The 111,449-nt window shown below is 62.5% G+C and carries 111 protein-coding genes, 1 tRNA gene, 1 pseudogene and 1 riboswitch (2 of these 114 running past the window's edge); of the genes and pseudogenes, 56 read left to right on the top strand and 57 right to left on the bottom strand.

Going from position 1 to position 111,449, the window contains the following annotated elements; translation table 11 throughout:
• From AC3EML_RS22490 to AC3EML_RS22465, 6 genes are all read left to right on the top strand, one after another.
• Positions 1-964, top strand: the 3' portion of a protein-coding gene (locus AC3EML_RS22490) for a type II secretion system F family protein (RefSeq protein WP_023688292.1). It extends 2 nt beyond the left edge of the window; only the last 964 of its 966 coding nucleotides appear in the window; the start codon is cut by the window's left edge — 1 of its three bases falls inside, at position 1; the stop codon is at positions 962-964.
• Between the two features lies 1 nt (position 965).
• Complete coding sequence (locus AC3EML_RS22485) at positions 966-1,931, top strand: type II secretion system F family protein (RefSeq protein ID WP_023688293.1); 966 nt, start codon at positions 966-968, stop codon at positions 1,929-1,931.
• Between the two features lie 146 nt (positions 1,932-2,077).
• The gene (locus AC3EML_RS22480) at positions 2,078-2,914 is read left to right on the top strand and encodes a PA3715 family protein (protein ID WP_352520469.1); all 837 of its coding nucleotides are present in this window, start codon (positions 2,078-2,080) and stop codon (positions 2,912-2,914) included.
• A gap of 133 nt (positions 2,915-3,047) precedes the next feature.
• A complete protein-coding gene (locus AC3EML_RS22475) occupies positions 3,048-3,518 on the top strand; it encodes a hypothetical protein (RefSeq protein ID WP_023667596.1) in 471 nt (156 codons plus the stop codon).
• A gap of 161 nt (positions 3,519-3,679) precedes the next feature.
• A complete protein-coding gene (locus AC3EML_RS22470; protein WP_352520467.1) occupies positions 3,680-4,378 on the top strand; it encodes a hypothetical protein in 699 nt (232 codons plus the stop codon).
• Complete coding sequence (locus tag AC3EML_RS22465; RefSeq protein ID WP_352520466.1) at positions 4,375-4,842, top strand: GGDEF domain-containing protein; 468 nt, start codon at positions 4,375-4,377, stop codon at positions 4,840-4,842. Before AC3EML_RS22470 ends, AC3EML_RS22465 begins: the two co-directional genes overlap by 4 nt.
• 12 nt (positions 4,843-4,854) lie before the next feature.
• Here the strand turns inward: AC3EML_RS22465 and gcvP are convergent, their stop codons facing one another.
• The 3 genes from gcvP to gcvT are packed head-to-tail and all read right to left on the bottom strand — an operon-like array spanning position 4,855 to position 9,157.
• Entirely contained in the window at positions 4,855-7,665 is a 2,811-nt protein-coding gene (gene gcvP / locus AC3EML_RS22460; RefSeq protein WP_023729867.1) for an aminomethyl-transferring glycine dehydrogenase, read from the bottom strand.
• A 17-nt stretch (positions 7,666-7,682) separates the two neighbouring features.
• Positions 7,683-8,051 carry a glycine cleavage system protein GcvH gene (gcvH, locus tag AC3EML_RS22455; protein ID WP_023681591.1) on the bottom strand — a complete coding sequence of 123 codons (369 nt, stop codon included), beginning with the start codon at positions 8,049-8,051 and terminating at the stop codon, positions 7,683-7,685.
• Between the two features lie 5 nt (positions 8,052-8,056).
• Positions 8,057-9,157, bottom strand: coding sequence for a glycine cleavage system aminomethyltransferase GcvT (gene gcvT / locus AC3EML_RS22450; RefSeq protein WP_352520465.1), 1,101 nt, complete (start codon positions 9,155-9,157; stop codon positions 8,057-8,059).
• 149 nt (positions 9,158-9,306) lie between these two features.
• A riboswitch (glycine riboswitch) is annotated at positions 9,307-9,393 on the bottom strand.
• 199 nt (positions 9,394-9,592) lie between these two features.
• On the opposite strand from gcvT, the gene AC3EML_RS22445 reads away from it, so the two are divergent.
• Positions 9,593-10,594 carry a hypothetical protein gene (locus tag AC3EML_RS22445; RefSeq protein WP_023710640.1) on the top strand — a complete coding sequence of 334 codons (1,002 nt, stop codon included), beginning with the start codon at positions 9,593-9,595 and terminating at the stop codon, positions 10,592-10,594.
• A gap of 151 nt (positions 10,595-10,745) precedes the next feature.
• On the opposite strand, the gene AC3EML_RS22440 is transcribed toward AC3EML_RS22445, so the two are convergent.
• The 6 genes from AC3EML_RS22440 to AC3EML_RS22415 form a co-directional block, all read right to left on the bottom strand.
• Positions 10,746-11,537 (bottom strand): molybdopterin-binding protein, encoded by a 792-nt coding sequence (locus tag AC3EML_RS22440; protein ID WP_023667591.1) that lies wholly within the window; start codon positions 11,535-11,537, stop codon positions 10,746-10,748.
• Position 11,538: 1 nt separating this feature from the next.
• The gene (locus AC3EML_RS22435) at positions 11,539-12,414 is read right to left on the bottom strand and encodes a cytochrome b/b6 domain-containing protein (RefSeq protein ID WP_023691148.1); all 876 of its coding nucleotides are present in this window, start codon (positions 12,412-12,414) and stop codon (positions 11,539-11,541) included.
• 136 nt (positions 12,415-12,550) lie between these two features.
• Positions 12,551-13,243: a DUF1345 domain-containing protein gene (locus AC3EML_RS22430; RefSeq protein WP_023688301.1), complete on the bottom strand. Its 693-nt coding sequence runs from the start codon at positions 13,241-13,243 to the stop codon at positions 12,551-12,553.
• A gap of 21 nt (positions 13,244-13,264) precedes the next feature.
• Positions 13,265-13,738, bottom strand: a complete 474-nt coding sequence (locus AC3EML_RS22425; protein WP_023695438.1) for a YaiI/YqxD family protein — start codon at positions 13,736-13,738, stop codon at positions 13,265-13,267.
• 64 nt (positions 13,739-13,802) lie between these two features.
• Positions 13,803-14,372, bottom strand: a complete 570-nt coding sequence (gfa, locus tag AC3EML_RS22420) for an S-(hydroxymethyl)glutathione synthase (RefSeq protein WP_023710637.1) — start codon at positions 14,370-14,372, stop codon at positions 13,803-13,805.
• A 122-nt stretch (positions 14,373-14,494) separates the two neighbouring features.
• On the bottom strand, positions 14,495-15,622 hold the full coding sequence (locus AC3EML_RS22415; protein ID WP_023681583.1) for an S-(hydroxymethyl)glutathione dehydrogenase/class III alcohol dehydrogenase: 1,128 nt from the start codon (positions 15,620-15,622) through the stop codon (positions 14,495-14,497).
• A 237-nt stretch (positions 15,623-15,859) separates the two neighbouring features.
• On the opposite strand from AC3EML_RS22415, the gene AC3EML_RS22410 reads away from it, so the two are divergent.
• From AC3EML_RS22410 to AC3EML_RS22375, 8 genes and pseudogenes are all read left to right on the top strand, one after another.
• Positions 15,860-17,872, top strand: coding sequence for an acetyl-CoA carboxylase biotin carboxylase subunit (locus tag AC3EML_RS22410; RefSeq protein WP_352520464.1), 2,013 nt, complete (start codon positions 15,860-15,862; stop codon positions 17,870-17,872).
• Positions 17,873-18,132: 260 nt separating this feature from the next.
• Positions 18,133-21,660 (top strand): annotated as a pseudogene (dnaE, locus tag AC3EML_RS22405) (DNA polymerase III subunit alpha).
• A gap of 169 nt (positions 21,661-21,829) precedes the next feature.
• Positions 21,830-22,228 (top strand): nuclear transport factor 2 family protein, encoded by a 399-nt coding sequence (locus tag AC3EML_RS22400; RefSeq protein WP_023667583.1) that lies wholly within the window; start codon positions 21,830-21,832, stop codon positions 22,226-22,228.
• A gap of 153 nt (positions 22,229-22,381) precedes the next feature.
• Positions 22,382-23,185 carry a potassium channel family protein gene (locus tag AC3EML_RS22395; protein WP_352520563.1) on the top strand — a complete coding sequence of 268 codons (804 nt, stop codon included), beginning with the start codon at positions 22,382-22,384 and terminating at the stop codon, positions 23,183-23,185.
• Between the two features lie 202 nt (positions 23,186-23,387).
• Positions 23,388-24,632, top strand: coding sequence for a Calx-beta domain-containing protein (locus tag AC3EML_RS22390; protein WP_488505317.1), 1,245 nt, complete (start codon positions 23,388-23,390; stop codon positions 24,630-24,632).
• A gap of 206 nt (positions 24,633-24,838) precedes the next feature.
• Positions 24,839-26,572, top strand: coding sequence for a type I secretion system permease/ATPase (locus AC3EML_RS22385; protein ID WP_352520461.1), 1,734 nt, complete (start codon positions 24,839-24,841; stop codon positions 26,570-26,572).
• Between the two features lies 1 nt (position 26,573).
• Positions 26,574-27,923 (top strand): HlyD family type I secretion periplasmic adaptor subunit, encoded by a 1,350-nt coding sequence (locus AC3EML_RS22380; RefSeq protein ID WP_352520460.1) that lies wholly within the window; start codon positions 26,574-26,576, stop codon positions 27,921-27,923.
• Positions 27,924-27,975: 52 nt separating this feature from the next.
• Positions 27,976-28,479, top strand: coding sequence for a hypothetical protein (locus AC3EML_RS22375; protein WP_352520459.1), 504 nt, complete (start codon positions 27,976-27,978; stop codon positions 28,477-28,479).
• Between the two features lie 36 nt (positions 28,480-28,515).
• Here the strand turns inward: AC3EML_RS22375 and AC3EML_RS22370 are convergent, their stop codons facing one another.
• Positions 28,516-29,397, bottom strand: a complete 882-nt coding sequence (locus AC3EML_RS22370; protein WP_023748534.1) for a DMT family transporter — start codon at positions 29,395-29,397, stop codon at positions 28,516-28,518.
• A gap of 183 nt (positions 29,398-29,580) precedes the next feature.
• Here AC3EML_RS22370 and AC3EML_RS22365 point away from each other — a divergent pair, with 183 nt between their 5' ends.
• On the top strand, positions 29,581-30,087 hold the full coding sequence (locus AC3EML_RS22365; RefSeq protein WP_023681578.1) for a hypothetical protein: 507 nt from the start codon (positions 29,581-29,583) through the stop codon (positions 30,085-30,087).
• Positions 30,088-30,093: 6 nt separating this feature from the next.
• Here the strand turns inward: AC3EML_RS22365 and AC3EML_RS22360 are convergent, their stop codons facing one another.
• Entirely contained in the window at positions 30,094-31,422 is a 1,329-nt protein-coding gene (locus tag AC3EML_RS22360; RefSeq protein ID WP_352520457.1) for a DNA polymerase IV, read from the bottom strand.
• Between the two features lie 67 nt (positions 31,423-31,489).
• Here AC3EML_RS22360 and AC3EML_RS22355 point away from each other — a divergent pair, with 67 nt between their 5' ends.
• Together AC3EML_RS22355 and AC3EML_RS22350 are read left to right on the top strand one after the other, a co-directional pair.
• Complete coding sequence (locus AC3EML_RS22355; protein WP_352520456.1) at positions 31,490-32,065, top strand: GNAT family N-acetyltransferase; 576 nt, start codon at positions 31,490-31,492, stop codon at positions 32,063-32,065.
• Between the two features lie 99 nt (positions 32,066-32,164).
• Positions 32,165-33,652 carry a hypothetical protein gene (locus tag AC3EML_RS22350; protein ID WP_023805307.1) on the top strand — a complete coding sequence of 496 codons (1,488 nt, stop codon included), beginning with the start codon at positions 32,165-32,167 and terminating at the stop codon, positions 33,650-33,652.
• Positions 33,653-33,676: 24 nt separating this feature from the next.
• Here the strand turns inward: AC3EML_RS22350 and AC3EML_RS22345 are convergent, their stop codons facing one another.
• Together AC3EML_RS22345 and AC3EML_RS22340 are read right to left on the bottom strand one after the other, a co-directional pair.
• Positions 33,677-34,330, bottom strand: coding sequence for a hypothetical protein (locus tag AC3EML_RS22345; RefSeq protein WP_023681574.1), 654 nt, complete (start codon positions 34,328-34,330; stop codon positions 33,677-33,679).
• On the bottom strand, positions 34,327-34,626 hold the full coding sequence (locus AC3EML_RS22340; protein WP_352520455.1) for a DUF3572 domain-containing protein: 300 nt from the start codon (positions 34,624-34,626) through the stop codon (positions 34,327-34,329). Before AC3EML_RS22340 ends, AC3EML_RS22345 begins: the two co-directional genes overlap by 4 nt.
• Before the next feature lie 239 nt (positions 34,627-34,865).
• Here AC3EML_RS22340 and AC3EML_RS22335 point away from each other — a divergent pair, with 239 nt between their 5' ends.
• Together AC3EML_RS22335 and AC3EML_RS22330 are read left to right on the top strand one after the other, a co-directional pair.
• Positions 34,866-35,237, top strand: a complete 372-nt coding sequence (locus tag AC3EML_RS22335) for a response regulator (protein WP_023667574.1) — start codon at positions 34,866-34,868, stop codon at positions 35,235-35,237.
• 24 nt (positions 35,238-35,261) lie between these two features.
• Positions 35,262-36,635: a PleD family two-component system response regulator gene (locus tag AC3EML_RS22330; protein ID WP_352520454.1), complete on the top strand. Its 1,374-nt coding sequence runs from the start codon at positions 35,262-35,264 to the stop codon at positions 36,633-36,635.
• A gap of 408 nt (positions 36,636-37,043) precedes the next feature.
• On the opposite strand, the gene rpmG is transcribed toward AC3EML_RS22330, so the two are convergent.
• The 8 genes from rpmG to AC3EML_RS22290 all read right to left on the bottom strand — a co-directional run bounded on the left by rpmG (position 37,044) and on the right by AC3EML_RS22290 (position 46,408).
• Positions 37,044-37,211, bottom strand: coding sequence for a 50S ribosomal protein L33 (gene rpmG / locus AC3EML_RS22325; RefSeq protein ID WP_006201775.1), 168 nt, complete (start codon positions 37,209-37,211; stop codon positions 37,044-37,046).
• Positions 37,212-37,633: 422 nt separating this feature from the next.
• Positions 37,634-38,089, bottom strand: a complete 456-nt coding sequence (locus tag AC3EML_RS22320; protein WP_352520453.1) for a YqfO family protein — start codon at positions 38,087-38,089, stop codon at positions 37,634-37,636.
• Positions 38,090-38,204: 115 nt separating this feature from the next.
• Positions 38,205-39,380, bottom strand: a complete 1,176-nt coding sequence (locus tag AC3EML_RS22315; RefSeq protein ID WP_352518654.1) for an MFS transporter — start codon at positions 39,378-39,380, stop codon at positions 38,205-38,207.
• Positions 39,381-39,459: 79 nt separating this feature from the next.
• Positions 39,460-40,200, bottom strand: a complete 741-nt coding sequence (locus AC3EML_RS22310; RefSeq protein ID WP_023681569.1) for an NUDIX hydrolase — start codon at positions 40,198-40,200, stop codon at positions 39,460-39,462.
• Positions 40,201-40,287: 87 nt separating this feature from the next.
• Positions 40,288-40,740 carry a DUF983 domain-containing protein gene (locus AC3EML_RS22305; RefSeq protein WP_031194788.1) on the bottom strand — a complete coding sequence of 151 codons (453 nt, stop codon included), beginning with the start codon at positions 40,738-40,740 and terminating at the stop codon, positions 40,288-40,290.
• A complete protein-coding gene (gene rnr, locus AC3EML_RS22300) occupies positions 40,740-43,046 on the bottom strand; it encodes a ribonuclease R (protein WP_023815374.1) in 2,307 nt (768 codons plus the stop codon). Before rnr ends, AC3EML_RS22305 begins: the two co-directional genes overlap by 1 nt.
• A 4-nt stretch (positions 43,047-43,050) precedes the next feature.
• Complete coding sequence (gene topA, locus AC3EML_RS22295) at positions 43,051-45,714, bottom strand: type I DNA topoisomerase (RefSeq protein ID WP_488505316.1); 2,664 nt, start codon at positions 45,712-45,714, stop codon at positions 43,051-43,053.
• Positions 45,715-46,030: 316 nt separating this feature from the next.
• Complete coding sequence (locus AC3EML_RS22290; RefSeq protein WP_023725729.1) at positions 46,031-46,408, bottom strand: COG4315 family predicted lipoprotein; 378 nt, start codon at positions 46,406-46,408, stop codon at positions 46,031-46,033.
• A 217-nt stretch (positions 46,409-46,625) separates the two neighbouring features.
• Between AC3EML_RS22290 and AC3EML_RS22285 the strand changes: the two genes are divergently transcribed.
• The 4 genes from AC3EML_RS22285 to AC3EML_RS22270 all read left to right on the top strand — a co-directional run bounded on the left by AC3EML_RS22285 (position 46,626) and on the right by AC3EML_RS22270 (position 51,751).
• On the top strand, positions 46,626-47,375 hold the full coding sequence (locus AC3EML_RS22285; RefSeq protein WP_352520451.1) for a cytochrome c biogenesis CcdA family protein: 750 nt from the start codon (positions 46,626-46,628) through the stop codon (positions 47,373-47,375).
• Between the two features lie 121 nt (positions 47,376-47,496).
• A complete protein-coding gene (glmU, locus tag AC3EML_RS22280) occupies positions 47,497-48,870 on the top strand; it encodes a bifunctional UDP-N-acetylglucosamine diphosphorylase/glucosamine-1-phosphate N-acetyltransferase GlmU (RefSeq protein WP_352520450.1) in 1,374 nt (457 codons plus the stop codon).
• Positions 48,871-49,064: 194 nt separating this feature from the next.
• Complete coding sequence (glmS, locus tag AC3EML_RS22275) at positions 49,065-50,888, top strand: glutamine--fructose-6-phosphate transaminase (isomerizing) (protein ID WP_488505315.1); 1,824 nt, start codon at positions 49,065-49,067, stop codon at positions 50,886-50,888.
• Between the two features lie 92 nt (positions 50,889-50,980).
• Entirely contained in the window at positions 50,981-51,751 is a 771-nt protein-coding gene (locus AC3EML_RS22270; protein WP_031199028.1) for a DUF502 domain-containing protein, read from the top strand.
• Here AC3EML_RS22270 and recG read toward each other — a convergent pair.
• Entirely contained in the window at positions 51,703-53,811 is a 2,109-nt protein-coding gene (gene recG, locus AC3EML_RS22265; RefSeq protein ID WP_352514847.1) for an ATP-dependent DNA helicase RecG, read from the bottom strand. The two genes, AC3EML_RS22270 and recG, sit on opposite strands and share 49 nt — an antisense overlap.
• A 314-nt stretch (positions 53,812-54,125) precedes the next feature.
• On the opposite strand from recG, the gene AC3EML_RS22260 reads away from it, so the two are divergent.
• Together AC3EML_RS22260 and mfd are read left to right on the top strand one after the other, a co-directional pair.
• Entirely contained in the window at positions 54,126-54,413 is a 288-nt protein-coding gene (locus tag AC3EML_RS22260) for an FAD assembly factor SdhE (protein ID WP_023681561.1), read from the top strand.
• Between the two features lie 10 nt (positions 54,414-54,423).
• Positions 54,424-57,915 carry a transcription-repair coupling factor gene (gene mfd, locus AC3EML_RS22255; RefSeq protein ID WP_352520449.1) on the top strand — a complete coding sequence of 1,164 codons (3,492 nt, stop codon included), beginning with the start codon at positions 54,424-54,426 and terminating at the stop codon, positions 57,913-57,915.
• Here the strand turns inward: mfd and AC3EML_RS22250 are convergent.
• Complete coding sequence (locus tag AC3EML_RS22250; RefSeq protein WP_352520448.1) at positions 57,912-58,064, bottom strand: hypothetical protein; 153 nt, start codon at positions 58,062-58,064, stop codon at positions 57,912-57,914. The two genes, mfd and AC3EML_RS22250, sit on opposite strands and share 4 nt — an antisense overlap.
• A 728-nt stretch (positions 58,065-58,792) precedes the next feature.
• Here AC3EML_RS22250 and AC3EML_RS22245 point away from each other — a divergent pair.
• Positions 58,793-60,166 (top strand): class II 3-deoxy-7-phosphoheptulonate synthase, encoded by a 1,374-nt coding sequence (locus tag AC3EML_RS22245; protein WP_023688326.1) that lies wholly within the window; start codon positions 58,793-58,795, stop codon positions 60,164-60,166.
• A 58-nt stretch (positions 60,167-60,224) separates the two neighbouring features.
• Here the strand turns inward: AC3EML_RS22245 and AC3EML_RS22240 are convergent, their stop codons facing one another.
• The 3 genes from AC3EML_RS22240 to AC3EML_RS22230 all read right to left on the bottom strand — a co-directional run bounded on the left by AC3EML_RS22240 (position 60,225) and on the right by AC3EML_RS22230 (position 62,529).
• On the bottom strand, positions 60,225-60,995 hold the full coding sequence (locus AC3EML_RS22240) for an RES family NAD+ phosphorylase (RefSeq protein WP_352520447.1): 771 nt from the start codon (positions 60,993-60,995) through the stop codon (positions 60,225-60,227).
• Entirely contained in the window at positions 60,955-61,353 is a 399-nt protein-coding gene (locus AC3EML_RS22235; protein WP_023818162.1) for an MbcA/ParS/Xre antitoxin family protein, read from the bottom strand. The genes AC3EML_RS22240 and AC3EML_RS22235 overlap by 41 nt, the downstream gene beginning before the upstream one ends.
• Positions 61,354-61,458: 105 nt before the next feature.
• Positions 61,459-62,529, bottom strand: a complete 1,071-nt coding sequence (locus AC3EML_RS22230) for a GGDEF domain-containing protein (protein WP_023681555.1) — start codon at positions 62,527-62,529, stop codon at positions 61,459-61,461.
• Positions 62,530-62,867: 338 nt separating this feature from the next.
• Here AC3EML_RS22230 and AC3EML_RS22225 point away from each other — a divergent pair, with 338 nt between their 5' ends.
• The 3 genes from AC3EML_RS22225 (at position 62,868) to AC3EML_RS22215 (ending at position 64,353) form a co-directional block, all read left to right on the top strand.
• Entirely contained in the window at positions 62,868-63,287 is a 420-nt protein-coding gene (locus tag AC3EML_RS22225; protein ID WP_023667555.1) for a GFA family protein, read from the top strand.
• A gap of 75 nt (positions 63,288-63,362) precedes the next feature.
• Positions 63,363-63,722 carry a diacylglycerol kinase gene (locus tag AC3EML_RS22220; protein ID WP_023667554.1) on the top strand — a complete coding sequence of 120 codons (360 nt, stop codon included), beginning with the start codon at positions 63,363-63,365 and terminating at the stop codon, positions 63,720-63,722.
• Between the two features lie 43 nt (positions 63,723-63,765).
• Positions 63,766-64,353, top strand: coding sequence for a hemerythrin domain-containing protein (locus tag AC3EML_RS22215; RefSeq protein ID WP_352520446.1), 588 nt, complete (start codon positions 63,766-63,768; stop codon positions 64,351-64,353).
• Positions 64,354-64,356: 3 nt separating this feature from the next.
• Here the strand turns inward: AC3EML_RS22215 and AC3EML_RS22210 are convergent, their stop codons facing one another.
• Positions 64,357-64,965: a DedA family protein gene (locus AC3EML_RS22210; protein ID WP_352520445.1), complete on the bottom strand. Its 609-nt coding sequence runs from the start codon at positions 64,963-64,965 to the stop codon at positions 64,357-64,359.
• Complete coding sequence (locus AC3EML_RS22205) at positions 64,962-65,525, bottom strand: DUF1003 domain-containing protein (protein WP_023691179.1); 564 nt, start codon at positions 65,523-65,525, stop codon at positions 64,962-64,964. The genes AC3EML_RS22210 and AC3EML_RS22205 overlap by 4 nt, the downstream gene beginning before the upstream one ends.
• Positions 65,526-65,616: 91 nt before the next feature.
• Here AC3EML_RS22205 and AC3EML_RS22200 point away from each other — a divergent pair, with 91 nt between their 5' ends.
• The 5 genes from AC3EML_RS22200 to AC3EML_RS22180 all read left to right on the top strand — a co-directional run bounded on the left by AC3EML_RS22200 (position 65,617) and on the right by AC3EML_RS22180 (position 72,669).
• Positions 65,617-66,333 (top strand): DNA-3-methyladenine glycosylase I, encoded by a 717-nt coding sequence (locus AC3EML_RS22200; RefSeq protein WP_352520444.1) that lies wholly within the window; start codon positions 65,617-65,619, stop codon positions 66,331-66,333.
• Between the two features lie 62 nt (positions 66,334-66,395).
• The gene (locus AC3EML_RS22195; protein WP_023667549.1) at positions 66,396-68,111 is read left to right on the top strand and encodes an NAD+ synthase; all 1,716 of its coding nucleotides are present in this window, start codon (positions 66,396-66,398) and stop codon (positions 68,109-68,111) included.
• 34 nt (positions 68,112-68,145) lie between these two features.
• A complete protein-coding gene (locus AC3EML_RS22190; protein ID WP_023695413.1) occupies positions 68,146-69,030 on the top strand; it encodes an SPFH domain-containing protein in 885 nt (294 codons plus the stop codon).
• Between the two features lie 1,033 nt (positions 69,031-70,063).
• Positions 70,064-70,474 (top strand): GNAT family N-acetyltransferase, encoded by a 411-nt coding sequence (locus tag AC3EML_RS22185; protein ID WP_023825636.1) that lies wholly within the window; start codon positions 70,064-70,066, stop codon positions 70,472-70,474.
• Between the two features lie 389 nt (positions 70,475-70,863).
• Entirely contained in the window at positions 70,864-72,669 is a 1,806-nt protein-coding gene (locus AC3EML_RS22180) for an ABC transporter ATP-binding protein (protein ID WP_352520443.1), read from the top strand.
• Between the two features lie 43 nt (positions 72,670-72,712).
• Here the strand turns inward: AC3EML_RS22180 and AC3EML_RS22175 are convergent, their stop codons facing one another.
• Genes AC3EML_RS22175 through AC3EML_RS22165 form a run of 3 tightly spaced genes read right to left on the bottom strand, consistent with a single transcriptional unit; the run spans position 72,713 to position 73,927 of the window.
• Positions 72,713-73,126 carry a GFA family protein gene (locus AC3EML_RS22175; protein ID WP_352520442.1) on the bottom strand — a complete coding sequence of 138 codons (414 nt, stop codon included), beginning with the start codon at positions 73,124-73,126 and terminating at the stop codon, positions 72,713-72,715.
• Between the two features lie 19 nt (positions 73,127-73,145).
• On the bottom strand, positions 73,146-73,610 hold the full coding sequence (locus AC3EML_RS22170) for an SRPBCC family protein (RefSeq protein WP_023688339.1): 465 nt from the start codon (positions 73,608-73,610) through the stop codon (positions 73,146-73,148).
• Positions 73,607-73,927 carry an ArsR/SmtB family transcription factor gene (locus tag AC3EML_RS22165; RefSeq protein ID WP_023830677.1) on the bottom strand — a complete coding sequence of 107 codons (321 nt, stop codon included), beginning with the start codon at positions 73,925-73,927 and terminating at the stop codon, positions 73,607-73,609. Before AC3EML_RS22165 ends, AC3EML_RS22170 begins: the two co-directional genes overlap by 4 nt.
• Before the next feature lie 339 nt (positions 73,928-74,266).
• Here AC3EML_RS22165 and AC3EML_RS22160 point away from each other — a divergent pair, with 339 nt between their 5' ends.
• The gene (locus AC3EML_RS22160) at positions 74,267-74,857 is read left to right on the top strand and encodes a flavodoxin family protein (RefSeq protein ID WP_023805291.1); all 591 of its coding nucleotides are present in this window, start codon (positions 74,267-74,269) and stop codon (positions 74,855-74,857) included.
• Positions 74,858-74,990: 133 nt separating this feature from the next.
• On the opposite strand, the gene AC3EML_RS22155 is transcribed toward AC3EML_RS22160, so the two are convergent.
• The 4 genes from AC3EML_RS22155 to AC3EML_RS22140 form a co-directional block, all read right to left on the bottom strand.
• The gene (locus tag AC3EML_RS22155; protein ID WP_023667541.1) at positions 74,991-75,488 is read right to left on the bottom strand and encodes an NUDIX hydrolase; all 498 of its coding nucleotides are present in this window, start codon (positions 75,486-75,488) and stop codon (positions 74,991-74,993) included.
• Between the two features lie 206 nt (positions 75,489-75,694).
• Positions 75,695-76,195: a xanthine phosphoribosyltransferase gene (gene gpt / locus AC3EML_RS22150; RefSeq protein WP_023667540.1), complete on the bottom strand. Its 501-nt coding sequence runs from the start codon at positions 76,193-76,195 to the stop codon at positions 75,695-75,697.
• A gap of 87 nt (positions 76,196-76,282) precedes the next feature.
• The gene (locus tag AC3EML_RS22145) at positions 76,283-77,116 is read right to left on the bottom strand and encodes a universal stress protein (RefSeq protein ID WP_023681540.1); all 834 of its coding nucleotides are present in this window, start codon (positions 77,114-77,116) and stop codon (positions 76,283-76,285) included.
• A 98-nt stretch (positions 77,117-77,214) separates the two neighbouring features.
• A complete protein-coding gene (locus tag AC3EML_RS22140) occupies positions 77,215-77,955 on the bottom strand; it encodes a competence/damage-inducible protein A (RefSeq protein ID WP_023815366.1) in 741 nt (246 codons plus the stop codon).
• Between the two features lie 174 nt (positions 77,956-78,129).
• Here AC3EML_RS22140 and AC3EML_RS22135 point away from each other — a divergent pair, with 174 nt between their 5' ends.
• Both AC3EML_RS22135 and AC3EML_RS22130 read left to right on the top strand, forming a co-directional pair.
• Positions 78,130-79,131, top strand: a complete 1,002-nt coding sequence (locus AC3EML_RS22135; protein ID WP_352520441.1) for an alpha/beta fold hydrolase — start codon at positions 78,130-78,132, stop codon at positions 79,129-79,131.
• Between the two features lie 64 nt (positions 79,132-79,195).
• Positions 79,196-79,468: a hypothetical protein gene (locus AC3EML_RS22130; protein WP_023667536.1), complete on the top strand. Its 273-nt coding sequence runs from the start codon at positions 79,196-79,198 to the stop codon at positions 79,466-79,468.
• 115 nt (positions 79,469-79,583) lie between these two features.
• On the opposite strand, the gene AC3EML_RS22125 is transcribed toward AC3EML_RS22130, so the two are convergent.
• From AC3EML_RS22125 to AC3EML_RS22110, 4 genes are all read right to left on the bottom strand, one after another.
• Positions 79,584-79,823 (bottom strand): DUF2188 domain-containing protein, encoded by a 240-nt coding sequence (locus AC3EML_RS22125; protein ID WP_023667535.1) that lies wholly within the window; start codon positions 79,821-79,823, stop codon positions 79,584-79,586.
• Positions 79,824-79,882: 59 nt separating this feature from the next.
• Complete coding sequence (locus AC3EML_RS22120; RefSeq protein ID WP_032891817.1) at positions 79,883-80,161, bottom strand: DUF982 domain-containing protein; 279 nt, start codon at positions 80,159-80,161, stop codon at positions 79,883-79,885.
• Positions 80,162-80,245: 84 nt separating this feature from the next.
• On the bottom strand, positions 80,246-80,560 hold the full coding sequence (locus tag AC3EML_RS22115) for an SH3 domain-containing protein (RefSeq protein ID WP_023704570.1): 315 nt from the start codon (positions 80,558-80,560) through the stop codon (positions 80,246-80,248).
• Between the two features lie 124 nt (positions 80,561-80,684).
• Positions 80,685-81,782, bottom strand: coding sequence for an NADH:flavin oxidoreductase/NADH oxidase (locus tag AC3EML_RS22110; protein WP_352520440.1), 1,098 nt, complete (start codon positions 81,780-81,782; stop codon positions 80,685-80,687).
• A gap of 143 nt (positions 81,783-81,925) precedes the next feature.
• Here AC3EML_RS22110 and AC3EML_RS22105 point away from each other — a divergent pair, with 143 nt between their 5' ends.
• Both AC3EML_RS22105 and AC3EML_RS22100 read left to right on the top strand, forming a co-directional pair.
• Positions 81,926-82,504, top strand: a complete 579-nt coding sequence (locus tag AC3EML_RS22105; protein WP_023667531.1) for an NUDIX domain-containing protein — start codon at positions 81,926-81,928, stop codon at positions 82,502-82,504.
• 89 nt (positions 82,505-82,593) lie between these two features.
• Complete coding sequence (locus AC3EML_RS22100; RefSeq protein ID WP_352520439.1) at positions 82,594-83,565, top strand: ATP-grasp fold amidoligase family protein; 972 nt, start codon at positions 82,594-82,596, stop codon at positions 83,563-83,565.
• A gap of 143 nt (positions 83,566-83,708) precedes the next feature.
• Here the strand turns inward: AC3EML_RS22100 and AC3EML_RS22095 are convergent, their stop codons facing one another.
• The 3 genes from AC3EML_RS22095 to AC3EML_RS22085 form a co-directional block, all read right to left on the bottom strand.
• Positions 83,709-83,915, bottom strand: a complete 207-nt coding sequence (locus AC3EML_RS22095; protein ID WP_023815363.1) for a hypothetical protein — start codon at positions 83,913-83,915, stop codon at positions 83,709-83,711.
• Between the two features lie 148 nt (positions 83,916-84,063).
• Positions 84,064-84,252 carry a hypothetical protein gene (locus AC3EML_RS22090; RefSeq protein WP_023688348.1) on the bottom strand — a complete coding sequence of 63 codons (189 nt, stop codon included), beginning with the start codon at positions 84,250-84,252 and terminating at the stop codon, positions 84,064-84,066.
• Positions 84,253-84,976: 724 nt separating this feature from the next.
• Positions 84,977-85,198 carry a hypothetical protein gene (locus tag AC3EML_RS22085; protein ID WP_352520438.1) on the bottom strand — a complete coding sequence of 74 codons (222 nt, stop codon included), beginning with the start codon at positions 85,196-85,198 and terminating at the stop codon, positions 84,977-84,979.
• A gap of 86 nt (positions 85,199-85,284) precedes the next feature.
• Between AC3EML_RS22085 and AC3EML_RS22080 the strand changes: the two genes are divergently transcribed.
• On the top strand, positions 85,285-86,148 hold the full coding sequence (locus AC3EML_RS22080; protein ID WP_352520437.1) for an ATP-dependent DNA ligase: 864 nt from the start codon (positions 85,285-85,287) through the stop codon (positions 86,146-86,148).
• On the opposite strand, the gene AC3EML_RS22075 is transcribed toward AC3EML_RS22080, so the two are convergent.
• From AC3EML_RS22075 to AC3EML_RS22055, 5 genes are all read right to left on the bottom strand, one after another.
• Positions 86,145-86,393, bottom strand: coding sequence for a hypothetical protein (locus AC3EML_RS22075; RefSeq protein WP_352520436.1), 249 nt, complete (start codon positions 86,391-86,393; stop codon positions 86,145-86,147). The two genes, AC3EML_RS22080 and AC3EML_RS22075, sit on opposite strands and share 4 nt — an antisense overlap.
• Before the next feature lie 899 nt (positions 86,394-87,292).
• Positions 87,293-87,484 (bottom strand): hypothetical protein, encoded by a 192-nt coding sequence (locus AC3EML_RS22070; protein ID WP_023667524.1) that lies wholly within the window; start codon positions 87,482-87,484, stop codon positions 87,293-87,295.
• Between the two features lie 1,308 nt (positions 87,485-88,792).
• Positions 88,793-88,878, bottom strand: a tRNA-Leu gene (locus tag AC3EML_RS22065).
• 128 nt (positions 88,879-89,006) lie between these two features.
• Entirely contained in the window at positions 89,007-89,669 is a 663-nt protein-coding gene (locus AC3EML_RS22060) for an outer membrane protein (RefSeq protein WP_023688356.1), read from the bottom strand.
• A gap of 128 nt (positions 89,670-89,797) precedes the next feature.
• Positions 89,798-90,649, bottom strand: coding sequence for an alpha/beta fold hydrolase (locus tag AC3EML_RS22055; protein ID WP_352520435.1), 852 nt, complete (start codon positions 90,647-90,649; stop codon positions 89,798-89,800).
• A gap of 261 nt (positions 90,650-90,910) precedes the next feature.
• On the opposite strand from AC3EML_RS22055, the gene ade reads away from it, so the two are divergent.
• Positions 90,911-92,722: an adenine deaminase gene (gene ade, locus AC3EML_RS22050; protein WP_352520434.1), complete on the top strand. Its 1,812-nt coding sequence runs from the start codon at positions 90,911-90,913 to the stop codon at positions 92,720-92,722.
• Between the two features lie 21 nt (positions 92,723-92,743).
• Here the strand turns inward: ade and AC3EML_RS22045 are convergent, their stop codons facing one another.
• The 3 genes from AC3EML_RS22045 to AC3EML_RS22035 all read right to left on the bottom strand — a co-directional run bounded on the left by AC3EML_RS22045 (position 92,744) and on the right by AC3EML_RS22035 (position 96,618).
• Positions 92,744-93,907: an alpha/beta hydrolase gene (locus AC3EML_RS22045; protein WP_023744838.1), complete on the bottom strand. Its 1,164-nt coding sequence runs from the start codon at positions 93,905-93,907 to the stop codon at positions 92,744-92,746.
• 133 nt (positions 93,908-94,040) lie between these two features.
• Positions 94,041-95,114 carry an alpha/beta hydrolase gene (locus AC3EML_RS22040; RefSeq protein ID WP_023681526.1) on the bottom strand — a complete coding sequence of 358 codons (1,074 nt, stop codon included), beginning with the start codon at positions 95,112-95,114 and terminating at the stop codon, positions 94,041-94,043.
• A gap of 100 nt (positions 95,115-95,214) precedes the next feature.
• Positions 95,215-96,618, bottom strand: coding sequence for a hypothetical protein (locus AC3EML_RS22035; RefSeq protein ID WP_352520433.1), 1,404 nt, complete (start codon positions 96,616-96,618; stop codon positions 95,215-95,217).
• Between the two features lie 126 nt (positions 96,619-96,744).
• Here AC3EML_RS22035 and ilvA point away from each other — a divergent pair, with 126 nt between their 5' ends.
• The 3 genes from ilvA (at position 96,745) to AC3EML_RS22020 (ending at position 99,397) form a co-directional block, all read left to right on the top strand.
• Positions 96,745-98,001: a threonine ammonia-lyase IlvA gene (gene ilvA / locus AC3EML_RS22030; protein ID WP_023725751.1), complete on the top strand. Its 1,257-nt coding sequence runs from the start codon at positions 96,745-96,747 to the stop codon at positions 97,999-98,001.
• Positions 97,998-98,543, top strand: a complete 546-nt coding sequence (locus AC3EML_RS22025; RefSeq protein ID WP_352520432.1) for a DUF1697 domain-containing protein — start codon at positions 97,998-98,000, stop codon at positions 98,541-98,543. The genes ilvA and AC3EML_RS22025 overlap by 4 nt, the downstream gene beginning before the upstream one ends.
• A 149-nt stretch (positions 98,544-98,692) precedes the next feature.
• Positions 98,693-99,397: an outer membrane protein gene (locus AC3EML_RS22020; protein WP_352520431.1), complete on the top strand. Its 705-nt coding sequence runs from the start codon at positions 98,693-98,695 to the stop codon at positions 99,395-99,397.
• Positions 99,398-99,493: 96 nt separating this feature from the next.
• Here AC3EML_RS22020 and AC3EML_RS22015 read toward each other — a convergent pair whose 3' ends face one another.
• Positions 99,494-99,787 carry a DUF2218 domain-containing protein gene (locus tag AC3EML_RS22015; RefSeq protein ID WP_023681521.1) on the bottom strand — a complete coding sequence of 98 codons (294 nt, stop codon included), beginning with the start codon at positions 99,785-99,787 and terminating at the stop codon, positions 99,494-99,496.
• A gap of 133 nt (positions 99,788-99,920) precedes the next feature.
• Positions 99,921-100,361 (bottom strand): VOC family protein, encoded by a 441-nt coding sequence (locus tag AC3EML_RS22010; RefSeq protein ID WP_023805270.1) that lies wholly within the window; start codon positions 100,359-100,361, stop codon positions 99,921-99,923.
• A gap of 353 nt (positions 100,362-100,714) precedes the next feature.
• Here AC3EML_RS22010 and AC3EML_RS22005 point away from each other — a divergent pair, with 353 nt between their 5' ends.
• The 6 genes from AC3EML_RS22005 (at position 100,715) to AC3EML_RS21980 (ending at position 104,128) form a co-directional block, all read left to right on the top strand.
• The gene (locus AC3EML_RS22005; protein WP_031193130.1) at positions 100,715-101,311 is read left to right on the top strand and encodes a cold-shock protein; all 597 of its coding nucleotides are present in this window, start codon (positions 100,715-100,717) and stop codon (positions 101,309-101,311) included.
• Between the two features lie 113 nt (positions 101,312-101,424).
• Entirely contained in the window at positions 101,425-101,997 is a 573-nt protein-coding gene (locus tag AC3EML_RS22000; RefSeq protein ID WP_352520430.1) for a DUF192 domain-containing protein, read from the top strand.
• Between the two features lie 10 nt (positions 101,998-102,007).
• Positions 102,008-102,775 (top strand): alpha/beta fold hydrolase, encoded by a 768-nt coding sequence (locus AC3EML_RS21995; protein ID WP_352520429.1) that lies wholly within the window; start codon positions 102,008-102,010, stop codon positions 102,773-102,775.
• 56 nt (positions 102,776-102,831) lie between these two features.
• Positions 102,832-103,203 (top strand): hypothetical protein, encoded by a 372-nt coding sequence (locus AC3EML_RS21990; protein ID WP_156033759.1) that lies wholly within the window; start codon positions 102,832-102,834, stop codon positions 103,201-103,203.
• 34 nt (positions 103,204-103,237) lie between these two features.
• Positions 103,238-103,588: a hypothetical protein gene (locus tag AC3EML_RS21985; protein WP_352520428.1), complete on the top strand. Its 351-nt coding sequence runs from the start codon at positions 103,238-103,240 to the stop codon at positions 103,586-103,588.
• A 39-nt stretch (positions 103,589-103,627) separates the two neighbouring features.
• The gene (locus AC3EML_RS21980; protein ID WP_352497483.1) at positions 103,628-104,128 is read left to right on the top strand and encodes a GNAT family N-acetyltransferase; all 501 of its coding nucleotides are present in this window, start codon (positions 103,628-103,630) and stop codon (positions 104,126-104,128) included.
• Here the strand turns inward: AC3EML_RS21980 and AC3EML_RS21975 are convergent.
• Complete coding sequence (locus tag AC3EML_RS21975) at positions 104,125-104,739, bottom strand: HD domain-containing protein (protein WP_027050421.1); 615 nt, start codon at positions 104,737-104,739, stop codon at positions 104,125-104,127. The two genes, AC3EML_RS21980 and AC3EML_RS21975, sit on opposite strands and share 4 nt — an antisense overlap.
• A 133-nt stretch (positions 104,740-104,872) precedes the next feature.
• Between AC3EML_RS21975 and cysE the strand changes: the two genes are divergently transcribed.
• Positions 104,873-105,721 carry a serine O-acetyltransferase gene (gene cysE, locus AC3EML_RS21970; RefSeq protein WP_023667506.1) on the top strand — a complete coding sequence of 283 codons (849 nt, stop codon included), beginning with the start codon at positions 104,873-104,875 and terminating at the stop codon, positions 105,719-105,721.
• Positions 105,722-105,977: 256 nt separating this feature from the next.
• On the top strand, positions 105,978-106,181 hold the full coding sequence (locus AC3EML_RS21965) for a DUF3126 family protein (RefSeq protein ID WP_006200852.1): 204 nt from the start codon (positions 105,978-105,980) through the stop codon (positions 106,179-106,181).
• A gap of 254 nt (positions 106,182-106,435) precedes the next feature.
• Here AC3EML_RS21965 and AC3EML_RS21960 read toward each other — a convergent pair whose 3' ends face one another.
• Complete coding sequence (locus tag AC3EML_RS21960; RefSeq protein WP_023667505.1) at positions 106,436-107,161, bottom strand: hypothetical protein; 726 nt, start codon at positions 107,159-107,161, stop codon at positions 106,436-106,438.
• Positions 107,162-107,271: 110 nt separating this feature from the next.
• Here AC3EML_RS21960 and AC3EML_RS21955 point away from each other — a divergent pair, with 110 nt between their 5' ends.
• Both AC3EML_RS21955 and AC3EML_RS21950 read left to right on the top strand, forming a co-directional pair.
• A complete protein-coding gene (locus AC3EML_RS21955; RefSeq protein ID WP_023667504.1) occupies positions 107,272-107,640 on the top strand; it encodes a DUF6949 family protein in 369 nt (122 codons plus the stop codon).
• Between the two features lie 85 nt (positions 107,641-107,725).
• Positions 107,726-108,253 (top strand): gamma carbonic anhydrase family protein, encoded by a 528-nt coding sequence (locus tag AC3EML_RS21950; RefSeq protein ID WP_352520427.1) that lies wholly within the window; start codon positions 107,726-107,728, stop codon positions 108,251-108,253.
• Between the two features lie 243 nt (positions 108,254-108,496).
• Here AC3EML_RS21950 and AC3EML_RS21945 read toward each other — a convergent pair whose 3' ends face one another.
• From AC3EML_RS21945 to AC3EML_RS21935, 3 genes are all read right to left on the bottom strand, one after another.
• On the bottom strand, positions 108,497-109,105 hold the full coding sequence (locus tag AC3EML_RS21945; protein WP_023710582.1) for a transglutaminase-like cysteine peptidase: 609 nt from the start codon (positions 109,103-109,105) through the stop codon (positions 108,497-108,499).
• 287 nt (positions 109,106-109,392) lie between these two features.
• Positions 109,393-110,010, bottom strand: coding sequence for a PilZ domain-containing protein (locus AC3EML_RS21940; protein WP_023667501.1), 618 nt, complete (start codon positions 110,008-110,010; stop codon positions 109,393-109,395).
• Between the two features lie 124 nt (positions 110,011-110,134).
• Entirely contained in the window at positions 110,135-110,770 is a 636-nt protein-coding gene (locus AC3EML_RS21935; RefSeq protein ID WP_023706619.1) for a PAS domain-containing protein, read from the bottom strand.
• A 400-nt stretch (positions 110,771-111,170) separates the two neighbouring features.
• Between AC3EML_RS21935 and AC3EML_RS21930 the strand changes: the two genes are divergently transcribed.
• A protein-coding gene (locus tag AC3EML_RS21930; RefSeq protein WP_352520426.1) for a rhomboid family intramembrane serine protease crosses the window boundary here: on the top strand, positions 111,171-111,449 show its 5' end (the start). 489 nt of this gene lie beyond the right edge of the window; the window shows 279 of its 768 coding nt (coding positions 1-279); its start codon is at positions 111,171-111,173; its stop codon lies off the right edge, out of view.

Raw genomic sequence — 111,449 nt, 5'->3', positions numbered from 1 at the left:
GTTCGAGAATTTCAGCCCGATCTATGTCGTCTATGCCGCGGCAGCGCTGACCGGCATCATGATCGCCGAAGGCTGCTATCTGCTCTATGCCGGCCGCAGCGACAAGCGCCTGGCTATCAACCGGCGCATGAAGCTGCAGGAAAACAAGATCAGCCAGGAACAGGTGCTGATCCAGCTGCGCAAGGAACGCGGCCTCGATTCCGGCACGTCATTCTTCTCGCCCGACCGTTTTCGCGCCCTGCGCACGCAGTCTGGCATGGTGATGCCCTTGCCGAAATTCCTGACGATGACGACGGGCGTGGCGCTGGCGATGATGCTCGTCGCGCTCTGGTACGGCCTGCCGCTGTTGCTCGCCATTTTGCTGTTTGTGGTGCTGACAGCGCTGCTGCCGGTAATTGTGCTGCGTTCCAAGCGTGCCCGGCGGGTGAAGCGTTTCGGCGTGCAGTTGCCGGAGGCGCTGGAATTGATCACGCGCGGCTTGAAGGCCGGGCATCCGGTTCCGGTGGCGATCTCCATGGTGTCGCGCGAGATGCCCGATCCGATCGGCACCGAATTCGGCGTTATCTCCGACGAGGTGACTTATGGTTCCGACCTGGTTTCGGCGTTGAATTCACTGTTTGATCGCGTCGGCCAGGAGGATCTGCCGCTGTTCGTCACCGCGGTTTCCATCCAGACGAGTTCGGGCGGCAATCTGCGCGAGATCCTCGACGGGCTGTCGACGACGATCCGCGAACGCGGCAAGCTGCGCCGCAAGGTGCGCGCCATTTCGACCGAGGGTCGTATGTCGGCCTATATCCTGACGGCGGTGCCGGCGCTGCTGTTCGCCGCCATCATGGTGATGATGCCGCAATTTTATCAAAGCGTCTGGGATGTGCCGAAGACCTGGTATCTGCTGGGCGGTTCGGTGACATGGCTGATGCTGGGCAACATCATCATGTTCAAGATGTCGAACTTCCGGTTCTGAGATGGAGCAGGTGATCCAGTTTCTTGCCTCGCTGGCGCCGACGTCGCTGATGCCGGTAGCCGCGATGCTGCTGGCATTGGGCGGCAGCGCGGTGGCATGGCCGCTGGTGGTGGCCAAAGGCGACCGCAACGATCTCAAGCGCCGGCTCAAGATCGACGACAGCAAGACTCCCCAACAGGCCGAGGTGGCGCCGAAGAAGAACCAGAGCGTCGTGCGCGAGAAGGCGGTGAAGCGGGCGCAGGAATTCTACGCCAAGAGCGATCCGGAAAATGTCGCCCGGCTGCGTATGAAGCTGATCCAGGCGGGCTATATGGAGCCGCGCGCGGTCGGCACATTCTTCCTGATCCGCTTCGCCTGCCTGGTGGGCGCAGCGATCGGCGCGTTCCTGGTCAACCATTGGATGGGCAGCGTCGATTCCACCGCGACCAGCCGCTGGACCTTCATCATCCTGTCGGGAGCCGCCGGCTATTTCGTGCCCGGCCTGGTGCTCAGCCAGAAGGTGCGGGAAAAGATGCGCGAATACCGCAACGGCTTTCCCGACTTCATGGATTTGATGATCGTCTGCTCCGATGCCGGCATGAGCATGGAGGCCGGCATCGAGCGCGTCTCGAAGGAACTGGCCAAGACCTATCCGTCGCTGAGCCAGAACCTGCAGCTGGTGTCGCTGGAACTCAGGGCCGGCCGCAGCCTCGACGATGCATTGAAGGCGCTCGCCGACCGCCTCAGCCTGGACGAGGTGCGCTCCTTCGCCACGCTCTTGCAGCAGTCGAAGGAACTCGGCACCAGCCTCGCCGGGGCGCTGCGCGTGTTCTCTGACGAAATGCGCCACAAGCGCATGTCGTTGGCCGAGGAGAAGGCACATGCCTTGCCGGCCAAGATGTCGGTGCCGGTGGTGGTGTGCATCCTGCCGGTGGTGCTGATGATCGCCGTCATCCCGATCATCGTCAAAATGACGGCGGTTCAGTAGATACCAAGGCAGTAGATACCAAGTGGCCGCCCGGCGGCTTTCTGCGGTTACTCACTTCAACTACGCTTCGCCTGGATGTCATATCCGGCCGGTTTGGCCGCTCTCCTTCGGCAAAATCCGCAAAAAGCAAAATGAGTGAGCCGTCCATGCGAATAGTCTTGTGCACCGCCTTCCTCGGCCTCGCCGCGGCCAGTCTGTCGCCGGCCTCGGCCGCGGCCGACGATTGCGGCGACGCTGCCGCTCTGGTGCAGCAGGCATATCCCAAGGCCCAAAAGAGTGCCGATGGCGCCTCCTTCACGCTCGAACCTCATACCAGCATCGCCCAGACGCTTTGGGATGGCGATGCGCCATTCGGCGTGGTCTGCAAGATCTGGCCCGCCCATGACGACCTGTTGTTGGTCGCCGTGCCGCTGATCGACAGCTCCCAATCCAGCGACGACGGGCATGTCGGCGATGTCGAGCTTCTGGTCGTCGACAGGAAGTCCCGGCAGGTGCGCCAGCGCCTGCTCCAGCCCGGGCTGATGACCGATGATGCCGTCGGCATCCGCGAGATCGACTTCGATACCGGGCGCTACAGATTGGCGCCCGATGTCGGCGCCTTCGGCCTGCGCATCGACATGGCAAACCATTCGCAGCCGAATCCTTTCAGTGAAACCGACCTGCGGCTCTATGCCCTTGACGGCGGTGCTCTGCGCCTGGTGCTCGACGGCATCATCGTGGCCGGCTTTGGCGGCGAAGGCGACACCAATTGCGCAGGATCCTTTCAATCCAACCGGGTCAGCCTGGCGATGAGCCCGGCGAGACATCACGGCTATCACGACATCACAGTGTTCGAGCGGTTGGACACCGACAATCCGTCTGTCGACAAGAATGGCGAGTGCCAGTCCCATCCCGGCAGGTCCATGAAACGAACCTACCGGCTGCGCTACGACGGCAGGCGCTATCAGTTTCCGGCGGGGCTCAAGGCGCTGGAGCCGGAATAGGCTTCGGTTGGTTAATGGCTTCTGTGCCCGAAACCAAATTTTAGGCGCGTTTCCGCACTGAAGTTTAATCGCCCTGTTGTAGTCTGCTTCCTCAGAGAACGACCCGGTAAATCGGGCGATTGGGGCCAGGGGCATGCGTCACAGAAGTTTCACGGCAATGGCCGCGCTAGCGGCGGTCTTGATGGTCGGCGGCTGCACGACCGACAACGTCGACAAAACCAAGACCACATCGATCCAACCGGTGGCAAAAGACGTCAGCACCTCCGACCTTGCGCAAGGCAAGGCGCAGTTCCGCGAGGCCAATTACGGCCTTGCCGAACAGCATTTCCGCAAGGCCGTGGAACTGAAGGCCGACAGTGCCGAGGGATGGATGGGGCTTGCCGCCTCCTATGACGAACTCGGCCGCTTCGACTTCGCCGACCGCGCCTACGACCAGCTTTTGAAGGTTGCCGGGCGCAAGCCGCAGATTGTCAACAATATGGGCTATTCGCAGCTGCTGCGTGGCAACAAGAAGAAGGCGAGAGCGCTGCTCATGGAAGCAAGGGCCGGCATGGCCGACCCGAGCGTGATCAACGCCAATCTGGCGCTGCTCAACAAGGGCTGAGACTAGGGACACTCGCGTGCCGAGCTTCGCGGGACGGCAGTCGACGCTTTGTAAACCCTGTCGGCAGGTTGCTTTGAAAACCGGCCGAAAACGGTATCTCCGGCCGGTTGCATGCCTATGATGCGCCACAAATCGAAGATCCCAAAGGTTGCCGCTCATCCATGCTGGATTTCAGTTCGCTATTGCTGGCGGCTGCGCTGTCGGGCACATGCCTGAGCGTCACCATGTTTGTGATCTGGTTCACGGCGCCGCGTCCACGCTTCGTGCTGACGGTTGCGTGCGGCATTCTCGTCCTTGTCGCCCACGTCATCGTCTTCTGGCGCTACACGAGGGAGCCCAGTCCGTTGCTTTGTCAGGCAGCGTTGGCGCTGCTCAGCCTCGGTTTCCTGGCGCTTTCACTTTCGGCCATCCAATATCTTGGTGTGCGCAATTACAGCCGCGCTGTCCTGCCGGCCATGCTCGCGATCGCTGTCTGCGCCGGCGTGACCTATCTCGGTTTCGATGGTGTCGGCTTCATCCTCACCTATACGACGGTAACAGTGCTGCTCGCCTCGATCGGGGTGATGTTCTGGATCAAGGGCGGTCAGGATCGCGGCATTCTGCTGGTCGTTTCGGCGCTAAGCGGCGTCTGCGGCGTATCCTTCGGGCTCTGCGGCGCCGTGCTTCTGGTCAAGGGCCAGTGGGTGCTCGGCGTCGCACCCGACAATTGGGCCGAGCGGTTGAATTCGGTCGTGGCGGTCGCCTGCATGACGGCTCTCGGCGCGCTGACGCTGTCGATGCATCATCTGCAGGCACAGATCGAACTGAAGGCCGAGACCCTGACCGACCCGTTGACCGGTCTGATGAACCGAGGGCTTTGAACTCGCTCTATCGCGAGCGCGTCTTCGGCCCGTTCATGTCGGTCGCCATGTTCGACCTCGACCACTTCAAGCGAACCAACGATGTCTATGGCCATCCCGTCGGCGATCGGGTGCTCTGCCGTTTCGCCGCAGTCATCAAGAAGTATGACAGGGTTGGCGTCGACGCCTTCCGGCTGGGCGGCGAGGAGTTCGCGTTGGTCATGTCTCGGATGACCGAAGACAAGGCCTACGATTTCGCCAGCAGGATCGGCGTCGCCTTCGGCACGGAAGTGGTGCCGACGCCGCGCGGGCCGTTGCGCAGCAGCGTCAGCGGCGGCATTGGCTTTGGCAAGGAAGACGGCAGCAGCCTGGATGAAGTGCTGGCCGAGGCCGACCGGGCGCTCTACGCGGCCAAGAACGCCGGGCGAAATCGCGTGCTTGTCCTCAACGGCAAAGCCGACGGACCGGCCCTGCGCTCAGCCTGACAGGCCAGAGTGTTATTCGGCGGCGCCGAGATATTCCGACAGCGGCGGGCAGGAGCAGACGAGGTTGCGGTCGCCGGCGACATTGTCGATGCGCGAGACCGGCGGCCAGTATTTGGCCGCTGTATCGACATCGCCGGCGGGGTAGGCCGCTTCCAGCCGCGAATAGGGGTGGGTCCACTGGCCGGCAAGGGTTTCGGCCGCCGTGTGCGGGGCATTGACCAGCGGGTTGTCCTCGAGCGGCCATTCACCCTTCGCCACTTTCGCTGCCTCGCCGGCAATGGCGATCATCGCCTCGCAGAACCGGTCGAGTTCGCGCTTGGGCTCGGATTCGGTCGGCTCGACCATCAGCGTGCCGGCGACAGGGAACGACATGGTCGGCGCGTGAAAACCGTAATCGATCAGCCGCTTGGCGATATCGTCGACGCTGATGCCAGCGCTCTCCTTGAGCACGCGCGTGTCGAGGATGCATTCATGCGCGATGCGATCGTGCCTGCCCTTGTAGAGAAGCGGGAAGTGCGGCGCGAGCCGCGTCGCCACATAATTGGCCGAGATGATCGCCGTCTCCGTCGCCTGCTTCAGGCCGGCGGCGCCCATCATGCGGATGTACATCCAGGTGATCGGCAGGATGGAAGCGCTGCCGAACGGGGCAGCGGACACGGCATGCGCCGAACCTTCGGTGACATGACCCGGCAGATAGGGTTTCAGATGCGCCCTGACGCCGATCGGACCGACGCCCGGACCGCCGCCGCCATGCGGGATGCAGAAGGTCTTGTGCAGGTTCATGTGGCAGACATCGGCGCCGATATCGGCGGGCCGCGCCAAAGCAACCAGGGCGTTAAGGTTGGCGCCGTCGAAATAGACCTGGCCGCCATGTTCGTGGATGAGAGCGCACAGGTGGCGCGCGCCTTCTTCGTAGACGCCGTGCGTCGAGGGATAGGTGAACATCAGGGCTGCGAGATTCTTCGAATGCTCGTTGGCCTTGGCCCGCATATCGTCCATGTCGATATTGCCGTCCTCCAGGCAACGCACGACGACGACGCTCATGCCGGCCATCGCCGCACTCGCGGGATTGGTGCCATGCGCGGACTGGGGGATCAGGCAGATGGTGCGATGGCCTTCGCCACGCGAACGGTGATAGGCGCGGATGGCGAGCAGGCCGGCATATTCGCCTTGGCTGCCGGCATTGGGCTGCAGGCTGACGGCGTCGAAGCCGGTGATCTCCGCCAGCCAGCCTTCCAGCTCGCCGACCATGGCGCGATAGCCGGCCGAATGGCTGGCCGGCGCGAAGGGATGGAGGTTGGCGACAACAGGCCAGCTGACCGGCATCATTTCGGCCGCCGCGTTGAGCTTCATGGTGCAGGAGCCCAACGGGATCATGGTGCGGTCGAGCGCCAAATCCTTGTCGGCTAGCCTGCGCAGCAGGCGCATCATGTCGGTCTCGGAGTGGTTTTCGCGGAAAACCGGCTGGGTCAGAAACTCCTTGCCGCGCGGCTTGCCGGGCATCGCGCCGGCCTCAGTAGCGCCGGACTTGGCGCCGAACAGGGCGGCGATAGCCTCGAGATCCGCCTCGGTCGAGGTTTCGTCGAAGGCGATGCTGATGCGGTCGGCATCGATGACGCGCAGCAGCCGGCCACCTTTTTCAGCGGCAGCGGCGATCGAAGCTGCCTTGCCCTTCACTTCGGCCGTCACCGTGTCGAAACGGCTTGAGCCGAGCACGGAAACACCAGCGGTTTTCAGGCCTGCTGCGAGGCCGTTGGCGAGCTCATGAATTCGGGCTGCGATCGCCTGCAAACCAGTAGGCCCGTGCCAGATCGCGTATGCGGTCGCCATGTTGGCAAGCAGCGCCTGCGCGGTGCAGATGTTGGAGGTCGCCTTGTCGCGGCGGATATGCTGTTCGCGCGTCTGCAGGGCGAGGCGATAGCCGGGACGGCCCTTGCTGTCGATCGACTGGCCGACGAGGCGGCCGGGCATCAGCCGGGTCAGCTTGTCGGAGACGGCGCAATAGGCGGCGTGCGGGCCGCCAAAGCCCATCGGCACGCCAAAGCGCTGCATCGGGCCGACGGCGATGTCGGCGCCAAGCCTGGCCGGCGCTTCGGTCAGCGTGAGCGCAAGCGGATCGGCGATGAAGACGACCACGGCGCCGGTGGCGCGAGCCTTCTCGATCGCCGCCTTGTGGTCGCCATAGACGCCAAACGTGTCCGGCCAGGAGACCAGCAGGGCGGCGGTGTTGTCGTCGATGGTCTCGCCATCGATCTCGATGCCGAGCGGCTCGGCGCGGGTGCGCACGACGTCCAGCGTCTGCGGATGCGGCGTGCCGGCCAGCGCCACCTTGGTGCGCTTGTCGCGGTGATGGCGCAGCGCGATGCCGACCGCTTCGGCCACCGCCGTCGCTTCGTCGAGCAGGGAGGCCGAAGCCACCGGCAGGCCGGTCAATTCGGTGACCAAGGTCTGGAAGTTGAACAGCATTTCCAGGCGGCCCTGGCTGATCTCGGCCTGGTAGGGCGTATAGGCCGTGTACCAGGCCGGGTTCTCGAACAGGTTGCGCTGGATGACCGGCGGCACATGGACGCCGTGATAGCCGGCGCCGATGAAGCTCTTCAGCACCCTGTTTTTTGCCATGGTCGCAGCCAATTCGGCCAGCGCTTCGGCTTCGCTCGCCGGCGCGGGAAGGGCTAGCGGCAGATCGAGGCGGATCGACTGCGGCACGGCCTGGCTGATCAGCGTCTCGACTGAGGGAACGCCGATCACGGCAAGCATGGCTCTGACGTCGTTTACATCAGGACCGATGTGGCGGGCCGAGAAGGGGGTAAGTGCTGCGCTCATGGCAATAGGTCCTGATGTCAACCGATATGGGCTTTGTAGGCGGCCTCATTCATGAGGCCTGCGAGTTGGCCTTCGTCGGCGAGCTTCATCTTCCACAGCCAGCCGTCGCCGGTCGCAGCGGAGTTGACCAGCGACGGGTCCGAGGACAGCGCGCCGTTGGCGTCGGTGATCTCGCCATCAACCGGCGCATAAACATCGGATGCCGCCTTGACGGATTCGACGACCACGGCGGTGTCGCCCTTACTGAGTTTGGTGCCGATTTGAGGCAGTTCGACGAAGACGAGATCGCCAAGCTGTTCCTGCGCATAGTCGGTTATCCCGACGGTGGCGATGCCTCCCTCGACGCTCAGCCATTCGTGATCTTGTGTGAAATAGGTTTTTGCCATCGGAATTATCCTTTGCGGTAGCGATGAGGAGTGATGGGCAAGGAGCTGATATCGACCGAGATTTTCGTCCCGCGAACATCGGCGAAGAGTTTTGTGCCCGGCTTGGCCAAGGCCGTTGACACATAGCCCATGGCGACGGGATGGCCGGCCGAGGGGCCGAAGCCGCCTGATGTCACGTGGCCGGCCGGATTGCCGTCGGCATCGAACAAAGCAGCGCCGGCGCGCACCGGCTGGCGGCCGTCCGGCTTCAGGCCGACGCGCTTTTGCGACGACCCGCGCTCCAGGATGGACCGCAGCGCATCGGCGCCGATGAAGGATCCGCCGGCGCGGAGATCTTTGGGGATCGCCCACATCAGGCCGGCACTCGCCGGATCGATCTCCGGCGTGATGTCCTGGCCGTGCAGGCACAGGCCGGCCTCCAACCGCAGCGAGTCGCGGGCAGCAAGGCCGATCCACAACACACGCTCGTCCTCGATCAGTTTCGTGGCCAGAGCGCGCGCATCCGCCTCCGGCAGGCCGATCTCGAAGCCGTCCTCGCCGGTGTAGCCGGAGCGGCTCATGAACCAGTTTTGCTTCGGCTCGATGCCATGCATGAACAAGAGCGAGCCGGTCTCGATGCCGGCGCGGGACAAGGCAGCCCAGGCTTCGGGCCCCTGGATCGCCAGGAAGACGCGATCGAGCGCATCGACCTTCACGTCGAAATCGGTCGCCAGCGCACGCAAATGCTTCTCGTCCTCGACCGCATTCCCGGCGTTGGCGACCACCATGAAGCGCTCGGCGCCGAGCCGGGTGACGATCAGATCGTCGATGATCCCGGCGGCCTCGTTGAGGAAGAAGGTATATTTGGACTGTGAAATCTCAAGCGCGCCGGCATCGAGCGGACTGGCGCGGTTGAGCAGTGCCGCAGCGCCCGGTCCGCTGATCTCGAACAGCTTCATATGCGAAATGTCGAACAGGCCGGCATGTTCGCGGGTGTGAAGGTGCTCCTTCATCACGCCGGCCGGATAGGTCAGCGGCATCGACCAGCCCGCAAAGGCGCCAAAGCGTGCGCCGGCGGCGGTGTGCAGATCTTCGAGAGGAAGGTGTTTGGTGTCGTCGCCCGTCATGTCATCTCCAGAGTCGCACGCAATCGGCCGCTGCTGGCGACCAGTCCGTGCCCCTCTGTCTGAAGCCTGAGAGACTCGCGCAACCGGAACTCTGTCGGCGACGCTTACACCTTCGGCGCGGGGGCAAGCCCCGACTTTCCAGAGTGTCTTTCCCGTCTACGGTTCTTTTGCCTGAGAGATTTCGGGCGATTTCCCCTTCGGCGGCAGCTCGCGCTGCTCTCTCCCGCAAACAGGTAGGACTCAAAACTTAAGCCCTCGACGCGCCATCCATAGCTTGTCGGCGACACCTTGTCACCTGCCAGCGACACGTAAAGCGCGTCGTCTTTACAGTCTTCGCTAACCACGCCGTTTGCCGGTTTTTCAAGACAATGGCGATATTCTGGGCTGACGGTTTGGCCGGCAATTGCGTTGGGCACGGCGGATGGGGATTGACAGATGGGCGAACGGATCGGGAGCGCGCCGGTGGCGGGGCTGGCCTCGAAGGACCGCATCACGGCGGAAGATGTCGTCATGCTGCGTCGCGAAGTGTTCGCCGACGGCGTGGTGACGCGCGGCGAGGCTGAAGCACTGTTCGCGCTCGATGCGACAGCGACGGACAAATGCCCGCAATGGCCTGAATTCTTCGTCGAGGCCGTTACCGACTACATCGTCCACCAGGAAAAGCCGGCAGGCTATATCTCTGAAGACAATGCCGGTTGGCTGATCCAGACCATCTCGCGCGACGGAATGGTCGACAGTGTGACCGAACTGGAGCTGCTGGTGCATGTGCTGGAAAGGGCGAAATCATCGCCCGGCCGGCTCTCCGCCTATGCGCTCGAGCAGGTCGCCAACGCGGTGGTCGACGGCAAGGGACCACTGATGCTCGGCGGCGCGCTGGTTCCCGGGCTGGTCGCCAAGGCAGAGGTCGATCTGTTGCGCCGCATTCTCCATGCCTATGGCGGCGACGGTAACATCGCCATCACACGGGTTGAGGCCGAGGTGCTGTTCCAGATCAACGAGCAGACCGCAGCGGCCCACAACGACCCGTCCTGGAACGACCTGTTCGTCAAGGCGCTCGCCAATTTCGTCATGTGTTCGGCCGGCTACGAAGCGCCGACGCGCGATGTGGCGCTGCGTCGTGACAGTTTCTTGGACCAGGTCGAGCCCGAAATTGGTGGCTTCTTCAGCCGCATGGTGTCGGGCGGCCTGGCCGGCATCATGGAAGCCTATCGTTCGCCCGGCGATATCGAGGCCGAATGGGAGTCGAAGAACCGTGCCGCCGAGGCACTCGCGCGCCGCGCCGAGACGATCGACGCCAGCGAGGCGAAATGGCTGGCCGATCGCATCGGCACCGACCGCCCGCTGCGTGACAATGAACGCGCGCTGCTGACGCTGATCAAACTCGCCTCGCCGGAGATACATCCGGCGCTCAAGCCACTGCTCGACAAGGTTGCTTAAGCCGCGCCGTTTTCTGCGACCGTTTTGCAGAGGACGATATTGGAGTGTCTTCAGGCCAATCGCCAAGTTCGGCCACGCGCTCGAAACCGGCTTCCTCAGGCAAGCTCGGTTCGGCCGGAGTCAGATCGTGCTCGGTCAGAATGCGAGGCCATCAAATCCCGCCATACCAGTCATAGCCATTGTCTTCCCAATAGCCGCCGCGGCTGCCGCCGATATTGGCAAAACTGTCGACGAGCTCGATCTTGTAGAGATACTTCGGCATCTTGTAGCCGAGCTGTCGTTCGACGCGCACGCGCAGCGGCGCGCCGTTTTCGACCGGCAGCGGCTTGCCGTTGAGGCCGTAGGCGAGGATCGTCTGCGGGTGGCGGGCATCGATCAGGTCGATGGTGCCGTAATATTTGATTTCCCCGGAGAGGCTGCGATCGATCGTATCGAGGCAGTGGAACATGACATAGCGGGCCTGCGGCTTGACCACAGCCTGGTCGAGCACCAGCGACAGCGGGGTGCCGGTCCATTTGGCGATGCAGCTCCAGCCTTCGACACAGTCGTGGCGGGTGATCTGCGTGCGGCTCGGCATGTTCTCCAACTGCTCGCGGCTGAGCGACAGCGGCTTTTCGACCAGGCCCGTTACCTCCAGCCGCCAGTCGGCGAAATTGTTGGCGAGCAGGCCCTTGTAGGTGTCATCGTCGGGCGCGGTGACGCCGTTCGGCCGCTGCGGCTGGCGGATGTCGGCCTCGGTGAATTCCGGCGCCAGAGCATCGCGGCCGGCAAGCCAGCGTTGCGCGCGGTAGGTCAGGCCATTGGCGTTTTCGAGGAAACTGCGCAGGCCGTCGCCCATGCCGAGCTGGCTGTCGAAGGCATCGCAGCCCGACAACATGATGCCGGAAACGCCGAGGCCGGCGCCCGTCAGGAACTTTCGGCGGCTGATCTGGAATTTGGCCATCTCACGCACTCCTCTCGGTGTCGCCATGCCTTGGCGGATCGGTGCGGTACCAGCCGGTGATGATCGAGCGCAGTTCGTTGATCGGGCCGGCGGCGAGGATCATCATCATATGGACGATGAAAAAGCCGACCAGCAGCACCATCACCGTGAAATGGATGGTGCGCGCCGTCTGCCTTCCGCCGAGCAGTTCGTTGAGCCAGGGCAGCACCGAGTTCATGCTCGGCGACATGGCAAGGCCGGTGATGATCATGAGTGGCAACAGCACGAACAGTACGCCGCCATAGGCCATTTTCTGCAGCGTGTTGTATTCGCGTGTGTGGTGGAACCTGAGCTTGGCGTGCTCGATGATGTCCTGCGGCAGCCGCTTGAGATCGTCAAGGCGCGGCGCCAGATCGCGGCGCAGATGGCCGTTGACCAGGCTGGCGACCAGCCAGACGACCAAGGTGGTTGTCAGTATCCAGGCGAAGAAGAAATGCACAACGCGGGCGGTGCCGAGATCGTAATAGGACGGGATTGTCGCCCAGGACGGGAAGGCACGCGACGTTTGCTGCCGGGCCGGGCCCGACCAGCCGAGCACGCCTGTGGTGTCGAAGCGATGGCCGAAGATTTCGGTATAGCCGCGCGGGCCGGTGGCGGTGTTTTCGGCGCCGATGGCAAAGACGGTGTTGTTGTACTCGAAGCCGGATTGCTTGCCGATGTAGAGCTGCGGCCGGGCATTGAAGATCTGCAGGCCGGACAAAAGCAAGAAGAACAGCGAGATCGCCCACAGCCAGTGCGTCAGGCGGGTCCAGCGCGATTGCCGGTAGATCAGCGTCGCATCCTTCGTTGAGGCGGCATCGACGCCTGCGCCGGGCTGACTCATGGTAATGGTTTCCATCTTTTCCTCGCCTCCGGCTGCGCGATCCTGGGATGGCCGCGCTCGTCCTTGTCCTCCCAATACGTCGCTATCGAAAGCGATGTTTCATGCGGTCACGTTTTTATTACGGGCACGGGTTTATCGCGGGCACGGATACTCAATTGCCGAGGCTCACCGCGAGATTGACGACGGCGGCGACGATGACGGCGTTGAAGAAGAACGACAGGATCGAATGGACAAGCACCACGCGGCGCATATGCGAGGTCGTGATCGCGGTGTCGGCGGTCTGCGCGGTCATGCCGATCACCGTCGCGAAATAGAGAAAGTCCCAACCGTCCGGCCGTTTGCTGCCGGGAAAATCGAGGCCGCCGACCGGTATCTTCTTCTTGGTTTCGGCATCGATCGCGTCGCCGTCCATCCAGTAGACATGCGCATAGTGGAGGGCGGCCATGGCATGGATGGTGAACCAGCCAAGCGGGATCGACAGCATGGCGAAGCCGAGTTCGATGGGGTCGCGATCCTTGTGATTGATCAAAAGGAACAGCAGGACAATGGCCATGGCGACGATGCCGAGCGTGATGGCAAAGATGCCCAGCACTGGGAGGTCCAGTTCGCGCGCGTTCTTGCTGAGATAGCGGCCGGACAGCAGCGGCATCTTGGCGATGACGAGCGCGATGAAGACGACGAAGAAGGAATCGGCGGCAATCGAGATCGAATAAGCAAGCCGCGTGGAGACGGGGAGCGATCCAATCAAAGGCAATACCGCGGCAAATACGACCAGACCGACGGCTAGCGACACAAAGAACTGCTTGTGCCGCTGCAAGGGGTTATTCGGCGATGTGTCGGCCATAGCCCGACCTCGGATGATGCTTCACGTCTGGTCGGGTGTGACGGATTTCAGAGCCCGCCGCAAGATACGGTCGAGCTCACCCAGGAAACGCGAGCGATCCTGTGGCGCAAAGCTGGCATTGTAGCCCTTGCTCTCGCCGGTTTCGCGCAGATGCTGCTTCAAATCGCGCATTGCAACCGCCATGCCGATGGTCTCCGGCGTGAACGGCCGGCCGGTTGGCCCAAGCACATGCGCGCCGAGCGCCACGGTGCGAGCGGCAAGCGGGATGTCGGCGGTGATCACGATGTCGTTGGGTTTTGCGTTCTCGACGATCCAATCGTCAGCGGCATCGGCGCTTTTAGAGACGACGACGTTGCGAATCATCGGATCGCGCGACGGACGCAGCCCGCCATTGGAGACGTAGGTGACGACCACGCCATGGCGCTCGGCGACCTTCTCGACCTCGGCTTTCACCGGGCAGGCGTCGGCGTCGACGTAGATGGCGGGTGCCGGCATTATCTCTCCAAAACGGACATGGGGCCGGCATGTTACCCGGCCCCATGCCAGAAATCTCGTACTGTCAGGCCGGCCGCGCGCCCGACTTCTTCGCCGTCCAGGTGGCAATGTAATCCATCAGGCCGGGGTTGAGACAGTCATAGGGCTCGAGGCCCATCGACTTCAACTGGCCGCGGATGCCGTCCATGCGCTTGGGGTCGACACCGGATTCGATGATCGACGAAACGAAAGCGGTGAAGCCCGGCGGTGACCAGCCGTCTTCCTGGAAGCGCTCGGGATGGATGAAGGACAGACCCTTGAACGGATGGTCGCGCTCGACCGGTCCGTGCATATGGACACCGCAGCCGGTGCAGGCGTGACGCTGGATAAGTGCCGAGGGGTCGACCACTTTCAGCTTGTCGCCGTTTTCGGTGACTGTGACATCGCCGGTGCCGGCTACGGCCACGACCGAGAACACCGCGCCGTCAGGCTTCCAGCATTTGGTGCAGCCGCAGGCATGGTTGTGGGCGATCTGGCCCTTGACCGTCACCTTCACCGGCTTGCTGGTGCAGGCGCAGACCAGCGTGCCGCCGGCAAAGCTTGCGCTCTCCTTTGGCAAGCCATTGTCGATTTTGGGATGCAGTTTCTCAGGCATTGTCTTCCTCCCTTGTTGAACCTGTGCAACTTCAGTCGCTGGCCCTTCGGTCGGCGGCTTGTTCTTCCTCCGTTTGGTGTGCGATCGGACGCAAAACCGGGCGCCACTTTTGCTGATCGCACTTAGTAAACGACGACGCTCCTGATCGACTTGCCCTCATGCATGAGATCAAAACCCTTGTTGATGTCCTCAAGCTTCAGCAAATGGGTGATCATCGGGTCGATCTGGATCTTGCCGTCCATGTACCAGTCGACGATTTTCGGCACGTCAGTGCGGCCGCGTGCGCCGCCAAAGGCGGTGCCCATCCAGGTGCGGCCGGTGACCAGCTGGAACGGCCGGGTCGAAATCTCCTGGCCGGCGCCCGCAACGCCGATGACGACCGACTTGCCCCAGCCGCGATGCGAGGCTTCCAGCGCCTGGCGCATCACCTTGGTGTTGCCGGTGCAGTCGAATGTGTAGTCGGCGCCGCCGATCTGGTCGGCGCCGCGCTTGGTCAAGTTGACGAGGTGAGGAACGATGTCGCCGTCGATCTCCTTCGGATTGACGAAATGCGTCATGCCGAAGCGCTCGCCCCATGCCTTCTTGTCGTTGTTGAGGTCGACACCGATGATCATGTCAGCGCCGGCGAGCTTCAGGCCCTGGATGACGTTGAGGCCGATGCCACCGAGACCAAAGACGACAGCAGTCGCGCCTTGCTCGACCTTCGCGGTGTTGATGACCGCGCCGATGCCGGTGGTGACGCCGCAACCAATGTAGCAGATTTTGTCGAAGGGCGCGTCCGGGTTGACCTTGGCGACGGCGATCTCGGGCAAAACGGTGAAATTGGAGAAGGTCGAGCAGCCCATATAGTGGAAGATCTTGTCCTTGCCGATCGAGAAGCGCGAGGAGCCATCGGGCATCAAGCCTTGGCCCTGCGTGGCGCGGATGGCGGTGCACAAATTGGTCTTGCGCGACAGGCAGGATGGGCACTGCCGGCATTCCGGCGTGTAGAGCGGGATGACGTGGTCGCCCTTCTTGACCGAGGTGACGCCCTTGCCGACATCGACGACAACGCCAGCGCCTTCATGGCCGAGGATTGCCGGAAACAGGCCTTCGGGATCGGCGCCCGACAGGGTGAACTCGTCGGTGTGGCAGATGCCGGTCGCCTTGATCTCGACCAGCACCTCGCCTTCGCGCGGTCCGTCGAGGTCGACCTCCATGATTTCCAACGGCTTTCCGGCGGCGACAGCGACAGCGGCGCGGGTTTTCATCAGGCAATTCCTCCCAAGGCGATTGGTCTTCAGGCTTTCAGGGTTTTTATACTGTTTCAACCCGATTTGGCGACCAAATATGGCGCAAATCTTGGCCCAGTCGTCGGCGAGCCCAACCTTCGCCCCTCGGCACGGGCCTGGCGGGCAGGGAGTGTCTTGATGGGTGCGCTGCCGGCGGTGCTTGAGCCCGGCTGCCGAAGCCCATAAGAAGGACGAAAGACCGAGGAAACGCCTTCGATGTTCACGAAAATCCTGATCGCCAATCGCGGCGAGATTGCTTGCCGCGTCATCAAGACGGCGCGCAGGATGGGGATTGCCACCGTAGCGGTCTATTCCGACGCCGATCGCGACGCCGTGCACGTCGAAATGGCCGACGAAGCCGTGCATATCGGGCCATCGCCTGCCGCGCAAAGCTATCTTCTGCCTGAAAAGATCATCGCTGCCTGCAAGGAGACGGGCGCGCAGGCCGTGCATCCCGGCTACGGTTTTCTGTCGGAGCGGGCCGCCTTCTGCGAAGCGCTTGAGGCTGAGGGCATTGTCTTCATCGGTCCGAAACCCAAGGCTATCAAGGCGATGGGCGACAAGATCGAATCGAAGAAGTTCGCCAAGGCCGCTGAGGTGTCGACGGTTCCCGGCTGGCTTGGTGTCATCGAAAATGCCGACCATGCCGAAAAGATCGCCGGCGAGATCGGTTATCCCGTGATGATCAAGGCCTCGGCCGGCGGCGGCGGTAAAGGCATGCGCATTGCCTGGAGCCAGTCGGAAGTGCGCGACGGCTTCGACCGGGCGCGCTCGGAGGCGAAAAGCTCGTTCGGCGACGACCGAGTCTTCATCGAAAAGTTCGTCGTCGATCCGCGTCATATCGAAATCCAGGTGCTGGCCGACGCGCATGGCACCGCCCTCTATCTCGGCGAGCGCGAATGCTCGATCCAGCGCCGGAACCAGAAGGTTGCGGAAGAGGCGCCGTCGCCATTCCTCGATGCCAGGACGCGCAAGGCCATGGGCGAGCAGGCCGTGGCGCTGGCCAAGGCGGTCGACTACCAGAGCGCCGGCACCGTCGAGTTCATCGTCGATGCTGAAAAGAACTTCTATTTCCTTGAAATGAATACACGATTGCAGGTCGAGCATCCGGTGACGGAGCTTGTTACCGGCATCGACCTGGTCGAGCAGATGATCCGTGTCGCCGCCGGCGAGAAGCTGGCGATCGAGCAGAGCGACGTCAAGCTGAACGGCTGGGCGGTGGAAAGCCGGCTCTATGCCGAGGATCCCTATCGCAATTTCCTGCCCTCGATCGGCCGGTTGACGCGCTACCGGCCGCCGGAGGAGGGCAAGTTCGGCGATGTCTTCATCCGCAACGACACCGGCGTCACCGAAGGCTCCGAGATTTCGATGTTCTATGATCCGATGGTGGCAAAACTCTGCACCTGGGCGCCCACGCGTATCGAGGCCATCGATGCCATGTCGGAAGCGCTGGACAGTTTCGTCGTCGACGGCATCGAGCACAACATCCCGTTCCTGGCGGCGCTGATGCAGCATCCGCGCTGGCGCGAGGGGCGGATATCGACGGGCTTCATCGCCGAGGAATATCCTGACGGCTTCGCGCCGATCGTGCCCAATGGCGATGAAAAGGCAGTGCTGGCGGCGATCGCCACCGCGGTCGAGCTTCTGCGCCGCGACCGGCTCGACCGGCTGGGCGGGCGGCTGGCGCCGCATTCGGGCGCACTCAAGCGCGATTGGGTGGTGAAGCTCGGCGACGACTATCTCCAGGCTTCGATCATCGAGGGCATGATCTCCATTCCGATGGAAATCGATCTGTCGGTCGATGGCGGCAAAGCGCTGACCGTGGCGTCCGACTGGCGGCCGGGCGACCTCATCTGGCGCGGCACTGTCGGTGCCCGCAAGGTCACGGCGCAGATCAGGCCGGCGCCGAACGGCCTGCGCATTGCCTGGAAAGGCATTTCGGTGACGGCGCGCGCCATGCTGCCGCGCACGGCGGAGCTGGAAAGGCTGATGCCGGAGAAGGTGGCGCCGGACACGTCCAAGATGCTGCTTTGCCCGATGCCGGGCCTGGTCGTGTCGATCGCGGTTGCCGAGGGGCAGGAGGTCAAGGCCGGCGAGACGCTGGCCGTGGTCGAGGCGATGAAGATGGAAAACGTGCTGCGCGCCGACCGCGATCTTGTCGTGTCGAAGCTCAACGCCAAGCCGGGTGACAGCCTGGCTGTCGATGCGGTGATCATGGAGTTCGCCTAGAGATTGTTTGGAAATTCTACTCAGGCGGCCATCTGAAGGTGGTTTCTGCGCTTCCCGTGCTCACGGACCAATGGCCGCTGCGCTCCGGTTCTCGAAACCACCATCGTATGACTCGCCAGAGCGAATTTCGAACAATCTCTGAGCCGTGCGGCTGGGTACGGAAGCCTGTGGTCGGTGGTCATTTGTGCTGGACTGGCATCGCCCGGTCCGGGACAATACATCTCCATCGACTCAAAGCCCTTCGAGCAATTTGAAACATCATGGCGGATGACAAACTTCCACGCGATCCCCTGAGGCGCGAAGCAGCGCTCGCTGCTGCGCGCCCGGAGGCGCCGGCGCGGCCGTTCATCCATCTGCGCGTGCATTCGGCGTATTCGCTGCTCGAGGGCGCCTTGCAGGTCGCCGCCGTTGTCGGTCATGCAGTCAAGGACGAGTGCCCGGCAATCGCAGTCACCGACACAAACAATCTGTTCGGCGCGCTGGAATTTGCCCAGAAGGCGGTGAAGGAAGGCATCCAGCCGATTATCGGTTGCCAGATCGATCTCGCCTTTTCCGGCGAGACCAGCGACGCGCAGCGCGACCGCCGCCGCCATGGTCCGGAGATGCACGCCGTGGTGCTGCTCGCCGCCACCGAGGCCGGCTACAGCAACCTCGTCAGGCTGGTCAGCCAGGTCTATCTGGAGACGCCGCCGGGCGAGCCCGTGCATCTGACGTCAGCAATGCTGGAAGGCCATAGCGATGGCCTGATCTGCCTCAGCGGCGGGCCGCGCGGCCCGATCGGCCGGGCGCTGAAGGAGGATCGCCGAGATCTTGCCGAGACGCGGCTTCTGGCACTCAAGGCGCTGTTCGGCGACCGGCTCTATGTCGAGCTGGACCGTGTTTCCGGTTATGACCGCGCTATCGAGAAATCATCGGTCGACCTTGCCTATATCCATGATCTGCCGCTGGTCGCCACGAATGAGGCGTTCTTCGCCGCCCGCGACGACTATGACGCGCATGATGCTCTGATCGCCATTGCCGAGGGTTCGGTGGTTGCCGCCGACAACCGTCGCCGGCTGACTTCGGACAATTTCCTGCGCAGCCAGGCGGATATGGCGCGGCTGTTCGCCGACCTGCCGGAAGCGATCGACAACACCGTCGAGATCGCGCTGCGCTGTTCCTATTATCCCAAGACCCGCAATCCGATCCTGCCACGCTTTACCGGCGGCGATGTCGCCGACAATGAGGTGGCGCTGAAAGCGGAGGCCGATGAACTGCGCCGGCAGGCCCATGAAGGTCTCGACGCCCGGCTGGCGGCGCATGGGCCCACTTCCGGCTACACGGTCGAACAATACCGCGAGCGGCTCGATTTCGAACTCTCCATCATCGAGAAGATGAAGTTTCCCGGCTATTTCCTGATCGTCGCCGACTTCATCAAATGGGCCAAGGCGCAAGGCATTCCGGTCGGGCCGGGCCGTGGTTCGGGCGCCGGATCGCTGGTCGCTTATTCCACCACCATCACCGACATCGATCCGCTGCGCTTCTCGCTGCTGTTCGAGCGCTTCCTCAACCCCGACCGCGTGTCGATGCCCGACTTCGACATCGACTTCTGCCAGGACCGGCGCGAAGAGGTCATCCGCTACGTCCAGCAGAAATATGGCCGCGACCAGGTTGGGCAGATCATCACCTTCGGTACGCTGCAGGCGCGCGCGGTGCTGCGCGACGTCGGCCGCGTGCTGCAAATGCCTTACGGCCAAGTCGACAAGCTCTCCAAAATGGTGCCGCAGAACCCCGCCAATCCGGTCAAGCTGGCGGATGCCATCGCCAACGAGCCGCGCTTTGCCGAGGAGGCCGAGAAGGAGCCAATCGTGCAGACGCTGCTCGATATGGCGCAAAAGCTGGAAGGGCTCTACCGCCACGCTTCGACGCACGCCGCCGGCATCGTCATCGGCGACCGGCCCTTGTCGGAACTGGTGCCGATGTACCGCGATCCGCGCTCCGACATGCCGGTCACCCAGTTCAACATGAAATATGTCGAGCAGGCCGGGCTCGTAAAATTCGACTTCCTCGGCCTGAAGACGCTGACGGTGCTGGAGACGGCGGTGAAGCTGATCCGCCGGCGCGGCATCGAGATCGACCTGGCGACGATCCCGCTCGACGATCCTGAAACCTACGCCATGCTGTCGCGCGGCGAAGTGGTCGGTGTGTTCCAGGTGGAAAGTGCCGGCATGCGCAAGGCGCTGATCGGCATGCGGCCCGACTGCATCGAGGACATCATCGCGCTGGTGGCGCTCTACCGTCCCGGCCCGATGGAGAACATCCCGACCTACAACGCCAGAAAGCATGGCGAAGAGGAGATGGCATCGATCCATCCCAAGATCGACCATCTGGTGAAGGAGACGCAAGGCGTCATCGTCTACCAGGAACAGGTGATGCAGATCGCGCAGGAACTGTCGGGCTATTCGCTCGGCGAAGCCGATCTGCTGCGTCGCGCGATGGGCAAGAAGATCCGCGCCGAAATGGACAAGCAGCGCGAGCGTTTCGTCACCGGTGCGGTCGAACGCGGCGTCGGCAAGCCGCAGGCCGACTTCATCTTCGACCTTCTGGCCAAGTTCGCCGACTACGGCTTCAACAAATCGCACGCGGCCGCCTACGCCGTCGTGTCCTACCAGACCGCCTATCTCAAGGCGCATTACCCCGTCGAGTTCCTGGCGGCGTCGATGACGCTCGACATGGGCAATACCGACAAACTCGCCGATTTCCGCCAGGATGCGCTGCGTCTCGGCATCGAGGTGGTGGCGCCGTCGGTGATGACCAGCTTCCGCAATTTCGAGGTCGGCGAGAACCGCATTTACTATTCGCTGGCGGCCCTCAAGGGCGTCGGCGACGCTGCGGTCGAGCACATCGTCGCCATGCGCGGCGAAAAGCCGTTCAAGAATCTCGCCGATTTCTGTGAAAGGGTCGATCCCAAGATCGTCGGCAAGCGCGTCTTCGAAAGCCTGATCATGGCCGGCGCGCTCGACTGCTTCGGCCACGACCGCGCCCAGATGATGGCCGGCGTCGAACGGATGATGGGGCTGGCTTCGCTGGCGCAGCAGAATGCCATTTCGGGCCAGCACGACATTTTCGGCGCGTCGCTCGGCGCGCAGCAGCAGGCGCTCAATTTGCCGCAGACCGATCCGTGGCTTGCCGCCGACCGGCTGCACCGTGAATTCCAGGTCGTCGGCTTCTATCTTTCGGCGCATCCGCTCGACGAGTACAAGGCGGCCCTGCAGAAGATGCGCGTGCAGAACTGGGGCGAGTTCTCGGCTGCGGTCAAACGCGGTGCCGCCGCGGGCCGGCTCGCCGGCACCGTCACCACCAAGCAGGAGCGCAAGACCCGAACCGGCAACAAGATGGGCGTCATCGCCTTTTCCGACACATCTGGCCAATATGAAGCCGTGCTGTTTTCGGAAGGGTTGGCGCAGTATCGCGATCTGCTCGAGCCCGGACGTTCGGTGGTGATCACCGTTTCGGCCGAGGATAGGCCCGAAGGGGTCAATCTGCGCATCCAGACGGTGCAGTCGCTGGAGGATGAGGCCAGCCGTATCCAGAAGGCGCTGCGCATCTTCGTTCGAAATGACGGGCCTGCGTCGGCGATTTAATCGCAGCTTACCCAGCGTGGGGAAAGTCAGGTAAGCATTATCGTCATCAAAGAAGAGGCGCAGGGCGAGATCGAGATCGAATTGCCCAACCGCTACCGCATCTCGCCGCAGATCGCGTCGGCCATGCGCGCGGTGCCGGGTGTGGTCGAAGTCGAGCTCGTCTAGGCTGCGCTGATATACACGGCAATCGCATCGACGTCGGCCAGTGCATGACGGCATAAAGATGCTCTGGGCCTGACATTGCAGCCGATAGGGCCAGCGTGCGGGGCGTGGTTGACCTGACCTTCCTTTGAACCACATGCGTTGAGCAGAAACTTCACAGGAACGCACAATCATGCCCAGCCGCGAACGCGTCGAAGCCTTCCTCAAGGAGGTGGTCGAAGGCAGCCACGTCAAAGCGATCGCCGACTTCTACCATGACGATGCCACCATGCAGGAAAATCTCGGCGTCCCGCGGCGCGGCAAGGAAACACTGATGGCGCATGAGCAGGCAGCACTCGACCGGATCGAGAAGATGCACACCCATCCTGTCCAGACATTCCTGGTCGATGGCGACAATGTCGCCATCCGCTGGACCTTCGACCGTGTCGACAAGGCCGGCACCGTGCGCCGGCTGGAAGAGGTGGCCCTGCAGCGCTGGCGTGGTGACCGGATTGCGGAGGAGCGGTTCGTCTACGACACCGCCTCGGCCTGGCGCCTCGTCGGGCCGGACGGCAAGGTGGTGGAGGGCTGACGGTCACCGGGGCCACTAGATCATGATGAGATTTGGTTGAAATCTCATCATGATCTAACCCTTTGTTGGAGCATGATCTTTTCCAAAAACCGGCACCCACTTTTTGGGATCATGCACTAGACGGCCCCGGCTGGGACAGTTACGCACTTGGTGATGAAAGCAGCCGAGAAGGACGGATTGCAGCAAAGCTCAGCGATGGCGCGGCTGCGTGACCGGCTGCGCAAGCTCTATCACGGACGCACGCCGGCGGCGTTCCGGTTTCAGCTGGTGGCGGTCATCATCGACCTCGCCATCATCGCCTTCTTCGTTGCCACGCCGGTGCTCCAGGACAAGCCGTCATTCCTGTGGCTCGACTATACCGTCGCCGCATTGGTCGCCGCCGACCTGATTGCCCGGCTGTTAGCCTCCAACGACATGCTGCGGCTGATGAAACAGCCGACATCCTGGGTCGATGTCTTCATCCTTCTGACGCTGCTGATGCCGACGGCGCTGGCAAATCTGGCGTTCCTGCGCATCCTGCGGCTGTGGTCGCTGTCGCGCAGCGGTTCGCTGTGGCAGCATTTCGAAATGCGTGGCTTAAGGCCCTGGCGCGAGGCGAGCCACGCGGTCATCAACCTGTTGACGTTCCTGTTCGTCATCACCGGCTTCGTCTACACCTTCTTCTTTCGCACCGGCGCCGGCCTCGAGAACTATATCGATGCGCTGTATTTTACCGTCGCCACGGTGACGACGACCGGTTTCGGCGACATCGTGCTGCCGGGAATTGCCGGCAAGCTGACCGCAATCGTCACCATGATCATCGGCATCTCGCTGTTCGTCAGGCTGGCGACAGCGATCTTCCGACCGGCCAAGGTGCTCTTTCCCTGTCCACAATGCGGCCTGCAGCGGCACGAACCGGACGCCGTGCATTGCAAGGCCTGCGGCCATCTTCTCAACATACCAGATGAGGGGAATTGACGAGCTGGAGACCATCCCCACAGCGCGAGGGATTAACCAGGATTTGCTACATTAGAGATCGATCATAGACTTCCTTTGGTCGTTGTGGCACTATGGTTACCAAAGGGTTAAGGCTTGGCCCTTGCGAAATGGGTTAGCGCGGTCGACCTGGCGGAGGAGTGTTATCTGGCAAACGACTGCTGTTGGGTGGGGAGTAACGTCTATGGCAATAGGGGATATCAAGACTTTCAACATCACATCTGGGGGGCTTACGCTTCAGGTTACCGCCATCGATATGGGTAACGGGACAACGACCTTCGATATCAAATGCGTCAGCGGCTATGCGGACATCAACGCAATCTATTGGGGAGATGATGTCGCTGACGGCAGCCAGTTCGACCTGGGCACCAAGAAAGACAACAGCCTGAATATGAACGGAACCGGGGTCGATTTCGATGGCGGCCTGAAGCTGTCGTCGACCGGGCTCGGCACCGAGGGTGTGAACAAGGCCACCTATCTCACGGCGGGCGAGCACTACTCGATCCTCGGCGCAAACGTGAACTGGGCCGACGTCGACGTGTTCGGCATTCGCGCCACCAGCACCAGCACGGCCGAAGGCAGCATCAAGGGAACGGACGGCAGCGCCGACGTGACGCTGGCCCCGAAGGTCTGCGTCGACGACGCGACGCCGGTCGTGGAGGGCAACAACGCATCGTTCCTGATCCATCTGGATCATGTCTACGCCTATGACGTCACCGTCAACTACACGACTGTCGGCGGCACGGCGACGGATGGCACCGACTATACCCATACACAGGGTTCGGTGGTGATCCATGCCGGGGATCTCAATGCGACCGTCTTGGTAGCAACCACCGATGATGCCGCGGTCGAGTTGACCGAGGGCTTCACGCTTCACCTGACCGGGGCGACGGCGGACATTCCGGGACCCGACATTTCGGTGGCACTCCTGTGCATCGACGGCGACGGAACGATTCTGGATAACGACGTTGCGCCTCCGCCGCCTCCGCCAGTGTCGGATCTCGGTCTGTCGCACGGATATTGGATGACGCATGACGGCACGGGACCCCAGCCAAACGACTGGAACGTTGCGACCGACACGTCCTTCGAGTCCATTTTCGGCGATCATGGGAGCTGGGATATCGATGCGCCCTTCGACACCAATGGCGCGCCTTACACCCAAGGTGCTGTAGTCGCCGACATCGACTTCACCCTGGCGCTGAGCCTTGGCGGTGGCGGGCAGAACGCACTGGCTCGCGAGGCTGTCGGGGCATACCTGAACGCCATCGACGAAGACAATGTCGACAATGGCGGGACGGGATACGACTTCGCTTACAGCGCGCAGGAGGTCAAAGACCTGGTCAATGACGCCTTTGACACGGGCAATGACGGCTCTGGCGGTCATACGATGCAACAAGTCATTGACCTGCTCCTCGCCAGCCACGACTGAGGATGTTTTGACGTTTGAACCTGGGGCCGCATGACAGCGCGGCCCAGGATCGGTTCCGGTTGTCGGTCAACCGCACGTTTGCTTGACCATCTCGCTTTCGATGAAATTCGGGTTCTATGAAATTCGGGGCTGGACCGCTGGGCGCGGTGCCTGCCGCCGATAGAGTGCGTTGAAGAGGCAGGGCCGGGGGCGGCTCCGTGTATCCAGTGGCGTTAAAACCGAAATCCGAAGAGATCTCGCGCGTCTTCCGCGCCTGCCGCGGCTATTTTTTGACCGCGGCGCTGTTCAGTCTGGCCATCAATCTGCTCTATCTCGCAGGCCCGCTTTATATGCTGCAGGTCTACGACCGTGTGGTTTCGTCGGCAAGCGAGACGACGCTGGTCATGCTGACGGCGGCACTGCTGATGGCCTTTGTGGCGCTCGCCGGTCTCGATATGATCCGCGCGTGGGTGTTGACGCGGGCGAGCGTCCGGCTCGACCGGTTGCTTGGCGGGCGCATCGTGGCCGCCACCATCGACGTCCTCGGCGGCGCGGCCTCCAAAAGCCAGCCGCTGCGCGATTTCGACACCTTTCGCCAGTTCGTCACCGGCGCCGGCATGCACGCCATCTTCGACCTGCCCTGGGCGCCGATCTATATCGGCATCATTTTCTTGCTGCATCCCGTGCTCGGGTTCTTCGCGCTCGGCTGCGCCGTGCTGCTCTTGCTCATGGCCCTCGTCAACGAGTGGGTCGTGAGAGGGCCACTAACGGAGGCCAACGATGTAGCGACACTCAATTATGGTTTCACCGAGATGGGGCTGCGCAACGCCGAGGTCGTGCGCGCGATGGGCATGACCGAGGGTCTGCTGAGGCGCTGGAGCCAGGACCGTTTCCGCGTGCTTGACCGGCAGGCGGTTGCGAGCGACCGCGCCGCCACCATGCAGAGCCTGATAAAGTTCCTGCGCCTTTCAATGCAGTCCGTCATTCTTGGTCTCGGCGCCTATCTGGTTATCAACCGCATGGCGACCGCCGGCGCGATGTTTGCGGCGAGTATCCTGCTGGGCCGAGCGCTGCAGCCGGTGGAGCAGACAGTCGGCGCCTGGCGGGGGCTGGTCTCGGCACGCGGCGCCTGGTTGCGCGTCAAAAGCCTGCTGCTCGCTACACCACTGCGCGAACAGGCGCTCACCCTGCCGCGGCCGGCGGGGCGGTTGTCCGTCGAAGGGCTTACCTATGTGACGCCCGGATCGAACAGGCCGATCCTGCGCGGAGTGACCTTCCAGATCGAGGCGGGAGAGACGCTCGGCGTGATCGGGCCGTCAGGCGCCGGCAAGTCGACGCTGGCGCGACAGCTGATCGGCGTGCTGAAGCCGTCAGCTGGCGTGGTGCGCCTCGATGGCGCCGACGTGTCCGTCTGGCCGCGCAACTCGCTCGGGCGCCATCTCGGCTATCTGCCCCAGGATATCGAACTGTTTGCCGAGACGGTCGCCGCCAATATCAGCCGTTTCCAGACCGACATGGATAGCGAAGTGGTTGCCGCGGCTCAATTGGCCGGCGTCCACGAGATGATCCTGCGGCTGCCGAATGGCTACGATACCCAGGTCGGCGAAGGCGGCGCCGTTCTCTCCGGCGGATATCGCCAGCGGATCGGGCTCGCCCGCGCCGTCTTTGGCGAACCGAGCGTGGTCGTGCTCGACGAGCCGGCTTCAAATCTCGACGTCGAAGGGGATAGCGCCCTCGCTGAATGCATCGCGGAGCTGAAACGGCAAGGTGCCACCGTCGTCATTATCTCCCATCGTCCATCAACGCTTGCGCAGGTCGACAAGATTCTGCTGCTTCGCGACGGTGCCGTCGAACTCTTCGGCGAGCGCACCGAGGTCATTGCCAAGCTGTCGCGCCCGCTCAGGGCGGTTCCTGCCCAGGCACCTCCAGATACCGCACTTGTCGCGACCGTGGGAAACTGAGATGTCAAACGCTCTGGTTCTCGATCACTCCCGTCAGCAACTATCAGCTAGGGACGAGCAGCCGCCGAGCGATTCGGCCCGCGGCGCCGTCCGGGCGGGCCTTGCCATCCTGGTGCTTTTCTTTGGTGGGTTTGGCACCTGGGCAGCAATGGCGCCGCTCAACGGCGCCGTTGTCGGGGACGCAATCATCAAAGTCTCGGGGAACCGCAAAAGCGTGCAGCACCCGCAAGGTGGTGTCGTCAAGGAAATCCGGGTGGCCGAAGGCGACAAGGTGAAGGCAGGCGACGTCCTCATCGTCCTCGACGACGTCGAGGTGCGCGCCGAATTCGACATCCTGACGCAGCAGTTCGCGCTTATGCGCGCAACCGAAGCCCGCCTCGTTTCCGAATTGGAAGGCCGAGCCGCGGTCGAATTTCCGCCCGATCTTATGAAGCGCCGCGCCGAGCCCTATTTCCGCACGGCGATCGAGGGGCAGGTCAGGGAGTTCGAAACGCGCCAGATCGCCATCGAAGGGCAGGAACAAGTTCTGAGGCAGCGGATCAGTCAACTCGATGAGGAGATGCTGGGGAGCGAGGGCCAAGGAGCCGCTTATCAGGCGCAACTGGATTCGGTGATCGCCGAAAAGGACAGCCTGGCCGATCTCCTTGCCAAAGGCTTGATCACCAAGCCGCGCATGTTGCAACTCGATCGAGCCGCGGCAGGATTGCAGGGGCAGATTGCCACCGCCCGGAGCGCGCTCTCCCGTGGCCGTGACGGCATCGGTGAATATCAAAAGCAGATCACCCAGTTGCAAAAGGACCGCAAGGCGGAAATCACACGCGAACTGCGCGACATTCAATCCAAGCGCCTCGACGTGAGTTCCCGCCTGCAGAATGTCGCAAGTTCGCTTGCCCGCACTGAAGTGCGGTCGCCCTATTCCGGCGTGGTCGTAGACCTCGACGTGTTCTCCGTTGGTGGCGTCGTTGGCGCAGGGGCCAGAATCCTGGATGTCGTGCCTGATAAAACTTCGCTCGTCGTCGAGACGAAAATTGCCGTTCAGGACATTAGCGATGTCCACCCAGATATGGCGGCGGAAGTCCATTTTACGTCATATAAACAGCGCCTCATTCCCATCATTCATGGCACCGTAACGGGAATATCCGCCGATCGTCTCGTTGATGAACGGACGGGATTGCCATACTACGTCGCCGACGTGACGATAGACCAAGAGGAACTCGCAGCAAGCCCGCAGATACGGCTATATCCGGGAATGCCTGCAACAGTGATGATAACCACCGAAGAGCGCACGGCGCTGGACTATTTGATTGGTCCGCTCGTGGCTTCGTTCGACAAGGCGTTTCGTCAGCGTTGATCGGAAATGCAAGGTGCTCGCTCAACAATGACATGGCGGTCGGGAGTATCTCTTGGACTTTCCTAATTTTGCCTGGTTAGCAGATCGGGTTCTGGCGGCTTACAGCGAGGCACCGTGGCCTCTGCAAGTCCTGGCATTGCTGATTCCGACCATGCTCGCGCTGCTGTCGCGCAGCCTTCTCGCCACGCTTTGGGTCCTTCCGCTCAATGCTGGTGTGATTCTGTCGCTCACCGTGCAGACACATCCTTTTTCGCCAGAGGGAGCGCTGCTGTTGTATGCCATCGCGTATCTCGGCAGCTTTCTCGGCGTGATCGAGCGGCGCCAAAGAAGCGGTGAGGCCGCTGCCTCCGAGCGCATGCGGGAACTGGGCTCACAACTCACGGTATTTTTAGAGGGGCTCGATCGTCGCGCCCGTATCATTGAGGAAGTTTCGGCAAAGCTCAAAGCTTCGTGCAGCACGCAACCCCAAACATCGACGAGCGAAACGGAGCCAACAGTGACTGAAATAGCCAGAAAGCGAGGAAACAAAATCACCGACAATGCCACCACGCTCTGAAATGCGCGCCCAGGCTGTTTGATAATGCGCCATGGTTTAGGACGCCGCGACCTCGGCCGGCTTTGGCGCCTTGCGCTGCAGGTTGAGCAGGTTGCCCATCAGGATCAGCAGGGCGCCGCCGGCTGTAAAGATGTCGATCTGTTCGCGGTAGAGCAGCCAGCCGATCAGCGCCGACAGCGGCACGCGCAGGAAATCCATCGGTGAAATCACCGTAGCGTCGGCATAGGTGAGGGCACGCGCCATGCAGAAATGCGACGACATGCCGGTGAAGGCAATCAGCAGGATCCATGGCCAGAGTTCGAGCGGTGGGTTGCGCCATTCATAAAGCGCCGGGATCAGGCCGACCACCGACTGGATGATCAGCATCCAGAAGATGATGCGCACGACACTGTCCGTGCGGGTCAGCGACTTGACCAACACCACCGATACGCCAAAGCACACGGCCGCGCCGAGAACGACGAGGTGACCCGGATCCATGGAGCCGACGCCGGGGCGAACGATGACCACCACGCCGATCAGGCCAAGCACGACCGCCGCAATTTTCGGCCGGGAGAGCCTTTCGCCAAGAAAGGTCACCGCCAGGATCGCGGTCCAGATCGGCGTGGTGAATTCGATCGATATGAGCACCGCAAGCGGGATCAGCGTCAGCGCATAGAGCCATGCCGCCTGGCCCGTATAGTGGATGACATTGCGAGCGATATGGGCCAACGGGCGCTGCGTGCGCATTGCGGCGAATCCGCCGCTCATCGTCACCAGCGGCAACAGGATGAAGAAGCCGATCACCGAGCGCAGTTCCAGCACCTGGAAGACGTTGAGCTCGGCGGTGGTTGCGCGGCCGGCGACTGACATCGCCAGAAACGAGGCGATCGACAGCGCCATCCAGAACGCGGCTTTGGGGATCGATGGGGAAGGTGCCATAGGCGCTATGTCGCAAGCCGGGACTTCTATCGCAACCGTTAGGCGACGCATTCGACTGGGCCAGACCGTTGCGAAAACAGCCATGCTGGAAGTGGAACCTGACGAAACGGCAGGCGTTGGTTCCCGGTATTGGCCAATTGCTGGACGCATCGTTTCTTCAACATCAACGGGGAAGAGATTCCGATGAAATCATTCGCGCGGTTTCTGCTAGCCGGCTGCCTGCTAACTGCAAGCGCCGCGGCCCATGCCGACGAGGCGAATTTTCTCAGCTCCTTGCAAGGGAATTTCTCCGGCAAGGGGACAGTCAAGGTCACCACCGACGCACCGACGGTGAATGTGTCCTGCACCTTCAATTCCGACGCGACCTCGAGCTCATTGTCGCTTGACGGCAATTGCCGTGGTCTTGTCGTGGTGACGCGCGCCATCAGCGCCAATCTGAAGGCCCGCGGGGCGAAGTATACAGGCGTCTATGTCGGGTCGCGCACCGGGCCGGCACAGCTCGCCGGCAGCCGTTCCGGCAACGCGATCAGTCTCGGCATTCGCTGGGCGGCGGAGGTCAATGGCGATCGCAAGGCGCGGTTGACGGTCGAGAAAACCAGCGGCGACGGAATGCGGTTGACCGTTACCGACGTCGATCCGAAAACCGGCAAGAACGTGGTGACGAGCCGCATCGATCTCAAGCGTATCTAAGCCGTCTCACTCCTCGATCGGCTCCGGCGGGTTGGCGTTGCGGCCTTTACCGAAGGTGTAGCCGGTTTCCACCGCCTTCTTGCCGAACTTGTCGCGCAGCGTATCGATGGCGCTTTCGGCCATGGCGCGCTTGCGCGAGCCGACGTCGACGAGATCGGGCGGATCGGCCTTCTCGTCATCCGAGAGATCGCTGACACCGATGCCAAGCAGCCGGTACTTTGTCCCGTCCGCCTCCTTGCGCAACAGCTCGAGCCCGGTCTGGAAAATGCGGTCGGCCAGCCGGGTCGGGTCGCCGAGCTGGCGGTTGCGGATACGCAGCTTGAAATCCTGCGTCTTCAGCTTCAGCACCACGGTGCGCCCGGCAATGCCTGACTTCTTCAGCCGCGCCGAGACCTTTTCCGACAATCCCCTCAGCACTGGAACCAGTTCGCCCATTTCAGCTATGTCGGTGTCGAAAGTGGTTTCGGCCGACACACTTTTCGCATCCTGGTCGGGATCGACACGGCGGTCGTCCTGGCCGCGCGAGAGATGGTAGAGCCGGGTGCCCATCACGCCATAGCGGCGCATAAGATCGGCGCGCTCCATGCGCTGCAACTGGGCGATGCTGCGGATGCCGTCGCGTTCGAGCGTTGCGGCAAAAGCCTTGCCGACGCCCCAGATCAGCGTCACCGGCTGTTCGGCCAGGAAACCCAGCGCCTCGGCTTCGCCGATCACCGAAAAGCCGCGCGGCTTGCGGAAATCGGAGGCAACCTTGGCCAGGAACTTGCAGTAGGAAAGGCCGGCCGAAACGGTGATGCCGATTTCCTTTTCGACGGTCTGCGCAAAGCGCGCCAGCACCACCGCCGGCGGCATGCCGTGCAGGCGCTCGGTGCCGGCAAGGTCGAGAAACGCCTCATCGATGGAGAGCGGTTCGACCAGCGGCGTGAGCGCCTGCATCAAGGCGCGGACATCGCGGCCGACGCGGACGTATTTCTCCATATTGGGCGGGATGACGACCGCTTCCGGACAGGCTTCGAGCGCCTTGAACATCGGCATTGCCGAGCGCACCCCCTGGATGCGGGCGATGTAGCAGGCGGTGGAAACGACGCCGCGCTTGCCGCCGCCGATGATCAGCGGCTTGTCCTTCAGCGCCGGATTGTCGCGCTTTTCGATCGCCGCATAGAAGGCGTCGCAATCGATATGCGCCAGATGCAGCTGGTAGAGCTCGGGATGGCGGGTGAGTCGAGGGCTGCCGCAACGCTCACAGCGCCTGGTATCGCTGCGCTGAAAGGTCAGGCAGTCGCGGCAAAAACCGTGCTCGGGATTGTTGACAGGGGCCGCCATCGCTGCGAACATAAAGAGAACAGATGCAATGGTACGTCAGGACGGAAGCCGCCACAAGCGGTTAGCCGGGAGAGAACTCATGAGCACCACCATAGCGCCGCTGGCGCCTGACCTATGGGCGGATTTCGAGGATCTTTTCGGCAAGCAGGGCGCCTGTTACGGCTGCTGGTGCACGCATTTCCGGATGGCGCCGGCGGCCCGACGGGCCAGCGACAAGCAGCGCAACAAGGATCATATCAAGGCGCGTATCGAGGCCGGGCCGCCGCCGGGGCTTTTGGCCTTCGAGGACGGCCAGGCGGTCGGCTGGATGCAGATCGGTCCACGCGCCGACGTGCCCGAATGGAACAATCGGGGCCGGGGCTCGGCGCCGGTCGATCCAACCGACGCCGTAGATCCCGGCGTCTGGGCCATCTCCTGCTTCTTCATCCGCGCCAGCGCGCGTGGCCGGGGCGTCAGCCACCGCCTGGTCGAGGGCGGCATCGCTTTTGCCCGCCAGAACAAGGCGCGGCTGGTCGAGGCGTGTCCGATCGACGTGTCGCGCGATTCGCGTTCGATCGGGCTGTTCGTCGGCTCGTCGCGTGTGTTTGAAAAGGCCGGCTTCGAGCGGCTTGTCGAACGCAAGGCCGGACGGCCGCTGATGCGGCTGGTGTTGTAGTCAATTACCCGTCGGCGTTTGTTGATGTCCTGTGGAAGCTGTAGGTTGGTTTCATAGCAGACGAACGAAGCGTTCCTTTTTGGTCAAATGGAGAATTTTGTGAACCGTGTCCTGCCGCTTGCTTTCCTTCTCGCCCTCAGCGCTCCTGCCTTTGGCCAGGCTGTCGATGCCCAAGGTGCCAAGCAACTTTCCGATGAGCTCTCTCGCTATGTCGGCAAACAGGCGCTCAATGAAGGCATTTTGAAGATCTCAGCCGAGGAGGGTGCCTACAAGATCACCTTCGATGTGAAGGCGCTTGTGGCGAAGATGCCGAAGCAGGATCTGAAGCGGTTCGATTTCCCGCCCGTCACGCTGCGGGTCAAACCGCGCAGCGACGGAGGCTGGGATGTCGCCTCGGATTTCTCTACGACTGGGTCCATCGAGGTAAATGGCCCAAATGGCCTGAACACCGGGCAAATCGTTGTCAAGGATGGCAAGTTCACGGGCGTCTATGACCCGGAACTGGCGGCATTTACCAGCGGCACCAGTTCGATTGCGGGCATGACGATGACGTCGCGCCAAGTCAGTCAATTGACCGATTTGAGCGTGGGGCTGGGCTCTTCCAAATTTGACGCCAGGAAGTCGGCCAACGGCGGCGTCGATCTTAATTTCACACAGGCGATGGCGGACTTCGTCGAAACGGTCAAAATCGATGACCGGTCAATCGCAGCGCTCCGGGCACCGGAGCTCGCTGTGAACGTGACCGCTAAGGCCATTCAGACCAAGCCGCTTCTGGATCTTTTGGCGTTCGCCGTCGCCCATGAGGACGAGGCCCGGCTGAAGGCCGATCAAGCAGAGTTCAAAACGCTTCTGCTCGGTGCGCTGCCGCTATGGGAACGGATCGATGGGACCTACGCATTCAAAAACCTTGCCATTGAAACATATGCCGGCAATTTCGGCGCGGCGCAGCTGAACACCGTTGTCGGCATGGACGGCATCAGCAAGGACGGCAAGATCAGCTACGCATTCAAGGTTTCCGGCCTGACAATACCGCAGCAGATGCTGCCCAGTTGGACCGTTGCGTTGCTGCCGACGGATCTCGACCTGAATTTCGGCGGCGCCAACATCGATCTCGACAGTATGGCCAGGAAAACCATCGACACCCTCGATTTCAGCAAGGATCCACCGCTGCCGCCAGATTTCGGCGACGAGATTTCCGCCAATTTCCTGGCCAAGATACCAAAATTCGTTCTCGGGCACAGCACGGTGAAGAACGGCGACATCGAGGTCGCCATGGAGGGCGAAATGACGTTCCCCGGCAAGAAGCCGGATGCGAGCGTGACCGTCAACGTAACCGGCTACGACAAGATCGTTGAAACCTTGCAGGCGGCGGCTAAATCTGACCCGGAGGCATCGCAGGCTTTCACAGGGGCGCTTGCGATTAAGGGATTCGCCAAGACGCTGCCGGACGGCCGTATCGAATGGGTGATCAACGCCAGGCATGATGGGTCGGTGACGGTCAACGGCGCGATGCTGAAGGGGCCTGATCCGGTCGTGGAAGACAACGCCGATCCGGATGCGATCCCTGGGACAGCAACGAAGCCTTGAGCACTGACCTCGGGGGCGGCTAACTCAGAGTCCCAGCGCGCTAGCAATCTTTGGCGCGGCCTCGTGCCAGTCCTCGACGGAGATGATGTCGTCCGGCACCGGCGGCAGGAAGGCGCGCAGCGAATTGTCGGCCATCAGGTGGAAGAGATGGGCGTCGGCAACCGAGTTGCGTGCCGAGATGAGGTTGGCGGGCTGGTCGTCGACAAAGGCTACCGGCCGGCCTCTGCTACCACGCAATTTGGCCACCGCGGGTCCCTTGGCCATTTCGGTGGTCAATAGCGGATAGGGCAGACCGAGCGCATCGAGATGGGCGCGGCGGGCGGCGCGATGCCGGTGCGGCATGGCGGTCAAAAGGACGATCTCGACGCGGTCGCTGAGGCTGGCAAGCGCTTGTTCGGCACCGTCGGTAACGCTCTGCCAGTCGGCCTGCGTATCGAAGAAATCTCCGAGAAGTGCCGTCACCTCCGGCTGTTCGATCAGCCGGCCGCTCGCCGTTTCGGCAATGTTGCCGGTGAGACGGAAGGAGGCCAGGGTCAGGCCGAAGCCGCGCGATTTCAGGAAATGCGGAAACGGCCGGATGAATTCGAGCACGACATCGTCGACATCGAGGATCAGCAGAGGCCGGTCGTCGGCTGCAAGTTCGGCGATCTGGCGTGCCGTCTCGGGATCGTCGCTCATATCGAATGCTCATGGTCGTCGCCGCCAAGAGGCAGCGCCCGCAACGCCTTGCCGATGGCGGCCGGGGGCGTGTCGGTTTCCTCGGCAAAGCGCAGCAAGGTCGGCTCGTGGGCAAGCATGAACTGCAGCACGCCGGCAAGGAATCCCGGTTCGGCCGCGGCGCGGCGGATGGCGGACGCCTCGATGCCGGTGATGGCCAGGAAGCGCGGCAGGAGTTCGGGGTCGGCGGCGACGAAGCCCAGTGCCTTCACGGCAATGGTTTCCGCTTCCTCGCGCATTGACGCTGCGTTTGCCATCACTACTTTCTCGTTGCGGAAATGAGTCTCTTTTCCGCAGTAATCGCAAGCGTCGCCTGCGGCAAGCCACAGCCCCGATCCAATGTGGTTTTCGAGGTGGAATCCGAATGGCTTTTGCCGCTTCGGGTTTCCATTTCGTCAATTATATTGCCTTAAGAGTGAGCGAGGGTTTGGTGTGCTTCGACAAAGGCGCATAGCGGCAGGGCTTCGGGCAGAAGCCTGGCCGGGACGGGAAATCGATGCCTAAGAAGGTCATGATCGTCGAGGACAACGAGCTCAATATGAAGCTCTTTCGCGACCTCATCGAAGCCAGCGGTTATGAAACGGTGCGCACGCGCAACGGGCTCGAGGCGCTCGATCTGGCGCGCCAGCACAGGCCCGACCTGATCCTGATGGACATCCAGCTGCCCGAAGTGTCGGGGCTGGAAGTGACGAAATGGCTGAAGGAGGACGACGACCTCCATTCCATTCCGGTCATCGCCGTCACCGCCTTCGCCATGAAGGGCGACGAGGAACGCATTCGCCAGGGCGGTTGCGAGGCCTACATCTCCAAGCCGATCTCGGTGCCGCGTTTCATCGAGACCATCAAATCCTATCTCGGTGATGCCTGATGCCTTCAGCCGGAGCCTTGTGACATGACCGCGCGGATCCTCGTCGTCGACGACATCCCTGCCAATGTCAAACTTCTCGAGGTTCGGCTGCTGGCCGAATATTTCGAGGTGTTGACGGCCTCCAACGGGCCGGACGCGATCGAGACCTGCGAAAACGGCAAGGTCGATGTCGTGCTGCTCGACGTGATGATGCCCGGCATGGACGGGTTCGAGGTCTGCAAGCGGCTGAAAAGCGATCCGGCGACCGCGCATATACCGGTGGTCATGGTGACCGCGCTGGGCCACGTTGCCGACCGGGTGCGCGGCCTCGAGGCAGGCGCCGACGACTTTCTCACCAAGCCGGTCAACGATCTGCAGCTGATGACGCGGGTGAAGAGCCTGGTCAGGCTGAAGTCGCTGACCGACGAGCTGCGGCTGCGCGCATCGACCACCCGCAACATCGGCATCGAGGCGCTGTTGAGCCGCAGCTTCGCGTCGGAGGACGCCACGCCGAAGGTGCTATTGATCGACGAGCGCAAATCGTCGGTTGAGCGCATCCAGAAAATGCTGCGCGGCAGCGCCGAGCTCGACATTGCGACCGATCCGCATGCCGGCTTCTTCCAAGCCGCCGAGGCGCCCTATGAGTGCGTGCTGATCTCGACCGGTTTTGCCGATTTCGATCCGCTGCGGTTGTGTTCGCAATTTCGTTCGCTCGACCGCACCCGCTTCCTGCCGATCATCCTGATTGCCGATGGAGGCGAGGAGGAGCGCATCATTCGCGGGCTCGAGCTCGGCATCAACGACTATCTGATGCGGCCGATCGACCAGCAGGAGCTGACGGCGCGGCTGCGCACGCAGGTGCGCCGCAAGCGCTACAACGACCAGCTGCGCGCCAGTGTCACCCAGACCATCGAGATGGCGGTGACCGACGCATTGACCGGGCTGCACAACCGCCGCTACCTCGACAGCCATTTGCAGACGCTGTTCGACCGCGCCGTGGCGCGGCGGCGGCCTCTGTCGGTGATGATCACCGATCTCGACCGCTTCAAGACCGTCAATGACTCGCATGGCCATGATGGCGGCGACGATGTGCTGCGCGAGTTCGCAAGGCGGCTGCGCAAGAACGTCAGGGGCATCGACCTTGCCTGCCGCTTCGGCGGCGAGGAATTCGTCGTTGTGATGCCGGACACGGACGGCGCGGTGGCGGAGAAGGTTGCCGAGCGCATTCGCGCCGAAATCGCCCAGCTGCCGTTTGCCATCGGCCCTGACGGCAAGGCGATCGAAGTCACGGTCAGCGTCGGCGTGTCATCGGTTCTGAAGGGCGCGGACACGGTCGCGGCGTTGATGAAACGTGCCGACGTGGCGCTCTACGAAGCCAAAAGTGGCGGCCGCAACCGGGTCGTCGCCAAGGCAGCGTAGGCTAGACCACCGATTATGCAGTCAATCGGACAGGGTTAGGAATTTACCTTAATCCAAGCGATTCGGCAGGCTTGGTTAAGAAACTATTGATTTTCAAACATTGTTGCGCAAATGTGCGGTGCAAGAACAAGGGCGATGCGGGCACGAGGGTAGACAGCCGCATCGCTTCGCCGAATACCCCATGATGCTCAGGTCCGCCGCATCTCCTGGGTCCGTGGGGTCGGCCGGCCGGCGCTGGCACATAGTGGCCTCCTCGTACCGCTGCCATACGCCGACCGGCCCCCTTTTTGCCAAAACATGAGATGAGCACTTCGCGCCAAACAGCGGAGGGTTCTGGCTTTTCGGGGCCTTGAATCAAAAACGCCGCCCGAAGGGGCGGCGCTTTTGACAGAGCGTATGAAAACCAGATTACTTGATCTTGGTTTCCTTGAACTCGACATGCTTCTTGGCGACCGGGTCGTATTTGCGGAACGACAGCTTGTCGGTCTTGGTACGGCTGTTCTTGCTGGTCACGTAGAAGAAACCGGTGTCGGCGGTCGACAGAAGCTTGATCTTGATGTTTGCGGCTTTGGCCATTGTATCAGTCCGTTATGTTCGTGGGGTTTTGGCCGCTGGAGCGGGGGAAAACACCCGGACGCGGGAAACTTGGCGCGACACATAAAGAACGTGCCCGGAAAGTCAAGCCCGACGCCTTGCCTGTGTCGTAAGCACATGAGTTGTCCGGATTAGGTAGCACATGAGTTGTCCGGTTTTATCATCGGCCCGATGGAGGCTGAGGATGAGACGGACAGCATGACTATAGGCCGGCGAATGCCGCGACGCTGCGAAGCGGCGCTGGTTCGGCAGGGTGGATTGGTCACCCGCGCCCAACTCTTCGCAGGCTCAGGGCATTCGAATCTCGAAAAACCACGCAATTGGCTTTTCGTCCGCTACGGACCGCTTCTCACCTCACAACGGAGAAGGTAAGGCCGGTGCTTCCCCTCAGCGGGGCCGGATTTCTAGGCTTCTTCCTTAACTGGAAGTGCTTTCTTCCAGTCCCCGGTGGTGTTCCACCAGCGATTCGGATTGGCGCGGTCGTCCAGGCCCTTGGAGCGGCCGGCGAGGATCGGCTGGATGCGGATCACCGGCTCCTGGTAGGAATGCGCCTGGAAAATCGCCTCGACGACGCGGGCGGCGAGCACCTGGTCGTCGGGCAACTCGAACGAGACCTCGACGGTGCCGGGGCGGCGGCGCAGTTCGGTTTCGACGCCGGCGGCTGCACCTTCCAGCGGTCGGTAGCGTTCGATGCCGTGCGCCGTTTGATAGGCGTTGCGGTCGTATTTGCCCATTGCCAGCGGCGCGATCGCGACCACGGCGTCCATGATGCGGTCGACATCGGCTGCCGGGGCCTGGAAGCTGACAAGCAGCAGAAGCGTCATGCGCAGAGATGTGGTTTCAAAGCCGCTGTCGATCATCGCCGTATCCTCAAACTCGGGTTTTTTGGGACACCCTTTTAGCTGAGGTCTCCTGACACGGTTCTGTCAGCAGCGGCGACGTCCCGTCAGGATTGCGCAGGCTGCGGCGGACAGGCTACCAGATCTTGCGGATCAGCCTGGCGCTGACCAAGGCGATATAGGCGGCAAAGAACAGGCCGAGCGACCAGCCGAAGCCGGAGGGCCCGAAGGCATCCATGCCGATGCCGATCGCCTGCGGGCCAAGCACCATGCCGACGCCGTAGCAGAGCACGAAGGCGGCGTTGGCCGAGGCCAGTTCATGGCCGGAGAGCTGCGAGCCCAGATGGGCAAGGCCGATCGTGTACATGGCGGCCACCACGCCGCCCCAGACGAACAGAAGCGCCGCCATGAGGTGCCAATTGCCGGCGAAGAACGGCATGAAGATGGTGCCGGCAAGTCCGACCGTGGCGCAGGCCAAAAGCAGATAGCGGCGGTCTGAGACGCGGTCACTGATCATGCCGATAGGGATCTGCAACAGCACGTTGCCGAGGCCGATCATGGTGAGCAGGAGGGCTGCATCCGCCTCGGAATAGCCGATGCGGTTGCCATAGACGGGGAACAGCGCAAAGCCGCCGGTCTCGACAGCGCCGAACACCAGCACGGCGGCGGTCGCTGTCGGCACTAGCCAGATGTAGCGCAGGAAGTTGCTGGTTTCGCCGTCAACCACGATTGTGGGACTTTCATTCCGTGCGGCCAGCACCGGGATTGCGGCCAGCGCGACCAGGACGATGATGACGCCAAACGGCAAGAAGCCGGTGCTGCCGATATGGGCGAAGATCCATGGCCCGGCGGCGAAGCCGAGCGACAGCACTGTGGCGTAGATGCCGAGCACCAGGCCGCGCCGGCGCGGCGGCGCCGAGGTGCTGATCCAGAATTCCGACAGGATGAACAGCACCGTCAGCGCGATGTGCAGCACGACGCGTAGTGGGAACCACATCCAGAAGTCCGGCGCGAAGTGGAAGCCGACAAAGGCGAGCGCGCCGGCGGCGATCATGGCGATCATCGTCCAGGCGACGCCGAAGCGCATCGCCAGCGGCGTGGCCAGCGGGGCGCCGGCGATCGAGGCAAGGCCGGCGACCGCGGTGTTGAGGCCGATCATCGATGCCGAGTGGCCGCGGCTCTCGAGAATAACGCTGAGCAGCGGCATGCCGAGGCCTATGGCGATGCCGACGACGCTGATCGACGAGATCGCGGCGATCATCGGTAGCCAATGTACGCGCTCGTCGCCCTCTTGCTGGGTATCGACCGTCATGTGATGCCTGAATACTCTGTCTGTTTGATATTGCGTAATTCCGGACGGAAAACCGCGTCACACTTTTCCTGGAATTGCTCTAAAGAATTTCGCGAACGAAGCGGTTGCGGATAAGCCGGTAGAACGGCACGGACCCACCGGGTCGCAGGCGTGGATCGCCGGCAAGCCGCGTCTCCAGCTCCTGCAAGATCGTTCGGGTGATGTCGGGGATATCGGCCTCTCTGGCCTTGGCGAGCGGCAGCCAGACTAGTTCTTCCAGCTCATTGGTCGGGCCGCCACCCGGCAGTTCCACGGCGACATCGCTGCGCCAGGCGCTGAAGAAGCGGGTGTCGAAACGACGCACGCGATTGGGCGGGGTGATGGCGCGGGCGATGAAGCGCAGCGGCGCCAGCGAAGGCTGGACGCCGTGCTCGACAAAGCCCTGCCAGTCGCGCTTGTCGGTTGCGAACGAGCCTTTGCGGCCGATGAGCAGGCCGGCTTCCTCATAAGTCTCGCGGATGGCCGAGAGCGCGATGGCACGGGCCCGCGACGGGCTGATGCGGCCGACGCCGGCGGTCAGCCTGGCTTCTTCCTCCGGGAGCAATGGGGTGGCAGCGGCAATGCGGCTGTCGGCCGAATCGGTGCGGCCGCCGGGAAAGACGAACTTGCCGGGCATGAAGGCGTGGCCTGCATGGCGCCGTCCCATCAGCACCAGAATCTCGTCGCCCTCGCGGTCGAGCAGGATCAGGGTGGCGGCATCGCGCGGGCGTATGGGCAGGCCGCTGTGGGCGGCCGCGCCACGGTCCATCCTGCTGACTTCCGCCTTGGTCATACCTTCCATGCGCAGGACCTAGCGGAAACTTCTGGCAAACGAAAGTGGCCTTTCACGGTCGGCATGTTGCGCCAGGCGACATTGCCCTGACGCAAACTAGGTTCCGGGATGCGGCTCGGTGCCGTCTTTTTCGCCGCCGAAGCCGTGCATATAGAGCGCCCATTGCAGTCCGATGACGGCGCCCTTGACCGGTTGCAGCAGAGCGACCGACAGCACGATGGTCAACGGCACCCAAATGGCGATGTGCTGCCACATGGAGAGCGTCGACGTCGCCTCGACGCCCATGAAGGCGCCGAGAACGATGTGGCCGACAATGACGATGACGAGATAAGCGGGCAAGTCGTCGGCACGGTGGTGGTGGAACTCCTCACCGCACACGGCGCATTTGTCGACGCTCTTGGTGAAGCCGGCGAACAACCTGCCTTCGCCGCAATGCGGGCAGCGGCCAAGGGCGCCGCGCTTCATCGCCGTCCACAGCGGGCGGGCGACTCGGCCCGAATGATGTTCGCCGCCGAAAACCTGCTTCTGGATTCCCATTTCGCTTGCCATTATCGTCTCCTGCCGCGCGACCCCGGGCGCGATTGCGACGCGCGGGCGCGGCCTTTTGCCTTGTGAAACGACCGTTTGGAGCCGGGCAGGGGCTTCGGGTCGGTCAGCATCTCGAAACGCATCGCGCCGGCCATAGGCGCCACCTCGATCAGGCGAACCTCGACGCGGTCGGCAAGCTGATAGCCCTTGCCGGTGCGTTCTCCGAACAGCGATCGCGCGGTTTCGTCATATATATAGTAATCGCCATCCAGACTTGACACCGGGATGAAGCCATCTGCGCCAAACTGCGGCAATTGGACAAATAGTCCCGATTTGGTGACGCCCGAAATGCGGGCGTCGAAGCGGTCGTCGATGCGCTCGGCGAGGTAGGCAGCGATCAGCCGGTCGACGGTGTCGCGCTCGGCCGCCATGGCGCGGCGCTCGGTGCCGGAGATCAGCACCGCGACGTCTTCCAGCCGCGTCTCTTCGTCCTGCGTCAGCCCGCCGGGGCCGAGCCCAAGTGCGGCAATCAGCCCGCGATGCACGATCAGATCGGCATAGCGACGGATCGGGGAGGTGAAATGCGCGTAGCGCTTCAGGTTGAGGCCGAAATGGCCGATGTTCTTGGGCGAATATTCGGCCTGACTCTGCGAGCGCAGCACCACTTCGTTGACTAGCCCCTCATTGTCGGCGCCACGCACGCGCTCGAGAATGCCGTTGAACTGGGCGGGCCGCATCTGCGCGCCACGCGCCAGTGACAGGCCGAGCGTCTGCAGGAACTCGCGCAGCGATTCCTGCTTGGCCAGCGACGGCGCATCGTGGACGCGGTAGACCAGCGCCTGCTTCTTCGCTTCCAGCGTTTCGGCGGCGGCGACATTGGCCTGGATCATGAATTCTTCGATCAGCTTGTGGGCGTCGAGCCGCTCCGGGACGATGACGCGGTCGACGGTGCCGTCCGGCTTGAGCAGGATCTTGCGCTCCGGCAGATCAAGCTCGAGCGGCTGGCGGCCATCGCGGCCGCGCTTCAGGATGGCGTAGGCGTCCCACAGCGGCTTCAGCACCGTATCGAGGATCGGGCCGGTCTTGTCGTCAGGAAGGCCGTCTATCGCGGCCTGGGCCTGCGGATAGGCGAGCTTTGCCGCCGATTTCATCATGACGCGGTGGAAGGTGTGACGCAGCTTGCGGCCATCGGCGGCAAAAATCATGCGCACGGCAAGCGCGGGACGGTCCTGGCCTTCGCGCAGCGAGCACAGGTCGTTGGAGATGCGCTCTGGCAGCATCGGCACGACGCGGTCGGGGAAATAGACAGAATTGCCGCGTTTCAGCGCCTCGCGATCGAGTGCGGTGCCATAGCGGACATAGGCCGCAACATCGGCGATCGCCACTGTGGCGATCACGCCGCCGGGGTTCTTCTCATCGAGGTCGGGCGTGGCGAAGACGGCGTCGTCATGGTCCTTGGCGTCGGCCGGGTCGATGGTCACCAGCGGCAGGTCGCGCCAGTCCTCGCGGTGAGCAAGCGTCGCCGGCTTTACAGCCTCGGATTCGGCGATGACGTCGGCCGGGAAGATATGCGGAATGTCGTGCGCGTGGATGGCGATCATCGAGACCGCCTTTTCGCTGGTCAGCGAGCCCAGCACCGCCAGCACTTTTGCGCGCGGCAAACCATACCGGGAGGCCCGCGCCGGCTCGACCTCGACAAGGTCGCCGTTCCTGGCGCCGTTCTGGAATTCCTTGTCGACGATCAGTTCGGGCTGGCGACGTTCGACCGGCTCGATTCGGAAGGTGCCGTCCCTCAGGATACGGAAGACGCCCAGCACGGCATCTGTCCGCTTCTCGAAAATCTTCATTACGCGGCCCGTATAGGCAGGCCCGGTCGCCTCGTCGGTCGGGAAGGTCTTGGCCAGCACACGGTCGCCAATGCCCGGCTGCGGGCCATTGCCGCCGCGGGAGACGCGGATCGAGATCACCGGCGGTTCGCCGGTGCCGACGGCCTCCGCCGGATGCGCCAGCAGAATACCGTCGCCGTCGCGGCCGAAAATGTCGAGCACGGCGACATGGGGCAGGGCGCCGACACGGGCCAGCCGCTTGCGCTCCTTGGTCAGGATGCCTTCGTCCTGCAGGTCGCGCAGAATGTCCTTCAGCCAGATGCGGTCGTCGCCGCGCAAGGCAAACGCCTTGGCGATGTCGCGTTTTCCCGCGCGGTCGGGGTTCTCGGCGATGTAGCGCAGGATTTCGTCACGCGAGGGCCTGTAGTCGTCCTTGACCTTGGCCCTCGTGTCGGCGGTGCGCGGATCGCCGTGGCTTCTACCGGTGATCCTGCGCGCCACGCTGCTATCCCTTTTTCTTCGCCGCCGGCTTCTTGGTCGCCGACTTCTTGGCTGTGGTTTTCTTGCCAGTGGTTGTTTTGGCAGTGGTTTTCTTGGCTGTGGGAGCCTCGGCGGCTGCCGCCTTGCGGAACGGCTTCTTGCCGCCGCCCTTGGCTTCCTTCTCGGCAATCAGCGCCACCGCGTCCTCGACGGTCACCGACTGCGGATCCTTGCCCTTGGGCAGTGTCGCGTTGACCTTGCCGTAGTTGACATAGGGCCCGTATTTGCCATCGCGCACGACGATCTTGCCGCCGCCATCGGGATGGTCGCCGAGTTCCTTCAGCGCCGCCGCGGTGCCGCCATTGCGGCCGCCCTTGCCCTTCAGCTGCTTCTCGGCGATCACGGTGACAGCGCGGTTGAGGCCGATCGAGAACACATCCTCTATGCTGTCGACATTGGCATAGGTGCCATCATGCAAAACGAATGGACCATAGCGGCCAAGCCCGGCGGAGATCATCTTGCCGGATTCAGGATGCTTGCCGATATCGCGCGGCAGCGACAGCAGCGCCAAGGCCTTTTCATGGTCGATCGAGTTGGGCGTCCAGCCCTTGGGCAGGCTGGAGCGCTTGGCTTCCTTGCCGTCGCCGCGCTGGATATAAGGACCGAAGCGGCCTGAGCGCAGCGTGATTTCCTCTGCCGTGTAGGGATCGTTGCCGAGCACCTTGGTGCCGTCCTCGCCGCCGCCATTCTCGCCATTCGGGTTGGCGGCATCGCCGAGTTGGCGGGTAAAGGAACATTCCGGATAGTTGGAGCAGCCGACGAAGGCGCCGAACTTGCCGAGTTTCAGCGACAGATTGCCGGAGCCGCATTTTGGGCAGATGCGGGGATTCGAGCCATCCTCCCGCGCGGGGAACACCAGCGGCGCCAGTTCCTCGTTCAGCGCATCGAGCACGTCGGTGACGCGCAGTTCCTTGATGTCGGCGACCGCGCCGGAAAAGTCTTTCCAGAAGTCGCGCAGCACGTCCTTCCAGGCGAGCTTGCCGTCGGAAATCTCGTCAAGCTTTTCCTCGAGTGAGGCCGTGAAGTCATACTCGACATAACGCTCGAAGAAGCTTTCGAGGAAAGCCGACAGCAGCCGGCCCTTGGCCTGCGGCACCAGCCGGCGCTTGTCGATGCTGACGTAGTCACGGTCTTCCAACGTCTTCAGGATCGCGGTGTAGGTCGACGGACGGCCGATGCCGAGCTCTTCCAGCTTCTTGATCAGCGACGCCTCGGAATAGCGCGGCGGCGGCTCGGTGGTGTGCTGGGTGGCATTGATCGCCTGACGGGCCAGCTGCTCGCCGGCACGGATCTCGGGCAGGCGACGGTTTTCCTCGTCTTCGGCGTCCTCGTCCTTCTGGTCGGTGTAGGCGGCGATGAAGCCGTCGAAGCGAACGACCGAACCGACGGCGCGAAGCTCCGCCGTGCGGGCGCCATTGACCGCCTCGATTTCGACCGTGGTGCGCTCGATCTCGGCCGACTGCATCTGGCTGGCGATGGCGCGCTTCCAGATCAGCTCGTAAAGCCGCAGCTGGTCGGAATCGAGATACTGCCTGACCGAAGCCGGCGTGCGCATGAAATCGGTCGGGCGGATCGCCTCGTGCGCTTCCTGGGCATTCTTGGCCTTGGCTGTGTACTGGCGCGGCTTTTCCGGCAGGTATCTTGGGCCGAATTCCTTGGCGATGGCGTCGCGGGCGGCGTCGATCGCCTCCGGCGCCATCTGCACGCCGTCGGTTCGCATATAGGTGATCAGGCCGGTGGTTTCGCCGCCGATCTCCATGCCTTCATAGAGCCGCTGCGCCACCTGCATGGTGCGCGTGGCCGAAAAGCCGAGACCCGACGAGGCCGCCTGCTGCAGCGTCGAGGTGGTGAAGGGCGGGCCAGGATTGCGCCGCGTCGGCTTGGCTTCCACCGACAGAGCCTTGAAGGTCGCGCCTTCGAGCATGCCCTTGATATCGTCGGCCTGCGCCTTGCTGGCGATGTCGAGCTTCTGCAGCTTCTTGCGCTCGAACGCGGTCAGCCGCGCCTCGAAGCTGTCGTTACGTGGTGTGCCGAGGAGGGCAGCGATCTGCCAGTATTCCTCGCGGATGAAACGTTCGATTTCGGATTCGCGGTCGCAGACCAGGCGCAGCGCCACCGACTGGACTCGGCCGGCCGAACGGGCGCCCGGCAATTTGCGCCACAGCACCGGCGACAGCGTGAAGCCGACGAGATAATCGAGTGCGCGGCGAGCCAGATAGGCATCGACCAATGGCGCATCGATCTGGCGCGGATTGGCCATCGCTTCCAGCACCGACGATTTGGTGATGGCATTGAAGACGACGCGGCTGACCGGCTTGTCCTTCAACACGCGCTTCTGCTTGAGCACCTCCAGCACGTGCCAGGAAATGGCTTCGCCCTCGCGATCCGGATCGGTGGCGAGGATCAGGCCATCGGCATCCTTGACCGCGTTGGCGATGTCGGTGAGACGCTTTCCGGACGCGGTGTCGACCGCCCAGGACATGGCGAAATCCTCGTCGGGACGCACCGAACCATCCTTGGCCGGCAGATCGCGGACATGGCCGAACGAGGCCAGAACCTTGAAGTTCTTGCCGAGATACTTGTTGATTGTCTTTGCCTTGGCCGGCGATTCGACGACGACGACGTCCATGAGGTCTCATATCAGCTGTGGGGCGGCAGAAGAATTCCGCTGCGTGACGCATTCAATTGGTCGCTCACATGGCCGCGCTTTTGCGATCGGTCAAGGGCAAGCGGCCAAAATGCGGAGGCGTGTGCCGCAATACACTCTTAGAGTGTATGGAGAAGATCACAAAATTTTTGTCTGGGAGGGTTCGTGTTTCGAGCCACCGGGAAAGGCGCCGCGACCAGTTCGTGCTGCCCGTAAATGCCGAACTGGTCGCCGGGTCGCTTGGAGCCGGCGGCCACCCGAGTCCCGCCGATGGGGTGCGGGATAGAGGTTCGGACGATCAGTCGGCCTTGACGATGTGCCAGACTTCGCCGACGCCGTCGCCGGTGATGTCACCGGCCTTCTTGTCCTTGATGAAGGTGTAGACCGGCTTGCCGTCATAGGCCCACATCTTGGTGCCGTCGGTGCGGTCGACGATGGTCCATTCGTCGTCCGCCTTGGCGCCATCCTCGGCCTTCAGCGGCGGCCAGTTGGTGGCGCATTTGTCATAGCAGTTGGTCTTGCCCTTCTCGTCCTTGTCATAGGTATAGAGCGTCATGCCATTGGCATCGGTGTAGATCTTGGTGCCACCGACTTCCGCTTCCTTCCACGCTTCGGCGGCGAAGGATGCGGCGGTGCTGAGCAGAAGGGCGGCCAGGCCGACGGTGATCGTTTTCATGGAAATCTCCCTGGTGATCCGACGAAGCGCGCAGAAATCGCGGCTTCGCTTTGTGAACGCTCGGCGAGGGACATTTCTTCCCCGGCTTGGTCAACTTGGGATTGGCCGCCAACAATTCGTCCGCCGGAGCGTATCTGTAGCCAAATGCCACACGATGGTGATTGGCGAACACGGGTTTGCACCGCTATATCGGCGCCAGGGAATCTGGAGTTCTGGAATGCCATTGGACATCGGCTATGTCAGCGCGGTCGGAGCGGGGGCGATCTCGTTCCTGTCGCCTTGCGTGCTGCCGCTGGTGCCGCCCTATCTCTGCTACATGGCCGGCGTGTCGGTCGACGACTTTCGCGGTGGCGGTGCCGGCGTCACGGCCAAGGCCGGCGCCCGCGGCGCGCTCATCTATTCCTCGCTCGCCTTCGTACTCGGTTTCTCCACCGTGTTCGTGGCGCTTGGCGCCGGCGCCTCGACCATCGGCCACTGGCTGCGCGTCTGGCAGGAGCCGCTGGCGATGGCGGCCGGGGTGCTGATCATCCTGATGGGGCTGAATTTCCTCGGCATCCTGCGCATACCACTTCTGTCGCGCGAGGCGCGCTTTCAGTCGCAGGGCAAGCCTGCCAGCATGGTCGCCGCCTATGTCATGGGGCTGGCCTTCGCCTTTGGCTGGACGCCGTGCATCGGCCCGGTGCTGGGGCCGATCCTGACCTTGGCCGGCGGCCGCGAGACGGTGGGCGAGGGCGCTCTTCTGCTTGCTGCCTATTCGCTTGGCCTCGGCATTCCGTTCCTGATTGCTGCCCTGTTCTCCGGCGCCTTCATGCGCTTCCTCGGCAGGTTCCGCGTCCATCTCGGCCGCGTCGAAAAAGCCATCGGCGCGCTGCTGGTCGTCGCCGGCGTGTTCTTCCTCACCGGCGGCGTGCAGACGGTGTCCTACTGGCTGCTCGAGAATTTTCCGGTGCTGGGCCGGCTGGGGTAGCGATCCGCTGATCGAGAGTGAACTGCCTCATCACCTCACCGGAATTTAACCGCATTGGTGCAGCATGACGCCAGATGCTACCACTCTGCGATTCCTGATCCCTTTCATACGGTTGCCATCCATGAGCCAGAGATCCTGCCTGTCCGTCATTCTCGCCGCCGGTGAAGGCACGCGCATGAAGAGCGCGATGCCGAAGGTGCTGCACCAGATCGCCGGACTGCCGATGGTCGCCCATGTGGTGAAAGCGGCCGAGGCCGCCGGCGCCCGCAGCCAGGCGCTGGTGATCGGCCATGGCGCCGATGATATGCGCAAGGCGGCGGCGAAATTCGCGCCCAAGGCCGAGACCTTCGTGCAGGAGAAGCGGCTCGGCACTGCGCATGCCGTGCGGGCTGCGCGCGATGCGATATCAAAGGGTTATGACGATATTCTCGTGATGTTCGGCGACACGCCGCTGATCGACGCTGAAGCCCTGGTGACCGCGCGGCAAAAGCTTGCCGATGGCGCGGCTGTTGTGGTGATCGGCTTCCGCCCGCCCTGCCCGACCGGCTATGGCCGGCTGATCGAAAAGGGCGGCAAGCTCACCGCCATCCGTGAGGAGAAGGACTGCTCCGCCGAGGAAAAGAAGATCGGCTTCTGTAATGCCGGCATGATGGCGGTGGCGGGCAAGCATGCGCTCGACCTGCTCGACCAGGTTGGCAACAAGAACGCCAAGGGCGAGTTCTATCTCACCGACATCGTCGAGATCGCCAGTGCGAAAGGGCTCGATGTCGTTGCCACCGAAACCAGCTTCGAGAGTGCGCTCGGCATCAACAACCGAGCCGAACTGGCGCAGGCGGAAAACATCTGGCAGACGCGTCGCCGGCACGAGGCGATGCTGTCGGGCGTAACGCTGATCGCGCCGGAGACCGTGTATTTCTCGCACGACACCGAAATCGGCGCCGATACGATCGTCGAGCCCAATGTCTGGTTCGGACCGGGCGTGAAAATTGCAACCGGCGCCAAGATCCACGCTTTCAGCCACATCGAAGGCGCAACCATTGCCTCCAACTGCGATGTCGGGCCGTTCGCGCGGCTGCGGCCGGGTGCCGATCTTCGCAACAAGGCCAAGGTCGGCAATTTCTGCGAGGTCAAGCAGGCGGTCATCGAGGAGGGCGCCAAGGTCAATCATCTGACTTATATCGGCGATGCCCGTGTGGGCGCGGGGGCCAATATCGGCGCCGGCACCATTACCTGCAACTATGACGGCTACTCGAAGTTTTTCACCGACATCGGCGAGGGCGCCTTCATCGGTTCGAACTCGTCGCTGGTGGCGCCGGTTACGATCGGCAAGGGCGGCTACATCGCCTCGGGTAGCGTCATAACCGAAAGCGTGCCGGACGATGCGCTGGCCTTCGGCCGCGCCCGCCAGAAGACCATTCCCGGCAAGGGCAAGGAATTGCGCGAGCGCTTCGCGTCTGCCGCAGGGGCGAAGAAAAAGGCCGGCACCGGCCATTAACCGCCGAAGCAATTGAACAACCGAGGAATTGCGGTAACCGGATTGCAAGAGCGGTGTGTCATGGTGCATCGGGTTGAGAAGCGTTCCGTTACAGCAGACGAAACGCAAAGTGACTTTCGCGGCGGGCCGGCAATCCCTAGATAGCGCTGGTTTTCCATCGGGACTGGTTTTCCAGGTGAATCGGGGGCAGGCGCATGTGCGGTATCGTCGGAATTGTCGGCCAGAGCCAAGTCGCGCCGCTCATTGTCGATGCTTTGAAGCGGCTTGAATATCGTGGCTATGACTCCGCCGGAGTCGCCACCGTCGAGAAAGGTGCGCTCGGCCGCCGCCGCGCCGAAGGCAAGCTCATCAACCTCGAACGCCGGCTGAAGGAAGAACCGCTCGACGGCACCATCGGCATCGGCCACACGCGATGGGCGACCCATGGCGTGCCCAACGAGACCAACGCCCATCCGCATTTTTCCAACGGCGTCGCCATCGTTCACAACGGCATCATCGAGAATTTCGCCGAGTTGCGCGATGAGCTGATCCGCGACGGCTATTCCTTCTCGTCGCAGACCGACACCGAGGTCGTAGCACATCTGGTGGCGCGCGAACTCGCCAAGGGGTTGAAGCCGATCGAGGCGGCGCATCAGGCGCTGAAGCGGCTGGAAGGCGCCTTTGCTCTGGCCATCATGTTCACCGGCGACGAGGACCTCATCGTCGGCGCCCGCAATGGCCCGCCGCTGGCCGTCGGCCATGGCGATGGCGAGATGTTTCTGGGCTCCGACGCCATCGCGCTGGCGCCCTTCACCAATTCCATCACCTACCTTGAAGACGGCGACTGGGCGGTGGTGCGCCGCGATGGCGTCACCATCTTCGACATCGACGGCAAAGAGGTTGCCCGCAAGCGCCAGCAATCACTGTCGACCAGCTTCATGGTCGACAAGGGCAACCGCCGCCATTTCATGGAAAAGGAAATCCATGAACAGCCCGAAGTGATTTCGCATACGCTGGCGCACTATGTCGATTTCGTCTCCGGCGTGTCGAAGCCGCTGGAACTGCCGTTCGACTTCGCCAAGATCGGCCGGCTGGCGATCTCGGCCTGCGGCACCGCCTATCTAGCCGGCCTGATCAGCAAATACTGGTTCGAGCGCTATGCGCGGCTGCCGGTCGACATCGATGTCGCCTCGGAATTCCGCTACCGCGAAATGCCATTATCCGCTGATGATGCCGCCTTCTTCATCTCGCAGTCCGGCGAAACCGCCGACACGCTGGCCTCGCTGCGCTATTGCCGCAAGGCGGGCATGAAGATCGGCGCCATCGTCAATGTGCGCGAATTGACCATGGCGCGCGAATCCGACGTCGTGCTGCCGACGCTGGCCGGGCCAGAGATCGGCGTCGCCTCGACCAAGGCTTTCACCTGCCAGCTCTCGGTGCTGGCCTCGCTGGCGGTGCGCGCCGGCGTGGCCCGCGGCACGATCTCGAAGGATGAGGAAAAGACGCTGGTGCGCGCTCTTTCGGAGGCGCCGCGCTACGCCAACCATGTGCTCAAGCTCGAGGAGCAGATCGAGCGCATTGCGCGCGAAATCTCGCGCTACAAGGACGTGCTCTATCTCGGCCGCGACACCAATTTCCCGCTGGCCATGGAAGGCGCACTGAAACTCAAGGAAATCTCCTACATCCACGCCGAGGGCTACGCCGCGGGCGAGCTGAAGCATGGGCCTATCGCGCTGATCGACGAGAACATGCCGGTCATCGTCATCGCGCCGCATGACCGTATCTTCGAAAAGACCGTGTCGAACATGCAGGAAGTGGCGGCGCGCGGCGGCAAGATCATCCTGATCACCGACGCCAAGGGCGCGGCGCAGGTCAGCGTCAAGACGATGGAGACGATCATCCTGCCCGACGTGCCGGAAATCATCTCGCCGATCATCTACGCGCTGCCGATCCAGATGCTGGCCTACTACGCCGCCGTGTTCATGGGCACCGACGTCGACCAGCCGCGCAATCTAGCGAAATCGGTGACGGTGGAGTAGTCGGCGCTCATCGGGGGTCTTAAAAACTTCGCAGTTCCAAAGCGCCGTCCGCTTCACTAGTGTGGCGCTGCAACCCGCGCCCCCGGTGAACCATGTCCGATGCTCCCAGAACTTCCGGCATGACCCGGCTGAGGAACTATTTCCTCACAGGCTTTATCGTCTGCGCGCCGCTGGCGATCACCGCCTATATCGCCTGGTCGTTCGTCGGCTGGGTCGATTCCTGGGTGAAGCCGTACATTCCGGCGCGCTACAGCCCCGACACCTATTTGCCGTTTCCGGTGCCCGGCTTCGGCCTGATCGTGGCGCTCGTGCTGATCACGCTGATCGGCTTCATGACCGCCAACATCGTCGGCCGCGCGATCGTCAATTTCGGCGAACGGCTGCTTGGCCGTATGCCGCTGGTGCGCGGCATCTACGGTTCGCTGAAGCAGATATTCCAGACGGTGCTTTCGAACAAGGGTGATATGTTCCGCCAGGTCGGGCTGGTCGAATATCCGCGAAAAGGCGTCTGGTCGCTGGTGTTCGTCGCCAGCGAGAAGGAAACCGAGATCAACCAGAAGCTCGACCATGCAGGCGACCCGATGATCGCCGTGTTCATGCCGTGCACGCCGAACCCTACCACCGGTTTCCTGATGTACGTGCCGAAATCCGACATCGTGCTGCTCGACATGACGATTGAGGACGGCGCCAGGCTGATCGTCTCGGCCGGGCTGGTGGCGCCCGAAGTCAAGCCGAAAATGGTGACTATGAACGGCCAGCCGATCGACGGAGATCTCGCCAACCCGCCGCTTGGCGGGATGATCGCCGAGGGCGCTCAGCCGGCGCGCAAGAGCCGTACGGCCTCGTCGCGGCCGAACAAATAGAGCAGCAGGCGCAGCGCCTCGCCGCGCTCAGACTGTAGTTCCGGGTCGCGCGACAGGATCAGCCTTGCATCGTCGCGGGCTGCTTCGAGCAAGTCGGCGTGCACCTCGATGCGCGCCACCTGGAAGCCCGGCGTGCCGGACTGGCGGGTGCCGAGCAATTCGCCTTCGCCGCGCAGCTTCAGATCCTCTTCGGCGATCAGGAAACCGTCCTCGGTCTCGCGCATCACCGACAGCCGGCGCTTTGCCGTCTCGCCGAGCGGGTCCTTGTAAAGCAGCACGCAGGAAGAAGGCTTGTCGCCGCGCCCGACGCGGCCGCGCAGCTGGTGCAGTTGCGCCAGGCCAAAACGCTCGGCATGCTCGATGACCATGATCGTGGCGTCCGGCACGTCGACGCCGACCTCGATAACGGTGGTGGCGATCAGGATGCGGGTTTCGCCGGCCTTGAAGGCGCGCATCGCCTCGTCCTTTTCGGCGCCCCTCATGCGGCCATGGACGAGGCCGATGCGATCGCCGAACAAGGGCTGCAGCGAGGCAAAACGGTCCTCGGCCGACATCAGCTTGATCTCTTCGGATTCCTCGACCAGCGGGCAGATCCAGTAGATCTTCTGGCCGTCGGCAACGGCATCAAGCATGCGCCCGACCAGCTCGTCCAGCCGTTCCAGCGGCAGCGTGACGGTGCGGATCGGCTGGCGGCCAACCGGCTTTTCCGTCAGCTTGGAGACGTCCATGTCGCCGAAGGCGGTCAGCACCAGAGTGCGCGGGATCGGCGTCGCCGTCATCACCAGCATGTCGGGGGCGTCGCCCTTGGCGGTGATGGCAAGCCGCTGGTGGACGCCGAAGCGGTGTTGCTCGTCGACCACGGCAAAGACGAGGTCGTGATAGGTCACCGTTTCCTGGAACAGCGCATGGGTGCCGACGACGATGTCGATCTCGCCGCTGGCGAGACCTGATAGCGTTTCAGTGCGTTCGCGGCCCTTTTCGCGGCCGGTCAGGATAGCGACGCGCAGGCCGGCCTGTTCGGCCAGCGGCGTGATTGTCGCCAGATGCTGGCGCGCCAGGATCTCGGTCGGCGCCATCAATGCCGCCTGGCCGCCGGCCTCGACTGCGCGCCCCATGGCCAGCAGCGCCACTACCGTCTTGCCGGAGCCGACATCGCCTTGCAGCAGGCGCAGCATGCGATCGGGGTCGGCCAGATCGGCATTGATTTCGGCAAGCGCGAATTCCTGGCTGCCGGTCAATGAATACGGCAGGGCTGCGCGCAGTTTCTCGACGATGCGACCGTCGCCGATGAGCGGCCGGCCCGACAGCCGGCGCACTTTTGCCCGCACCAATGCCAGCGAGACCTGGCCGGCGAGAAGCTCGTCATAGGCAAGGCGGCGCCATGCCACCCCCTCGATGGCGACATCGATCGGGTCCGCGGGATAGTGGATGCGGGCGAGCGCGTCGGCGAAGGCGGGGAAAGTCTGCTTGCGCATGAAGGCGCCGTCCTGCCATTCCGGCAATTCCGGCAGCCGGCCGAGCGCCTGGCCGATGGCGCGGCGCAGCACCTTGCCCGACAGGCCGGCGGTCAGCGGATAGACCGGTTCGACCAGCGGCAGTGTTTCCGCCTCGCTCACCAGGGCGATATGGTCGGGATGGACCATGGTCGGGCGGCCGTTGAACCACTCCATGCGGCCGGAGACGACGACATGCTCGCCCACCGGCATCGCCTTTTCGAGATAGGCGGCATGGGCGTGGAAGAAGATCAGGCCGATCTCGCCGGTGTCGTCATGGGCATAGACGCGGTAAGGCACCGACCGGTTGCCGCGCGGCGGCGGCTGGTGGCGGTCGATGCGCACGTCGAGCGTGACGATGGCGCCGGCCGGCGCAAGCGCGATGCCGGGACGATTGCGACGGTCGATGACGGTGTGCGGCAGCACGAACAACAGGTCGCCCGCGCGCGCCGGCCGTTCGCCGAGATCGGCCGCCACCACCTTCTCGATCAGAGCGCCAACCTTGGGGCCGACGCCGGCAAGCGAAGTGATGGGGACGAAGAGAGGGTCGAGGAGGGAGGGGCGCATGCCTTTACCCTCCCCCCTGTGGGGAGGGTCGATCCGCGAAGCGGAGCGGGGTGGGGGTAGGTGCGCGTCTAACTTTCGAGGAAGTCGGTAGGTCAGCGCCGCACCCCCACCCCGTCTCACTCGCTTCGCTTTGCGAAGCGTGCTCGCCGACCCTCCCCACAAGGGGGAGGGTGAAGTGCGGGTGGTGTCCGGCACCAGCGTTGTCAGGAGTGTTCTTCACACCCGGGATGTTTAGCCGCCCACCCGTGCGTTGCAAGGCTGACACCGCCCTCTATCCACGCTATATGCGCCGCACCAAGCAAGGATGCGGCACGATGACCGGGACGAAACGATCAAGCGAGGGGCTGGATATCAGGCGCCGCAAGCTGTTGTTCCGCTCTTGGCATCGCGGGATGCGCGAGATGGACCTTATCCTCGGTACGTTTGCCGACAACGAGATCGGCGCCTTGACCGGCGATGAAATCGACCAATATGAAAGGCTGCTCGACATTCCCGACACCGAATTCCTGCCCATGGTCACCGGCGAACGCCCGGTTCCCAGGAATATCGACTGTGCCGTCCTGCAAAAGATCCTGGCATCGCGCCGGACCATGACATTTTAAACGTGCAACCATGAGCCTCATTCCCAAAATCGGTCTGCCGAAAGGCCATGCCGGCCAGTTCATCGTCGACGGCGTTGCCGATGGCTACGAAGCCTTTGCGCTGGTGCAGGCGATCCATGAGATTGCGCCTGACAAACCGGTGCTGTTCGTGGCGCGCGACGGCCAGCGCCTGCCGTCGATCATCGAGGCGCTGACCTTTGCCGCCCCCGGCCTGCCGGTGCTGGAGTTGCCGGCCTGGGATTGCCTGCCCTATGACCGCGTTTCGCCAGGCTCCGATGCCGCTGCCAAGCGGCTCGACGCCCTGACGGCGATGATCGCGCTGGCAAAAAAGCCGCATCGCGCGGTCATCCTGACCACTGCCAATGCGCTGCTGCAGCGCATTCCGCCGGCCGATCTGGTCGAAGCGCAGACTTTCCACGCAAAGCCCGGCAACCAGATCGACATGAACGCGCTGGTGTCCCGGCTGGAGATTTCCGGCTTCGAGCGGGTGCCGACGGTGCGCGGTATCGGCGAATTCGCCGTGCGCGGCGGCATCCTCGACCTCTACGCACCCGGCTGGACGGAAGCACTGCGGCTCGATTTCTTCGGCGACACGCTGGAATCGATCCGCGTCTTCGACGCCGCCACGCAGCGCACCACCGGCCAGCGCAAGTCGATGGCGCTGCAGGCGATGAGTGAAGTGGCGCTGACCCCCGAAACCATCAGCCGCTTCCGCCGGTCCTATATCGAAGCCTTTGGCGCACCGCAGCGTGACGACGGGCTTTATGCGGCGGTGAGCGAGGGCCGGCGCTTCGCCGGCATGGAGCATTGGTTGCCGTTGTTCTACGAGCGGCTGGAGACGGTATTCGATTATCTGCCTGATGCGCCTGTCATCTTCGACCATCTGGCGCACGAAGCGCTGGCTGAGCGTCACACGCTGATCCTCGACCATTACGAAGCGCGCCGCAAACAGGCCGACGCCGCCTTGAAGGACGCCGTGCCGTACAAGCCGGTGGCGCCGGACCTGCTCTATCTCTCGCCGGAAAATCTCGTGGCGTCGCTCGGACCGCGCGAAGCCATCGACTTCACTGCTTTCGATGCGCCCGATGTCGGGACCAGGAAGGTCTTCCATGGCGGTTCGCGCCATGGCCGCAGCTTTGCCGAGGAACGGGCTGACCCAAACATCAACGTCTTCGATGTCGTCGTAAAACACATCGCCGACGAGCGCGCGGCGCGCCGCCGGGTCATCGTCGCCGGCTGGACCGAAGGCTCGCTCGACCGGCTTGGCCAGATCCTGGCCGAGCACCATCTCGGCAATCTCGTGCCGGTGGCGACGCTGGCCGAGGCGGAAAAGCTCGAGCCGGGGCAGGCGGCACTCGCCGTGCTGCCGCTGGAATCCGGCTTCGAGACCGAACAACTGGTTGTCGTCGCCGAGCAGGACATTCTGGGCGACCGGCTGATCCGCCGCTCGAAGCGCAAGAAGCGCGCTTCGGATTTCATTGCCGAGGCCTCGTCTCTGTCGGCCGGCGACATCGTCGTCCACGCCGATCACGGCATTGGCCGCTTCATCGGCCTGCGCACCATCGAGGCGGTCGGCGCGCCGCATGACTGCCTGGAAATCCACTATGCCGGCGACGACCGGCTGTTCCTGCCGGTGGAAAACATCGAGCTTCTGTCGCGCTACGGCTCTGACACAGCCGAGGCGACGCTGGACAAGCTCGGCGGCGGCGCCTGGCAGTCGCGCAAGGCGCGGCTGAAGAAGCGCCTGCTCGACATGGCCGGACAGCTGATCCGCATTGCCGCCGAGCGCCAGATGCGTACCGCGCCGCCCATGGTGCCGGCGGAAGGGCTTTACGGCGAATTCTCGGCGCGCTTTCCCTATGAGGAGACCGACGACCAGCAGGGCGCGATCGATGCCGTCGTGGACGATCTCGGCGCCGGCAAGCCGATGGACCGGCTGATCTGCGGCGATGTCGGCTTCGGCAAGACCGAAGTGGCGTTGCGCGCCGCCTTCATCGCGGCGATGGAAGGGTTCCAGGTCGCGGTCGTGGTGCCGACGACGCTGTTGTCGCGCCAGCATTTCAAGACCTTTTCGCAGCGCTTCTCCGGCCTGCCGATCCGCGTCAGCCAGGCCTCGCGGCTGGTCGGCGCCAAGGAACTGGCGGAAACCAAGAAAGGCATCGCCGAGGGGCAGGTCGACATCGTCATCGGCACCCATGCACTGCTCGGGTCGGCGATCTCGTTCAAGAATCTCGGCCTGCTGATCATCGACGAGGAGCAGCATTTTGGCGTCAAGCACAAGGAACGGCTGAAGGACCTCAAGACCGACGTCCACGTGCTGACGCTGTCGGCGACGCCGATCCCGCGCACGCTGCAGCTTGCCTTGACCGGCGTGCGCGAACTGTCGCTGATCGCCACGCCGCCGATCGACCGCATGGCGGTGCGCACCTTCATCTCGCCTTTCGACCCGCTGGTCATACGCGAGACGCTGCTGCGCGAACGCTATCGCGGCGGCCATTCCTTCTATGTCGTTCCGCGCATCAGCGATCTCGCCGAAATCCATGATTTCCTGCGCGAATCCGTCCCCGAGCTGAAGGTGGCGGTGGCCCATGGCCAGATGCCGCCGGGCGAACTCGACGACATCATGAACGCCTTCTATGACGGCCAGTACGACGTGCTGTTGTCGACCACCATCGTCGAATCCGGGCTCGACATTCCGACCGCCAACACGCTGATCATCCATCGCGCCGATATGTTCGGCCTGTCGCAGCTCTACCAGCTGCGCGGCCGCGTCGGCCGTTCCAAGGTGCGGGCATATGCGTTGTTCACGCTGCCGGCCAACCGCAAGCTCACCGACACGGCCGAGCGCCGGCTGAAGGTGCTGCAGTCGCTGGACACGCTTGGCGCCGGGTTCCAGCTCGCCAGCCACGACCTCGACATCAGGGGCGCCGGCAATCTACTCGGCGAAGAACAATCCGGACACATCAAGGAGGTCGGCTTCGAGCTCTACCAGCAGATGCTGGAAGAGGCGGTGGCCGAGGTGAAGGACTCCGGCGAGGTCCAGGACGGCGGCTGGTCGCCGCAGATCGCTGTCGGCACGGCTGTCATGATCCCGGAAAGCTACGTGCCGGACCTTCAGCTCAGGCTGGCGCTCTACCGCCGCCTTGGCGATCTCGAAAACACCGAGGAGATCGATGCTTTCGGCGCCGAGCTGATCGACCGCTTCGGCCCGCTGCCGGAGGAAGTGAAGCATCTGCTCAAGATCGTCTTCATCAAGGCACTCTGCCGCAGGGCCAATGTCGAAAAACTCGATGCCGGCCCCAAGGGCGTCGTCATCCATTTCCGCAAGCGCGAGTTTTCCAACCCGGTCGGGCTGGTCAAGTACATCGGCGAACAGGGCTCGCTGGCCAAGATCAGGGCCGACCACAGCGTGGTCTTCATCCGCGACTGGCCGACAGCCGAGAAGCGTCTGGCGGGCTCGGCTGTCGTCATGACGCAGTTGGCGCGGCTGGTGGCCACCTAGACTTTCGGATGGAAATTCGACTGCAACTGCAGGTCGGATGCCGAGAACGTGCCGGCGCCGACGATGACGTGCCCGGCAGGCACGGTGAAGCCGCGCGCGGCGCCGGCGCCTTTCAGCAATCCGGCCCGGCGGTCCGGGGTCGGACTCACGAAAACTGCCGCCCGGTTCCAGCCGGCAACTGTCGACGGTGATCGCGCCGAGAAGCTGGCTGCCCGAACCGAGCACCGTCTCACCGAACACCGCCGCGCCGTTGAGATAGCGGCCTTGATCGCCGATCACGATCGAGGCTCCCGGCCTGTTGGCCTTTGCAGTAAAACCGCCTTCGCCAAACTGGTTGCGTGAGCCGACGCGGATTGCGCCGGCGGATGCTTCGAACAGTGTGTTGGCGTGGAAAATGTTGGCGTCGCCGATCTCCAGCGCGCCACCGTCGGTGCAGAACAGGTAGACGCCGGGGAAGAAGACGTTGCCTCGCCCGATGACGGCGCCTGCGGAAATCAGCGTGGAGTAGGGGTCGTAGATCACGTTGCCGCGCTCGGACAGGCCAACAACCTCTTCGATCGTAAACAGGCCTTGCTCGCGGCGCACGCGGTCAAGGTAGGCGGACACGGACATAGGGACTCCATGGAGAATTGTTGCGCAGCGGACGATGACCGGCGCGACTACATCGGTGAGGATCGATTCTGGCACCAAGGGATATTGCACAGCCGTCGCGAAGATAAGAAGCCAAAGTGGGTCGCGGCATGGAGCTCCCCATCATTCGCCAGCGCTTGAATTCCGGTCTAGAATAGAAAATCGGCTTCGTGTATGGAGCCGCCATCCCCATATGGGGCGGGAATGGCGGGCAAAAGCCTGCTGGAAAGAGCGTTTGGGTGCAGCGATGACGAAATGGTCGCCGAATTCTTGGAGAGCAAAGCCGATCAAGCAGGTTCCTGCCTATCCGGACCTCGCCGCGCTGAAGAACACGGAAGCCCAGCTCGCCACCTTTCCGCCGCTGGTTTTTGCCGGTGAGGCGCGCAAGCTGAAGAAGCAGCTTGCGGCTGTCGCTGCCGGCGACGCATTCCTTCTGCAGGGCGGCGATTGCGCCGAGAGTTTCGCCGAACATGGCGCCGACAACATCCGCGACTTCTTCCGCGTCTTCCTGCAGATGTCGGTGGTGCTGACCTTTGCCGGCGCGCAGCCGGTGGTGAAGGTCGGCCGTGTCGCCGGCCAGTTCGCCAAGCCGCGCTCGTCCGACAATGAGACCAAGGGCGAGGTGACGCTGCCAAGCTACCGTGGCGACATCATCAACGGCATCGAGTTCGACCCCAAGTCGCGTATTCCCGACCCGGCCCGCCAGGAAATGGCCTACCGCCAGTCGGCGGCGACGCTTAACCTGCTGCGTGCCTTCGCCCAAGGCGGCTACGCCAGCCTGGAGAATGTGCATCGCTGGATGCTGGGCTTCGTCTCCGACAGCCCGCAAGGCGAGAAGTATGGCATGCTCGCCAACCGCATCACCGAGACGATGGACTTCATGAAGGCCGTCGGCATCACCTCGGAGACCAACTACGCGCTGCGCGAGACCGACTTTTACACCAGTCACGAGGCGCTGCTGCTCGGCTATGAAGAGGCGCTGACCCGCGTCGATTCGACCTCCGGCGACTGGTACGCAACGTCGGGCCACATGATCTGGATCGGCGACCGCACCCGACAGCCCGACCATGCGCATGTCGAATATTGCCGCGGCATCAAGAACCCGCTCGGCCTCAAATGCGGCCCGTCGCTGACGACTGACGGCCTGCTGGAGCTCATCGACCTGCTCAATCCGGAGAACGAGCCGGGCCGGCTGACGCTGATCGCCCGCTTCGGCTCCGACAAGGTCGCCGACCATCTGCCGAAGCTGGTGCGCGCGGTGCAGAAGGAAGGTCGCAGCGTCGTGTGGTCGTCCGACCCGATGCACGGCAATACGATCGAGGCTGCCGGCTACAAGACGCGGCCGTTCGACCGCATCCTCAAGGAAGTGCAGACCTTCTTCGAGGTGCATCGCGCCGAAGGCACGCACCCCGGCGGCATCCATGTCGAGATGACCGGCAAGAACGTCACCGAATGCACCGGCGGCGCCCGCGCCATCACCGCCGAGGAGCTGCAGGACCGCTATCACACCCATTGCGACCCGCGCCTCAACGCCGACCAGGCGATCGAGCTGGCGTTCCTGGTGTCGGATCTCTTGAAGAAGAGCCATCCGGTGCAGCACAAGCAGGTGGCTAACGGCTGAACCCGTTTTCAGAATTGAAATGATAAGCGCCAGAGAAATCCGGCGCTTTTTCGTTTGATCAACGCCCGCGTTCCCAGCGCAATCCGTTGAGCCGGGGATCATTGGCGAAGGCGGTTCTGGAAAACTCGATGCGCCTTTCCGGAAATTCGCAGATCCCCTGGACGCCGAGGGAGCCTAGCCGGATGCGCCATGTGTGCGGCTCCAGCGGCTTGGCCTTGGTAAAGCCGCGGCATGTCAGCAGCGCCACATTGACGCCCTTCGGGTCGCGCGCCGAACGGTAACGGATCGCCTCCAGCCCAGCCTCACGCGCGACATCGGCAATCGCCTGGCTGGCGGCATAGTCGGTCGGATGCGTCCAATGGGCCCGATCGCGGTCGAGCGGCGGCCGCGTCAGGTCGATGGCATTGTCGGTATGGATCGCGGCGGCGAAGGCGGTGTATTCGGCGGCGTCGCGCGGCCATGGCGTGTCGGGCGAATCGGCGAAGAACAACAGGCGGTAGAAGGCCATTTCGGCGACCGCCGTCATGATCGTCTCCGCGGCATAGTAGACACCCAGGGTGCGGCCAGCGCGGCGGAAGCGCGAGCCGTAGGGATAGATCGAGCCGTAGCGGAAGGGCGTCGCCAGGAGATAGTGGAGATGCCGGCATTCCATGGGGATTTCCGGCTTGGTCTCCTCGATCAGATCCTCGAGCAGCGCCTGTTCGTCCAGCGTGTCGACGATCTTCAGCGTCGAGACGCGGTGCTGCGCCTCGACCATGCGCCAGTATTTGCCGTCGAGCCGGACGGCTTCAGACGAGAGCGCGTCGGGAGTCCAGATAGGCAATGACATCGACAAGCCCGGTAATGGTGAGGATCTTTTCAAGCGGGCTGCCATCGAACGCGGTATTGGCGTTCTTCAGCCATGCCCGGGCTATCGTCTCGTCACCGCCGACAATGGCGTCGAGCGAACGGAACAGCCGCACGAACAGCACCGCGAGTTCGAACGGCTTGGTGCCGCGCTCCAGCAGGAATTCCTGCCTGCGCATGCGTGAAACCGTGGCTTCCGAGACGCCGATGATCGACGCAAGCACCTTGGCGGTTATATCCAAGAGTTCGGCGGCGCGCAGCGTGGCCTTGGTCAGAACCGCGTTTTCGGCCGCCTTCGCGGTCAGATCAGGGGCGGCAGCATTGGGTTGTGTAACAGACATGGCCTCTCTCTTTCCATGGAAAATATAGTCCACGAAAATTCATATGGAAAGAGGCGGGATCCGATAAATTTGCCCGTGCCCGGGAATTGGCTGCACGCCGAAGCGTCAGTCTTTCTTGTATAGCAGCCAGTTCTTGCCGGTGCGGCCGGCCATTGTCGAGTGCCGGGTGACGCGGTTGCGCCCGCCAACCTTGGAGCGGTAGAGCGCCCGGTCCGCCTTGGTGTAGAGATCCTCCGGGCTTTCCGCTTCGGAAGCCATGCAGATGCCCATGGAAACGGTCACCGTGCCGTAATTGGCGCCGGTCTGGCTGCTGGTGAACGGCGTCTGTTCGATCAGCACGCGGATGCGTTCGGCGATCTCGTAAGTGGTATCCTCGCTGGCGCCCTCGACGATCAGCGCGAATTCCTCCCCGCCGGTGCGGGCAACGAACATGTCTTCACGGATGCTGGTCTGGAAGATTTCAGCGACGATCTGGATGATCTTGTCGCCGACCGGGTGGCCGTAGCGATCGTTGACACCCTTGAAATGGTCGATGTCGGCAAGGATCAGGGCGTTGAACAGGATCCCCTTGTTGGAGGTGTAAATCGCCGTGATTTGCTTGTCGAAGGCGCGGCGGTTCCAGATATGGGTCAAGGGGTCGGTGTCGGCGAGCCGCTTGTACTCCTCAAGCTTCGACTTGACGCTCTCCAGTTCCGCCGTCTTGTCGCTCAGCGTGGTTGCAACCTGCTTGCCGTGGTCGAGGGTCGAGTTGGTGGCCGCCGCCATGGCGCTGGCGACCTTCTGCAGCAGATCCTGCGAAAGCAGGCTGCGGTTGGCGAGGCCACTCGATGTCTCATCGAGGATCTTGCCGTATTTCTCGATATGGCTACGTTCGCTGCGCAGCAGCAAGGCGATGTCCTCGAGTTCCCTGGCCAGCACGTCGCGCGCCTGCTCGACAATGCCGGGACCGTGATGCTGGGCAAAGAAAGCGCGGCCGATGCGGTCGAGATCGTCCTGCGTCGGCTGGTTGCCGAGCGCGACGACGGCCAGGCCGAGTTCGCGATTGGTGCCTTTCAGTGCTTCGTAGAAGATTTCGTAATTGCGCGGCAGGCCAAGCACGCCGAGCTGACGCATGGTCGCCACAACGGCTGTTGCAATGTCGCTGTTTCGGTCGGTCTGGACGGCTGCCGGCTGCATGTTCTGTTCACTCTGCCTCTGGGAACCATCGCAGACCGTGCGAGATGCCGCCGACCGGAGAGTGCCAGCCGTATTTCGGATCATCCTGCGAAAGACACGTCCCCAATCGCGACATTCGCTTGGCAACGACCATAGATGCGCCGGCGCTAAAGTTTCCTTAATGTGCCGCCAGGTAACGCGTCCGTTCTACCGCAGGCTGCAGAAATGGTTTGCAAAGATCCTGAGGTCAGGTCCGAACACGCCCACCCCATGTCGCATTTGCCGGTGCCCGGCTGCGGCAAAACTGAAATCCTCTCGGCCAGCGGCGAAGCCGTGGACGATGGCTGGTGGAGGTAGGGATGAGCAACAACCACAGCGGATCTTGCCTGTGTGGAGCCGTGCGTTTCCAGACGCGAGGGCCGTTGCGCGGCGTCATTTATTGCCACTGTTCGCAGTGCCGCAAGCAGAGCGGGCATTTTTACGCCGCGACCAACGTCGCCGACGGCGACATCACGATAACCGGCGCCGACAACATCAGCTGGTACGAATCGTCTTCCTTTGCCAAGCGCGGCTTTTGCAAGATCTGCGGCTCGGTGCTGTTCTGGAAGCCGGGTCAGGATGCCTATGTCTCAGTTCTGGCCGGATCGTTCGACAACCCGACCGGGCTCGAAGGCCAATGCCACATCTTTGTCGGCGACAAGGGCGACTACTATACGATCGACGATGGACTGCCGCAGTTCGAGAAGTCGACGCCGACGATCAAGGTTGCGGAGGAGTGATTTTGCGGCGGCTGCCTTATTCCCTTGATCCAGCCATTGCGATATCCCCTGCCGGTGATTCGAAGGGGATGCGGCATGCAGCGGCTGATCGGTGCTTACTTCAATTCTGTGCGAGCCTTTCGCAAGCTCGCCGCCAGCGAAAGGGCATTTCAGCAGGAACTGATGCTGCTGGTGCTGGCGCTGCCGCTCGGCTGGTTCGTCTCGGTCTCGTGGCGCGGCTACGCGCTGTTGATCGGCGCGGTGCTGCTGCTCATCATGGTCGAAGTGCTGAACACCGGCATCGAGGCAGCCTGCGATGCCTTCAGTCGCGAGTTCAACGTCGACATCCAGCTCGCCAAGGACTGCGGCTCGCTGGCGGTGCTGATTTCGGTTGTTATCGTCGCCGGCGTCTGGGGAATCGCCCTCATCGAGCGCATCACGGGACTACCGATCTGATCTGAACGCTCCCATATGTTAGTCACCAAAGGAGACTGACGTCGTGGAAGCCAATTTTCTGCTGCTTGAAAGAGCCGGCCTGCCGGAAGACCTGCGCTGGCTGGCGGAAAAATATCCGCGCGAGACATGGCAGGGCCACGCCGACATCCACGGCATGGCAAACATGTGGCTGCAGCGGCACGACATGTTCCGAGAGCTGGGCGGCATGCTCACCAACGGCATTGGCGACTATCGCGAAGGCAGGCTGACGGCGCCGGATTTCGCGCGCTGGTTCGCGCCGCGGCTGAACCACTTTCTCGGCAATCTCGACGGCCACCACAATGTCGAGGACTACCAATATTTCCCGGCTTTCGCCAAGGCGGAGCCGCGCCTGAAGCGCGGCTTCGAAATCCTCGATGCCGACCATCACACCATTCATGAGGGGTTGGAGCGCAACGCCGAGACGGCGAACGCCTTCATCCGCACGCTCGAGGAGAGCGAGGACAGGCAACGCTTCGCCGCCGACGCCTATGCGGACGAGAACAGCCGGCTGATCGCCATGCTGAAGCGGCATCTGGCCGACGAGGAAGATCTCATCATCCCGCTGATCCTCGATCGCGGCGACCGGGCTCTGGTCGAGGACGACGACTGAACCTTACGATATGGTTTCGCTGTCGCGGGCGTCCTTGGCGCGCTCCTTGCCGGCGACGGTGCGGGCGATGAGCCAGGCAAGGATGGCGACACCCAGACCTATGGCAAGCGCGATCAGCAGCCGTTCGTGATGGAGCAGTGCCTTGCCTATCATCTGCTCGGCGCCGAGGCCGAAGACGTAGCCGATGCCGCAGAACAAAGCCGCCCAGACCAGCGACGACACCGCGTTGAGGATAACGAAGCGCGCTACCGAAATGCTGGCGAAACCGGCCGCGATGCCGCCGACCAGGCGCAGGCCATAGATGTAGCGGTTGGGCAGGACGAATATGTTGGGATGGGACGAGACGAGACGGTAGGCGTGGTTGAAGCCGGGCCTCGCCTTCAGTTTCAGCACCCTGGGATGGTCGGCAAAGCTGCGGCCGAGAATGAAGAAAAACGTGTCGCCGACGAAGGCGCCAATGGCGGCCGTGAGGAAAGCCTTCCAGAGGATGAAGACATGCTGATGGGCGAAGAAGCCGCCGAGGATGGCCGCACTTTCGCCTTCGGCGACACAGCCCAGGAAAACCGCGATCAACCCATATTGCTCGATGAGGTGATGGACGATCCCGGTCATTGAGAGGTTTGCCGGCCCGACAGTTTTTCGTCTATGCGGTTCACCTGTTCGGCCAGGCGCGCGATGTCCTCGCGCACGCCGATGATCTGGCTGTGGCGCAGTTCGTCCAGCTTTTCATGCAGAGCCATGATCTCGATCTCGGCCTTGAGGTTGACCTCATAGTCATGCGCGGCGTCGATGCGGTCGCGCGCGGCCTGTCGGTTCTGCGACATCATGATCACCGGCGCCTGCAGGGCGGCGATCATCGACAGCACCAGGTTGAGGAAGATGAAGGGGTAGGGGTCGAACGAGTCTCGCCCGAGCAGCCACCAATTGGCGCCGATCCACAGCACCAGGAAAGCAATGAAGGACAGGATGAACGTCCACGAGCCGCCGATGCGGGCAATGGCATCGGCGATCCGGTCGCCGGCGCCCTGAAGGCCGGTGAGGCTGTCGTTGATATCCTGCGAGATGGGCTTGCGGTCGACAGTGCTCTGCAACACCCGCCGCTCGAGCTCGCTGAGGCCCTCCGGCGTTCGCTTCAGCCAGCGGTTGGCCAGTTCTGGCACGGTTTTGTGCATGGATGTCTCCATAGGAAAAGCGTCGGCTTGGCAGCCTCGTTTGCATATAGGAAGATGGCGTTTCGTCAAAAGCGCGGCGCGAGGATGCAGGATGCCCGATTTCGCGAAGATTCGCGCCCGTGCTGCAAAACGCAAAGGCGGCGACGCGGTGCTGACCTCGCTGCTCGGGCCGGCGCCTGACAATGCTGCCGTTGCCGACATTACGGACGATCGCATCCTGTCGACGATGGCCGAGCGGGTGTTTGCCGCCGGCTTCGTCTGGCGCGTCATCGAACAGAAATGGCCGGGCTTCGAGGAAGCCTTTCTCCATTTCGACCCGAAACGGCTGTTGTTTCAACCTGATGACTTCTGGCACGACCTGACGGCTGATCAACGCATTGTGCGCAACCCGCAGAAGATCAAATCCGTCCGCGACAACGCCGCCTTCGTTGAGCGTGTGTCGAAGGAACATGGCGGTTTCGGCAAATTCCTCGCGGAGTGGCCTGACGACGACCAGGTCGGGCTGATGGCGTATCTCGGCAAGCATGGCAGCCGGCTTGGCGGCAACACCGGCCAGTATTTCCTGCGCTGGCTGCAATGGGACGCCTTCGTCATCTCGGCCGATATGGTCGCGGCTTTGCGTGACGCCGGCCTCGACATCGCGGAAAGTCCGACGTCGAAGAGGGATCTCGACAGGATTCAGGCGCAGATCAACAAATGGGCGCAGGAAACCGGCCTGCCGCGCCGGCACATTTCGCGCATTCTGGCGATGTCGATCGGAGAGAACCATTCGCCGCAATCGCTGCGCGAATATATGGGCGACGACTGATCACCGAATTGGTCCAAACGAACGCCATTGCTCGGGCAAATTTGCCGCGCTAAACCGCACAGATGACCCAGAAGACCGCACCCGATATTCTGCGCATCGCCGTTGCCCAGCTCAACCCGACGGTCGGCGATGTCGCCGGCAATCTTGCCAAGGCGCGCGAGGCGAGGGCGGATGCCGCCCGCCAGGGCGCCGACATCGTGCTCTACACCGAGCTTTTCCTTGCCGGTTATCCGCCGGAGGATCTGGTGCTGAAGCCGGCCTTCCTCAAGGTTTGCGAGAAGGCCGCTCAGGATTTCGCCGCGGATACCTCCGATGGCGGGCCGGGCGTCATCATCGGCACGCCGCTGAAGCGCAAGAGCGGCACCCACAATTCGATCATCGTCGCCGATGGCGGCAAGATCCTCGCCGAGCGCTACAAGCTCGATTTGCCAAACTATGGCGAGTTCGACGAGAAGCGCGTCTTCCAGGCCGGGCCCGAGGCTCAGGGACCCGTCAACTTCCGTGGTGTGCGCATCGGAATTCCGATCTGCGAGGACATCTGGGGCGACGTTGGCATCTGTGAAACCCTGGCCGAGAGCGGCGCGGAAATCCTGCTAGTGCCGAACGGCTCGCCCTACTACCGCGCCAAGATGGACGTGCGCCATCAGGTCGTTATCCGCCAGGTCATCGAGACCGGTTTGCCGATGATCTATGCCAATCAGATTGGCGGCCAGGATGAGCTGATCTTCGACGGCGCCTCTTTTGCCATCGGCGCCGACAAGACGCTCGCCTTCCAGATGAGCCAGTTCGAGGAAACTGTCGATGTCACCACCTGGAAGCGCAGCCGTGTCGCCGCAGGCGCGCAAAATGCAGATAACTCTGGCGGCTGGGTCTGCTCGGAAGGGCCGATGTCGAAAATCCCCGAGCGCGAAGAGGCGGACTACCGTGCCTGCATGCTGGGCCTGCGCGACTACGTCAACAAGAACGGCTTCAAGAACGTCGTGCTGGGTCTCTCCGGCGGCATCGATTCGGCGATCTGCGCCGCATTGGCCGTCGATGCGCTCGGCGAGGAGCGGCTGCGGGCGGTGATGATGCCCTACCGCTATACCTCGGAGGATTCGCTGAAGGATGCCGAGGATTGCGCCCGTGCGCTTGGCTGCCGCTATGACATCGTGCCGATCTTCGAACCGGTCGAGGGTTTCCTACACACGCTGGCGCAGCTTTTTGAAGGCACCAAGGAAGGCATCACCGAAGAGAATCTACAGAGCCGCGCGCGCGGCACGATCCTGATGGCGATTTCCAACAAGTTCGGCTCGATGGTCGTCACCACGGGCAACAAGAGCGAGATGTCGGTGGGCTACGCCACGCTTTATGGCGACATGAATGGCGGCTTCAACCCGATAAAAGACCTCTACAAGATGCAGGTCTATGCGCTGTCGCGCTGGCGCAACAGCCATGTGCCGCCGGGCGCGCTCGGTCCCTCAGGCGAGGTGATCCCCAGGAATATCATCGACAAGGCGCCGTCGGCGGAATTGCGCGAGAACCAGACCGACCAGGATTCGCTGCCGCCCTATCCGGTGCTGGACGACATTCTGGAATGCCTGGTCGAGAACGAAATGGGCGTCGACGACATCGTGGCGCGCGGCCACGACCGGGCGACGGTGACGCGCGTCGAACATTTGCTCTACATTGCCGAGTACAAACGCCGGCAAGCGGCGCCGGGTGTGAAGATCACCCGGAAGAATTTTGGCCGCGACCGCCGCTATCCCATCACCAACCGTTTCAGGGATCGCGGCTAAACATCTGATTAAATTGATGAACCTTGGGGGACGCATGTTTATCAGCTATTTCAAGGGAACACCTGAGTATCACATCCTGCGCTTCAAGAACGGCAAGATCAGGGAGCAGGGGCGCGGCATCTCCTTCTGGTACGGCACGTTCGGCACCACGATAGCGATGGTGCCGGTGACGTCGCTCGATAACCCCTTCATCTTCACCGAGACGACGGCGAATTTCCAGGATCTGGCAATCCAGGGGTCGGTCAGCTACCGCATCATCGATCCACTCAAGGCAGCCGAAGGTTTTGATTTCAGCGCCAAGCTCAGCCGTGCCGACGTCGTCGGCGACGGCCGGGAGAAGATCGCCGAGCGCCTGGTGCTTGCGATACAGAGCCGCGCCCGCGCGGTGGTTTCGAGCATGACGCTGGAACAGGCGCTGGCCGAGGTGACCAAGCTCGGTGGCAATCTCGCCGAACTCCTGCGCAACGATCCGATTGCCGCGACCGCCGGCCTGTCGATCGAGGAGGTTCACATCACCTCGGTCCAGCCGACGCCGGAGATCCGCAAGGCGCTCCAGACCGAATATCGCGAGGCGCTGCAGCGCCAGGCCGATGCCGCGATCTATGGGCGCCGTGCCTGGGGCGTGGAGAAGGAGCGCGAGATCAAGCAGAGCGAGCTGGCGACCGAAATCGAGCTTGCCGAACGCAACAAGCTGCTGGTCGATACCGAGGCGCGCAACAAGCTGACGCTTGCCGAGGCGGAAGCCAAGGCCCAACAGCTCGAACTCACCGTCTATTCGTCGGCGCCGGCGCACGTGCTCACGGCGATGGCCTTCAAGGCCTGGGCGGAAAAGGGCGGTTCGGTCGGCAATCTGTCGATCACGCCTGATATGCTCACCAGCGCGCTCAGCCAGCTTTCCACTCCGAAAGCCGGGTCCTGAAAGGCAAGCTCGGGTGGCAAGCGACCAGAGCGGCAGGCCGATCGACCGGGTGATCGTCGTCACCCGCAAGACCGAGCTGGAGGAGCTGACGACGCGCTTCAACACGCAGGGACAGGCGCGCTTTTATCTCCGGCAGGCCGGCATGAATTTCGACCCGGTCAAGGCGGCGCATGACGTCTATCACCAGGCGCTCGACCGGGTGATGGGTTCGCTTCCCCAAGGCCTCAAACAGTTGCGGCTCGACCGCGAACTGGTCCCGCAGTTCGAATTCGGCTCCGACGCGGTGATCGCGCTCGGTCAGGACGGGCTGGTGTCCAACACCGCGAAGTACCTCCCGTACCAGCCGCTGATCGGCATCAACCCGAACCCGGCGCTTTTCGACGGCGTGTTGCTGCCGTGGAATGCCGACGATACCGAAAAGGTCCTCGGCCTGACGATCGCCGGCAAGGCGAAGCGCCAGGCGGTGGTGATGGCCGAAGCGCGCTCCAATGACGGACGCCGGCTGATCGCCTTCAACGATCTGTTCGTTGGCGCCTCGACGCATGTCTCGGCGCGTTACGAGTTGACCTATGGCGGCAGGACCGAGCGCCAGTCGTCGAGCGGCATTATCATCTCCACGGGCGCCGGCTCTACCGGCTGGCTGCGCTCGGTTATGGCGGGCGCCGCGGGACTGGCCGCGGCCTATGGTGACAACTCCGTGCCGACCGTGCCGCCGCAAGGCTATGACCGCGAAGGCGAACAGCTGTTCTTTTCGGTGCGCGAACCGTTTCCGAGCAACACGACCGGCGTGTCGCTTGTGCATGGCGTCATCACCCGCGACCGGCCGCTGGTGGTTTCTTCGCGGCAGAGCAGGGGCGGCGTCATCTTCAGCGACGGGATGGAGCTCGATTTCGTCGAGTTCAATTCCGGCACCGACGTGACCATCGCATCGCCGACCAGAAGGCCTATCTCGTGGTGCCATAAGCGCGCCACGTGGGCAGCCAAATCACCGGCCGGACTGAATTCGGCCGCCCTCCATTCTTTGCGAGGCACCATGCCCGACTGTGAGATCAGCTTCGACATGTCACGGATCAATTTCCGGGCGACCTCCGACCTGTTGATGGCAAGTTATTGGGGCGCCGGCCGCAGCGATGAGTTTCATCGCCGCGCCTTTGCCAACTCGTTCTGCACCGCGGCCTATATCGACGGGAACCAAGTCGGTTTTGGCCGGGCCATCACCGACCGTACGGTGTTTGCCTATCTCGCCGACATCATCATCTGGCCGCAGCATCGCGGCCAAGGCATTGGCTTGCAACTGGTGCAGGCGCTCATCGACCACCCTGAACTCAGCACGGTCTCGCACTGGAGCCTGTCGACCAGTGACGCGCATGGCCTTTATGAGAAGCTGGGCTTCAAGGCATCAACCGACGGCCGCTACATGCGCCTCGATCGCAACCCGGAATGACGCATAGCGAGGGGGGTTGACCGGCTGTTGTTGCAAAATAACCTCACTGGTTGGACCAGTTACGCTTTGCCACGTGCCCGGCCTTGGCGATCCTTCATGGCGTCTCTATAAGGACCTCTCCGCAAGTGTCTTGCGGGAGGTCTGAATGGCAGTATTTCACATGGTAATGCGAGGCCGCGAAGCCTAGGTCTCACCTGGCGTCCGGCGAAGGTTTGTCCTTCGCGCCGATGCCGGGTCGAGTACAGGCTTCTGCCGATGCCGGTCGCCACCCGACGAATCGGGCGCGCCGCCACCTATGCCGAACCTCCGCAGCCCCGGGCGAATTGCCCAGCGCGGTTTTCAATTTCAGACCTTACCGGGACCGGGCAGATTTGCGCCCGGATGACAATATGGCTCGTTTCCGAATCGATCTGCGTGCAAGCGCCTTTCGCAGCGTTCTTGGCTTCACGCTCAGCCACTGGCGGCGCCAGCCGTGGCGGCTTTCGCTGATCATGGGCAGCTTCCTGCTGTCGACCCTGGCCGACGTCTTGACGCCGCTCTATTCCGGCCGGCTGGTCGACGCCGTCGCCAGCAGTGCGTTGGCTGACGATGTCGCGTGGAACGCGGCAATGGCGGCGTTCTTCGCGCTCATCGCTTTGGCGCTGACCGGCGTGGTGCTGCGCAACCTCGCCTTCATGGGCATTGTCGAGCTGACGCTGAAGATGATGGCCGACATCGCCGCCGACGCGTTCTATCGCGTGCAGCGCTTCTCAACCGACTGGCACGCCAATAGCTTTGCCGGATCGACGGTGCGCAAGGTTACGCGCGGCATGTGGGCTCTCGACCTGCTCAACGACACCATCCTGATTGCGTTGCTGCCGTCGGTCGCCATGCTGGTCGGCTCGACGTTGCTGCTCGGCTGGTTCTGGCCGCTGATGGGGCTGGTCGTGGCAGTCGGCTCGCTGCTGTTCATCACCGTGACGGCGCTGCTGTCGCTCGGCTATGTCGCGCCCGCGGCACGGCTCGCCAACAGCTGGGATACGCGGCTTGGCGGCTCGCTTGCCGATGCCGTGAGCTGCAATGCCGTGGTCAAGGGTTTCGGCGCCGAGACGCGCGAGGAAACGCGGCTTGCCAAGGTCGTCGCCAAATGGCGCGCGCGGACCAGCCGCACCTGGGTGCGCGGCACCATCAACGGCACGACGCAAGGCGCCATGCTGCTGGTGCTGCGGACGGCAGTAATCGGCCTGTCGCTGATGCTGTGGGCCTGGGGCCAGGCAAGTGCGGGCGATGTCGCCTTCGTGCTGACCTCGTTCTTCGTGCTGCAGGGCTACCTCAGGGACATCGGCACGCATATCCGCAATTTGCAGCGTTCGGTCAACGACATGGAGGAACTGGTCGATTTCCAGTCGCAACCGCTCGGCGTCGAGGACCGGCCCGGCGCCAAGCCGATCCGGATCACGCATGGCCACATCGCCTTCGATAACGTCACCTTCCACTATGGTAGCCATCGCTTGCCGCTCTACCGCGACTTTTCGGTGGAGATAGCGGCGGGCGAGCGGGTCGGACTGGTCGGCCATTCCGGCTCGGGCAAGACGACCTTCGTGAAGCTGATCCAGCGTCTCTATGATGTCAGCGGCGGCAGGATCCTGATCGATGGCCAAGACATCTCCCAGGTTGCACAGGCGTCGCTGCGCGCGCAGATTGCCATCGTCCAGCAGGAGCCCATCCTGTTCCACCGCTCGCTGGCGGAAAACATCGCCTATGCCCGTCCGGACGCCACGCAGGCCGAGATCGAGCATGCCGCCAAGCTCGCCAGCGCGCACGACTTCATCACCGGCCTGCCGAAGGGCTACGGCACGCTGGTCGGTGAACGCGGCGTGAAACTGTCGGGCGGCGAGCGCCAGCGGGTGGCGATCGCGCGCGCCTTCCTGGCGGATGCGCGCATCCTGATCCTGGACGAGGCGACATCGAGCCTCGATTCGGAATCGGAAGTGCTGATCCAGCAGGCGATGGAGCGGCTGATGGTTGGCCGCACGACGCTGGTCATCGCGCACCGTCTGTCGACGGTGCGGGCGCTGGACAGGCTGCTCGTGTTCGACCGTGGCAAGATCGTCGAGGAAGGCTCGCATGACGAGCTGATCCGGCTGAAGGGCGGCATCTACCGCCGCCTGTTCGAGCGGCAGGCGCTGGAACTGACCAAGGGCCTGGTGATCTGAGCTGAACGCAGAGCCCTATCCGAGGGATAGGGCTCTGCCTGGTTCATCCAGGCATTCGCTCGAATGGCTGAAGCGCTGGGTCGATCGTGTCCCAGACGTGGCCGCGCACGGTGTAGGTGACCGCCTGCGGGTCGAACTGGCCGGGATCGTCGAGGCTCGTGGCCTGGATCGCCGTCACCTCCGGCATGGCGACGAACGTTACGTAGACCGGCGTGCCGCAGGTCGGGCAAAAGGCCTGGGCTTTTTCATTGCCGCTGTCGGCGATCATCCGCCATGTGCTCGGCTCGCCGGTGATCTTTACGTCAGCGCGCCGGCCGAAGGTCACATAGGAACAATGGCCAGTACCGCTGCGCTTTTGGCAATCGAGGCATTGGCAGTGGTTCTGAAAGATCGGCTCGCCGCTGGCCTCATAGCGGATCGCGCCGCAGGCGCAGCCGCCGGTAAAGTGCTTGGTCATCATCGTTCTCCGCGGTGCTTCAGGCCGATTTCGGCTTGGCGAACAGGTCGATGCCTGTGCCGGTTTCGAGGAAGGATTTCATGCTGGACAGCACGGCCGGCCAACCCTGGCTGATGCCCTTGGCCATGCCGCTCCCGGCTTCGAGCTCGTCATGGCTGACGGTCAGCTTGACCATGGTGTCGTATTCCTCGATGGCGAACGTCACCTGGCTGTGCTTGGTCGGATCGTCGGCCTGCGAGGCGTTGGCCCAGCTCATGACCAGCCGGGTTGGCGGCGAGATTTCGACGACCTTGCCAACGAGTTCGACGGTCCGTTCGTCATTGGCGCGGATGTGTTCCCATTTCGAGCCGGGCTTCCAGTCGGAGACGTTTTCGTGGCCCCAGTAGCGCTTGGCGATATCGGGCCTGGTGATGGCTTCGAACACCTTTTGTGGCGTCGATCTGATGTAGGTCACGTAGACAAAACTGGTGGTTTCCCGGGTCATTGGTCGTCTCCTTCGAGTTCTTGTTTCAGGTCGTGCAGCAGGCTCAGCCGCTGCCGTTCGAATTTTCGCACCCACCGCTCGTAGACTTCGTGCAGCGGCACGGGGTTGATGAAATGCAGCTTCTCTCGGCCACGCTTGACCGTGCTGATCAGATTGGCCGCCTCCAGAAGATCGATGTGCTGGGTCGCGGATTGCCTTGCCATGTCGAGGTTTTCGCAAAGCTCGCCGAGCGTCTGGCCGTTCTTCTCACACAGAAGATCGAGCAGCCTTCTCCGGGTCGGGTCGCCCAGCGCTTTGAAAACCTTGTCGGCGTCCATCGGTCTCACTCATCTTGAAGATACAATATGCAGGTAAATACCTGCATGTCAAGCCGCAACCAATCGTAACCTGAAAGGGGAGGGTCTGTCCGATTGTACGACAAGTCGCGAACTTCAACGGCTGCTTCCGTTAGACTCTGCCCAAGAGCTCATTTCGTTTGGGGTAAAGGGCCATGGCTGGGGATTTGGGGATGGCTTTGGTGTCACGTATCGGGAGTGATCCGGAGAGTTCAGCCGTAAAGAGCAGTATCGTCGACTTTGAAGCCATCGTTGGGGATACTCAAAACTTCGCCCGTGCCGTTCGGCATCGAGCTGACACGCCTTACTAGGGATTCTCACATGGACAAAGCGACGACCATCATTGGAATAGACTGCAGCCCGCGCGCGTCCAGTAACTCAGGGCGGATGCTCGGCGAGGTTCTTCGCTCGCTGGAGAGAGAGCGGCGGGTGAAGGTCGTGGAACAGGTGCGCCTGGCCGATGAGCGTATCGACTGTCTCGGGTGCGAGCAGTGTTATCAAACGTTCGGATACCACTGCGACGGGATCGATCGTGTTCTGTCACTCATGAAAGAGTCGGACGTGATTCTGATGGCTACTCCCACCTGCTTCGGAATGCCGCCGGCCCTGGGCGTCGTCTTGCTCGACAGATCCGATCCCCTGTGGCGCGACGGACAACAGCTCAAAGGAAAACTCGGAGCGGTCATCGTCAACGGCGCCAGCGATCCCGCGGACGATCCGAGTGTGCGCCAATGCGCGGACAACATGGTCAAGCTTTTCGAACAGCACGAGATGCCTTGTGTCCAGCCGGTCCATTTGGGGGGAACGCTCGCGTATCCCGAGCAACGGTTTCCGGACCCGCTCCCCGCCGGGACGGCAGGCGTTCTCGAGCAATTGGCTGACGAGATCCGGCAGTGGGTCGGGGGCAGGTGATACCGGCACATCTCTTGTCGTCGATGTCGGATGGAGTCGGATCAATGGGCGCTGCGGGCGATACGTCGAATGGTATTGATGGGCAAGACCTGCGGGCGCATGGAAATGTGGCGCGGTCGCTGCGGAGTTGTGACTAGGCTCTAACGACGAACTTGTCGGGATCGGCGCAGAAATGGGCGATGATCTGGCAGAGGTCCGGCTCGTTGACCATGCGTACGGCCTCGGCCCCATTGACCCATTTGCGGGTGCGCGCGCGCTTTTCCTTCCAGCGGTCGGCAACGTGCTCGACCTGCAGCGGAAACACCAGCACTTCGCAAGGGACTTCCTCGCCGGACGCGAGGGCCTTGGCGTAGAAGTAACGACCGGCCTCGAAAAGCGAAATCTTGCCACGCAATCCGGCTTCCTCGCCCGCCTCGCGCGCCGCTGCCTCGCAGAGCGGCTCCCTGGCCTCGGGCCAGCCCTTCGGCAGCACCCAACGCCCGGTGTCTCGGCTGGTGATCAGCATGATCTCGACGCCGTCTTCGTTATTGCGCCATGGCAAAGCGGCAACCTGCAGGCGACAAGGCGAAGTGCCGAAGAGCTTGCGGACCCTTTCAGCCAGATGGTCGTGTGTCGCCGGTGTCGTCAGCATCAGTGAAAGCTACCCCAGCCCTCAGAATCGTTAGCCGCCGTATGAATCTTACCGACAAGTGTAAGTCTTAAAAGTAAAAAACATCACACCAACCGTCCAATCCGCCAACAGGCGTCGATTCGACAGAATAATGTGCCTTCCAGTGTCTGTTTTCATAGCAGACGGGGCGGGTTTGGCCGTCTGGGCAGAAATGGGGCTGGCGCGAATCAGCCGGCGTGATCGTCGGCGATCGGCTTCTGGTAGGTGAAACCCATGTCCCAGGGAAAGTAGATCCAGGTGTCCTGGCTGACTTCGGTGATGAAGGTGTCGACCAGCGGCCGGCCTTTCGGCTTGGCGTAGACGGTGGCGAAATGCGCCTTGGGCATCATGGCGCGCACGATGCCTGCCGTCTTGCCGGTGTCTGTGAGGTCGTCGATGATCAGCACGCCCGCGCCATCATCGGCGAGCAGCGCCGGCGTGATCTCCTTCAGCACCTGCAATTGCCCCTGGCTGGTGTAGTCGTGATAGGAGGCGACGCAGACCGTCTCGATGACGCGTATGCCGAGTTCGCGTGAGATGATGGCAGCGGGAACCAGACCCCCACGGGTGATGCAGACGATGGCCTTCCACTGACCCTTGTTGGCGCCGGCAAGCCGCCAGGCGAGCGCCCGGGCATCGCGGTGGAACTGGTCCCAGGAGACCGGAAAGGCTTTTTCGGGAAGGGACATTCTGCACTCCGCGCGCAACATTGTGGAATGCGCGCGGAATTAACTGGAAAGTCAGGGCATTGGCAAGGGCGGGGCCAGTCTGTGGAGTTACCGCGACAAAAAGGCCGCAACCGGCACGCTGCGCAACACGGTGCGCGTGACGCCGCCGAACAAAAGCTGACGCAGCCAGGAATGGCTGTAGGCGCCGAGCACCAGAAGGTCGGCTCCGGTCTCGGCGATCCGGGTCTGGATGACGTCATCGACCGAAGCATTACCCGATTTCTGCACCGACACGCTGACCGTTGCGCCATGCCTGGAGAGTGCCGCGGCGATCTCGGCGCCGGCGGCTTCCGGGTTGTCATCCAGCGTATCCGGCGGATCGATGACCAGAATGTCGGTCTTTTCGGCCTCGATGATGAAGGGCAGCGCGTCGAAGGCGGCACGCGCCGCCTCCTTGCTGCCGTTCCAGGCCAGCAGCACATGTTTGAATGTGGTGACCAACGGCCCCTCATGCGGCACCACCAGCACTGGCCGGCCGGCATCGTAAACCAGCGTGTCGACATCGGCGCTCGTGTCGCCCCCGGTCTCGCGCTGCGCGGCAATAATCAGATCGGCGGCGCGCACGCTGGAAATACCCGTCAGCGCGCTGTCGCCGGAAAAGCTCTCGAGGCTGCGCCATTCGAAGGAAAGGCCGGAATTCTCGATCCGCCCAACGAAAAGCGCCTGCAATTTCTCGGCGCGCTCGCGGTTCATGTCGGCGGAGACCTGCAGGAACTCAGTGTCGGGGAAGCCGGTTGCCGAGGTGTAGGGAACGGGCAGCGCTTCGGCATGGATGCCGATGAGATGGCTCTCGAACCGGTCGGCAAGCGGGATGGCGCAGTCGAGCACGCGTTCGGCGTCCTGTTCGTTCTGCAATATGGCGACGATGGTCTTGAAGCGCATGCGAAATCCCTCAAATCTGCCAGCGCGTGCTGCGCCCGAGGGAAAACGTGGGAGTGCGGTGCTTGGTTCCGGCCCGGCGATGGTCCGCGAGCCCAGGGTCAATTGGCGGCGGTGAAGCCGGCCACCATCGCTTCGACGTCCTTGCGTGCCGAATCCAGCGCCTCCTGGCTGCGGGCGCGGACCACCAGCTCCGTCCAGAATTTGCCGTCGCCATATTTCGGATAGGAGCCGATGATGGTGTCGGGATGCGCCTTCTGGATGTCGCCCAGGGGACCGCCGATCAGGCCTTCGCCGAACGGGCAATGGACGGTGGCCGACAGCATCTTGGTGCCGGCCTTCAGCGTCGGCACGACATTGTCGAGCATGGCCTGGAAAATCGCCGGCACGCCGGCCATGACATGGACGTTGCCGATGCGAAAGCCGGGCGCGACGGAGACCGGATTGTCGATATGGTCGGCGCCGCGCGGCATGCGCGCCATGCGCTTGCGGGCCTCGGTGTATTCGATGCCGCGCGCGGCATAGCTCTCGCCCAGCATGGCATAGGCCTTGGCGTCGTATTCGCAGGGCACCCCAAAAGCCTTGGAAATCGAATCGGCGGTGATGTCGTCATGCGTTGGGCCAATGCCGCCGGTGGTGAAGACATAGGTGTAGCGGGCGCGCACGGCATTCACCGCAGCGACAATCTCGTCCTCCTCGTCGGGAACGATCCGCACTTCCTTCAGGTCGATGCCGATGGCCGTCATGATGTCGGCGAGGTGGCCGATATTTTTATCCTTGGTGCGGCCGGACAGAATCTCGTCGCCGATGACAAGCATGGCGGCAGTGACGATTTCAGGCATGGAAGGCTCCGGCAAACAGGCCCGTTGGCAGACAAGGTCGCCTGAGGCAGAAAGAAGGTCGCCTGAGATAGCGCGACATCGAACTGGCGGCAATGCCGACACAAGCCGCCATCTGCCTTGCCGAGCGTTCGTCAGTGGGTGATGGTGCGCGCCGGTCCGCTCCCGGGTGAAAACATGCTGGTATCAATTCTGCTGTGGCTTGTTGCCAGCCTGTCCGTGCTGGCTCTCGTCATCGTAGCCTGCCTGGTCGCGGCAACGCTCTGGATTGCCGCCAAGGCCGAAAGGCTGGTGCCGGCCAGCGGAAACTTCGTCGAGATCGACGGCAGCCGCATCCATTATGTCGAAACGGGCGAGGGACGGCCGATCCTGTTCGTGCACGGACTTGGCGCGCAGCTCCACCAGTTTCGCCACACGCTGTTTGAGCGCTTTGGCCCCGGTTGCCGGCTGATCGCGCTCGACCGGCCGGGATCGGGCTATTCGGTGCGGGCCAAAGGAGCCACCGGCCGCTTGCCTGAGCAGGCCGAGATCATAAGGCGCTTCATCGAAACGCTCGCGCTGGAAAGGCCGCTTGTGGTCGGGCACTCCCTGGGCGGCGCCGTCGCGCTGACCCTGGCCGTGGAGCATCCCGGCGCGATTTCCGGCATCGCTTTGCTGGCGCCGCTGACGCATCTGGAAGCCGGCGCCCGCGAGAAAGCGGGCCTGCTCTATATCCGTTCGCGGCTTTGGCGCTGGATCATGTCCTACACCGTCGCGATACCGACAAGCCTCGGATATGCGCGGCAGACACTGGAGTTCATCTTCGCGCCGCAGGCCGTTCCCGCCGACTACATGATCGATGGCGGCGGATGGCTCGGGCTGAGGCCAAGCCATTTCCATGCGACCTCCACCGATTTCGTGGCGGTCGAAGAGGATCTTGGCCGCATCGAAGAGCGCTATGGAGAGATCGCCATGCCGGCCGGCATTTTCTTCGGGACAGCCGATCGCGTCATCGCCATGCGCATACATGGGGAGCCGATGAAGGACAGGATCGAAGGGCTCGATTTCGAGACGGTCGAAGGCCTCGGCCACATGCCGCAACTCGTCGAGCCGGACCGCGTCATCGCCTTCATCAAGCGCATTGCCGAGCGGGCATTCGCCGGCCAAGACCTCACCACAGCCTCACAACAATTTCACTGAACCATTCGGCTGATATCCGGTTTACCCCGTGTCGCACCCAAGGCGGCGGATACGGAGTAATTCAATGTACAGGAAAGTTTTTGCAGCATCCGTGCTGACGATCGGTCTTGCCACATCGGCGATGGCGCAGTCATCGGACGGCACGTATTCCAACCATCACAGCTGGTGGCCCTTCGGGAACGAGCAGTCATCGACCGTCGACCAGAGCACCACCGGCAGCATCAATGCCGACGGCAGCCAAGGCTATGGCGGCGCTACGGGGCCGTGCGCCTCCGACCCGTCAGGACCCTATGGAAATGTGAGGCCCAACGTGAACGATCAATATTGCGGCAAGTGATCAAGCCGCGGGCGACTGACCGGCAGGATGTCCCGCCTGTTTGTTTTGACGCAATTCCCAAGGGAATTGCTTAGGCGAGCATCCACGGCCGGCAGCGAAAGCTGAGGGGCAAGGATCAGTCGGAAACTTCGGTCTGCGGCCGGTCGCGGCCGTCGGCCAGTTCGTCGTGCCACTTGCCTTCGGCATCCTCATACTGGATGCCGTCCGTGGCGCCGGCGATCTGCTGTTCGGCCGAGGCGATCTCGGCGGCGCGCAGCGCATCCTGATGGGTCGGGAATGTCTCCGAGAATGTCGAACCGACCTTGTAGGCCCAGCCCCCGTCATGCTCGACGATCTTGTAAGTCAGCTTCGCCATGAAATCCTCCGGTTCGTCCGTCCGCTCAATGCGGCCCGTTTTTCATTGCAATTTGGGCTTCAATGCAACTTGGCGTCTGGCAGCCGGTCTTCGGGAACCAGCACTTCCGATTCCTTGGCCGCTTCGATCAAAGCCCTGCGTGCATCGGCCGTCGAACGATAACCTTCCAGCACTTTGAGGCAAGTGTCGAGAGCATCACGATGGCGCGGGCCGCGGTTGAGCGGCCACACCGTCATCAGACACTCCGCCGCTTCCTGGGTGCTGCGGATCTGGCGATATTTGCCGACATGGCCGAGTTCGACCACGACCGGGGTTTCAAAAGGTTTGTTATCCATGATGGCCGCAACGCAAAGCAGCCAATATGGTTGCAAAAATGGCCGTCAGCCTGCGCCCAAACGTCTCACCAACAGCAATCGTTGGTCTCAGTAACCGCAGTCGTTGCGCAGCCAGCGGGCGTTGGCCCAGCCGGTCCGTCCGCCGATTTCGACCTGGTACCAGTTGCCGCGGCGGTCGAAAATCTCGGTGTGGTCGCCATTGAACAATTGCCCGATCATGCGCGACGACAAGTTCGGCCGTGCGCGCACGGCGAGAAACCCGCTGCCAGTATCGAGATCGTAGTGCCTGGACAGGCCGTGCACCGTGCCTTCGCAATATTGCGCGCCGACCGGAGACGACGCGGCGAACGACAGTGCGACCACCAGAGCGGCTGCCGCCGGATAGATTGCCCTTGATGCCATGGACTTTGCTCCCAATCCGGCCGCCAAGGCGGCCTGCCCCCAGGGACTATAGCGGGCGGATTAAAGCGAAGCTGCGGCAATCTGTCCAGCAGATGCGTTTGGCGCATCCGTCGGCACTGCCTGTTCAGCCCTTCGTCCAATGCTGCATCGTCGTCACCGAGCGGGCGAGCTGTGGCGCGGGATGGATTTTCTCGCCGAAGGTGGCGGCGGCGCGCCAGCCCCAGCGCGGATCGGCGAGGAAGGCGCGGGCCAGCGCCACCATGTCGGCGCGGCCGTCGGCGACGATCGCCTCTGCCTGCGCGGGATCGTCGATCAGGCCGACAGCCCGGGTCGGGATGCCGGCGCCCTTGCGCACCGCTTCGGCCAGATGCACCTGATAGCCGGGGCCGGTCGGCAGCTTCTGCAACGGCGAATTGCCGCCGCTCGAACAGCAGAGATAGGCAACATCAAGCGCCTTCAAGGCTTTGGCCACCTCGATCGCCTCGTCGACCTCGAAGCCGCCATCGACCCAGTCCTTCACCGACAGGCGGGCGCCAAGCATCAGGTTTGGAACTGCCTTCCTCACCGATTTGGCGATCTCGATGAGGAAACGCATGCGGTTTTCCAGCGAGCCGCCCCAGCGGTCGGTGCGCTGGTTGGAAAGCGGCGACAGGAACTGGAAGATCAGATAGCCGTGCGCGGCGTGCAGCTCGAGGAAGTCGAAGCCGGCGCGCTCGGCCCGCCTCGCGGCTTGAGTGAAGCGCTCGATAAGCTGCAGGATTTCATCCTCCTCCAGCGCATGCGGCACATTCCAGCCGGTGTCATAGGCGATGGCCGAGGCCGAGACGGTCTGCCAGGCATCCTCGCCCGGCTGCAATGGGCCGCCGCCTTCCCAGGGCTTTCGGTTGGATGCCTTGCGGCCGGCATGGGCAAGCTGAATGCCGAATTTCGTTTCCGGCGCGGCGACGCGCCTTGCTGCATCCAGCGTGCGCCGGGCGGCCGCCTCGTTGTCGTCGGAATAGAGGCCGAGGCAGCCATGGGTGATGCGGCCGCGCCGTTCGACGTCGGTCATCTCGACGGTGACCATGCCGGCGCCCGACATCGCCAGGTTCATCCAGTGATAGAGATGCCAGTCGCTGGCCGAGCCGTCTTCGGCGGAATACTGGCACATCGGCGCCACCGCGATACGGTTCGGAAAGGTCAGGCCGTCGAGGGCGATCGGCTGGAAAAGCGCTGCGGTCATCAAAAAACTCCGGAGAGGGACTGCAGCTATTTAGGCGATGGCAGTTGCCGGCACCAGACACGAGGCGGTGAAAGCTTCGCCGTTTCGGTTGCGCGCAAAACCGTTCGCGGTTACGCCATGGCGCCGACAGCTTGGAGCTCATCATGGAAGATCGTATCCGCATCCGCTCGGAGGAAGTCCTGTCCGACGACTGGGCGGTCCTGAAGAAGACCGTCCTCGATTATCGCCGGCGCGACGGGCAGTGGGAGACGCAGATTCGCCAGACCTACGATCGTGGCGACGGCGCGGTGATCCTGCCTTTCGATCCCGAGCGTCAGACGGTGCTTCTGGTGCGGCAGTTCCGCTACCCCGCCTACGTCACCGGCCACCGCGAACCGCTGATCGAGGCCTGCGCCGGCCTGCTCGACAAAAACGATCCCGAAACCGCCATCCTCAAGGAGGCCGAGGAAGAGCTCGGCTATCGCCTACAGAACATCGAGCGGCTGTTTTCCCCCTATATGAGCCCGGGCAGCGTCACCGAACGGCTGTGGTTCTTCGTGGCGCGCTATTCACCCGCCGACCGCATCTCGGCCGGCGGCGGCGCGGCCGACGAGGGCGAGGACATCGAGGTTCTGGAAATGCCTCTTGATGAAGCGCTGGCCGGCATTTCAGACGGCCGCATCATCGACGCCAAGACGATCATCCTGATCCAGCATTTGAAACTGTACCCGATGAAGGGCTAGCTCGGCGAAGCTCGACGTGCCTCACTGCTGCGGGCAGGGTGGCACGTCCACTTCGCGGATGAAGTTGCGCAGGTTGCAAGGACACCGGAATGGCGCGTGGCGCAAAGGCATGGCTGAAGCGAAACAGCGCGCGGGCATCTCTCCTGTTGCTGAACGCCGCGCTGCTTGTCCGCTACCGCCGGTTGACCCAGCGTTTCCTGGAGCGGATGCGGCATCTGCCGAATTTTGCAGCCCCGGTGACGTTCACGGAAAAGATCCACTGGCGCAAGATTTTCGATGACGATCCTCGCTTTGCCGGTCTTCTCGACAAGCTCAAGTCCAAGGAAATCGTCAGGGAGCGGCTTCCCGGGCTCGCCATCCCTGAGGTGCTGTGGCAGGGCGACGATCCGCGCCAGATCCCCTTCGATGACCTGAAAATCCCCTACGCCGTCAAATGCAACCACGGTTGCGCCATGAATGTCATCGTTCGCGATCCGGCCAACGCCGACCGGGAGGCGATCATTGCCGAGATGACGGAATACCTTGGCCAAACCTATGGCGCCCGCAAGCTGGAGCGCAGCTATGCGCACATAGAGCGGCGGGTTTTCGTCGAAGCACTTGTGGGCAAGGACCAGGGCTATGACCCGGTCGACTACAAATTCTGTGTGCTGGCTGGCCGCGTCGCCTACATCGTCGTCGTCGCCTTCCGTTCCACGGTCAAGAATACCGCCCACCTGGATCGCGATTGGCGCCCGCTGAACATTGCCCAGGGCGCGATCGACTCGAGCCTGGAAATTCCCCCTCCCAAGAGCCTGGCGCGGATGATCGAGGCAGCCGAGGCGCTCGGCAGCGAGTTCGACATGGTGCGTGTCGATTTCTACGAGGAGGAGGGGGAGCCGATCTTCGGAGAATTCACGGTCTACCCACGCAGCGGCTTGCTGCAATTCGACCCGGCTGCCTTCGACCGCGAACTGGGCGAGCATTGGGATATTGGCGCGTCAGGTTACCTCAGTCGTTTGCCCAGCCGATTTGCCCAACGGTACAAGGCAATGCTCGTCGCCGCCGGCTATCTCGACGTTTGAGATGGCTGCCTTGGTGGCGTGCTACCCGAAGCTCGAAGAGCGAAGGGTGGTGCGGAGAACCCATACGATTAGAGATCGAGGGAAACTGATAGCTCAGCAGGGAGTCGTGATTTCGAAGTGCCGTCTCAACTGAGCCGTAGCGGTCAATTCGTCCTGCTGGGATCAATCTTCGTGAGCCGCTGCCTGGTCTCGACCATGCGCCTTTGCGCAGATCGGATTCGGCAACACAAGGCGAGATCGATAGCGACGCCGCAATCTTCGTCCAGCAAGTTTTCGGCTCGTTCGAGATCCAACTTTGCCCGGCCGACGCGCTGACGGGCTCTGGCCAGTTCCAAGTTCATCAGGTCCATTGTTGCGCTTCCTTTTGGGTTGCGGTCCCTTCGGAACACCAAACCGTGCCGAGCGCTTTGGTTCCTGCGGCGACTCGGCCGATTGCCGCTAAGGTATCAGGAAGCTCTCCCACGTCCCGACTGGGTCGAGATCATTTGACAAAATCTTTCAGCTTGTTGAGTCGACTGTCGCCAGAGGCCTTCCGGCCTTCAGGACACGCCGCCTCGCCGATCGTATCCTGCTGGATAAAGCGAGGTTCTCAGCCACCATTTTCTCGCTGAGTACCAGCGCGAACTCGGTCTGTTTGATGCGCTGCTGAGCATCAGCGAGTTGCATCGTGAAAAGATCGGTTGCCATTGTTGATCCGGGATCCGCGAGATTCATGATTGCGTAACACATGGCGGCCGAAATCGTTCCTAGTTGTCGGGCGAAACCGGTGCCGCAAAGGGCGGCTGAGTTTGAACTTCCCACCCGACCAGACGTCCGCGAGCGCCAAGGCATCGAGAGCCCAGTGATCGGAGGGCCACTACGAGCGGGCGCAACCCGACCACTTAAGTGATCAGCCTCGCTACAGCCTTGACAGGTACAGTCGCGGCCTCATCAAGGGGAGGTATCAATGGTCTCGGCGATTGGAAACCAACATCGGCAGGCAGCTGAAACTCGACCGAAACCCGCAAAGACAGAACCGGGCGAAGGATTTGCGCCAGGCAAAAGCGCAGACAGCGTAGGACATCGCGCCAAGGCAATGGCGGCAGAAAGTGGCGACACGGATTCTGGCGCCCAGGGGCGCGCCGCATCGACAATCGCCAGGATGGATATCACCGTTTTGGCTCCACAGAGCGAAGAGCCGCCTTTGGAGTAGCCCGGGCGGCCGTGCCGCTGCCTCAGTCCTTGTGCAGCACAACGCGCGCTGGCTACGCTCGGTGGACATTGTCGCCTCGAAACACTTCGGGCGTTGCACTGCCGCGAGCCGCCTTCGCTGCTGGTCGAGGGGCTGTAACCCTTGGTGGGGCCGGCATCGCCTCGCCGGTCGTTGCGAGCCCACGATCGCGCGGCCAAGCGACCTTCCCTGTGTCGGTCTCTATTTGATACTAGGGGACGGCGGTTTCATCACGGGCAATTGCAGCTGGTCAATGGTTGCGACGATGCCGGCGGCAATGGCTTCCGCCTCATGGATCAGTTCCGGACCATAGCGCCCATTGACCATCTCTTCGCTCGGCAGCACGCCAGGAGGACAGTGCTCTTCCATTGTGCGCCGGATGAGCGTCAGCGCTGCCCGGCATTGGTCGGCTTCGATCTTCATAGCCCTTCAAACATCCAATTCGTCTAAAATGTTCCGGAACTAATTTAGCGCTAGCTAATTGAAGTCGCAGTTCTGCGAGTCAGTGCATGCGTCTGAAATTCATTAAGCCCATGGAACCCGAACTGGTCGACACGCCGCCGATGGGCGATGAATGGATTCATGAGATCAAATTCGATGGCTACCGCACCCAGGTCATCAAGGATGATGACGGGATTCGGCTGATCACCAAGAACGGTTATGATTGGACGGGCCGCTACATCCAACTTGCCGGTGAGGCGGAAGCGATCGAGGCGAAAGACTTCATCATCGACGGCGAGACCATTACGATCAATGAGGTTGGCCTATCCGACTTCCATGCGCATCAATCAGCCGCGACCAGCCGCAAGCCGTCGCGCGATCTGTATCTGCTAGCATTCGACCTCTTGCACCTGAACGGGCATGACTTGCGGAACACGCCGGTGGAAGACCGTCGCGAGATACTCCGGGCGTTGATCCCGGACGGCGGCCGAATTCAGTTCAGCGAAGCGATGCCGGGCACTGGCGACGCCGTCTTTCATCTGGTCGACCAGGCTGGGCTTGAAGGTATCGTTTCAAAGCGGAAGGGCAGCAAGTATCGGTCGGGTCCGACGACGAACTGGCGCAAGATCAAGTGCTATGCCGAAAAGGAGATGGACATCATCGGCGTGCAGCGCGAGCCCGGCAAGCCTGCCATGGTGCTGATGGCCGACAAAGGCCACTATGCCGGCGGCGCCTTCGTCACCTTCAAGGCGGACAAGCGCCAGCGCCTATGGGACCGCGTGCAAGGCAAGATTGGCGGGCCGGCGCCGAAAGGGCTCAAAAGTGACAAAGCCGAATGGCTAAAGCCGGGCCTGGTCGGCCGCGTGCGGTTCCTGAAGGGCGAGGAGAAGCTTCGCCATGCCAAGCTGCTGGATTTCCGGGAGGAGACTTAGCCCGGAGGCTTGTCCCGGGGCTGTGCCGGTCCTGTCCCGTTCCACTGGATGAACTTCGACTTCTGGCCGGTGATGGTCTCGATCGACTTCAACAGGGGTCCATGGACCTTACGTAGAGCTTGGTAGTGCTCGCCGTGGTACGCCAGGAGCGGCCCGACGATGCTCTTGTGCAGCGCTTCGGCTGCCGCCAGGAAGCGCTCGATTTCAGCCCGGGAAAGTTGTTCCGAAGGTTTGGTTCTGGCCATTGGCGCTCTCCATTGAGGGGTCGCCGCAACGAGGACTATAATCCTACATGCCGGACTGCCTGACAAGAGGGCTCGCCGGCCTTATCCCGCAGGTAGCAGTAGGGCGACGGCGCCAAGCGCAGCCATCAGGAGCAACCACCAGCAAAGATGAGCAACGGCAGGCCCGGCGACCTCCTTTGGCACACGGGACAAACAAGAAGGTCGCCGAGCCTTACCGGCGCTGCTTTGTGAGGGAGACGACGCCGGATGAGATGAGAGTATGCGATCGTGCTAATCTCTGCGAACCATGCGAACGAAGGAAAGCCTTGTGGCACCGACGTTGAGATCAAGGTCGGCGGGGCGCTGATCGCTGCGGCAGGATTCTTCCAAAGCGGCAGTGAGTCCAGAGCGGAACATTAGCGTCGGCTAACGGTTAATTCGGCAGTGTTCCGAACCGTGATCGGTAGAGCGATGGTGACGTTTCATCTTGTTTATTTTTCCGGCCTGACGGCAGACCAGCTGCTAGGCAGCGCCGTTTCTATCCTGGCGTGTTTGCTGCTTTGTAACGCTCTGGCTTCGGACGCCTGACTGATAGGTCGGCCAGCGGCCCGGCATGCTTGGCAGCCGGCGATTGCCATCCCGATGCCAACTTCAAGACCTATCACGAGGCCAAAGACAAGCTTGCCGACGAAATCAATGGCGAGGGCCGGACAGGACGCCACACGTCCAGGCAGGGCTCTCTGAGGGCATTGGCGATGCCCGTTGCCTCAAGGTGGCGAGCTTTTTCGTTAATAGGCCTCCGCGATGGGCAATCTGTTCCAAGAGCTTCTGTGATGCCTCTATGACGCGGGCAAACCTTGGAAAAGGTTTCCGTGGCAGGACCGGGGTACGATTCTAACCAACTAGGGCTGTATAGGCCACTAGCGCCCGACGATCCGGCTAATCATGTCGTCATCAGGTGCGCTGTCGGTGAATTCCCGTAGGAGCGCCTTCGCGTGGTCTACCCAATGCTCTTCAGCCAGGTTCAGCTCCCGAACGGATCTCCTGAAGGTCTCGCACACCACATCGAAATCGAAGGCGTCAATGCTGTAGCCTTCCTCGTCATGGTCCATCGGCCGCCTCCCCAATGGGGGAAACTGTACGGAATCGTACGAAGCAAGTGCAAGGGCATTCAAAAGCAATTGGCTGATGCCGCCCGATCGTTCCACAATGTGTTGCTAATATGCAGCACCGACTGAATCTCCGATCAGCGGCACTTGTGGTTGGTTCCAACAGCTGCACGTTGACGGCAAGATGCCAAAGCCAACGACATGCGGGCGACGAAGATGGACAAGCGACAAAACACAAGAAATGTTGAGTTGGTCGGTCTTCTGGCCGTGCCGTTGTCAGTTCTAATCACGCTGCTGATAGCTGGAATGATCCTTTGCTGAAATTTTCTAGTGGCAAAAGGCTGGGGCGGCGGGTTTTCCCCCTTTGAAAGAAGTCACAATGTCCCAATCCGTCGAACCCCCGATATTGCCAGAGGATAGCCCAGACCGTGAGGTGAACTGTGAAGTCGCATTAGAAGCCGCGTTTGCGGCCTTGGTGACTGCGTCAGAAGCGCAAGGTTGGACGCCACAGGAAACGGCTGCAACTCTTCTTAAAATCGCGACGGAGCATGCCCACCGGGTTGAGGCCGCTGCGGCCCCAGCCGGCTCCCGTTCTGCGGCCACATCCTGATCTCATAATGACCGTCAAGGCCGGACGACGCGTATTTCTCATGTCGGCCTTCATTGTAAGTTCCGGTACGGAGATCCTTCGAAAGGCACCCTCGATGTCGACATGCTCCATAGCGTATGAAGAGCTACCAGCACGCTTGTAATATAGCTTTTGAGGCTGCGGTGTGGTCGACGTTTCCGACCGTGGCACGTCGACGACCATGAACTCGGCGTTTTGGTCGGCATTCGATGCAAATCCAGCGACGCGGATACCGTCGTTTTTCGGATGCAGTAAATCCCCAACTGCCGAGCTTACGACCGAAGGGGCTACTTTCCAGTTCGGGATTGGCTCAAGCGCAGTTGCGCAGTCAGCCCGTCACTGTTCTTACGGCAGCCAATACCGAACACCAAAACACCGGCCGAATTGATGAAGGCTGACAGTGCTTTTGCCAACGCCGCCCGACCATCCTTTAGTTGGTTGTTCGTGAGGTGTGAAAGCGGGCCCCTGTTTTCCAACCGCAGGTGTCTTGAAGTCTAGCTAGGCTTTCCTGCATCTCGGCCTCAACTGCTCATTTAGCAGAGCTTCCCTATGAGCGACCAAGTCTTGAAAATCCAGCAAGGCAGTTCCCGGCTTTGTATCCCGGCTGCCCCTGCGGCTACCTGCGTCAGCCTTTTCTATGGTAGCCAGTGAGTTCGTACAGAACGAATCCTAAGCATTTCAATTGGTGCGGACGACGGGAATCGAACCCGTACGATCAGAGATCGAGGGATTTTAAGTCCCTTGCGTCTACCAATTCCGCCACGTCCGCAGGCCAGCCCTTTTCAGACGCCAGCGAAAACCCGTCAAGCCATCTTTTGCCGAGTGTCGGACTCATGAAAGGTGTTTCGCGATTTCAAAACAATTGGTTGTGGCGAAAATCTCAGTCGCCGAGAACGCTCAGAATTTGTAGCTGAGATTGATACCAACCGCGTTCAGTTTCACATCCTGATCGCGATCGTTGAAGGGTTCCGCCACGTCATAGTGCTCGGAGCCGAAATCATAATAGCGATATTGCGCGCCGACGATGAATTTGTCGGTCAGCGCATAGTCAACGCCGGCGCCCAAGGTCCAGCCGACATTCGTGCGTGTGCCGGCGAACGACGCGCCCGCGACTTGCGAAGTTTCGATGCCGGCAAAGGCGACGCCGCCGACGCCGTAGACCAGCACGCGGTCCATGGCGAAGCCCGCTTTGGCGTTTACAGATCCGAACCACTTGATGTCCGTGCGGAATGTGCTTCCAAGGCCTGATACCGCCGTACCGTCGACGGCGGAATAATTGAGCTCCGCCTCGGCGCCGAGCACCGCCTGATCGAACTGCCACAGGCCGGCGACATGGCCGCCGACGAAACCGCCGTCAATGTCGGGCGAGATGGAAAACGGCGCGCCTTCCGTCACTGATATGTCGGACCGGCCCCAGCCGTAGCCGGCCTGCAGGCCGGCATAGTAGCCGGTCCAGTCGAAGCCTGGTTCGGTCATCGGCACCGCCATCGGGTCGGCGGCGAATGCCGGCGCGGCCAGAGCAATCAGAAATCCGGCACTGGCAATAGTCAGACAGCGCATCGAGTTCTCCGAAAAGGCGGTTCAGAAGGCGCCTTGCCGGAAGGTAATCCTATTCGCCGCAAAACGGAACCCATTGTTCAACAATCGGAATGTACCCGTTGCTGTGCTGGGTGCTCTAGCTGGGGGCGCTATTTGGCGTCAATGAAGTCCAGCGCCGCATGGCTATATTCGTCCGGCGCCTGCAGCATGGCGAAATGACTGGCGTTGGGCAGGATGATGAGCTTGGCGCCCGGAATGACGGAGGCCATGTATTCGGTGTGTTCGCGCTTGATCGCCTCGTCATGGTCGCCGGCAACGATCGCGGTCGGCGTGGTTATCTTGCCGAGCTGTTCCTTGGTCCAGGCCGGCTCCGACTCCCACATGTGGCTGATCTGCGCCACGAAGGCATCGTACTGGTCGGGAGTCTTCGACAGTTTCTTGTAGTCGCGGCCCGAGCGGTCGATATAGGCGGCAAAGGTCTTGTTGGTCAGCACACCCGGATCGACGCCATCGGTGGTGACGTTGGCGGCCTGCGCAAAGAGCCGTGTCAGCCGCTCCGGATGATGCAGCGCGATGTCGATGCCGATAATGCCGCCGTCGCTCCAGCCGACAAGAGCGGTCTTGTCGATCTTGAGATAGTCGAGCAGCGCAAGATAGTCCGACGCCATGAGGTCATAGCCGTAAGCCTGCTCGGTGCGGGTAGAGCGGCCATGGCCGCGGCTGTCGGCGATAATAACCTTGTGCGTCTTGGACATGGTCGCCACCTGGCTTGCCCAGATGTCGCCATGGCCAAGGCCGCCATGGATCAGGAGAATCGGATCACCGGCGCCGAAAACGGCGTAGTACATCTGAATGCCGTTGACCGGCGCATATCCGCTCTGTTCAGGCTTGGGCATGGCCGCCGGTTCGGGCAGCGTCAGCCAGCGCTCCTCGGCGGATGCAAAGCCGGCCGAGATCAGGAACAGGGTGACGAAGGCGAGTGCTTTCAGGAACCGGGTCATGACTTCACCTCAGGAGGTTTCGGCCTCATCACAACAAAAACCCGCCTCGCGGCGGGTCGTCGGCGCAAATCAGCACCGTCGGCAGAATAGTAGCATAAGTGGCGGCACAAGCCAAACTGAATGACTGCACCGTTGATGCTGTCGTCGGGGTGAACAGGTGCAGCGCATCCGCCCGGGCGAGTTCTCATCGACCGGATTTCGTCCGCAATCGCTGGTCAAAAGGTTGCCGGCTTGGCACAGTCGGGCAAACAGGAGTCTTTCATGGCCAAGCAGCCGTCGGCGACGAAACCCAAGCCCTGGACCGAGCTGGCGACGCATCTGGTCGACGTCGCGACGGGGCGCAAGCCTGCCGATCTCGTCATTCGCAACGGCCGCTGGGTGAACGTGCACTCCGGCGAAATCATAGCCGGCACCGACATCGCCGTTGCCGGCGGCCGCTTCGCCTATTGCGGGCCGAATGCCAGCCATGCCATCGGCCAGGGCACCAAGGTGGTCGATGCCGGCGGCCGCTATCTGGTGCCCGGCCTGTGCGACGCGCACATGCATGTCGAGAGCGGCATGGTGACGGTGACCGAGTTCTGCCGCGCCGTCATCCCGCACGGCACCACCTCGATGTTCATCGATCCGCACGAGATCGCCAATGTGCTGGGTCTGCCCGGCGTGCGGCTGATGCATGACGAGGCCGTCGCCATGCCGATCAACGTCCATGTCCAGATGCCGTCCTGCGTGCCGTCCGCGCCGGGGCTGGAGCATGCCGGGGCCGAACTGACGGTCGCCGATGTCGCCGAGGCGATGACCTGGGAAAACATCGTCGGGCTCGGCGAAGTCATGAATTTTCCCGGTGTCGTGGCCAACGATCCGGTCATGTCGGGCGAGATAGCCGCCACTGTGAGAGCGGGCAAGACGGTCGGCGGCCACTATGCGTCGCGCGATCTCGGCCTGCCGTTCCATGGCTATGTCGCCGGCGGGCCGGAGGACGACCATGAAGGCACGCGCGCCGAGGACGCGATCGCCCGTGTGCGCCAGGGCATGAAGGCAATGCTGCGGCTGGGCTCGGCCTGGTACGATGTGGCGTCGCAGATCAAGGCGGTGACGGAGAGCGGGCTCGACCCGCGCAACTTCATCCTGTGCACCGACGACAGCCATTCCGGCACGCTGGTGCATGAAGGCCATATGGACCGGGTGGTGCGCCACGCCATCCAACAGGGATTGAAGCCGGTGACGGCGATCCAGATGGCGACGCTGAATACCGCCCAGCATTTCAAGCTGGAGCGCGAACTGGGCTCGATCGCGCCGGGACGGCTGGCCGATCTGCTGATCGTCTCCGATCTTGCCGCCATGACCATCGACGAGGTCTATGGCCGCGGTATCAGGCTGGCCAAGGGCGGCAAGCTCGAGATCGACATTCCGGCCTACGATTACCCCAAATCGGCGAAGAACACCGTCAAGCTCGGCAAGAAGCTGAAGCCAGGCGATTTCGACATTGCGGCGCCCAAGGGCGCCAACGAGGTGCGGGTGCGGGTCATCGGCGTGATCGAAAACCAGGCGCCGACGCGGGCGCTGGAGGCCGACCTGCCGGTCGAGGACGGGCTGGTCGCCATGGACCGCCGCAACGACATCTGCCAGATCGCGCTGGTCGAGCGCCACCGCGGCACCGGAGGCGTCACCAATGCCTTCGTCTCCGGCTTCGGCTATATGGGCGACTGCGCCATGGCGTCGAGCGTCGCGCATGATGCCCACCACATCATCTGCGTCGGCACCAACAAGGAAGACATGGCGCTGGCCGTCAACCGGCTGGGCGAGGTCGGCGGGGGCGTGGTGCTGTTTTCGAAGGGCAAGGAGCTTGCGCTGGTCGAAATGCCGATCGCCGGGCTGATGTCGGACGAGCGGGCGGAAATCGTGGCGGCCAAGGCGGAGAAACTGACCGAGGCGATGCGCAAGATGGGCTGCTCGCTCAACAACGCCTACATGCAGCACTCGCTGCTGGCGCTGGTCGTCATTCCGGAGCTCCGGATTTCCGATCTCGGCCTGATCGACGTGACGACGTTCCAGAAGGTCGATCTTTTTATCTGAGATCAGCCCGCTGCTTGGCTCTCATCCGCCGGTGGCGATGGTCAGCACCTTGAATGGCGTGGTGATGATGATCTCGGCGACGGATCCGACTGCCTTGCCGAGGCCTCGGCCGAGATTGTCGATCTGGCCCTGCGTGGGTTCGTCCGATGCCAGGCCGGCTGGAGCGCGCAGACGGTCGCCGAGCAATTGCACCAGGAACGGGTTGTCGGCGAATTTGGCGTGGTTCAGGCGGTCGCCGCCCTTGATCTGGCTGAGGTCGGCCACAACGACGCCGTAACTGGCAATGTCGGCGGCGTTGCCGTAGTCGCCGACGCGCGGCTTGTCGCCGGATAGCAGGCTGGACAGTCTCAGAGCACGGTCGTCGGCGGAAAGCAGGATGACGAACGGCCTGTCGGGCTTGCCGTAGCGGATCATCTGCTTCTTGAAGACGTCGACATCGATATCGGGCGATGCCAGGACGACACGGCCGAGCTTGCCGTCGAGATCGCGGTCGCCGGTGATGGCGAGCTGGCGCAGCGCTTCCATCGTCACCCAGGTTCCCATCGAATGCGCGATGATGTCGATGCTCTTGACCTTTGTCTTGGCGAGCATCCTGAGCGTCGCTTCGAGGTCGTCGCGCGCGGCGTTGGCGCTGTCCTTGTCGTAGATATAGCCCGTGGTCTTGCCGCTCGAAGCCCACGAAAACAAGATCGGCGTACCCGGATATTCGGTGTCGTGGGCGATCTGCGTCAGCCGGTAGACCCCATCGTCGAAGCCGTTGTTGAAGCCGTGGACGAAGACCAGCGCGCGGTCGCCATTCATGGTGATGTTGGCGCCGACGGCCTTGGCGAATTGCGAGGCGTCGCCATAGTGGACGACGTCGGTGGCGGTGAATTGCTTGGCCGGGTTCGAATTGGCCGAGCCCTTGGCGCGCTCGATGGCGCCGACCTGGTGGACCTTCGGCACGGTGACGTCGACGCGGGCGTAGCTGGTGGTCAGCGAGCGATCGCCATCGAACACCTGGCGTGGGTCCTTGGTCGCCTGCTTGCGGGTGGTGGCGACGAAGATTTCGTGGGTGGCCGCGATGTCGGAGGCAGGCACCGAAACCGTCGTCTCGTTCAACAGGTCATGGGTGTTCGGGCCGGCGCAGCCGGCGGCAGCGAGCGCGAACGCAAGGACCAGGACAGTCTTCCAACGCTCGTTCACGCGGGCTCCCGCTGGCGCATTGGCGCCGATTTCAATGTCGTAGAGGGAGAGACCGGCCCGGTCCAGTTGAAAGTGATCGGGCCGAGCGGCATTCGCGACCTCACGCGGCGACGGTCGCCGCAAGGCAACAGCCTTATTGTCCGAGCGCGCTGATGCGGTCGGTCACCGTCTGGTCGCTTGCAAAGCCGTCATCCTCGCGCAGCCGTTGGCCGATCATCTTCACCAGTTCGGGATTGTCGGCGAACTTGGTGTGGTTGAAGCTGTCGCCTCCCTTGACCTTGGAAAGGTCGACCACGGTGACGCCATAAGCGGCGAGGTCGGCGGCATCCTTGTAGTCGCCGACGCGCGGCCGCGAGCCTGCGATCAGGCCTGAGAGCCGCAGCGCCCGGTCGTCGTCGGAGAGCAGCAGGATGAACGGCTTGTCCGGCTTGCCGTAGCGGCGCATCTGGCTCTTGAAGACGTCGACGTCGATATCGGGCGAAGCCAGCACGACATCGCCGAGCTTGCCGCCGAGATCGCGGTCGCCGGTGATGGCCATCTGGCGCAGCGTTTCCATGGTCACCCAGGTTCCGAGCGAATGGGCGACGATGTCGATGCGCCGCGCGCCGGACTGCTGCAGCATGCGCAATGTCACCTCCAGCTGATCGCGGGCGGCGCTGGCGCTTTCCTTGTCATAGACATAGTCGGTGGTTCTGGCGCCGGATGCCCAGGAAAACAGCACCGGCGTGCCGGGATAGCCGGAATCGTGGACGATCTGGGTCAGGCGGTAGACCGCGTCGTCGAAGCCGGTGTTGTAGCCATGCACGAAGACCATGACGCGGCCGCCGCGCGCGGCGATGTCGGCATTGAGCGCACTGGAGAATTTCGGCTGCGCATCGTAGCCGACGACCTCGGAGGCCATGAAGTACTTCGCCGGGTCGTTGGACCTGCCGCGCGAGCGGCGCTCGATCTGGCCGGTCTGGTGGGTGCCGGGAACGGTGACGGTGACGCGGGCGTAGTTCAGCGTCGCCGAGCGTTCGCCGTCGAAAACTTTGTTGGGATCGTCGGATTTCTTGCGTGTGGTGGCAATGAAGATCGAGTGATTGCCTGAGATTTCGGTCACCGGCGTGGACATGACGGCGCTGCCGAGCAGTTCCTCGGTTTTGCGGCCGCCGCAGCCGGCGATCAACAGGGCAAGTGCAAGAATGCAAATCGTCTTCAAACGCACGTCAAAAATTCCACTCCGGCCAAAAGGCCCATATACCCCCGCGGCACCTCCCGGACAGTGAGAGTGCGGCAGAAGTAAGTCGTGTCCAGCCGAAATGTGGTCAGCGTCGAGCCACGGTCATCGCACTGTTGCGCGAAAGCCAGAATGGCGGCAGGAACGCAGGGATGTTGGAGAAGGGCAATACCTCGGGCTTGAGCCTGATGCCGAGCACATCGCCCATGAAGGCGCGGCGCGCCTCGATGCGGCGCCATGCCTCGGGATAGCGGGCCGCGATCTCCTCGCGCAGGGACTCATCGGCAAGCGCGATACCGTCTTCGATATTGGTGGTGAAATAGCTGGTTCCGGTCGCCGGAATGACGTCGACCTGCAGCGCCATGCCCGATTGCAGCTTGATGTCCGAGCCGGAAAACACCGGCGAATGCATCCATTCGTCGATATGGACGAGATGGCCGGGATTGAGCGAGACGCCGAAGAACGGGTCGCCTATGCGGTCATGCACGGCTTTCCAAAGCGCTCCGCCGGCAACGCCTATGCCGATGGTCTCGTACCAGTCGACGACGGCGGCGAAATAGGGCGCTACCAGCTGTTCGACATAGTCGCTTATCTCGCGCGGCAGTTCGGCCGCGCTCTCGACCAGGAAGCCGGCGCGGGCGTTGAGCGAGCCCTGGATGCCATAGGCCATGGTGACGGGATCGCCGCGCTTGATGATGTCGAGGCGCGGGCTAGGCAAGCCGTAGGGCGCACGCCTGCCGGCGGACAGCATCGGGTGGCAGCACAGGGGCAGGCCGTTGATCCCCATCAGCCGCGCGGCCTGCAATTCGCTCATGCCGGGCTCGATATTCCTAAGCACGTTGCGCAGGCCCTGCGAGGAAAAGGTCGCGGCGAATTCGAAGGACGCCAATTGGTCTGCCTCGTTGATGGCGCGTAGGCCGTCGGACGGGTTCATCAACAGGTTGGCGGCGTTGACCACCGCGCCTCTGTCGCCGGCCAGTGTGCGCAGCGTATCGGCGATGAAGGACGGCAGGTCGAGCGTCGTCTCGCCAAAGCCGCCATCGCCGGGGCCGAACGGCTTCCAGCCGATTGCGCCGATCTTCTGGCCGGCCTTCAGGCCGCAGGCGGCAAGCGTGTCGGATAGAGAGGCCGAGCGGTCGCGTGGCTGCGCCGGCAGCGAGAAGGTCTGGTAAAGGACGCGCTCGTAAGGCCCGTCGCAGATTTCGGCATAGCCCCAACCCTCATTGCCGACGAGAAGCTTTGGCTGGCTGCCGGGAACGATGACCAGCAGCGTCTCCTCGAAACGCGGATCGTAACCACTGAGATAGGCGACATTGGCCGCGTGCTCGCGGTCGCCATAGACGGCAAAGGCGTCGAGCCCGGCTTTAACCCCATGCGCCAGTAGAGCATCGATGCGCGCTTCGTAGGTCTGGCGCTTAAGCAGCGGCATCACGGTCGGCTCGCCGAATTCAGGAAGGTCTACGGTCTTCAGGGCGACAGCCGAAACAGGCATGAGGATGGCTCCAGTGGATTTCATCCGGCGCATCAAAGCGGCGGCCAGCGGGCATCGGTGGCCGCAAACGGCGATTTGTGCAATAGGCTTCGCCTTCGAACCATTCGATCCAGAGGTGACGGCGCCATGAACAGTTTCTCCTCCCGTGTCGCCACCGCCGCAGCCGCGATCCGCGAGATCTTTCCCGAAACGCCGCTGCAGGAAAACGACTATTTGTCGAAGAAGACGGGGGCTCGGGTGCTCTTGAAGCGCGAGGATCTTTCGCCGGTGCGCTCCTACAAGATCCGCGGCGCCTTCAACTTTTTCCGCAAGGCACTGGCCGCCGGCAACGAGGCCGAGCTGTTTGTCTGCGCCTCGGCCGGCAACCATGCGCAAGGCTTTGCCTTCGTCTGCCGCCATTTCGGCAAGAAGGGCGTGGTCTTCATGCCGGTGACGACGCCGCAGCAGAAGATCGACAAGACGCGGCTGTTCGGCGGCGATTTCGTCGAGATCAGGCTGGTCGGCGACTTCTTCGACGACTGCTACCGCGCCGCCTTCGAATTCACCGAAAGTTCCGGCGCGCATATGGTGCCGCCGTTCGACCACAAGGATATTATCGAGGGGCAGGCGACGGTCGCCTATGAGATTGCCGGCCAGATGCCGGGCGCGCGCATGCCCGACATCATCATGCTGCCGGTCGGCGGCGGTGGCCTGGCCGCGGGGGTGACGCACTATTTCGCCGATCAGCAACGTGACGCCCGCTACGTCTTTTGCGAACCGGCCGGTGCGCCGAGCCTGCATCAGAGCCTCGCCAGCGGCAAGCGCGTCCGGCTCGCCAATGTCGACAATTTCGTCGACGGCGCGGCGGTGGCCGAGATCGGCCGCGAGCCGTTGCGCCACCTCAAGGAGTTCGCCGCTCAGGCGGTGCGGCTGATCCCCGAGAACCGGCTCTGCGCCACCATGATCGAGATGCTCAACATCGAAGGTGTGGTGCTGGAGCCGGCCGGTGCCTTGGCGATCGACGCGTTGAAGGATTTTTCGCGCAAGGAAATCCGCGGCAAGACCATCGTCGCGGTGGTGTCGGGCGGCAATTTCGATTTCGAGCGGCTGCCCGACGTGAAGGAGCGGGCGCTGCGCTTCGAGGGGCTGAAGAAATATTTTATCATCCGCTTTCCGCAGCGGCCGGGCGCGCTGCGGGACTTCCTCGAACTGCTCGGTCCCGACGACGATATCGCCCGCTTCGAATATCTGAAGAAATCGGCACGCAATTTCGGCTCTGTGCTTATTGGCATCGAAACCAAAGACCGGCGAAACTTCGATTTGCTGAGGGCGAATTTCGAGGCCGAGGGCGTGCACTATCAGGACATCACCGACAACGAGACCCTGGCGGGGTTCATCATATGAGCGGCATTGTCTTCGTCGCGCTGTTTTCCGGCATCAATGTCGGCGGCAACCGCATCGTCAAGACGGCGGAGTTGCGGGCGTTATTCGAGGCGCTAGGCTTCACCGACGTCGCCAGCTATGTACAGAGCGGCAATGTCGTGTTCCGGGCCAGGAAGGGCGACGCCGCCAAGCTGGCGAAACAAATCGAAACGGCGTTCGAGAAAAAATGGGGCTTTCACTCGCGCATCATGGTGCGCGATCTCTCCTGGTTCGAACGGTTGGTGAAGGAGAATCCTTATCCGGAAGTCGCCGGCGATTCGACCAAGCTTCACGCCTACACGCTGGGGCGCCAGCCGACGGCGGACGAGATCGCCAGGCTTGCCGAAAAATGCACCGGCCCGGAAAGCTTTGAGGTCAAGGGTGACGTGCTCTACCTCAAGGCGCCGGACGGGCTCGGCAAATCGATGTTCGCCAATCTCATCCCGCGCACGTTGAAAGTGCCCGGCACCGCGCGCAACTGGCGCTCGGTGCTTGCGTTGCTGGAGATGGCGCGTTCGCTTTGAATCGCTTAGATCTGCATTGCGGTCGCGATGCTAATTAAGTCTCGGCTAAACAGTTGTTTTTCTGCAACAATTTTCGATTATCCGGCCTGGGCAGCTTAATGACTACTGCATGTCTGTGCTATGCTCCTTCCGACGCATTGGGGAGTTTCATGAAACGTCTGCTTCTCGCATCTACTTTCCTGATTTCGGCTTGCGGCGCGGCGTTCGCCGCCGACGTGATTGAGACCGTACCGGCAGGGTTTGTCTGGTCGGGTGGCTATGTCGGCATCAACGCCGGCTATGGCTGGGGACGCGGTGACGCGGTCGACCAGACGGATTCCTTCTTCGATGAGGAGCTTGGTCAGACCCATGACGTCGATACCGACGGCTTCCTCGGCGGCGTTCAGGCCGGTTACAACTGGCAGTCCGGAGCATTTGTCTATGGCGTCGAAGCCGATCTGGGCTATCTCGGCCTCGACGGCGACAGGACTATCGTCGAAGAGCCGGACAATTTCGGATCGGCGAAACTGGGCGTCTATGGCGATCTGACGGCACGTCTGGGCTACGCCACCGACAGGCTGCTGATCTACGCCAAGGGCGGCGCGGCGGCGACTCACTACAAATTGAGTTATGGCGACACTTTCGATTTTGACGGGGTGCCCGACCCGGACAGCAGCGCATCGAGGAGCGGAGGCCGCTTCGGCTATACGATCGGTGGCGGTGTCGAATGGGCCTTCGCCGACAAATGGACCACGAAGCTGGAATACCAGTACTTCGACTTCGGTAAGGTCCGTTTGACAGATATCGAGGGCAACGACGCAAAGGTGAAGATCGACGCCCATACGATCAAGATCGGCCTGAACTACAAGTTCTGATCGATCCGTCGTTCCGACGGCGTCGCAACCAAGTGACGCCATAACGTCGCCCGGGGCTGGCAGCTTCCGGCGTTCGGCGTTGCGGCTGACAGCAGATCAGGTCGCCGGAGCCTGCTTCCACTCGAAAGTCAGTTCCTCGCGGAAGGCAAAGCGCTTGATGTGATCGGCAACAACGCTCTCCATGCGCTCCAGCGATCCACTTTCATCCGTCGACACCGTGATATGCAGCGCTGCCGCATCGGCATCGAGAACCGTGCGGCCGAGCGACAGATCGATGGTGCCGTGGTTTGGATCGAACTCGACGGGAAATTTGTGCGCCCAGTGCTTGCACAGCTGCTGCAAATAGCGGCTGGCATATGCGGTGGTGACATCGGCACGGCTGGTCGGCATAAATGAATTCTCCTGGATGAGGCACTGGCTTTGTTTGGCTGGCGCGACAGGCAGGTAAATAGGTGCCGTTGCTCGAAATGGCAAAGGCGGCCGGCTTGTCGGCGCGGCCGCCTCGCTCAAGATGGCGTGATCGCTACCAGGTGCCGGTGTTCGGCATCGATGCCCACGGCTCGGCCTTGGGCTTGGCCAGGCCCTTCTGCAGCAGTTCGAAGGAGATGCCGTCCGGCGACTTGACGAAGGCCATGTTGCCGTCGCGCGGCGGCCGGTTGATGACGACGCCATTGTCCATCAGATGCTGACAGGTGGCGTAGATGTCGTCGACCTCATAGGCGAGGTGGCCGAAATTGCGTCCGCCCTTGTACTCCTCCGGGTCCCAATTGTAGGTCAGTTCGATCAGCGGCGCCTTCTCAGTGGTGCCGCTTTCTACATCCTCGGAGGCGGCGAGGAAGATCAGCGTGAAGCGGCCCTGCTCGTTTTCGTAGCGGCGCACTTCCTTAAGGCCGAGCTTGTTGCAGTAGAAATCGAGCGAGACATCGACGTCGGCGACACGGACCATTGTGTGGAGGTAGCGCATGGGATTTCCTCGGGGATGTTTGGGTTGCGAGGCAACATAAGGTCCACCCCGCCGAAGGGCAACGAGCATCGACTGAAAGTGGTCACCGGTTTTCGAAAAATCAGATTGCTCTGACAAAAGCGCCGGACACAAGTGGTTGCCGATTTCGGCGAAATCCCTTGCAAATTGCCGACCGGTTGACCGCCCTGATGGATCGTCATTGCTGTCGGCAGCGACGCCGGCAACAACAAGTCAGCTATTCCTGTATTCAACCGTGAAAAAAGGCACGGCAGGTCTTGCACACCCCGGAAGCGGCGGTGTTAATCTAATGTCAAGAATCACTTGCGGTTTTCTTGAAAAAAGGGGGCGTTCTTATGGGGGATAAGGCCTCTTTCACGAGGCGGGATGAGAACCTTGACGACGCCCTGAAGAGTGACAGTGGCGGCGATAGCGCCGACCTTGTCGAAATCGCCGGCGCCATCAAATGGTTCGACGTGGCCAAGGGCTACGGTTTCATACTGCCCGATGACGGTTCTTCGGGCGACATCCTCCTCCATGTCACCTGCCTTCGAAAGGACGGTTTTCAGACGGCATTGGAGGGCGCGCGTGTCGTGTGCCTTGTCAAGCATGGCGACCGTGGTTTGCAGGCTTTCCGGGTGCTGTCCATGGACACCACCACCGCGGTCCATCCGGCCGAGATGCAGGAACAGCGCACCCATGTGGCGGTGACGCCGGAAAGCGGGCTCGAGCGGGCGCTGGTTAAGTGGTTCAACCGCACCAAGGGCTTCGGCTTTCTGACGCGCGGCGAGGGCACCGAGGATATCTTCGTCCATATGGAGACGCTGCGCCGCTATGGCATCACCGAGCTCAGGCCCGGACAGGTCGTGCTGGTGCGTTTCGGACGCGGTGACAAGGGCCTCATGGCTGCCGAGATTCACCCTGATATGGGCACCTTGCCGGTCGCGCATTAGGACGCGAGCCTTCCTGAGGAAGTCAGGACGGCGTTTTTCTTGGTTTCACCACGATCTTATCCGAATACCTGAGACCACTTTTAGGGATCATGGTCTTTGGTCGAGGATTTCCAATGGCGTACAGGAACTGGCTGACAGCGGGCGCGCTCTGCGTCATCGTTGCGGTAGCCGCAGGCGCTTACTTCTATTCCGGGCAGCCGACCGCATCCCAGCAGACGATCGCCGGCGGTCAGGCGATGATCCTTCCCGTCGATCCGACACCCTTGGTCGTGGCGACGAAAGGGGGCAATAAATCGTTTTCGATCGAAGTCGCCGACACCGACTCGGAACGCGAGGCCGGCCTGATGTATCGCCAGGATATGGCCGACAATCATGGCATGCTGTTCGTCTTCGAGATGCAGAAGCAGGTCGGCTTCTGGATGCACAACACGCCGATGCCGCTCGACCTGATCTTTGTTGGACAGGACGGCAAGGTCCGGGCCGTCAAGCACGGCACTCCACTGTCCGATGCAGTCATCTCGCCGGGTGTGCCAGTGCGCTTCGTGCTGGAGCTCAAGGCCGGCTCCGCCGCCAAAAACGGCATCGACCATGGCGATCTGCTGCGCCATCCGGCCGTCGGCACGGTGTCCGGCCCCGGCATGCCGCCATCGGACAAGGGCAACGCGCCCACGCCCGGCGCCGGCTGAGCCGCTCCCGATGCAATTCTTCTCCCATGACGGGTTCGACTTCGCCTTCCTCGACCGCCGGCCGGCGTCGGGGGCGGGCGATCCGGTGCTGATGATCCACGGCTTTGCCTCCAGCCACTATGTCAACTGGGTATCGCCCGGCTGGTTCAAGACGCTGAACGATGCCGGCTATCGCGCCATCGCCTTGGACAATCGCGGCCACGGCTCGTCGTCGAAAAGCTATGACGAGGCCGACTACACCCCGGCCAAAATGGCTTCGGACGCGGCGGCCCTGCTCGACCATCTCGGCATCGGCCGCGCGCATGTCATGGGCTATTCGATGGGCGCGCGCATCGCGGCGTTCCTGGCGCTGTCGGATCCCGGCAAGGTGGCGACTCTGGTCTTCGGCGGGCTCGGCATCGGCATGGTCGACGGCGTCGGCGACTGGGACCCGATCGCCGAGGCGCTGCTGGCCGACGATCCGGCCGCCACCAGCCATCCGCGCGGCCGCTCGTTTCGCGCCTTTGCCGATCAGACGCGTAGCGACCGCCGCGCGCTGGCCGCCTGCATCGCCACGTCGCGCGAACTGCTCAGCGAACACGACATGACGCGCATCGCCCAACCGACGCTGATTGCGGTCGGGACGACAGACGATATCGGCGGCTCGCCCGACGAGCTCGCCGCGCTGATGCCGAACGCCAAGGTGTTTCACATAGACGGCCGCGACCATATGCTGGCTGTGGGCGACAAGACCTTCAAGCAGCGGGTTTTGGAGTTTTATGCCGAAAATCCGCTTTAACCGGTAAGCGATTTTCGGGCGATATGGATTGGGCGGCCGGCGAGGGGTGGCAAACAATGGCACAATGGGGAAGAAGCGCCGACGCTCTGCCGGGCGCCGTCGTGACAAGCAAGTTCGGCAAGCGTTCCGTCATCCTGGCGCTGCTCGCCTTCGGTGCCGGTGTGATAGCGCTGACCACAATGGTGGCGCTTCCGACCCACGCATCCGAGCGTGCCCAGAACATCGCCACGGGTTTCTTCATGGCGGTTTTCCTGCTGGCAGGGCCGTTGGCGCATATTGCCGGATTGATTTTCGGGCTGATGGCGCTGGTGCGTTCGAACGATAGCCGCGTGCTTGGGGTCGTCGGCATCCTGCTCAACGGCGGCTCCTTGGCGGTTGGCTTCCTGCTGCTTGTGGCAATGGCATCGACGATAGGCGCTTTCACCTGATCGGGGACGAGTAATGGCCGGATGGGGAAGAAGCATGATAGCAATGCCCGGCGTGGTGGGGCGGAGCAGCTTCGGCAAACGCTCGGTGATCCTGGCCCTGCTGGCGTTCGCAATGGATTTTGCGGCGGTGGTCACGCTGGCGTTGATGCCAGGCGAGGCGTCGCTGGCCGCTCAAAACGTCCTCGGCGGGGTTTTTCTGGTGGTGTTTCTCGTTGCGGCGCCGCTGGCGCACATCACCGGCGTGGTTTTTGGCTTGATGGCACTGGGACGTTCAAACGACAATCGTGTCCTCGGCGTCGTCGGTATCATCCTCAACGGGCTGTCGTTGGTGATCGGCCTGTTCTTTGTTTGGGCGGCGACCAAGTCCGTTGGCGCCTTCAGGTGATCGATCTTCGTCTGGCTTGCAGCCGGAGGTGGTGCCGCTTTGGTTGACCTTCTCGTCACCTATATGGACATGCGCCCGCGCGATTTGGCGCCTGCACGCGTCAGCCCTGCAGCAGCGACCACGGTGGCGCTGGAAAGGCTGGACAGCGCCGCTTACATCGACCTCTACCGCGCTGTCGGCGAGCCGGTGCAGTGGGACCAGCGGCTGCGCATGCCGGCGGAAGACCTCGAGCGCCTGCTGGCGCTGCCCTCGACACATATCCATGTGCTGCGCGTCGAGGGCGAGGCCGCTGGTCTGTGCGAATTCAACGGCGTCGGCCAGCCTGAGGTCGAGCTGGTTCATTTCGGGCTGGTTCCCGCCTTCCAGGGTCGCAGGCTCGGCCCGTTCCTGCTCGACCAGGCGCTTCGCGCCATCTGGTCGCGGGCGCCGCAAAGGGTCTGGCTTCATACCGACACATACGACCATCCGGCCGCGCAATCGGTCTACAGGCGCGCCGGTTTCAAAGCCTATGCGCAGCGCATGGAGACATTTCCGGATTAGGATTTGAGCGTTTCTAGAGACCGCGCCAGGTTTTGCCTGGCCTGGGGCTCGAACCTGTGGCGGAATTCCTGCGTGTGAAAAATATGCTGGCGCGCGAGGAAAGTCTTGAGAATCGCGCCGCGGCCGGCGCGCCACATCGGCTCCTCGACCCAGCCATATTCGCGGCGGACCGCTTGTTCATAGGCGTCGAAAGCGTCGGCTGACGCACCCAGTATCGCCAGGTCCATGTCGAGGAAAAGCGCTGCGTCGCGGAGGGCGTTCTCATCGGCAAGGCACCGTGGTTGAAGGCTGGGCAGTTCATGCGTGGCGGTGGCGACGATCATCGCCGCTATGCGGCCGAGGCGCTCCGGATCGGTGCGGGCGGCAAGTTTGTCCTGCGCAAGTGCCGCACTCCTGGCCTCGTTGTCCTTGGCGCGGCTGTCATAGATGGCGTCATGGAACCAGATTGCGGCTTCGACGGCGCCGGAATCATGCAGCGATGCTCGATATTCGTCCGCCAGCGCCAGCAACGCCTCGATATGGGCGAGGTTGTGATAGTGGCGATCCGGAGCTTGATAGAGCGCGGAGAGCGCGCGTTTCAGCGGAGCGTCGATCAAGGGTTCGTTTTCCATGGCGGCTTGAATTTCCGTGAACCAAATCCATTTCACCGAGCACTAAGGAAAATTGAGTTCAATCGTGCTATGATCTGGCTTATATGTGCCGCCGGAGAATAGGCAAGCGGCCAGGACGCAGGACAAGACGTCGATGAACAGCATCAGCATTTCCCGCCCCACAATGGTCCAGCCGGTCGATCCGATCTGGCGTTCGGTCCGCGACGAGGCGATGGAAGCGGTCAACCGCGACCCGCTTCTGGCGGCGTTCCTCTATTCGACCATCCTCAACCAGGAGAGCCTGGAGGAAGCTGTCATCCATCGGCTCGCCGAGCGGCTCGCGCATCAGGACATCGGCTCCGACCTCATCCGCCAGACGTTCAAGTCGATGCTGGCCGACGACAAGGAATGGTCGTCGATCGTGCGTGTCGACATCCAGGCCTATTACGACCGCGATCCGGCCTGCGACCGCTTCATCATGCCGGTGCTCTATTTCAAGGGTTTCCATGCGATCCAGACGCACAGGCTGGCCCATTGGCTGTGGAATCAGGGCCGCAAGGATTTCGCGCTCTATCTGCAGAGCCGCTCGTCCTCGGTGTTCCAGACCGACATCAACCCGGCCGCCCGCATCGGCAAGGGCATCTTCATCGACCACGCCACCGGCCTCGTCGTGGGCGAGACGGCGGTGATCGAGGACGATGTGTCGATCCTCCATGGCGTGACGCTGGGCGGCACCGGCAAAGCCGGCGGCGACCGTCACCCCAAGATCCGTTACGGCGTGCTGATCGGCGCCGGCGCCAAGATTCTCGGCAATATCGAGATCGGCCATTGCTCGAAGATCGCGGCAGGCTCGGTCGTGCTGTCGCCGGTGCCGCACAACAAGACGGTTGCCGGCGTACCGGCCCGCGTCGTCGGCGAGACCGGCTGCGACCAGCCTTCGCGGCAGATGGACCAGCTTTTGCCGTCGCAGTCGATGGATCAGGTCGTCAGCTTCGACATCTGATTTGCAACACCCGGCGCGCCGGACTGAAGTCCGGTTGCCGGCGCCATTGCCTCTGGAGCATGATGCCGAAAAGTGTGAGGCGGTTTTCGGACGACATCATGCTCTACCTCCTTGATTTAGAGGCGGATTTGGATTCGACCTGAAATCATCCGGCCCCAGGGTTCGCGTTCTATCCAGCCGGCTTGCCTTTACATCGCCATTGTCGACGTGCCAGAAGCGCGTTCCAACGAGCAAGCCCGACGATCGGAGAAGACTTTTGAAGCCGGACGAAATCAGAAAGCTGGACGCCTATTTCAAGCGCGTCTTCCAGAATCCCAAACTCGAGGTGAAGGCGCGGCCGCGCAAGGAAGATTCCGCCGAGGTCTATGTCGGCGACGAGTTCCTCGGCATCGTCTTCAAGGATGAGGATGACGGCGACTACAATTTCTCGATGGCGATCCTCGACATCGATCTGGCCTGAGCCAGACGGCTACGGACTTCGGCGATTGGCGGCAGCCAGCTGCGCCATCGTCATCCCGGGGAGAAGCAGCCGCAGAGCGGCGTCGCTGAGACCCTGGGATACATTCCGGGCCTCGGCTCAGGAATGTGGCGGTCCAGAACTGCCTCTGCTGCTTCCCAACAGTAATTCTGCACCGCTTCGCTGCCTTAAGGGCAGGGAACGGATCCTCGGGTCCGCGCGGCTTCGCGCCCGTGTATGACAAAAGCAGAGGGCCGCTACCGTGCGGTCTTCAGGACGCGCGTGGCCTCGGCGACGATAGCGGCGTCAAGCGCCGGCCAGTTGCCCAGCAACTCCCGGGGAAAGCGGTAGGTCAGGCTGAGGCTGTCGCCGACCTGGATGTCCCGCTCGCAGGGCGCCAGCGATTCCTCGGCGCTCGGTCCGCTCAGGCAGCGGGCGACGAACGGGTCCTTGCCGGCCCGGCCGGCGACCGCGAGCACCTCGTTGAGATAGCCTGATTTTTCCGTAAAACCGTAAATCGTCGTGCCGCCGGGGCCGGGCGCGCCGGGCTGGCTGATGAGCGCGCTATAGATCGGCGCGAAACGGCCGCTCATGTCGCGCGACATCATCTGCGGTTCAAACGACAGGAAGATGATGTTTTTGGCGGCCCCCGTGTGGTTGAAATCGTCGCGGGCGGCTTCGCTGTAGCCGTCCATCTGGGGATAGCGCAGATAGAGGTCGAGGCGCGAAGCGATGCCGTCGCGCCGCGCCTGCAGGAAGCGGATGGCGTTGGCCGGCACGGCAATGACATTGTTGCCGATCACTACCCTGTGGACCGTGGTGTCGTCGGTGTAGCCGGCCATGGCGATCGAGCGGCCGAACCATTTTCCGCCAAGGCTGATCGCCAGCGACAGCAGCGCCAATGCGGCAAAAGCATAGAACACCCGCTTCATCAGCACGGAATCGACGACGTTGAACTCTTCTGCGGTCGCTGCCTGCTTCATCGCAATCCCCATAGTCGCCGCCCTCTGTCCCTGGGCGGCACACATGCCGCGGCATGGCTCTTGCTGCGCTGGACGCGACTGTGCGATTTCATGGTAAACGGAAGGTAAAGATGAGCCTGCTGCTGCCCGTTCTCTTCGCTTTCGCCGTCGGCCTCACCGCCTGCGGGCTTACCGGGTCCGTGATGGAACTGGCGGCGGGCCGCCGGCTTGCCTTTGCCGAGCCTTATGTGTCGCCGGCGTACATCCTGCGCTCGCTGGCCGCGACCGCTTGCGCCGGGCCGTTCATGCTCGCCAACGATGCGCTCGATGCGCGGCGCGAGGGCCGCATTTCGACGCTGATGCTGATGTCCTGCGGCTGCACGGTGATCGCCTGGGCGCTGACGCTGGGCATCGTGCTGATCGCCATTGCCTCCTGGGGCATTGGCTCTCCTGGTGCGCTTCAGCTTTTGGTGGAATCGCTGGCGCGGTATTTGCCTTGAGGCAATTGCTGGGGGAAACCGCTACGCGGTTTTCGTAGGATTGTTCTAGGGTTTGTCCCGGCCTGCGACGAATCGGAGACTGCAAATGCCGACCTATGCAATCGACGGAAAAGCGCCCCGTTTCGATGATCCCGACAGCAACTGGATCGCGCCGGACGCGACGTTGATCGGCGACATCAGCGTCGGTCGCAATGCCGGCTTCTGGTTTGGCGTGGTCATCCGCGGCGACAACGAGGCGATCGTCATCGGCGCCGACAGCAATGTCCAGGAACACACGGTGATGCACACCGATCCCGGTTTTCCCCTGACGATCGGGCAGGGCTGCACCATCGGCCACCGCGCCTTGCTGCATGGCTGCACGATCGGCGACAACAGCCTGATCGGCATGGGCGCCATAGTCCTCAACGGCGCCAGGATCGGCAAGAATTGCCTGGTCGGCGCCGGCGCGCTGGTCACCGAAGGCAAGGAGTTCCCCGACAATTGCCTGATCGTCGGCTCGCCCGCGCGGGTGATCAGGACGCTGGACGACGCCGCGGTCGCCAGGCTGCGCGCCTCGGCCGCGCACTACGTCGCCAACGGCAAGCGCTTCAAGGCGGGGCTGAAGAAGGCCTGAACTCTATTCCTGTTTGACGATGATCTTTTCCGAACGGCAGGTCAGCGCAGCAAAAATCGTTTCTCGCTTTCGCTGACGCGGTTCTTCGGTTCGGGATCATGGTCTGAAATGGTGGAGCCGGCCCGGGGACGGGGCCGGCTCCTTAAAACCCGGTCGTTGGGGACGGGGAGGGTGGGGACTCGACCGGGCTTTCTCGTTAGGCACGTCGCATTATTCGATGTGCTTGACCTCTGTGATGGCGTCCTAGCGGACGCTGGCAACCGCGTCGGCGCGACCGTCATTGATCGTCACCCACACGCCGGAATTCTGGTCGGACTGGCGCTTCAGGTATGTATAGTCGGTGTCGGTCCAGGACAGCACCTTGGACTCCAGATTGTCGAGGATGAACTCGCCGAGGCTGGTGCGCACGGTCAGCACCGCATGGCCGTCGCCATTTTGTTGGCGCGCCACGGTCATCAAGAGATTGCCGGCGGGAACGCCGAGCGCCATCAATTCGCGGCGCTTCTCCAGCGCATAATCCTCGCAGTCGCCGAAGCCGCTGTCGGGATAGGACCAGACCTCTTCCTTGCCCCACATTTCCATGTCGGTGCGCGGCACGATCCGGGTGTTGACAGAATTGTTGACGTCGACGATCGCCGCCCACAGCTTGCGGGTCAGTTCGACCGGTGTCTGCTTCGGCGTGCGCTGAGCGCATTCCTGCGGCAGCTTCTGGCAGAATTCGTAGTGACCGACCGGCTGTGTCGTGCGGCCGCCAGTGTGCATGTAGGCCGGTCCTGCTGCTTGCGCCGTTCCCCAAGCGGGAAGCTGCATCGCCATTGCCAAGAGCAACAGCTTGCCCCACGTCTTTGCCATTCGTCAGTCTCCCCGTTTGAGGAGACAATGACAGCCTTGGATTTATTTGACGCAAAAACCCGAAGTAGACATTGAGTAAAACCCCAATAGAATAAGCGTAAAATTTGATCTATTTTAATATAAAATCGTTCAGGGTCTCGGCGTAAAACCGCGGTGTCGGAGGCGCGGATTCCGGGTGGAGCCGTGGATTTGCGAGTGCCGCTACAAGCTGCAGAGGCAGGCGGAACGCCGGCAACAAAAACCGGCCGCGCAGGGCGGGTTCGTCTTTGCTGCCTGTTGCCGATCGTTCAGGCGCGCGGAGCGTTGAACTCGGAATCGAGCGTTTCCGGGCGCTGGATGACGGCGAATTCGATGGCGACGCCATCCTCGAAATGACGCACCACCTGGCCACGCATGGTGCCCAGCATCACCTGGATGCCGAGCGCCGGCTTGACGTCGATCTCGACCGCCGCGCCCGACAGCGACAGGTCGATGATGCGGCACTGGTACTGCCGCCCATCGGTGAGCTGCAGCACGCTTGTCGGGTTGCGCGGCGCCACGCGTTCGTGGCGGCGGTCTTCCGGCAGGTCGAGTTCATGCTTGTTGGCGAGCCAGGTCAACTGCGCGGCCAGTTTGTCCTTCTTGCGATCCGAGGCAATGACGGTCATGGCAAAGCCGTCCTGCGAAGTGCGCGTCACCACGCCCTCGATGCGGCCGATATGATCGATATAGGCAATGATTTTTTCGCCCGGCATGCCGACGCGCTCGGTGCGCAGCGCGACATTGCCCGGCGACATATCGACGACCTGGCAGGGGTGCTCGGTGCGGTCCTCCAGCATGAAGCGCCCGTAGATCTTGACCCGGACGCGCTGAAAATTACGCCTTTCGGCGCGGGACGGTGCGTATTCGACCGCCGCTGACCTCATGACTGCCTACACCCCGTTGGCATTCCCGCGTCGTGCGTGGAATCTCGGCAAAAACTACAGCCAAGCAGGTTAACAAAGGGGAAAAGCGGGCCGCCGATAGTTAAGATTAGCGCCGGCTTGGAGACTATTGCTCGCGCCCGCCGTCGAACACGACGAGGTGGCGGATACGGCGCGACCGACCGAGCGCCGAGATGGTCTCCGGCGCTTCGAGTTCGGGAGCCAACGACGGAACGGATATTTCCGGCCGGTTTTTCAGGAACATCGGGTCCTTGTCGGGATCGATGACGTGGATGGCATCGATCAGCGCATCGGTGATCGGGTCGGCGCCCAGCCAGAACGGCTTTTCCACGGCGCTGATGACGCCGAGGCAGCGCGGGTTCTCGACGCCGCCATCGAGCGGCAGCGCAAGCAGTTCGAAGTGGTTGGAACGGCCGCTGCGGCTGAACCCCTCATAAGTGATCAGCACCACGGATTTCTGCTCGAAAACCCCGTGAATGAGGCGCGACACCAGCCGCTGGTCCTTCTCACGCCATAGCGAGGGGAACGAAAAACCCTTGAGCTCGCGGCCGTAGCCGGCGCAAAGCCTGGTGCCGGCAAGCCGGAACACCGCTTCGCCACGCGTATCCCTTTCCAGGATGAAGGTGTCGGCCAAAAGCGCCTTGATGTCGGCAGGTTCGATCTCCGAACGCTTTGGGGCAGGACGTCCACCACGCAGGCGATTCCAATAATGGAACAGCGCGATTGATCCGTTCTGGTTCATGCTATTAAACTCCGCGCATTCTGCCGTCTGATGGTCCCATCGGTGAACAGAAAGGGCGCCCTCCGATGACCTACATGCGTTCCGGAGCAGGATGCGTGCCAGCGTCGTTAAGACTTGTTCACGGGTCGGGGGCGTTAAGGTTAACAAGTGGTTTACGTTGCGCGCGCAGGCTTGCCATGGCACACCAAAACCACTCCAGAAGCGGTCGTTTCGCGACGACCAACAGCACTTCGGTCAATAGTTTTAGGGGAGCAGGGGGCTCGACCAGCCGTTCAAGGGAAACCTTGGACGGCTTCTTTTTGATTCGCGGTTTGTGATTCGCGCTTTGTGATTCGTAGTTTGTGATTTGTCCGGGCATGGCCTAGATGCTCGCGACACGCAAATCCCTGGATCAGAGCATATGAGCGAACCGGCCGGCCCCCTGGAGACCGAACAGACCGCGGAGGCGCCGCCGCCGCGCCGCGAGCCGGTGTTCAACCTGCCACCGGCGGTGCTGGCGGTGATCGGCATCTGCGTTGCCGTCTTCCTGCTGCAGCAATATGTGCTGACCGAAGAGCAGCAGATAACATTGCTCACCGACGGCGCCTTCATTCCGGTCCTCTACACCGGCCAATACGGTTTCGACTGGTTCCTCTTCACCCGTCCTTTCACCTATGCCTTCATGCATGGTGGCGTTGCC

The organism is Mesorhizobium sp. P170090, from assembly GCF_057786115.1.
Note: the sequence above shows the minus strand (reverse complement) of the source record. Positions and strands in the feature narration are given on the sequence as shown.

Bases quoted from the DNA above. Each gene is read 5' to 3' on its own strand.
- AC3EML_RS22290 (WP_023725729.1), bottom strand. From the start codon at position 46,408: ATGAAAACGATCACCGTCGGCCTGGCCGCCCTTCTGCTCAGCACCGCC.
- AC3EML_RS22335 (WP_023667574.1), top strand. From the start codon at position 34,866: ATGCCTAAGAAGGTCATGATCGTCGAGGACAACGAGCTCAATATGAAG.
- AC3EML_RS22475 (WP_023667596.1), top strand. From the start codon at position 3,048: ATGCGTCACAGAAGTTTCACGGCAATGGCCGCGCTAGCGGCGGTCTTG.
- AC3EML_RS21960 (WP_023667505.1), bottom strand. From the start codon at position 107,161: ATGAAGCAGGCAGCGACCGCAGAAGAGTTCAACGTCGTCGATTCCGTG.
- topA (WP_488505316.1), bottom strand. From the start codon at position 45,714: ATGGACGTCGTCGTCGTCGAATCGCCGGCCAAGGCAAAGACAATCAAC.
- AC3EML_RS22145 (WP_023681540.1), bottom strand. From the start codon at position 77,116: ATGCGCTTCAAGACCATCGTCGCCATATTGCAGAACGAACAGGACGCC.
- AC3EML_RS22095 (WP_023815363.1), bottom strand. From the start codon at position 83,915: ATGGACCTGATGAACTTGGAACTGGCCAGAGCCCGTCAGCGCGTCGGC.
- AC3EML_RS22115 (WP_023704570.1), bottom strand. From the start codon at position 80,560: ATGGCATCAAGGGCAATCTATCCGGCGGCAGCCGCTCTGGTGGTCGCA.
- AC3EML_RS22330 (WP_352520454.1), top strand. From the start codon at position 35,262: ATGACCGCGCGGATCCTCGTCGTCGACGACATCCCTGCCAATGTCAAA.
- AC3EML_RS22360 (WP_352520457.1), bottom strand. From the start codon at position 31,422: ATGTTCGCAGCGATGGCGGCCCCTGTCAACAATCCCGAGCACGGTTTT.
- AC3EML_RS22160 (WP_023805291.1), top strand. From the start codon at position 74,267: ATGGACAAAGCGACGACCATCATTGGAATAGACTGCAGCCCGCGCGCG.
- AC3EML_RS22135 (WP_352520441.1), top strand. From the start codon at position 78,130: ATGCTGGTATCAATTCTGCTGTGGCTTGTTGCCAGCCTGTCCGTGCTG.
- AC3EML_RS22180 (WP_352520443.1), top strand. From the start codon at position 70,864: ATGGCTCGTTTCCGAATCGATCTGCGTGCAAGCGCCTTTCGCAGCGTT.
- AC3EML_RS21945 (WP_023710582.1), bottom strand. From the start codon at position 109,105: ATGGCAAAGACGTGGGGCAAGCTGTTGCTCTTGGCAATGGCGATGCAG.
- AC3EML_RS22090 (WP_023688348.1), bottom strand. From the start codon at position 84,252: ATGGCAACCGATCTTTTCACGATGCAACTCGCTGATGCTCAGCAGCGC.
- AC3EML_RS22440 (WP_023667591.1), bottom strand. From the start codon at position 11,537: ATGGCCAAATTCCAGATCAGCCGCCGAAAGTTCCTGACGGGCGCCGGC.
- gcvP (WP_023729867.1), bottom strand. From the start codon at position 7,665: ATGAGCGCAGCACTTACCCCCTTCTCGGCCCGCCACATCGGTCCTGAT.
- cysE (WP_023667506.1), top strand. From the start codon at position 104,873: ATGAACAGCATCAGCATTTCCCGCCCCACAATGGTCCAGCCGGTCGAT.
- AC3EML_RS22245 (WP_023688326.1), top strand. From the start codon at position 58,793: ATGACGAAATGGTCGCCGAATTCTTGGAGAGCAAAGCCGATCAAGCAG.
- AC3EML_RS22310 (WP_023681569.1), bottom strand. From the start codon at position 40,200: ATGGAAGGTATGACCAAGGCGGAAGTCAGCAGGATGGACCGTGGCGCG.
- AC3EML_RS22435 (WP_023691148.1), bottom strand. From the start codon at position 12,414: ATGGAAACCATTACCATGAGTCAGCCCGGCGCAGGCGTCGATGCCGCC.
- AC3EML_RS22170 (WP_023688339.1), bottom strand. From the start codon at position 73,610: ATGACCCGGGAAACCACCAGTTTTGTCTACGTGACCTACATCAGATCG.
- AC3EML_RS22225 (WP_023667555.1), top strand. From the start codon at position 62,868: ATGAGCAACAACCACAGCGGATCTTGCCTGTGTGGAGCCGTGCGTTTC.
- ade (WP_352520434.1), top strand. From the start codon at position 90,911: ATGGCCAAGCAGCCGTCGGCGACGAAACCCAAGCCCTGGACCGAGCTG.
- AC3EML_RS22305 (WP_031194788.1), bottom strand. From the start codon at position 40,740: ATGGCAAGCGAAATGGGAATCCAGAAGCAGGTTTTCGGCGGCGAACAT.
- ilvA (WP_023725751.1), top strand. From the start codon at position 96,745: ATGAACAGTTTCTCCTCCCGTGTCGCCACCGCCGCAGCCGCGATCCGC.
- AC3EML_RS22340 (WP_352520455.1), bottom strand. From the start codon at position 34,626: ATGGCAAACGCAGCGTCAATGCGCGAGGAAGCGGAAACCATTGCCGTG.
- AC3EML_RS22315 (WP_352518654.1), bottom strand. From the start codon at position 39,380: ATGACGGTCGATACCCAGCAAGAGGGCGACGAGCGCGTACATTGGCTA.
- AC3EML_RS22445 (WP_023710640.1), top strand. From the start codon at position 9,593: ATGGGCGAACGGATCGGGAGCGCGCCGGTGGCGGGGCTGGCCTCGAAG.
- AC3EML_RS22100 (WP_352520439.1), top strand. From the start codon at position 82,594: ATGGCGCGTGGCGCAAAGGCATGGCTGAAGCGAAACAGCGCGCGGGCA.
- AC3EML_RS22190 (WP_023695413.1), top strand. From the start codon at position 68,146: ATGTTTATCAGCTATTTCAAGGGAACACCTGAGTATCACATCCTGCGC.
- glmS (WP_488505315.1), top strand. From the start codon at position 49,065: ATGTGCGGTATCGTCGGAATTGTCGGCCAGAGCCAAGTCGCGCCGCTC.
- AC3EML_RS22320 (WP_352520453.1), bottom strand. From the start codon at position 38,089: ATGATCGACAGCGGCTTTGAAACCACATCTCTGCGCATGACGCTTCTG.
- AC3EML_RS22010 (WP_023805270.1), bottom strand. From the start codon at position 100,361: ATGCGCTACCTCCACACAATGGTCCGTGTCGCCGACGTCGATGTCTCG.
- AC3EML_RS22080 (WP_352520437.1), top strand. From the start codon at position 85,285: ATGCGTCTGAAATTCATTAAGCCCATGGAACCCGAACTGGTCGACACG.
- AC3EML_RS21995 (WP_352520429.1), top strand. From the start codon at position 102,008: ATGCAATTCTTCTCCCATGACGGGTTCGACTTCGCCTTCCTCGACCGC.
- AC3EML_RS22395 (WP_352520563.1), top strand. From the start codon at position 22,382: ATGAAAGCAGCCGAGAAGGACGGATTGCAGCAAAGCTCAGCGATGGCG.
- glmU (WP_352520450.1), top strand. From the start codon at position 47,497: ATGAGCCAGAGATCCTGCCTGTCCGTCATTCTCGCCGCCGGTGAAGGC.
- AC3EML_RS22185 (WP_023825636.1), top strand. From the start codon at position 70,064: ATGCCCGACTGTGAGATCAGCTTCGACATGTCACGGATCAATTTCCGG.
- AC3EML_RS22470 (WP_352520467.1), top strand. From the start codon at position 3,680: ATGCTGGATTTCAGTTCGCTATTGCTGGCGGCTGCGCTGTCGGGCACA.
- recG (WP_352514847.1), bottom strand. From the start codon at position 53,811: ATGCGCCCCTCCCTCCTCGACCCTCTCTTCGTCCCCATCACTTCGCTT.
- AC3EML_RS22220 (WP_023667554.1), top strand. From the start codon at position 63,363: ATGCAGCGGCTGATCGGTGCTTACTTCAATTCTGTGCGAGCCTTTCGC.
- AC3EML_RS22200 (WP_352520444.1), top strand. From the start codon at position 65,617: ATGCCCGATTTCGCGAAGATTCGCGCCCGTGCTGCAAAACGCAAAGGC.
- AC3EML_RS22370 (WP_023748534.1), bottom strand. From the start codon at position 29,397: ATGGCACCTTCCCCATCGATCCCCAAAGCCGCGTTCTGGATGGCGCTG.
- AC3EML_RS22075 (WP_352520436.1), bottom strand. From the start codon at position 86,393: ATGGCCAGAACCAAACCTTCGGAACAACTTTCCCGGGCTGAAATCGAG.
- AC3EML_RS22240 (WP_352520447.1), bottom strand. From the start codon at position 60,995: ATGTCATTGCCTATCTGGACTCCCGACGCGCTCTCGTCTGAAGCCGTC.
- AC3EML_RS22060 (WP_023688356.1), bottom strand. From the start codon at position 89,669: ATGCGCTGTCTGACTATTGCCAGTGCCGGATTTCTGATTGCTCTGGCC.
- AC3EML_RS22355 (WP_352520456.1), top strand. From the start codon at position 31,490: ATGAGCACCACCATAGCGCCGCTGGCGCCTGACCTATGGGCGGATTTC.
- AC3EML_RS22000 (WP_352520430.1), top strand. From the start codon at position 101,425: ATGGCGTACAGGAACTGGCTGACAGCGGGCGCGCTCTGCGTCATCGTT.
- gcvT (WP_352520465.1), bottom strand. From the start codon at position 9,157: ATGACGGGCGACGACACCAAACACCTTCCTCTCGAAGATCTGCACACC.
- AC3EML_RS22165 (WP_023830677.1), bottom strand. From the start codon at position 73,927: ATGGACGCCGACAAGGTTTTCAAAGCGCTGGGCGACCCGACCCGGAGA.
- AC3EML_RS22070 (WP_023667524.1), bottom strand. From the start codon at position 87,484: ATGGACCATGACGAGGAAGGCTACAGCATTGACGCCTTCGATTTCGAT.
- AC3EML_RS21935 (WP_023706619.1), bottom strand. From the start codon at position 110,770: ATGAACCAGAACGGATCAATCGCGCTGTTCCATTATTGGAATCGCCTG.
- AC3EML_RS22110 (WP_352520440.1), bottom strand. From the start codon at position 81,782: ATGACCGCAGCGCTTTTCCAGCCGATCGCCCTCGACGGCCTGACCTTT.
- AC3EML_RS21985 (WP_352520428.1), top strand. From the start codon at position 103,238: ATGATAGCAATGCCCGGCGTGGTGGGGCGGAGCAGCTTCGGCAAACGC.
- AC3EML_RS22085 (WP_352520438.1), bottom strand. From the start codon at position 85,198: ATGAAGATCGAAGCCGACCAATGCCGGGCAGCGCTGACGCTCATCCGG.
- AC3EML_RS22270 (WP_031199028.1), top strand. From the start codon at position 50,981: ATGTCCGATGCTCCCAGAACTTCCGGCATGACCCGGCTGAGGAACTAT.
- rpmG (WP_006201775.1), bottom strand. From the start codon at position 37,211: ATGGCCAAAGCCGCAAACATCAAGATCAAGCTTCTGTCGACCGCCGAC.
- AC3EML_RS21955 (WP_023667504.1), top strand. From the start codon at position 107,272: ATGAGCCTGCTGCTGCCCGTTCTCTTCGCTTTCGCCGTCGGCCTCACC.
- AC3EML_RS22025 (WP_352520432.1), top strand. From the start codon at position 97,998: ATGAGCGGCATTGTCTTCGTCGCGCTGTTTTCCGGCATCAATGTCGGC.
- AC3EML_RS22005 (WP_031193130.1), top strand. From the start codon at position 100,715: ATGGGGGATAAGGCCTCTTTCACGAGGCGGGATGAGAACCTTGACGAC.
- AC3EML_RS22285 (WP_352520451.1), top strand. From the start codon at position 46,626: ATGCCATTGGACATCGGCTATGTCAGCGCGGTCGGAGCGGGGGCGATC.
- AC3EML_RS21990 (WP_156033759.1), top strand. From the start codon at position 102,832: ATGGCACAATGGGGAAGAAGCGCCGACGCTCTGCCGGGCGCCGTCGTG.
- AC3EML_RS22125 (WP_023667535.1), bottom strand. From the start codon at position 79,823: ATGGCGAAGCTGACTTACAAGATCGTCGAGCATGACGGGGGCTGGGCC.
- mfd (WP_352520449.1), top strand. From the start codon at position 54,424: ATGAGCCTCATTCCCAAAATCGGTCTGCCGAAAGGCCATGCCGGCCAG.
- gcvH (WP_023681591.1), bottom strand. From the start codon at position 8,051: ATGGCAAAAACCTATTTCACACAAGATCACGAATGGCTGAGCGTCGAG.
- AC3EML_RS22130 (WP_023667536.1), top strand. From the start codon at position 79,196: ATGTACAGGAAAGTTTTTGCAGCATCCGTGCTGACGATCGGTCTTGCC.
- AC3EML_RS21975 (WP_027050421.1), bottom strand. From the start codon at position 104,739: ATGGAAAACGAACCCTTGATCGACGCTCCGCTGAAACGCGCGCTCTCC.
- AC3EML_RS21940 (WP_023667501.1), bottom strand. From the start codon at position 110,010: ATGAGGTCAGCGGCGGTCGAATACGCACCGTCCCGCGCCGAAAGGCGT.
- AC3EML_RS22035 (WP_352520433.1), bottom strand. From the start codon at position 96,618: ATGCCTGTTTCGGCTGTCGCCCTGAAGACCGTAGACCTTCCTGAATTC.
- AC3EML_RS22415 (WP_023681583.1), bottom strand. From the start codon at position 15,622: ATGAAAACCCGCGCCGCTGTCGCTGTCGCCGCCGGAAAGCCGTTGGAA.
- AC3EML_RS22195 (WP_023667549.1), top strand. From the start codon at position 66,396: ATGACCCAGAAGACCGCACCCGATATTCTGCGCATCGCCGTTGCCCAG.
- AC3EML_RS22480 (WP_352520469.1), top strand. From the start codon at position 2,078: ATGCGAATAGTCTTGTGCACCGCCTTCCTCGGCCTCGCCGCGGCCAGT.
- AC3EML_RS22390 (WP_488505317.1), top strand. From the start codon at position 23,388: ATGGCAATAGGGGATATCAAGACTTTCAACATCACATCTGGGGGGCTT.
- gfa (WP_023710637.1), bottom strand. From the start codon at position 14,372: ATGCCTGAGAAACTGCATCCCAAAATCGACAATGGCTTGCCAAAGGAG.
- AC3EML_RS22155 (WP_023667541.1), bottom strand. From the start codon at position 75,488: ATGCTGACGACACCGGCGACACACGACCATCTGGCTGAAAGGGTCCGC.
- AC3EML_RS22485 (WP_023688293.1), top strand. From the start codon at position 966: ATGGAGCAGGTGATCCAGTTTCTTGCCTCGCTGGCGCCGACGTCGCTG.
- AC3EML_RS22020 (WP_352520431.1), top strand. From the start codon at position 98,693: ATGAAACGTCTGCTTCTCGCATCTACTTTCCTGATTTCGGCTTGCGGC.
- AC3EML_RS22260 (WP_023681561.1), top strand. From the start codon at position 54,126: ATGACCGGGACGAAACGATCAAGCGAGGGGCTGGATATCAGGCGCCGC.
- AC3EML_RS22205 (WP_023691179.1), bottom strand. From the start codon at position 65,525: ATGCACAAAACCGTGCCAGAACTGGCCAACCGCTGGCTGAAGCGAACG.
- AC3EML_RS22140 (WP_023815366.1), bottom strand. From the start codon at position 77,955: ATGCCTGAAATCGTCACTGCCGCCATGCTTGTCATCGGCGACGAGATT.
- gpt (WP_023667540.1), bottom strand. From the start codon at position 76,195: ATGTCCCTTCCCGAAAAAGCCTTTCCGGTCTCCTGGGACCAGTTCCAC.
- AC3EML_RS22105 (WP_023667531.1), top strand. From the start codon at position 81,926: ATGGAAGATCGTATCCGCATCCGCTCGGAGGAAGTCCTGTCCGACGAC.
- AC3EML_RS22425 (WP_023695438.1), bottom strand. From the start codon at position 13,738: ATGCCGGCACCCGCCATCTACGTCGACGCCGACGCCTGCCCGGTGAAA.
- AC3EML_RS22365 (WP_023681578.1), top strand. From the start codon at position 29,581: ATGAAATCATTCGCGCGGTTTCTGCTAGCCGGCTGCCTGCTAACTGCA.
- AC3EML_RS22235 (WP_023818162.1), bottom strand. From the start codon at position 61,353: ATGTCTGTTACACAACCCAATGCTGCCGCCCCTGATCTGACCGCGAAG.
- AC3EML_RS22175 (WP_352520442.1), bottom strand. From the start codon at position 73,126: ATGACCAAGCACTTTACCGGCGGCTGCGCCTGCGGCGCGATCCGCTAT.
- AC3EML_RS21950 (WP_352520427.1), top strand. From the start codon at position 107,726: ATGCCGACCTATGCAATCGACGGAAAAGCGCCCCGTTTCGATGATCCC.
- AC3EML_RS22410 (WP_352520464.1), top strand. From the start codon at position 15,860: ATGTTCACGAAAATCCTGATCGCCAATCGCGGCGAGATTGCTTGCCGC.
- AC3EML_RS22430 (WP_023688301.1), bottom strand. From the start codon at position 13,243: ATGGCCGACACATCGCCGAATAACCCCTTGCAGCGGCACAAGCAGTTC.
- AC3EML_RS22230 (WP_023681555.1), bottom strand. From the start codon at position 62,529: ATGCAGCCGGCAGCCGTCCAGACCGACCGAAACAGCGACATTGCAACA.
- AC3EML_RS22380 (WP_352520460.1), top strand. From the start codon at position 26,574: ATGTCAAACGCTCTGGTTCTCGATCACTCCCGTCAGCAACTATCAGCT.
- AC3EML_RS22055 (WP_352520435.1), bottom strand. From the start codon at position 90,649: ATGACCCGGTTCCTGAAAGCACTCGCCTTCGTCACCCTGTTCCTGATC.
- AC3EML_RS22400 (WP_023667583.1), top strand. From the start codon at position 21,830: ATGCCCAGCCGCGAACGCGTCGAAGCCTTCCTCAAGGAGGTGGTCGAA.
- AC3EML_RS22015 (WP_023681521.1), bottom strand. From the start codon at position 99,787: ATGCCGACCAGCCGTGCCGATGTCACCACCGCATATGCCAGCCGCTAT.
- AC3EML_RS22210 (WP_352520445.1), bottom strand. From the start codon at position 64,965: ATGACCGGGATCGTCCATCACCTCATCGAGCAATATGGGTTGATCGCG.
- AC3EML_RS22345 (WP_023681574.1), bottom strand. From the start codon at position 34,330: ATGAGCGACGATCCCGAGACGGCACGCCAGATCGCCGAACTTGCAGCC.